Genomic DNA, 114,823 nt, shown 5'->3' with positions numbered 1-114,823 from the left:
ACGGGCATCTGGTAGAGCGGACCCACGTTGGTGTCCGTCACGATGACGGCTTTGGTACCGCCGGCGGTGGCGCGGACGAGCGGGCCCGCCTGCTCCAGCAAAAACGTGCCGACGTGCACCTGGTAGGGGCGTGCGGTGTCGATATCGATGGTAATCGCCATAAGCTTTGGTCCTTTCGACCTGGCGTGATAGGTGGTCTAGTGGGTGGCCTCGTCGTCGAGCGCGCGCTTAATGCGGTCGCCTTCGGCAAGGAGATTCTCAAGATAACGCTGGTCGCGGTCCTTGAGCGCACGGCTGTAGGCGCCGAGTGCCTCGATCAGGTGGTCGATCTCGAAGGCGAGTGCGTCGGCGTCGTCGATCATGAGCTCCGACCACATCTGGGGGTTGAGGTGCGCCACGCGGGTAAGGTCGCGGTAGCTACCGGCCGAAAAACCGTGGTGAACCTGGGCAGTCGGGCTTTTGACGTAGGCGTTTGAGACGACGTGCGCGAGCTGGCTCGTAAAGGCGATCACGCGGTCGTGCTCGGCGGCGGTAGTCACGCTGAACTTGCCAAACCCTAAGGGACGCACCATCTCGCGCACCTGGCCTAAAAGCTCCAGCTTGAGCGCATCGTCCACCGCGGGCGGCACGAGCACGAGTGGCGCGCCCTGGAACAGGTCGGCACGGGAGTGCGCGTAGCCCGAGTACTGGGTGCCCGCCATGGGGTGCGCGCCCACAAAGTAAAACCCGTACTCGCGGGCAAGCTCAAAGGCACGCTCGCACACGATGCCCTTCACGCCCACGGTGTCAATTACCACGGGCCCCATGATGGCCTCGGTATCGGTGGCGTCGGCGAGTGCCTGGGCGTGCGCCTCGAGCCATTCGATGCAGGCCTCGGGGTAACAGGCCAGCACGATGATGTCGCACTCGCCGAGCGTCTCGTCGTTGAGCTCGCCGGCGACGGTGCCCATGCTGGCGGCCGTCATGACGTCATCGTCGGGGTCCCAGGCCAGCACACGGACCCCCGCCTGCGCATAGCCGCGGGCAAAGCTGCCGCCGATGAGGCCCAGGCCCACAACGCCGGCGCATTTGGGGCCGCCCTGGTTAACGCGTGCGTTTCTCACCGTACCCATGGGCTACTCCATGGTCTCTTGGCAGACGACCTCGCGGATGGCGCGGATACGGCGCATGGTGTCGTCGAACTGGTCGGGGGTGAGGGCCTGGGCGCCGTCGGACCACGCGCGGCTGGGCTCGTCGTGGACCTCGATCTCCAGACCGTTGGCGCCGCAGGCGGTCGCGGCGAGCGCCATGGGTTCAACGTAGCGGGTGTAGCCGGTGGCGTGGCTGGGGTCGGCCACGACGGGCAGGTGCGACAGGTGGTGTAGCACCGGCACGGCGTTGAGGTCGAAGGTGTTACGGGTGCGGGTCTCGAAGGTGCGAATGCCGCGCTCGCACAGGATAACGTTGTCGTTGCCCTCGCTCATGATGTACTCGGCAGCCATGAGCAGCTCGTCGATCGTGCCGGACATGCCGCGCTTGAGCAGAATCGGGGTCTGGGTCTTGCCGACCTCCTTGAGCAGGGGGAAGTTCTGCGCGTTGCGGGCGCCAATCTGCATGACGTCAATCTTCTTATCCAAGAAGACCTGCACGTCGCGCGGGTCCATGATCTCGGTGACGATCGGCATGTCGAGCTCGGCCGATGCCTCGCATAGCAGGTCCAGGCCGGCGGGGCCCATGCCCTGGTAGGAGTAAGGGGAGGTGCGGGGCTTGTAGGCGCCGCCGCGCAGCATGGTGGCGCCGGCGGCCTTTACGCGGCGTGCGATGCGAATGAGGTTTTCGCCCTCGACGGAACAGGGTCCGGCGATGACCTGGAACTGGTCGCCGCCGATCTTGATGCCGTGGCCGCAGTCGATGACGGAGTCCTCGGGGTGGAACTTGCGGTTGGCACGCTTGAACGGCTCGGAGACGCGCTGCACACGCTCGACGACGTCCATGGACTCGAGCAGGAACGGGTCGATCTTGGTCGTATCGCCCACCAGGCCGATGATGGTCTCGTTCTCGCCGCGCGACACGTCGGTTTTGAGACCCTTCTTCTCAATCCAGCTGACGATGTGGCCGATGGCCTCATCGCTGGCGCTCTGCTTTAAAATTGCAATCATGGTGTGCCTCTCACCTCGATGGATAACCCTTGCAAAAACGGCCCGCAGTGCGAGCCGTATCATATGGTGCATGAGAGTTTATACTAATTATTTCACTTTTGCGTCCTAAAGTGAGCCGTTGCGCTTCGTCTCCCACGTAATTGCAGAGCTTTTTCTGTTATGTTGTTAGCTCGTGGCGCACTTGGGTATAATGCCAACCGTTGGCCCTATTAGCTCAGGGGATTAGAGCGTCTGCCTCCGGAGCAGAAGGCCGTTGGTTCGAATCCAACATGGGGCACCATCGAACGTAAGACCGTCCGAACCTCGCATGGTCCGGGCGGTTTTTCTTATACCGACGCGACGTGATAGGACGTGGTATGGCAACGACGGATATCGAGCGCGGACTTTCGACCGCCGAGGTCGAGGAGCGCATTGCCGCCGGCAAGATCAACCGCAACATGGAGCTCAAGACCAAATCGGTTCGTGAGCTTATCATCGAAAATCTCTGCACGCTGTTCAATCTGATCAACGTGATTTTAGCGATTTTGGTCATTATGACCGGATCGTTTAAGAACCTGACGTTCCTGTTCGTGGTGTTCCTCAATACCGCCATTGGCGTTATCCAGTCCATGCGCTCCAAGAAGATGGTCGACAAGCTCACGCTCCTCACTTCTAAGAAGGCCATCGCGGTGCGCGACGGCGCCGAGGTGGAGCTCGACTTGGACCAGATCGTGCTCGACGACATCATTCGTCTGGGGCGCGGGGACCAGATACCTGCCGACGCCGTGGTGGTATCGGGCGAGGCGCTCGTTAACGAAAGTCTGCTGACGGGCGAGAGCGACCTTATTAAGAAGCTACCTGGTTCCGAGCTCATGAGCGGCAGCTTTATCGACTCGGGTCTGTTGCGTGCCCGCGTGGTCCATGTTGGTGCGGATAACTATGTGGCCAAGATCAACAACGAGGCCAAGTACGTCAAAAAGGTCAATTCCGAGATCATGAACGCGCTCAACGCCATCGTGCGCTTTGCGAGCGTCATTATGATTCCGCTTGGTCTGGCTCTGTTCGCCTCGAGTGTAAGTGGGTTGTGGGACGCCGCGGGCACGCCGGGCGATAGCGCGCTTTCGTGGTGCTTTTCCGAGCTGCTGGCCGGTCGCGTGCCTTCGTCGGCGCTGCTGTCCACGGTGGGCGCTCTTTTGGGCATGATTCCGCAGGGCCTGGTGCTGCTGACCTCGTCGGTGCTTGCCATCGCCACGGTGCGCCTGGCGCGCCGCAAGGTACTCGCGCAACAGCTCTATTGCATCGAGACGCTCGCGCGCGTCGACGTGCTGTGCCTGGACAAGACGGGCACCATCACGTCGGGTCGCATGGAGGTCGAGGGCACTTATCCGTTGCCCGTTGAGGGTGTGGGCTTGGCCCCGGACGAGGCACCTGTCCCCGTCGATACTACCGTGCTCGATTTTGCGCTTGCCAATGTCGCGCGCGCGACCTCGGCTGATGCCAATGAGACCTGCCAGGCGCTGCTCAACTACTACGCCGACCGCCCGGTCGAGGTGTCCGAGCCGCTGTCGGTCATTCCGTTTTCGTCCTCCAAAAAGTGGAGCGGCGCCTCGTTTGCGCAGGGCTCCTATGTGATGGGCGCGGCGCAATTTGTGCTTTCGGAGCGTATCTTTGCGCAGGTCGAAAATCGTGTGGCCGAGCTTGCCGACACCTGCCGCGTGCTCGTGGTGGCCCGTGTGGACGGCTTTACGCCCGATGGCGATATGGTGGGCGAGGCCGAGCCCGTGGGCTTTGTGACCATTCGCGATGAGATTCGCACTTCGGCCGCCGAGACCATCGGCTACTTTAACGAGCAGGGTGTGACCCTTAACGTGATCAGTGGCGACGACCCGCGCACGGTGTCGTCGATCGCGCGCGTGGTGGGCGTGCCGGGGGCCGATGCCTACGTCGACGCCACGACGCTCGATACGCCGTCCAAGATTGATTCGGCGGTGGACCGCTATCACGTCTTTGGCCGCGTGACCCCGCAGCAGAAGCGCGAGCTCGTGCAGGCGCTCAAACGTCGCGGCCATACCGTTGCCATGACGGGTGACGGCGTCAACGATGTGCTGGCACTCAAGGAGGCGGACTGCTCCGTGGCCATGGCCGCCGGTTCCGACGCCGCACGCAACGTGGCCGAGATCGTGCTGGTCGATAACGACTTTGCCTCGATGCCCGCCGTGGTGGCCGAGGGCCGTCGCTCCATCAACAACCTGCAGCGTTCGGCGTCGCTGTTCCTGACCAAGACGCTGTTTTCGATGGGCCTGGCGGCGCTATGCATCGCGCTGCCGCCGTATCCCTTTGAGCCAATCCAGATGACGCTCATCAACTTCTTCTGCATCGGCGCGCCGGGCTTTGTGCTGGGCCTTGAGCCCAACAATGCCCGCGTGAAGGGGTCGTTCTTAACCAACGTACTCAAGCGTGCGTTGCCGGCATCGGTTGCAGTCATTTTGGCCGCGGCGCTCGATATCTTTGTGGCGCGCGTGTTTGGCTTTAGCCAGCTCACGCTGTCGACGATGTGCCTTCTCACGTCGTGCGCAGCAAGCGTGAGCCTGATCTGGCGTATCTCGCAGCCGCTCACACCCTTGCGCGTGATGCTCTTTGTATTTGTCGTCGTCGGCATCTTGGTGGGCGTTATCGGATTCCCCGAGCTGCTGTCTATCGCCAACTTGTCGATGGGCGAGGCAATTATCCTTCTGGTGATTGTGGTCTTTACTTGCAGCGTGTTCTTTAAACTCGCCACGATGATGGATTCGCTTAAGCCGCGTCGCCGCCATGCCGCCACTGGCTTTGGCCGCGGCGTGCGCGTTCGCTTGGGCCGCGGTGGCGGCAAAGTGAGCTCGACGGGCTCGACGGCCGAGCGTTTTGCCAAGCGCGTCGCCGCCGACATGGCGCAGCGCCGCGAGGAGCGTACGACACGCGAGGCCGAGGCCCGAGCGCTCGAGGGCGTGGAAAAGACCCAGCCCAAGAAAAAGAAGGGCGCGGGCGTCAAGCGCTCGCGTGTGACCAAGTCCGCCCAGGGCATTAAGGTTTCGATGCCGAGCAAAAAGAAGAAGTAACCGCACCTCACAGGGTAGCTAATTTGGGACGGGGCTTTTTTAGCTACCCGGCTGATGACGCGATCTATTTGGCCGATTGGCGGCCAGGGCAGCTAAAAAAGCCCCGTCCCAAATTAGCTACCCTGCGATGTTGAATTGGTGCCCTGTGCCTTTAGGGGCGTAGCGATGTTATGCTCTAACCTCGATGGTTCGAATGATTCCGAAAAGAGGATGCCGTGATTTGCCCACATTGTCTCAAGACCATAGAGGACGGCTCCTCGTTCTGCCCCTATTGCAATACCTATGTTGGCCCGGGCGATGGCCCCGAGCACACCGAGTTTGTGTTCTGCGAAGGCTGCGGTGCCCGTCTGTCGCCGCATGACCGTACCTGTTCCAAGTGCGGGCGCCCTGCCCCGGGCATTCTCTCCGAGGATGCGGCAGCATCCGACCTGGCTGCTGGGCGCACGGCTGGTTTTCCCCGCCTGACGCAGGAGCAGATCGATACCGAGGTGCCCCATGCGCCGGCCTCTGCCGCCGCGGTACTTTCCGATGCCGCCGATCCCAATGAGACCTGCGTGCTGCCGGCTTTCGACAAGGATTTTGGCATTCCCAAGGTCGATATCCCGCTGCCGGTGTCCCTTCGTGACGACGCTCAGTCCAAAAATCAAAAACCCAAGCGCAAGGTGCATCCGGACGAGGATGCCTACCACAAGCACAAGCGCCGTATTCCCAAGCCGCTCATCGTCATCGCGTTGCTCGCTGCCGTGTGCGGCAGTGCCTATTGGTTTGTGACGTCGGACCCCATGGGCGTTATGCCGGGCTTTTACGACCAGTTTGGCCAGGCCGCCAAGACGACGTTCCCCTCACGCCAGAAGGGCGAGGCTACCGAGGAAGAGACCAAGTCCGACGATACCGCCGAGGTGGTCCAGGAGGAGACCGTCCTTTCCGACGACCAGCTCTATACCAAGCTCGACGGTCTGTATCGGACGATCGTGTCGTATGGCGACGATGATCAGATCGGCGAGGTTGTCGACTCGTTTAACAGCGGGTACCTGCGCACGCCGCTCTCCACGCGTCAGGAGCTGTCGCAGAGCGCTTATGCCCTGCGCGACCATATCAAAAATACCCAAGACGAGCTCAACAACCTTAAGGTGCAAGATGATACCGTCTACGCAGAGGATATCGAGCACCTCAAGCAGCTTGCCGAGTGGATGTACGAGCGCGTCGACATGATCTGCCAGAGCTGGGATATCTCGCTGTCCATTCCCGATGGCGAGTCGCTGAGCGCTCGCCAGAGTGAAATCTTGGCGCCCATCGCACAGGGCGGCAACAGCGCCCTTAACCAGTACGATGCCAATGTGAGCGCCTGGAAGCCGCAGCCGCGTTCGTAATTTGTTGCCCTCCGACGGCATAACCTGCGTGCGCAATTGATGGAAGCCCGTGCTTATTGCTACAATTTGTACAAATATGCTTTAAACGCACGAGGAAGGAACCACATGTTTGGTTTTAAGAAAGAGCTTTATACGCCCGAGTACCAGCTCGCTGGTGACGAGTGTGCGATCATCGAGACGTCGAAGGGTACGATCAAGGTCAAGTTTGACGGCGAGGGTGCTCCCATCCATGTGGCGAACTTCTGCGAGCTTTCCACCATGGGCTTTTATGACGGCCTTAAGTTTCACCGCTATGTGCCCGGCTTTGTGATCCAGGGCGGCGACCCCAATACCCGCGATATGTCCGGCGCTGACGTCGCCGCCGGCCTTGAGGGCCCCGACGGTATGCCCGGCACCGGTGGCCCCGGCTACTGCATCAAGGGAGAGTTTGCCACCAACCCGCGCAACAGCCATGTGGACGGTGCGCTTGCCATGGCACGTTCCATGGATCCCGATTCCGCGGGCTCCCAGTTCTACTTCTGCCTGGGAGCCCAGCACAATCTGGATTCCGGTTACACCGTCTTTGGCACCACGGTCGAGGGCCTCGACGTGATTTCGCAGCTGCGTGCCGGCGACGAGATCGTCCATGTCGAGATCGTTCACGAGTAAAAGGGGGCTTCCTTGAATAGCCAGCTGATTCAACAGGGTCGAGCCGCTTATCGTGCGGGCGACTTTTCTGCAGCCGCTCAGATGCTCGGTGCGGCAAAGACCCCCAGCGAGATCATGGGCGAGGCCGACCATCTGCGTGGCAACGCTCTGATGCACCTGGGTATGTATGCCGAGGCTGCCGAGGCGTACGCGGCTGCCCTCAACGACGGCACCTATGGAAAGCGCGGCGCGCTGCTCACCAACCGCGGCAAGGCGCTCGCTGCCGTGGGTGACTATGTGACCGCAGCCCAGGCGTTCTCCGCCGCAACGCAGGATGCTTCCTATGCCACGCCGTTTAAGGCCTATCTGGGTCTTGGCAACGCGCTGTTCCAGTCGGGCGATTTCGCCAATGCAGGCACTGCCTTCCGCCAGGCCGCCATCGATGGCGCCAATCCAGCCCCCGCGGCCGCCCTTGGCGAACTCGGCCGCTGCTTCATCAAACTTGGCCGACCGGCGGACGCCGTGGAGACCTATCGCACCGCTATCGACTTTGCCGGTCCGCGCGATGACACGCGTGCGCTTAACGCGGGTATGGGCGAGGCGCTTTCTGCCGCGGGTCGTCCTTCCGAGGCGCTCGATGCCTTTAATGCCGCCACCGCCGACGGCATCTATCAGCTCACGCCCGAGCAGGCCGATGAGCTCGCGCGCGTGCACGATTCGCTCGCTGCGCTTTCGGCCCAGACCGCCATGGCCACGGCCCCGGCGCCCGCCATGGATACGACTGCTGTCGATCCGCTCGATCCCACGGGTGCCACTGGCCAGTTTATGCCCGATCCGTCCGACACGGGCTTCTTTACGCTGTCCGAGTCCGAGATGGTCCAGCAGGATCGTCAGGACCGCAAGCAGGCCAAGGTCCGTCGTCGCCATCGCCATACGGGCCTCAAGGTCTTCCTGGTTTTGCTTCTGCTGATTGTTCTTGCCGCGGGCGGTTTGGGCTTTGCCTACACGCGCGGCATGGGTATTCCCTCGCAGGAGTCCGTCATCACCGATCTGTTCCAGGCTGCCGGCGACGGTGATACCGCCAAGGCCGAGTCCTGCCTGGCCTCCAGCCTGTCCGAGGACGCCAAGGCGATGATTATCTCCTCGATCCCGCAGGGCGCCACCGTCTCCGTTGAAGGTATGGACCAGTCCATGACCGAGACCACCGCGAAGGTGAAGGCTTCGCTGTCCAAGGGCGGCGAGCAGGAATATACCGTCAAATTCGTGCGCTCCGACAACCATATCGGCTGGGCGGTATCTTCGCTCGACATCGATTTCTCGGCCGCTGACAACCAGTAGTGACCTTATGAGATTTGGCGCTGCCCGGTGCTTCACCGCAAGTGAGGTGCCGGGCTTGCGCTAGTATGATGGGCTAGTAGTTTTCCAGCAATCATCCAACACATCAGGAGTTGCGTTGTTTTCTTTGATGGACATGTTCTTCGGTAGCTATGCGGGCGATCTAGCCATCGACCTCGGCACCGCCAATACGCTTGTCTCTGTGCGCGGCAAGGGCATCGTCATTCGCGAGCCTTCCGTCGTCGCTATCGACAAAAACGATGAGCGCATCCTTGCAGTCGGTATCGAGGCTAAGCGTATGCTTGGCCGTACGCCCGGCAACATTGTGGCCGTGCGTCCTCTTAAGGATGGCGTCATCGCCGACTTCGATGTCACCGAGGCCATGCTTCGCTACTTTATCGATAAGGCTTCCGAGAAGCGCTATCCGTGGACCCCTCGTCCGCGCGTCGTCGTATGCGTTCCCTCTGGTGTCACGTCGGTGGAGAAGCGCGCCGTGTTCGAGGCTACGATCCAGGCTGGCGCTCGCCAGGCCTATCTGATCGAGGAGCCCATGGCCGCGGCTATCGGTGCTGACTTGCCTGTCGAGGAGCCGACCGGCTCCATGGTCATTGATATCGGCGGCGGCACCACCGAGGTTGCCGTTATCGCCATGGGCGGTATCGTCGTGTCGCAGTCCATCCGTATTGCCGGCGACGAGTTCGATCAGGCTATCCTCACGCATGTTCGCGATGCCTACAATTTGGCCATCGGCGAGCGCACGGCCGAGGACATTAAGATTAAGGTCGGCTCTGCCGTGCCGCTCAAGGACGAGCTTGACGTCGAGGTCAATGGCCGCGACGTGATCACGGGCCTGCCCAAGACCGTGCGCATCGAGAGCGAGGAGATTCGTCGTGCGCTCAATAAGCCGCTCGACGAGATGGCCAAGGCCGTCAAGGACGCACTCGACGCCACGCCGCCCGATCTTGCCTCGGATCTTATGTACTACGGCATTCTGTTGACCGGCGGCGGAGCGTTGCTGCGCGGCCTCGACGTGCGCCTGCGCGACGAGACAGGCGTTTCGGTCAACGTGAGCCCCACGGCGCTCGACAACGTCGTAAACGGTTGTGCCCGCGTGCTCGAGGCCAACGCGTTTGATGGCGGTTTCGTCCAGACCAATGCTTAATTTCCAAAAGGTGGATTCCATTTGGCACGATCTTCGGGTTTCTCTTCAAATCTGAATACCAAACGACAATCAACGGGTATGCGCCCGTTGATTGTTTTCAGCCTGATTTCTGTGTTGCTGCTCACGTTTTACATTCGAGAGGGCGAGGCCGGGCCGATACATGCCGTGCGTTCGGGCGTCACGACAATCACCTCTCCGGTGCGTTTCGTTGGCTCGGCGGTGGCGGCGCCATTCAATGCCATCGGCAACGTGTTCTCCAACCTCACCGCTTCGCAGGAGTCGCTCGACGACCTTAAGAAGCAAAACGAGGTTCTCACTTCCAAGGTCGCGGAGCTTTCCGAGGCCCAAAAGACCGCTGAGCGCCTTGAGGGTCTTGTGGGCCTGCAGTCGACCTATAACCTCAAGTCCACTGCGGCTCGTATTGTCGGAGCCTCGGGTGACGCCTGGACGTCGACCGTCACCATCGATAAGGGTTCTGCCGACGGGCTTACCATCAACATGCCCGTGACGAGCTCGGCCGGCGTCATCGGCCAGATTATCGAGGTTTCGGCCAAGACATCGACCGTGCGCCTGATTGGAGACGAGAACTCTGGTGTGTCCGCCATGGTGCAGGACACGCGCGCACAAGGCATGCTACAGGGCCAGCCCGATGGCACGTTGCGTCTTGAGTACGTGAGCGTCGACTCCGATGTTAAGGTGGGCGATATCATCGTTACCTCGGGCATCGGTGGCGTGTTCCCCAAGGGACTGCCGCTCGGCACCGTGTCTTCGGTCGAGAAGTCGGCTAACGACGTGTACTACACCATTGTGGTGCGTGCGCAGACCACGGCCGAAAATAACGAGGAAGTGCTCGTCATCACCTCGCTCACCGACGAGCAGTCGGCTTCGGACGATGATGTGAGCTCGGCCAATAGTGCCCCGCAGGGCTCGTCGCGCGATGCTGCGACTCAGTCTAAGGACGAGAAATCGGATGATGATTCCGACACGGCCGAAGCGTCCGATTCTGGATCGAGCGAATAGGGAGGCATGTCCATGGATCTACACGAGCAGGGGACTGGCTCCCGTGCCTTTGCAATCGCCGCTATCGTCTGCGTGCTGCTGCAGGCGGGACTGGCACCGCAAATCTCCATCGCGGGCGGCCGCGTCAACTTTATGATCATCTTGGTGTGTCTGAGCGTGTTTTCGGGCGACCCTACGCGTGCCGTCGTGTGCGGCTTTTGCAGCGGTCTGTTTTACGACCTTTCCGCCGCCGTGCCGGTGGGCGTTATGTCGCTGCTGCTGACCGTGGGCAGTTTTGCTTTGGTGCACAGCGCGGCTGGTCAGACGGGCGGCTTGCCGAGCGCGCGCGGCGTTACCGTGGGCGCCTTTGCGCTTGCCATCAACGTGGTCTACAGCATCATCTTGCTGTTTATGGGTCTGGAGACGAGCTTTGTGGTGGCCATCTTTGGGCACGCTCTGCCGTCCTCGATCCTGACGGGCTTGATTGCCATTCCGTTTTTGATGTCCGGCGCCGCTCCGCAGTCTGGCTATGGGTTCTCCGCGCGCGGTGGGCGTCAGACGGGCATGCGCTTTAAGCCCAAGACCCGTAAGCTCAAATAGGGGAGGCCTATAGATGTCTTCCCAGTTGACGGTTGTTGTCGCCGGTATCGCGCTGGTCGTGGCCATTGTGGTCGCGCTGGTCATCATGCGCCGCGGCGACTCCCGCTTTACCTACGACACACAGCACGGAACGGCCCCGCGCGCCACCGAGGGCGAGGGCAATACGGCCGCCACGGCCTTCAAGGGCCGTTTTTCCATCCTCACCACGGGCGTGGGTGCCATGTTTGCCGCGCTTGCCGTTAAGCTGTGGGGCATGCAGATGGTCTCGTCGGACTACTACGACAAGCAGGCCAAGAGCAATCAGACCCGTACCGTTACCACGCCGGCCGTGCGTGGCCGCATCTTGGACCGCAACGGCGTCGCACTGGTGCAAAACCGCCCCTCGCTCGCCGTCGTCGCCTATCGCGATCTTGCCGACGACAAGGTGCTGGTGCGTCATCTTGCCAACGTGCTCGGCATGCCGTATGTCGCGGTGCTGCGCAACATCCAGGACAATTCCGAGGGCGCGCAGAGCCTGCATACGATCGCGACTGACGTGCGCCGCTCTACCGTCGCCTACATTCAGGAGCACGCCGGTGAGTTTCCCGGCGTGAAGATCGCTGAGCGCACCGAGCGCCAGTACCCGTATGGCGAGACCGCCTGCCATATTTTGGGCTATACCGGTACCATTACCTCCGAGCAGCTCGAGGCGCAGAACAAGAAGTCGTCGGACGGCAACGAAAGCGCGGCTGGCCAGATCTCGTATCAATCGGGCGATATTGTGGGTCAGGCGGGCGTAGAGGTTTACTACGAAAATCTGCTGCAGGGCATTCGCGGTGAGCAGACCGTGAAAGTTGACGCCTCGGGTAACGTTACCGGTCAAGCCGGCGCCGTTCCCGCCAAGGCCGGTTCTGACATTAAGCTTACGCTCGATCTTAAGATTCAACAGGCCTGCGAGACGGCTCTGGCGAATGCCATTGAGCTTGCTAAGACTACGGGCCATAGCAATGCCGGCAACGGTGCCGTGGTGTGCCTTGACCCCAACAATGGCGAGATCTTGGGCATGGCAAGCGAACCCAAGTTTGATCCTTCTGTCTTTATCGGCGGCGTTTCCAATGACGTGTGGACCGAGCTTAACGATGACGAGGGCTCGCATCCGCTGCTCAACCGCGCCATTAGCGGCCAGTACATGTCCGCCTCGACCATCAAACCCCTCTCGGCGTTGGCTGGCCTCGAATTTGGCACGTACACTTCGAGTCAAACGACCAACTGCACGGGATATTGGACCGGCTTGGGCAAATCTTGGGGAAAGTACTGCTGGCTGCACTCCGGCCACGGCACGATGACGCTGCAGTCCGGTATCGCCAACTCCTGCGACCCCGTGTTCTACGATATGGGCAAGGCCTTTTTCTACAACGACCAGCATCCCGAAGGCCTGCAAGAGGTCTTTCGCCGTTGGGGCCTGGGCAAGACCTGCGGCATCGACCTGCCGAGTGAGGGTGCGGGCCGCATTCCCGATGCCGAGTGGAAAGAGTCGTACTTTACCGACGCCTCGGCCGAGGACCGCAAGTGGAATGCCGGCGATATGACCAACATCGCCATCGGCCAGGGCGACATTCTGGTGACACCGCTGCAGATGGCCTGCGCCTACATGGGTATTGCCAACGGCGGCAAACAGTATGTGCCGCATGTGTTCTTGTCTGCTGTCTCGCGTGATGGCGACGGCGATGCCTACAAGTACAACGGCAAGGGCAAAAAGAAGCGCCTTGAGGCCCAAATTAACAACGATGCCGATCTTGCGCTGGTCCGCAACGGCATGCACGATGTGATTTACTCGGCGTCGACTTCGACCGCCGCGCACTTTAACTCCCTGACCCCTACGGTCTACGGCAAGTCCGGCACGGGCGAGAAGAGCGGCGAGGATGATTACGCGTGGTTTTGCGCCTACGCGCCGGCCGATGACCCCAAGTACGTGATCGCCACTGTCTTGGAACAGGGCGGCGGCGGCTCCGATACCGCGCTGCACGTTGTGCGCGATGTCCTCGGTGCGATTTATGACGAGCCCGACACGTCGACGGCCACGGGCGATTCCTCGGTTCGATAGGAGGTTGCGATGGACTTTTCGCCGGCGGACCTGTTCCGCTCAACCAAAACCGGCTCTCGCAGCAGCCTGGACCGCGTCAACAAGCAGATTTCCGCATCGCGCGGAACGTTTCGCCAAAAGGTGCACGTCGGCGTGCTGTTGGCGACTGTGGCGCTCGTCACCTATGGCGCCATTATTATCTGGTCCGCCTCGCAGTTTAAAGCCGATGCCTCGTTCTCACGTCACCTGCTGGGTATCGGTATTGGCGCGGTGCTGGCGGTGCTCGTCTGGCGCACCGACCTGCGCGGCATTTCCAACTTTTCGACGGCCCTGCTCGTCATCGATCTCATCGTGATCTTCTCGCCTAAGATTCCGGGCCTGTCCTACACGGGCGGCTTGGGAATGACGGGTTGGATCAAGATTCCCGGCATCGGTTTAACATTCCAGCCCGTTGAGCTTGCCAAGCTCATCACCATCTTCTTTATGGCCACGCTTGGCTCGCAGTACAACGGGCGCATCGATACCGCTCGCGACTACATTAAGCTCTGCGGCATGCTGTCCGTTCCGTTTTTGGCCGTTGTCGCCATGGGCGATTTGGGTTCGGGTCTGGTCGTGCTGGTGTCGGGCGCCATCGTCATCTGCATGAGCGGTGCGCGCCGCGAATGGGTGCTGTCGACTTTGGCTCTGCTCGTGGGTTTGGTGGCGCTCGTCCTGGCGCTCGATTCGGTCTTCGATTCGCTGCTCGGTCACGATGTGCTCATTAAGCAGTACCAGATGAATCGTCTGACGGTCTTTATCGACCCCGACAACGCCGATTCGGACGATGCGTACAACCTGCAGCAGTCGTTGATCGCGGTCGGCTCGGGCGGTTTCTTTGGTAAGGGGCTGGGGCATGCGACGCAGTCGGCCGGCGGCTTTCTGCCCGAGTTCCATACCGACTTCGTCTTCGCCTTTTTGTCAGAGACGTTCGGCTTCTGCGGTTCCTTTTTGTTACTGTGCCTGTACGTGCTGCTCATCTTCTCGACGATTCGCGTCGCCTTTAAGTGCGAGTCTCTGTTTCTACGCTTGTCATGCGTGGGTATTGTCGGCATGTGGGCATTTCAGACGTTCGAGAACATCGGCATGTGCATTGGCATGATGCCGATTACCGGTATTCCGCTGCCGTTCATTAGCTTCGGTTCGTCGTCGATGATGATCCAGTTGTTGACGGTGGGTATCGTACAATCCATATGGCGGCATCGTTCGGGCGCCGCGTAACCGCTGGAGGGGTTTGCCATGAAGATTCCCGTGGAAAAGCTGACTCGCGCTTTTAAAATGGGCGCGACCACCAAGAGGGATTCCGATACGCCGGTGCGCGTTTCGGTCTACCTGGATTCGACCGCCTCGCGTTTTTTGGTCGAGACGGTGCGCGATGCCTTTGTGCCGCAGACGACGTCGGGTATTGTCCGCGTTGAGCGTCTGGGTGAGGAGCGTATCGTCCCCAAGACCGATACCGACGTGGTGCTGGTGCTTTCGTGCGGATCTGAGCGCCTTGAGAGTGCTGTACAGGAGCTCGTCATTGCCGGCGCGCCCGTGTGCGTGCTGGCCGAGTCCGCTGTCGAGGTGCCTTTTATCCAGGAGTCCACGCCCATGCTTGGCGTGGTAGCGGCCACCGATAAGACGTATCTGCTCGAGACACTCGCCCGCTGGATCCTGGACCGCACGGAAAAGGAGACGGCCTTTGCGGCGAACTTTGCCTTTATGCGCATCGCCGCCGCCAACCGCATCATCACCTCGTGCGCGCTTACCAATATGGCGACGGGCGCGCTGGTGTTTTTGCCGGGGGCCGATTATCCCGTTATGGCGCTGGCACAGGTTGGCATGCTCTTTGAGCTTGCGGCCATCTTTGGGCGCGGCATTAAGCCCGAGCGCGGCTACGAGGTCGCGGGCGTGCTTGCCGGCGGCTTGGTAATGCGCGCCGTCACTCGCGCCCTGGTAAAGCAGACGCCGCATATTGGGTTTGCCGTCAAGGCACTCTCCGCCGCCGTCGGCACCTATGGCATGGGTCGTGCGCTCGTGTCTCTCTACGAGCGCGATATCGACTACAGCCGTGCCAACGAGGTGGTTGCCGCCACGTTCTCGCGCGTCCGCGACCTGGTGACCACGGTTGCCGGCGCTACCCGTCCCATGAATCCTTTTGAGGATGCATCCGATCTCGCTGCTTAGGGGTTTCTTTTGCGCGTTCCATACCAAGACTGTTTTCATTTGATCGAGCCGCTGCTCGCGAAGGTCGAAAAGCCGAGTCGCTATATCGACCACGAGTGGGGTACGCTCTCCAAGGCCGATGCCGACTATCGTTGCTGCATGATTTACCCGGACGTGTACGAGGTCGGCCTGCCCAACCAGGGTATCGCCATCCTGTACAACATCCTTAACCAGGCCGAGGGCATCTCCTGTGAGCGCGGTTATGTGCCGTGGCCCGATATGGGCGATGCCATGCGCGAGGCCGGTATCCCGCTGCTGTCGCTCGAGGGCGCAGCGCCCGTGGCCTCGTTTGATATCGTCGGTATGCACGTGCCGCACGAGATGGCCGTGACAAACTTTCTCGAGGCGCTCGACCTCGCCGGCATTCCGCTGCTGGCTGTTGACCGCACCGAGGACGATCCCATCGTCGTCGCCGGCGGACCTTCGGTTTATAACCCCGAGCCGTATGCGGCCTTCTTCGATGCCATCCTGATTGGCGAGGGTGAGGAGTCGCTGCTCGAGATCTGCCAGTTGCATCGCCGCCTGCGTGACGAGGGCGTCCCGCGCGCCCAGATTGTCGAGCGGCTCGCGACCGTCTCCGGTACCTACGTGCCGTCGCTGTACGAGGTGCGCTATGACGAACCCTGCTCACCGCACGGCTACACCGTGCCGCGTGAGGGTAAGGACGTCCCGCCGGTGGTCTACAAGCGCGTCGTCGAGGACTTTGGCGCTACTAATCCGCTGTCGCAGTCGTGCGTGCCCTATGCGCAGCTCGTTCACGATCGCCTGTCTATCGAGATCCTGCGCGGCTGCGCTCGCGGCTGCCGTTTTTGCCAGGCCGGCATGACGTATCGCCCGGTACGCGAGCGTTCGGCAGACCAGATCGTGTCCTCGGTGATCCAGGGCCTGGAAAAGACCGGCTATGACGAGGTGTCGCTTACCTCGCTTTCGACCACCGACCACTCCTGCATCCGCGACGTGCTTGGCAGGCTCAACCGCCGCCTGGAAGATACGGGCATTCGCGTGTCCATTCCCTCGCAGCGCCTGGATTCGTTTGGCGTGGATATGGCCGAGTCGGTCGCCGGCGAAAAGAAGGGCGGCCTGACGTTTGCCCCCGAGGCCGGTAGCCAGCGTATGCGCGACATCATCAACAAGAATGTGACCGAGGAGGACGTGGACCGCGCGGCCAAGGCGGCCTTCGAGGCCGGCTGGAACCGCATGAAGCTCTACTTTATGATGGGTCTTCCCGGTGAGCGCGATGAGGATATCGTGGCCATCGCCAACCTGGCCGACCATGTGCTCGAGCTCGGCCGCTCCGTGGTACCCAAGGCGCGCCGCGGCTCCATCTCGGTGTCCATCTCGGTGTCGGTGTTTATTCCCAAGGCCGCCACGCCTTTCCAATGGTGCCCGCAGCTCGATTACGACGACGTCAAACGCCGTCAGAAGCTCCTCATTACGAGTGTTCGCAACCGTGCGGTCCGCGTGCACTACCACGATGCCGAGACCTCGCTTATCGAGGCGGCGCTGTCTCGTGCAGGCCGCGACATGACGCCTGTCATCATCGATGCCTGGCGTGCCGGTTCGCGTTTTGACGCCTGGGTGGAGCATTTCTCGCTCGATAACTGGAAGGAGGCCGCGGCCAAAAACGGCATCGACCTCAACGAGCTCGTGCACCTGCCCTACGAGCTGGACTGGCATCTGCCCTGGGAGCACGTGAGCCCCGGCTGCTCGCGTGGCTTCCTCGAGCGCGAGTACCGTCGCTCGCTGGAGGGTGTCACGACCCCCGACTGCACCCGCACGTCGTGCACCGGCTGCGGAATCTGCCCCACGCTCCACGCCAAGAACGTATTGATGGGTGATCGCGCATGAGTGAGCGCTTGACCGACAACCCCACGCTCTTTAGGCTTCGCGTTCGCTACGGCAAGCGCGACCGCCTTAAGTACCTGGGCCATTTGGAACTAATCCATACCATTGAGCGTATCGTGCGTCGCGCGGGTCTGCCTTATGCCGTGACGCAGGGCTTCTCGCCGCACATGCGCGTGGGCTTTTCGTCGGCGCTGCCCGTGGGCACGTCGTCAACCTGCGAGTGGTATGACCTGTTTATGACCGAGTTCGTCGCGCTCGACGAGGCCTTTGGGCGCCTGGCCGCGGCATCTCCGGCCGATTTGGCGCCCATCGAGGCCGCCTACATCGACGTGCGCACGCCGGCGCTCACGGCCCAGCTCACGCGCCTGTCGTACCGCATCGACCTGCACCTGGACCCTGAGTCACCCGTGAGCGCCGATGAGGTGCGTGCCGCGATTGACACGTTGCGTGCGGCCCACGGCATCGATTATGCGCGCGGCAAAAAGAGCAAGCGCCTGGACTTGGACCATACGCTCGTGGGCTACGAGCTTAAGGCGGGGGAGCGCCCGGACCATCTGGTGCTCATGCTCGACACCCATGCCGACAACGAGGGCTCCATGCGTCCGGAAATTTTGCTTTCTGCTGCTGATGTTTTGTTGCAGGGCTTGACCCCGGGCGTCGATGCACCTATTGTTTCCACCGGTATGCAAGACCTCGTGACCATCTGCTCCTACGATGTCGAGCGTCAGAATCAAGCATGCGAAGACGACGAGGGCCGACTCGTCAGCCCCATACCTGTGCGAACTTGTGGATTTGCTCCACATACTCGTTGACGGGGGTATTATCGCCTGCTACTATATTCAGCTGTTGCACTAACTGATGCATGAAGGGCAAGTAAACATGTACGCAATCGTTAACACGGGCGGCAAGCAGTACAAGGTCGCCACCGACGATGTCATCACCGTCGAGAAGATCGAGGGCAATGAGGGCGACAAGGTCACCCTGCCGGTCATCTTCCTCAACGATGGTAAGAAGATCGTCACCGATCCCGACAAGCTGGCCAAGGCCAAGGTTACCGCTCAGATCGTTGAGCAGTTCAAGGGCGAGAAGCAGCTGGTCTTCAAGTTCCACAAGCGTAAGCGCTATCGTCGTCTGAAGGGTCACCGTCAGCAGCTCACCAAGCTGAAGATCGTGAAGGTTCAGGCTACCTCCCGCGCCAAGAAGGCTGTCAAGGCAGAGGCTGAGGCTGTTGCCGAGGCTCCCGTCGCCGAGTAGATTACACTCGTAACGAAAGAGTAGGTATACACAATGGCACACAAAAAAGGACTCGGTTCCTCCCGTAATGGCCGTGACTCCCGCGGTCAGCGCCTTGGCACGAAGCGCTTCGCCGGCCAGACGGTAACCACGGGCACGATTCTCGTCCGTCAGCATGGCACGCACATCCACCCGGGTGCGAACGTTGGCCGTGGCAAGGACGACACACTGTTCGCGCTGGTCGACGGTACCGTTGAGTTCCACAAGGGTATCAAGCACAGGGTCAGCGTACGCCCGCTCGCGAACGCGTAATTCACCCTTCATAGAGCACATATGTGGGAGGCACTTGAGTTTTAGGATTCAAGGGTCTCCCTCTTTTTTGTAGGAGGCGATTCTGTTGTCACAGTTCACCGATATCAGCCGCATTAACGTTTGCGGCGGCGACGGCGGAGCCGGATGCATGTCGTTTAGGCGCGAGGCATTTGTTCCCAAGGGCGGCCCTGATGGCGGCGACGGCGGTCGTGGCGGCAATGTCGTCATCCAGGCCGATGCTCAGCTGTCTTCGCTGATCGATTACCGCTTTAAGCATCACTTCCGTGCCGAGCGCGGCACGCACGGCCAGGGTGCCCGTCGCAATGGCAAGAGCGGCGAGGACCTGATTTTGAAAGTTCCCATGGGCACCGTAGTCCGCGAGCTCGATCCCGAGACGCAGACCCCGATGTTCGAGATTGCCGACCTGGTGCACGATGGCGAGCGCGTTGTCGTGGCGCCCGGTGGGGCCGGCGGTCTGGGCAACACCCACTTTGTGACGTCGGTGCGCCGCGCGCCCGCGTTTGCCCAGCTGGGTGAGCCTGCCGAGGAGCACTGGATCGAGCTCGAGATGAAACTTATGGCCGATGCCGCGCTCGTGGGCTTTCCCTCGGTGGGCAAGTCCTCGCTCATCGCGCGTATGAGTGCCGCCCGTCCCAAGATTGCCGACTACCCGTTTACCACGCTCGTGCCCAATCTGGGCATGGTGCGTGCCGGCGAATATTCTTACGTCGTTGCCGACGTCCCCGGTCTCATCGAGGGTGCGAGTGAAGGCAAGGGCCTGGGTCACCAGTTCCTGCGCCATATTGAGCGCACTGCTTTGATCATGCACGTTGTCGATATGACGGGCGGTTTTGAGGATCGCGATCCGGTTGAGGACTATCGCATCATTAACCGTGAGCTCGAGCAGTATGGTGCCGAGCTCTCGGAGCGTCCGCAGATCGTCGTCGCCAACAAGTGCGATGCGCCGGGCACGGCCGACAAGATTGCCGACCTTAAGCGCGCGGCGCTCGACGACGGCCATATGTTCTTTGCCGTTTCCGCCGTTACGGGTGCCGGCCTCAACACGCTGATGCTTGCCGTGGGCGAGCAGGTGGCTAAGCTCCGCGCGGAGCTTGCGGTCTCTGATGAGCCGGTCGATCTGCGCGACGAGGAGTGGGAGCGTCGCCGTCTGCAGCGCGAGAAGCGCTTCCGCATTGTTGAGGAAGAGCCCGGTGCTTTCCGCGTGGTCGGTCGCGCGATCGAGCGCATGGTTATCCAGACCGACTGGGAAAATGAGGAAGCTGTCATCTACCTGCAGCATAAGTTTGCGCGCATGGGTGTCGACGACGCGCTCGAGAAGGCCGGTTGCCGTGCGGGCGACGAGGTTCGCATTTGCCAGCGCGCCTTTGACTTTGAGGGCGCCGAGGACTTCTTGGAGTTCGAGGACGAGCTCGAGGATGCAGGCGTTGAGGTTATTGACGTAGCGGCCGAGGGTGCGGACGTGGCTCATGTCACCGAGGGCTCCGAAGGCGCTACCGAAGTCGACGTTATTGAGACCCCGGAGGGCGAGTAAGCCATGTCGCTGCGCGGTGGAATCGGATTGCCTGAGCTGCCCATCAAGGATGGGCACGAGTTTCGGCTTGGCATTATGGGCGGCACCTTTGACCCGATTCATTACGGGCACTTGGTTACCGCCGAGCAGGCTCGCGAGTCGCTCGACTTGGACGCTGTGCTTTTTATGCCGGCCGGCTCTCCTGCCTTTAAGCTCGACAAACCGGTGACGCCTGCTGAGGACCGTTATGCCATGACGGTCCTCGCGACTGCCGCGAACCCGGCCTTTTTGGCAAGCCGCTTCGAGATCGATCGTGCCGGTGTCACCTATACAGCCGATACGCTGCGTGCCCTTCGCGAGTATTACCCACCACAGGTGAAGCTTTACTTTATTACGGGTGCCGATGCGATTATCGATATTGTGACCTGGCACAATGCTCACGAGATTGCCGAACTGGCAACCTTTATCGCTGCGACACGCCCCGGCTTTGACATCGATACGGCCCGGTCGAGGATTAAGGAATCGGGGCTGCCATTCGATGTGCGCTATATTCAGATTCCGGCGCTGGCGATTAGCTCGACCAACATTCGCAAGCGGGTTGCCCGCGGCATGAGCGTGCGCTATCTTACGAGCGAGTCCGTGCTCGGCTATATCCGTAAACGCGGCCTGTATGCCGATCTTGGGCAAGACGATTTTGATTGACGGGGGGAAACGTTGTCGGTAGAAGATCAGTTTGAGGGCGACGAGCGCGCGCTCTTGACGCGTATCCACGAGTTGCTCGATGTGCGCATGAAGGATAAGCGTAAGCGCTACGTGCATTCGCTCGGGGTTGCCGAGACGGCGCTGCACCTAGCCGAGGTATACGGTGTCGACCGCTTTGATGCCGCTGCCGCCGGCCTGATCCATGACTGGGACAAAGTGCTCTCCGACGACGAGCTGGTCACGCGCGCTCTGCATTATGGCATTAAGATTGCCGGCTCTCCGTCTGCCGCGACGCCGCTTTTGCATGGCCCGGTTGCCGCCTATGAGCTTCCGCAACTTTTTCCCGAGCTGTCGCCGGCGGTCTTTCAGGCTGTCGACCGTCACACCGTGGGCGCTTGCGACATGACGCCGCTCGATATGGTGGTCTTTGTGGCCGATGCCATCGAACCCAACCGCCACGGCGATTATGCCCATGCGCTGCGCAAGATGGTGGGGAAGTCCTCGCTCGACGAGTTGTTCTTCTCCTGTTTTGCGCAGGGTCTGGTCTATGTGATCCAGTCCGGGCGCTATCTTTATCCCACGGCTATTACGATTTACAACCATTACGCCCAGCTGCGCTAGCTCGGGTGCGTCTAGAAAGAGGTATTCCATGGCCGATGAGACCATGACCGACGAGCAGATTCTTGAAGGTGCGGAGCACAAGAGTTTCGTGGCCACGTCCGACCGCACTGCCGCGACGCTCTCCGCCAGCGGTGTCGCCGCCGAGGATGTCGCCCGCGCTGCCGCGCAGGCCGCCTACGACAAGAAAGGCGAGGACGTTCAGGTGCTCGACCTGACTGAGCTTTCCGATGTGTGCGACTACTTTGTCCTTGCTACCGGCACCAACAACCGCCAGGTTGATTCCATCGTCGACGAGATTGAGGAGAAGGTCGCCGAGGCTTGCGGCGAACACCCGTTTTCCATTGAGGGCCGCGAGCAGAAGACCTGGATGCTCATGGACTACGGTTCGGTTGTCGTCCACGTCTTCACCCCCGAGGCGCGTGAGTTCTACCGCCTCGAAAAGCTCTGGGGCGATGCTCCCCAGCTCTCCCTGGACCTCCTCTAGTAGCTCATTTGGGACGGGGCTTTTTTAGCTACCCTCAAGTATTTCGCCGGGCAGTCGCGTTTTTCCGCGGCCGCCCGGCTTTCTTTTTGCCCAAAAGTAGCTAATTTGGGACGGGGCTTTTTTAGCTACTACCTACCGTTCGCCGAACATCGCGATTTATAGCTCCCAGTACGTTTTTTTCTACTCTGGCTCGGGTAACGTAATTGTTATCTGTAGAGGAGGGGATGCGTATGACTCGGACTGCGCGAGAAATCTCTGTATATGGTTTTTACCATGTCGTCCAAAAGGGATGTGCCGACCAACTCATATTTGAGGATGACGAAGATCGGCTCTATCTGATTCGGCTGATTGCTTCGAAATGCCAGAAGTTTAAAGTGGATGTCATCGCGTGGTGCCTTATGGATAACCATATTCATCTTCTGCTTGACGACGAGCATGTTCATCTGAGCGATTGCATGCATTCGATTACGACGGCGTATGCCATGTATTTCAACTCAAAGACAGGCAGGAAGGGGCCTGTTTTCCAGGATCGATTTAAGAGTGTGCCGATCCTCGATGACGATCAGCTGCTCAACTGCGTGAGATACATTCACGACAATCCCGCGAAGGCGAGGATTGGGACCGCTTCGCTGTATCGATGGAGCAGCTTTCGCGAGTATATGGGATATCCGGGTATCCGCAAAACGGATTGCGTTCTCGGGTTGCTTGGTGACTCTCAGAGATTTTTTGCCTTCAGCACCTCGGGTGAGCCCAATCGCTATTGCTTCCGTGACGGCGCTCATGTGAGCGAGGCAGATGCGCTGGAGTTTGCGCTGGCTCTTCTTAAGCCGTACGAGCCTCATCACCTTAAGGCTTTGCCAAAGGGGGCGCGCGATGCCTGCATTCGTACTTTGAAGAGCGAGGGCTTTTCGATTAAACAGATCGTCCGTCTTACGGGCATTGGACACTGCACCATACAAAAGGTCAAAGTCAAAAAATAGCTCATTTTGGACGAGGTCTGTGTTGCGACCGCGTCAGGTATGGGTTGGGTAGCTAATTTGGGACGGGGCTATTTTAGCTAACCCTACAAATCGGTTGAGTTTTATTCCGGCCCCGGGTGATTCGCTGCCAGCTGAAGGGTAGCTAAAAAAGCCCCGTCCCAAATTAGCTACCCCGTACTACCCTGACAATCTAAAGTGGCTAAAAAAGCCCCGTCCCAAATTGACTACTTAGTGGGAGGAGAAGCGTGATTGGCGCCCGAAGGATAGGGCGGTGTCGCCGAACTTGTCTCGGACTGCGTCGATGGCGACGGAGAGGTCACGGCGGTCGCTGGATTGGGCTCCGCGGTCGTCGACTTCGCAAAACAGGTCGGTCTGTATGCCGCCTTGATGATTGAAGTCACTCATGCCTATGCCGGCAAGGCGTACATGCATTCCTTCCTGCCAGATGTTGTCGAGCAACTCGATCGCTACCGCCACAAAGATGTTCTCGTCGTCGGTGGGATGGGGGAGTCGTCGCTGTGCCGAGCGACCGCTGCCGTACGAGTACTTAAGTTTGAGCGTCACCGTGGCGCCGGTAAGCCCCTGGCGGCGCAGGCGACGTCCGACGGATTCGCCCAATAGAGCAATCGCCGCTTCGATGTCCCCGCGCTCGGTCAAATCTTTCGCAAAGGTGCGCTCATTGCTTACCGACTTGACCTCACGCTCTTCATCGAGGCTCGTGACTTCGGAAACCTCGAGCCCCAACGCACGCTGGCGCATGCGCTCGCCGTTAACGCCAAAAATCGCAGACAGTGTGGATTCCGGTGCGCGCGACAGCTCGCCCAGCGTGTAAATCCGCATGCGGCGCAGCCGCTCCTCGGCCGAGCGCCCGATACCGCTCATCGCAGAAACAGGTAACGGCGCCAGAAAACGCTGCTCAGTTCCCGGGCGTACGACCGTAAGCCCAAACGGCTTGTCTCGCTCGCTTGCAATCTTGGCTACCGTTTTGTTGCAACCGACGCCGATGGAGCAGGTCACCCCCAGTGCCGCCACGCGATCACTGATGCGTCGTACGACGAGCAGTGGGTCCTCGGGCGCAAAGCGGCCCGGCGTGATGTCGATAAAGGCCTCGTCGATGGACACGCGCTCAACGCGTGGTGTCTCGTCGGCAAGAATATTCATGACCTGTGCGCTGACCTCGTGGTAGCGATCGAAATGCCCGTGTGTCCAAATGGCCTGCGGACAGAGGCGGCGCGCCTCGGCCGAGGGCATGGCGGAGTGCACGCCAAAGCGGCGTGCTTCGTATGAGCAGGTGGAGACGACGCCGCGCGATTCGGCGTCTCCGCCCACGATAAGCGGCTTGCCGCGCCACTCGGGATGATCGAGCATCTCCACGCTCGCAAAAAACGCATCGAGATCCATCAGACCCACCGCCGGACCCGTCCAGGGCGGCGGCGTGACGCCCGCAGTATCCTCATAACCGTATGTATGTTCGCATCTTTTCATGGCATGAGTATACCGCGCAGCTCATGTGGGGTGCGTGGATGTGCTTGCAAATCGCGAATTCTTGTCTAAGATATGGATTTGCCTTCGATTACACCGAAGAAGTTGGTCTCACGGACTTCACCTGCCCGCGTCGATGGCGTATTATGTTCAACTGTTTGTTTGTAGTTGCAGCCTAAAGCTGCTTGGTTGGAGGAGTTTCCTTTGGCAGTCAAGATTCGCCTTGCTCGTCACGGCGCTAAGAAGCGTCCGTACTACCGTGTCGTCGTCGCCGATTCCCGCGCCCCGCGTGACGGTCGTATCATCGAGGAGGTTGGCCGCTACAACCCGATGACCGCCCCCAAGACCATCAACCTCGATCTCGAGAAGATCGCCGACTGGCAGTCCAAGGGCGCTCAGCTCACCGACGCTGTCGCCGCCCTGGTCAAGGCCGCCAACGAGGGCGAGAAGACCGAGACCGTCGTCAAGAAGTCCAAGAAGCAGCTCGCCAAAGAGGCCGAGGCCGCTAAGGCTGCCGCTGAGGCCGCTGAGGGCGCCGAGGAGTAAATCGTGCCTGAGGTTGACGCTGCACAGCTCGAGGGTGAGGCAATGCTCTCAGATCGCATCGCCGATCTCGTCGAATATCTCGTTGTTCAGATCGTCGACGACCCGGATTCCGTGAGCCTGGAAGTTATCGATGGCGACGATGCCTCAACTATTGAGGTTTCGGTTGCCGAGGATGACGTAGCTAAGGTCATTGGCCGTCGCGGCCGTACCATCAAGGCCATTCGCACGCTCGCCCGTGCACTGGCCGCTCGCCTCGACACTTCCGTCGAGGTAGAGGTTCTGGGCTAGGACCTTGAGGTCCCAGTACAAAAACATCGCCCGTGTGGTTAAGCCGCACGGAAGGAAGGGGGAGGTCCTCGCGCAGCCGCTGCGGGGGCTTCCTTCTGTATTGGAGCCGGGTATGCGTGTCGCCCTGACGCCACCGGCGCTCAAGCGTGACCGCTTTTGCACGGTTACATCCGTTACCGATACGGGCGATGGCGATCTGGTTTCGTTTGAGGGCATTGACGACTTGACGGCCGCCGAGGGCATCACGGGTTGTTTTGTTCTGGCGAACCGTGATGACTTTGAGCTCGATTCACTCGATGCCGCCTATACCGACCTTATGGGTCGCGAGGTGGTTGACGAGCGCTTTGGGTCGCTCGGAACGATCGTTGAGATTATGTCGACGCCCGCCAACGACGTTTGGGTTGTCGAGGGTGATCGGTATGGCGAGGTGCTGATTCCCGTGATCGAGCAAGTTGTGCTCGATCTTCCCGATCGGGGAGCAATATCCGTCCACGTTATGGACGGCTTGATCGATATGGACAAGTAGGGAGGACAACATGCTGATCGAGACCCTTTCGGTCTTTCCCGAGATGTTTGAGCCTGTCATGTCCACATCGATTTTGGGCCGTGCCCGCAAGGCCGGCCTTTTTGATTTTAAGGCGTATAACCTGCGCGACTGGACGCACGATCGCCATCGTACCGTCGATGACGAGCCGTACGGCGGCGGTCAGGGCATGCTCATGAAGGTCGAGCCCATCGCTGAGGCCATCGAGGCCATCAGCTCTGAGGGTCCCAAGCCCACCGTGGTGTTCTTTACGCCCTGCGGTGAGCCTTTTACGCAGCATGTAGCCGAGCGCCTGCTCCAAAGCGAGCGCCTGCTGTTTGTGTGCAGCCGCTACGAGGGTGTCGATGAGCGCGCGTATGCATATGCCGACGAGCGCCTGTCGATCGGCGACTATGTGCTCACGGGCGGCGAGCTGCCTGCTATGGTTGTTGCTGACGCCGTCGTGCGTCTGATTCCCGGCGCGCTTGGTGACGAGATGAGCAACGTTGACGAATCATTCTCGACCGCCGAGGACGGAGGCCTGCTCGAGTACGCGCAGTACACCCGTCCTGCCGAGTTTAACGGCGAGGGCGTGCCTCCCGTGCTTGTAAGTGGTGACCACGCCAAGGTTGACGCCTGGCGCCGCAAGAACGCCATCGAGCGCACCTGTCGCTGGCGTCCCGATCTGATCGAGACGGCGCGGCTTACGCCTAAGGAACGCGCGTACGCGCAGGAGATTTTGGACGCTTCGTATTCGCAGAGCGAGGAGTGAGAATGGTTCCGTCGCAGCATTCCATGCTAAAGGGTGCGTTTGAGTGGGTCGTGGTCGTCGCAATCGCGCTCGTGGCCACCTTCTTGATTCGCACCTTTGTGGTCGAGCCCTTTGTGGTGCCCACCGGTTCCATGGAGTCCACGATTGAGATTGGCGACCAGATCCTGGCGCAAAAGGTGACGCTTGAGCTCGGCCAGCCTGTCAAACAGGGCGATATTGTGGTGTTCCACAACCCCGATGGCACCTCTGAGCACGATGTGCTCGTCAAGCGGGTCATCGCTACGGCCGGCCAGACGGTCAACCTGCAGGACGGCAAGGTGGTCGTTGACGGCCAAGCGCTCGACGAGGACTATACGACGGGCATGAGCTGGCCACTGTCGGTCCAGGCGCCTGGTGCTCAGGTGAGCTATCCCTACACCGTCCCCGACGGGTGCGTGTGGGTGATGGGCGACAACCGCGAGAACTCAGCCGACTCACGCTACTTTGGCCCGGTCGACCGTTCGGACCTGATCGCCGTGGCGCTCGTGCGTTACTGGCCGCTCAACCGTCTGGGCGCTATCGACTAAAAACCGCTATAGTACAGTACCTAACCGTGTAATCGTTTCGACGAGGGGATATTAGAGGCATGAACGCTTCATCGCTTTCCTTCCAAGACATCATCCTGCGCCTCCAGCAGTACTGGGGCGAGCAGGGCTGCGTCATTATGCAGCCCTATGACTCCGAGGTCGGTGCCGGTACCTTCCATACCGCGACCACGCTGCGCTCGCTCGGTCCTGCCGAGTGGCGCACCTGCTATGCGCAGCCCTGCCGCCGTCCCGCCGACGGCCGCTACGGCGAGAACCCCAACCGCATGCAGCACTACTATCAGTTCCAGGTGCTCATCAAGCCCTCGCCGGTCAACGCCCAGGAGCTTTACCTGGGGTCTCTTGCCGCTATTGGCCTGGACCCCAACGACCATGACGTCCGCTTTGTCGAGGACGACTGGGAGAGCCCGACGCTCGGCGCCTGGGGCCTTGGCTGGGAGGTTTGGCTCAACGGCATGGAGGTCACGCAGTTTACGTACTTCCAGCAGGTGGGCGGCATCGAGGTCGACCCCGTGCCCGTCGAGATCACCTACGGCCTGGAGCGCATCGCCATGTACGCCCAGGGTGTCAACTCCGTCTATGACCTGGTGTGGAGCTATTTGCCCGACGGCACGCCCATGACCTATGGTGACGTGTTCCTGGAGAACGAGCGCGAGTTTAGCGCCTACAACTTTGAGGTCGCTAACGTCGAGATGATGCGTCAGAAGTTTGACGACTACGAGGCCGAGTGCCACTCCTGTCTGGAGCGCAAGCTGCCGCTGCCCGCATACGACTGCGTCATGAAGTGCAGCCATGCCTTCAACCTGCTCGATGCCCGCGGCGCCCTGTCCGCAGTCGAGCGCGCCAACTACATCCTGCGCGTCCGCGCCGTCGCCAAGGCGTGCTGCGAGGCCTATATGGCCGAGGTCGCCGGAGTTAACGAGAATGCCGACCAGGAAGGCGAGGTGGCGTAAGCCATGGCAGACGCTAAGGATTTCCTGTTTGAGATCGGTACGGAGGAAATGCCCTCCGCACCGCTGAACAATGCCGTCAAGCAGCTTGGCGATATGATCGCCAAGGGCCTCGACGAGGCCGGCCTGGCCCATGGCGAGGTCCGCGTGATCTCGAGCCCGCGTCGTCTGGCTGCGCTCGTGACCAACGTCGCCACCGCGACCGATGAGGTCCACGAGGTCAAGCGCGGCCCTGCGGCAAACATTGCCTTCGATGCCGACGGCAACGCCACCAAGGCCGCCCAGGGCTTCGCTCGCAAGTGCGGTGTGGCTGCCGAGGACCTGATCCGTCGTGAGGATACCGACGGTCGCGAGTACGTATTCGCCGAGAAGAACATTCCCTCCGTGCCGGCTACCCCTATTCTGACGGCCCTGTGCGAGAAGACGATCGCAGGCCTGCAGTGGCCCAACTACCGTAGCCAGCGCTGGGGCCACGAGCACGCTACGTTTGTGCGTCCGGTCCGTTGGATCTGCTGCCTTATGGGCGAGGACGTTGTGCCCGTGACGTTTGCCGATGTGACGAGCGGCAATACCACGCGCGGACATCGCGTGCTGGGCGCCGGTGACCATGTTGTCGCCAGCCCCGCCGTCTACGAGCAGGTGCTCGAGGACGCCGGCGTGCTCTCTGCCGAGCGTCGTCGCGAGGCCATCCTTGCCGGTATTGCCGAGGTCGAGGCCGCTCGCCCTGGCTGCCATGTCGATACGCCCAAGAAGGTCTTCGAGGAGGTCATTAACCTCTGCGAGTGGCCGACGGTGCTCGTCGGTACCTTCGACGAGGAGTTCCTCAAGGTCCCGCACGAGATCATCTGCGAGTCCATGCTCACCAACCAGCGCTACTTCCCGATCTATGACGGCGAGGGCAAGCTCACGCGTGAGTTCGTGGTCGTCTCCAACAGCAAGCCCGAGAATGCCGATCGTGTGATCGACGGCAACGAGCGCGTCGTGCGCGCCCGTCTGGACGATGCCAAGTTCTTCTACGAGGAGGACCTGAAGATCTCCCTCGACGAGTTCCGTGAGCGTCTGGCCAAGGTTGCCTTCCAGGAGAAGCTCGGCAGCGTGCTCGCCAAGTCCGAGCGCATTGAGCAGCTCGCGCTCGCTATTGCCCGCGAGGCCCATCTGGGCGCCCACCTCGCTGCCGATGCCGCTCGCGCCGCGCACCTGTGCAAGGCCGACCTGGTTTCCAACGCCGTCGTCGAGTTTACGAGCCAGCAGGGCGTGATGGGTGGCTATTACGCGACTGCGATGGGGGAGAACGACGAGGTCGCCCACGCCATTCGCGATCACTATCGTCCCCGCTTTGCCGGCGATGAGCTGCCCGAGGGCACCGCTGGCTGCATCGTGGCCTGTGCCGACAAGCTCGATACCATTGCCGGTATCTTTGCCATCGGTGAGCCCCCGACCGGCTCTTCCGACCCGTACGCGCTGCGTCGCGCCGCTATCGGCATTATCAACATCCTGCGCGATCGTCTGCCGATCGACCCCACGACGCTCATCGACTTTGCCCTTGAGCTCTATAGCGAGCAGGGCATCGAGTTCGACGCCGCCGAGGTCGCCCAGCAGGTCCGTGACTTCTTCCACGGCCGTCTGGTGAGCATGGCCCGCGACGAGAAGATTCCGGCGGATACCGTCGCCGCCGTCTCCGCGGTGCACATCATCGCTCCGTCCGTCTTCTTCGCCCGCTGCGCCGCGCTCGACGAGGCTCGTAAGAACGATGCCGAGACCTTCGACAACCTGGCTACTGCCTATGCCCGCGCCGCGCACATCTCCAAGCCCGAGCTGGGTATGGAGTACGATCGCAGCCTGATGGGTGAGGCCGAGCTCGCGCTTGCCGATGCCTCCGAGGCTGCTCAGACCGCTGTCGATGGCGCCCTTGCTGCCGAGGATTACCCGGCCGCATTTGCCGCCCTTGCCGCCCTGCGTGCCCCCATCGACCGCTTCTTCGACGAGGTTATGGTCATGGACAAGGACGAGCAGCTCCGCGATAATCGCCTTAAGCTGCTCAACCGCTTCGAGGCCGTTTTCTCTGGCATCGCCAACATCGGTGAGCTTGCCCGCAAAAAGTAAGCCAGCCTGCGCATAAGCGCAAAAGGAGCCCCGCATGGATTGCCCGGTCACCGCTCGTCCCACCGTTATCGTTATCTCCGACTCGCTCGGTGATACCGCTTGTGAGGTGGTGCTTGCGGCGTCCGGGCAATTTGATGAAGGGGCTTTTCGTCTCTTGCGCTTGCCCAAAGTGAACTCGGTGGAGCAGGTCAAGTCGTTTGTGGGCCCGCGCGTCGATGCGGACCATCGTGATATCGCCGTGTTCCACACTATCGTCGATCCGGCGCTTCGCGCCCGCGTGCTCGATTACCTGGGTATGCTGCATATTCGCTCTGTCGACCTGATCGGTCCGACCCTTGCCGTGCTGTCGTCGCTCATCGGTGTGCCGCCCAAGGGCGTTGCGGGCGTTATTCACAAAACGGATGACCGCTATTTCCACCGCATTGAGGCTATGGAGTATTTCGTTGAGCACGATGACGGGCGCGGTTGCGACGACCTTTCGGGGGCCGATATCGTGCTGCTGGGCGTGTCGCGTACGTCCAAAACGCCGCTGTCGATGTATTTGGCCTATCAGGGTTACAAGGTCGCAAACGTTCCGCTGGCGCACGGCATGGAGCCGCCGAAGTCGATTTACGAGGTCGACCCGATGCGCCTGTTCGGCCTGATTTCGACCGTTGACGTAATTTCTGAGATTCGCGACAGCCGCTTGGGCGATGACTACGCCCGCGCCGTCGCCGGCTCCTATGCCGAGCCCGAGAGTGTGCGCAGCGAGCTTGAGGAAGCCCGTGCCCTCATGAAGCGCCTAGGCTGCTTTGTGGTGCGTACCGACGGTAAGGCGATTGAGGAGAGTGCATCCGAGATCATCGGTCATTTGGAGGAAATCCAAGAAGCTCGAGCCCGTCGTGCCGCTCGCCGAGCCCAACAAAAGTAGCTAATTTGGGACGGGGCTTTTTTAGCTACCCCGGCTGAGGCCGCGAGCTTTTTGGCCGATTGCCGACGGGGTAGCAAAAAAAGCCCCGTCCCAAATTAGCTACTTATGGTAAAGCGATTTAGCAAAGTTCTTTCAGTTAACCTGCAATTCTCCTACACTGGTATCTTCATAAGGTAACCACCTTTATCTACCGTTTACCGTCAGTTTTACCACGTTTACCAAACCTCGCACCCTCTACGCAAGCACTTCCAATACCCGCCGTATAGTACCCTCACGGCTCGCATCCGGCGGGTCGATTCGTTACCACGGTCGTGCGCGACAGCGCATGGAAGGGGAGTATCGTGAGCGATTGCAAGAGGGTTTACCGTTTTGGAACCGACGCCCAGGGCACCTGTGTCACTGAGGGCGACAAGTCCATGAACTTCGTGCTTGGCGGCAAGGGTGCAAATCTTGCCGAGATGAGCCGCATCGGCCTGCCGGTTCCCGGTGGCTTTACCATTACCTGCCAAACCTGTGTCGAGTACTCCGGTGCCGGCAACGTGTGGCCCGAAGGCGCACTCGATGAGATCGTTGCCGCCGAGGCCGATCTCGAGGCCCGCTGCGGCAAGAAGCTTGGTGACGCATCCGACCCGCTGCTCGTGTCGGTTCGCTCGGGTGCTCCGTTCTCCATGCCCGGCATGATGGACACGGTCCTAAACTTGGGCCTTAACGACGACTCCGTTCTGGGCCTCATTGCCCAGACGCAAAACCCGCGTTTTGCCTGGGATAGCTACCGCCGCTTTATCCAGATGTTCTCCAACGTCGTTATGGGTGTCGATGCCGACTTGTTTGAGAACGCCCTGACCCAGGCTCGCTTGGTCGCCGGCGTTCGCGTCGATTCCGAGCTTTCGGCCGAGGACCTGCAGGAGCTCGTCGAGACCTTCAAGGGCATCTTCTCCGAGAACGTCGAGGCTGCCCTGTATCCCGAGCTCGAGGTTGTCGACGGCAAACCCGTCTTCCCGCACGATCCGGAGCTCCAGCTGCGCCTTGCCATCCAGGCCGTCTTTGGCAGCTGGATGAACGAGCGCGCCTGCATCTACCGCAAACAGCATGGCATTTCCGACGAGCTCGGTACCGCCGTCAACGTCCAGGCCATGGCTTTTGGCAACAAAGGCGAGACCTCTGCGACCGGCGTCGCCTTTACGCGCAATCCGGCCGATGGCACCAAGGAGTTCTACGGTGACTTTTTGGTTAACGCCCAGGGTGAGGATGTCGTCGCCGGCATCCGCAACACTGAGCCCATCGCCGACCTCAAGACCACCCCGGGCCTCGAGTCCGCTGGCGAGGAGCTCGAGCGCGTTTTCCTGACGCTCGAGGATCATTACCGCGATATGTGCGATATCGAATTCACCATCGAGCAGGGTAAGCTCTGGATGCTCCAGACCCGCGTGGGCAAGCGTACCGCAACCGCCGCGCTGCGCATCGCCATCGAGATGGTCGAAGAGGGCCTCATCACCCGCGAGGAGGCCGTGAGTCGCATCGATCCGGCGCAGCTCGACCAGCTTCTGCATCCGCAGTTCGATTCCTCCAAGAAGTACGAGGCCCTGGCCTGCGGCCTTAACGCCAGCCCCGGCGCCGCCGTGGGCGAGGTCGTGTTCTCGAGCGACGATGCCGTCGCGCGCGCCAACGAGGGCCACAAGGTCATTCTGGTTCGCTGGGAGACCAACCCCGATGACTTGAAGGGCATGGTCGCTGCCGAGGGCATCCTTACCAGCCACGGCGGCAAGACGAGCCATGCCGCCGTTATCGCCCGCGGTATGGGTACGCCCTGCGTCTGCGGCGTTGAGCGCTTCCATATTGACGCCGCCGAGAAGGTCGTGCGCATCGAGGGCAGCGACCGCGTGCTTCACGAGGGCGACATCATCTCCATCGACGGCACCCAGGGCATTGTCGTCGATGGCGCCGTCGATCTGGTCTCCGCTGAGCTCACCGGCGACCTGGACACCATTCTGTCCTGGGCAGACGAGATTCGCCTGGACGAGACCGACGGTCACGCCAACCACGTGCGCGTCAACGCCGACAACCCCGAGGATGCCGCGCTCGCACTCGAGTTTGGCGCCGAGGCCATCGGCCTGTGCCGCACCGAGCACATGTTCCTGGGCGACCGCAAGAACATCATCCAGAGCTTTATCCTGTCCGACGACGAGGCCGTGAAGCAGCAGGCCCTGGCCGACCTGCTCAAGGTTCAGACCGAGGACTTTCTGGCGATGTTTAAGACCATGTCCGGTCGCGATGTGGTCGTTCGCCTGCTCGATCCGCCGCTGCATGAGTTCCTGGATAATCCTCGCGAGCTCGAGGTCGCCATCACCAAGAAGGAAGCCGCCGGCGCCAGCGAGGAAGAGCTTGCCACCCTGCGTGCCCGCCTGCGTCGAATCGACGGCATGGTTGAGTCCAACCCGATGCTCGGCTTGCGCGGTGTGCGCCTGTCCGTTGTCTTTGGCGATCTGCCGCTCATGCAGGTTCGCGCCGTCGCCACGGCTGCTGCCCGCCTTATCAAGGAGGGCGTTGACCCGCGCCCCGAGATCATGGTCCCGCTCGTTTCCATCACAGCCGAGCACGTCCAGACCCGCGAGGTCATCGAGCGCGTGATCGCCGAGGTATCCGCCGAGGAGGGCGTCGAGCTCAATATTCCCGTGGGCACGATGCTCGAGCTGCCGCGCGCCTGCATGGTCGCCGACGAGATCGCCCACCATGCCGACTTCTTCTGCTTTGGCACCAACGACCTCACCCAGACAACCTTCGGCTTCTCGCGCGACGACGCCGAGGCCAAGTTCATCCCGCTGTACATGCACAAGAAGATCCTGAAGGATAATCCCTTCGAGACCATCGACGCGGCGGTGCTCGAGCTGGTGCGTATGGCAGTCGAGAAGGGTCGCGCCGCCAACCCCGACATGCACTTTGGCGTGTGCGGCGAGCACGGCGGCGACCCCAAGTCCATCAAGGGCCTGTTCAACGTGGCCGATGTGGACTACGTGTCCTGCTCGCCCTATCGCGTGCCCCTCGCACGACTGGCTGCCGCCCAGGCCAAGCTCGATGCCAAGCGTTCCGCCTAGCGTTTAGTGTATAGACCCCTAGCGTAGCCCCCTTCATGCCGCCCGTCTCATTTGTGAGGCGGGCGGTTATCATGTGCGGGTTTTGTCTTTTTGTCTGCGAAAAAAATTGTTCTTGCAGCAGAAACCCGCGCGTGTATACTCGAATACGTTTGTTCAACTACGTGCCGGCCAAGGTGGTACGGCACCTCTAGAAGAGTAAGGAATTGCACATGGATTACATCCGCGCAATCGAGCGTCAGCAGATCCGCGAGGACATCCCGCAGGTCCGCGTTGCCGACAACGTCAAGGTTCACTACCGCATTAAGGAAGGCGACCGCGAGCGCATCCAGGTTTTCCAGGGTGACGTCATCCGCATGGCCGGCGCCGGTGCCCGTGAGACCTTCACCGTCCGCAAGATTTCCTTCGGTGTCGGTGTTGAGCGTACCTTCCCGCTTCACAGCCCCAAGATCGCCAAGCTCGAGGTCGTCCGTCATGGTCGCGTCCGTCGCGCTAAGCTGTACTACCTCCGCGACAAGGTGGGCAAGGCTGCTCGCATCCCCGAGAAGCGCTAAGAAGATCGCAGCGTCTGTCCACTCGTTTGGACACAAGGGTCACCTTCGGGTGGCCCTTCTTTTTATCTGATTTCCATGCAAGGAGGGCCTGGTATGGCCAATATGACGAGCTCGATTTCGGCATCGCAGGTTGCCGGCGAGCTGGCGAGTGCCACGTTCGAGGAGATTCCCGCCCTCGTGGAGCACTATCGCGAGGATCCGCGCCAGCAGGTGATCAAGGCTTGCGAACGCGCACTTAAGCGCCATGCCAAGGAACTTTCCGAGCGCGAGCGCGTCAACGGCATGTACGAGCTTATGCATGAGCTTGGCGGCGATGGCGTGGTCGTTGGTGTTGACGAGGTGGGGCGCGGCTCTGTCGCCGGCCCGTTGACGGTCTGCGCTGTCTGCCTTCCCATGGAGCCGCGCGTTTGGGGCATTAACGATTCCAAAAAGCTCACGCCTGCCCGTCGTGAGCTGCTCTCGGTGCAGATTGCCGAGGTGGCTACGGCCATTGGTTTTTGCCATATCGCGCCTGCGGACATCGATGAGATGGGCATGGCCCGCGCCATCCGCGCTGCCGTCGCGGGCGCCGTGGCCGATACGGGGCTCGAGCCCGATTGCGTGCTTATGGACGGCAACCCTTTGGGCGCCGTCCCTAACGAGCGCGATGTGGTCAAGGGCGATGCCAAAATCGCCTGCATCGCCGCTGCTTCCATTATGGCCAAGGTCACGCGTGACGAGATGATGGTCGAGTACGACGCCGAGTATCCCGAATATCATCTTGCCGAGTCGAAGGGCTACGCAAGCCCCGAGCACATTGAGGCTATTCGTAAACATGGCCTTTCTCCGTTGCATCGTGTGAGCTTCTGCGGAAATTTTTTGCAGACGGAGCGTCTTTTTTAAGGCAAATATGGAGACAGGGACTTCTGGGATTTTATAAACCAGCTGGTGGGGACCGCATGCAACGCAATTGTTGCATGCGGTCCCTTTTTTGTTTGTTTTTGGTTGGACTTTGGTTTTCTTTTGGTACTTACCCGCAAGAAAGGCGGCCTCATGATCGGGTCAATATCGTGCGCGGGAAAGGAGACCCCATGTGCGCCGCAAGTGCAAAGAGCAAGACGCAACAGCTCAAAGAGCTTTGGGAGAACGGGGAGATTGATTGCGCGTCGATTACGCCTGGGTTCATTAAGGGCCTCAGTCCTCGAGAACTGGGCATGCTGGGCGAGCTTATTGCAATCGATTACTTTCGTGAGCGCGGATATGCCCTCTTGGAACAGGGCTACCGGTGTCCCGAGGGCGAGGCCGATCTGGTACTGCTTGATGAACTTGATGATATCGTGGTGATGGCTGAGATCAAGACAAGGCGCGTCGCCCTAGATTGCAACACGCGGGTCTTTCCCGAGGAGGCGGTGGACGCCCAGAAGCAGCGTCGCTACCGCCGTATCGCGAGTTGTTACCTTATGGATCACTATCCCCTTAAGGCGATTCGCTTCGACGCGGTGGGCGTTACTATCCGCGGCGGTCATATTGCGGAGATTGAGCATCAATACAACGCATTCGATTGGCAGGTATCGTGATGGCGTTTGACACCTTTGCCGTCCACGCTGCATGTATTCGTGGCGTCGAGGCGATTCCCGTCACGGTCGAGGTCTCGCTTGCCGGCGGTATTCCGGGTATCCAAATGCTTGGCATTCCAAGTATGGAGGTGATGGAGTCGCGTGGCCGCATACGCTGCGCAATGCGCTCGGCGGGATTTGAGATTCCACGAGCGGGCATTACCGTCAACTTGGCTCCGGGCGACATCCGTAAAACGGGCAGTGGTTTTGACCTGCCGATTGCCATCGCTGTACTGGCGGCCGATGGGCAGATTCCCCGCGACCATCTAGACCATTGCCTTATTGCCGGTGAGCTCGGGCTGGATGGTAGCGTGCTGCCCGTAAAAGGCGAGGTTGCGTTTCAGTTGTTGGCGCGTGATATGGGTCTGTCCTTTATTGCGGGAAGGTCGGATCAACATGTACCGCTTGCCGGTGTGGACTGTGGCTTTATCGACCATCTGTCTCAGCTCGCCCGCGGTATGGGCGAGGCGGCTCGGCATTATCTGGATTCCGAGGGTGTCGAGGCGTCGTTTGAGCCAGAACTTGATTATGCCGATGTGCTGGGGCAGGAGGTTGCCAAGCGCGGCATTGCGCTTGCGGCGGCGGGGGAGCTCGGCCTGCTTATGATTGGCTCGCCGGGTTCGGGCAAGACCATGCTCGCACGCCGCATGACGGGTATCTTGCCCGAGCTTTCTCTCGAGGACCAGCAAGAGGCGCTGTGCATCCATTCGGTCTTGGGCGAGAACATCGATGGTTTGCTGGCGGGACACCGGCCGTTCCGTAGCCCCCACCACAGCATTTCGACTGTGGGCCTTATTGGCGGCGGACGGCCGGTGCACCCGGGCGAGATTAGCCTAGCGCACGGCGGCGTGCTCTTTTTAGACGAGCTTGCCGAGTTTCCCAACAGCGTGCTGCAGACACTCCGTCAGCCCATAGAGCGCGGCTACGTCAAGATCGTACGCGTCGATGGGGCTTTCACGTTTCCCTCGCGGTTCCAGCTGCTTGCCGCGAGCAATCCCTGTCCCTGCGGCTTTTTGGGCGATCGCGAGGTGCCGTGCCGCTGCTCGGCTTCGATGGTTGAGCGCTATCGGTCTAAGCTACGTGGTCCCTTGGCCGATCGTATTGACCTTATGATTGACGTGACCCGACCCGACCCGCAGGTAATTATCGAGGGCGCCGAGGGTATGTCGTCAGCTGAACTACGTGACTATGTTGTGCGGGGTCGGGCATTTCGTGCCTGGCGCGAGTCCCGTATGGACGATGCAGATGCCGAGGCCGAGGACGATGAGTCACGTTCCATCGACGGCGTCGTGTCGACCTTTGCGCTCGATGGGGCAGCGGAAAAGTGCGTGCTCGGCCTGTCGAGGCGCACACATCTCACAGGGCGCGGCATCGTGCGCTTGGTGCGTATCGCGCGCACGATCGCCGATGTTGCCGAAAGTGAGCGGGTAACCCAAGACCACGTGCTCGAGGCGGCGATGTACCAGGGGAGGAGGGACCAGTAATGCCCAAGGAGACTTTTGAGCTGCATCCCGGTGATGCGTTGTATCCAGCTACCGTTTTGGAGCTCTCCGATGTACCCCAGACGCTTTATGTGCGTGGCGACCCCGCCGCACTGTCGACGCCCGCGCTCTCAATCATCGGCGCTCGTAAGGCCTCGCCGTACGGCCTTGCCGTGGCAGAGCTGGCCGCGAAAGTTGCGGTCGAGGCGGGGGTGACGGTGGTCTCGGGCGGTGCGGTCGGCTGCGACCAGGCCTCGGGTTGGGCTGCGGTCAACGCTGGTGGCAGGCACGTCGTGGTGTTGGGTACGGGCGCCGACGTGGTTTACCCGCGCTCGAGTGCAGGGCTCATCGCGCGCACGATCGATACGGGCGGCGCGGTCGTGTCCATCTCGCCTTGGGGTATGGGGCCACGCAAGTTTGCCTTTCCGCGGCGTAACCGGGTGATTGCCGCGCTTTCGCAGGCGCTCTTCGTGTCGGAGGCCGGCATGCCCTCGGGCACGTTCTCGACAGCGGAGGCCGCCATGGACCTGGGGCGCGAACTGCTCGCGGTACCGGGCTCCATTTTGTCACCAGAGTCGCGTGGGACCAACTACCTCATCGCCAACGGGGCCTGCTGCATTGTTGACGAGGAGTCTATTGAGATGGCCATCTCGCGAATTTACGGCACCCTGCGCTATTCGCGTCCCGATGCGCCCGGTATCGCCGATCTGGACCCCACGCAGCAGGCCGTGATGCACGCGCTCATTGCCTCGCCGCTCAAGGTCGATGACATTGCCGCGCTCGTCTCCCTCGATGCCGTCGGCGTGCTCAAACTCCTGGGCTCACTCGAGCTCGAGGGACTCATCGAGCGCATGATGGATGGAAGGTATGCGCCCTCAAAGTTTGCGCTTCACGCTCAGACGCCCTTCGGTCACAATGGAAAGCGTGTCAATTAGAAAGGTGTTTGCAGATGCTGTTTGATCAAGTGACGGTTATCGGTGGCGGTCTGGCGGGATCGGAATGCGCGATTCAGCTGGCAGATCGCGGGTTTGCCGTAAAGCTGTGCGAGATGCGGCCGCTGGTGACCTCTCCTGCCCACCATACCGATCACTTGGCGGAGCTCGTCTGCTCCAATTCGTTTAAGTCGACCCGACCCGATTCCGCCGCCGGCCTGTTGAAGGCCGAACTCGAGCGTATGGGTTCGGTGCTGCTCGACTGCGCTCATCGCGCTGCCGTTCCCGCTGGTGGCGCCTTGGCGGTCGACCGTGTTAAATTCTCCGAGCTCGTCGAGGCCGAGGTTGCCGCCCGTCCCAATATCGAGGTCGTTCACGGCGAGGTCACCCAGATTCCCGAGGGCCATGTGGTTATCGCCGCGGGTCCCTTGTGCTCACCGGCGTTGAGCGGGGAGGTCATGAAGCTCGTCGGTGGTGATTCCCTGGCGTTCTTTGATGCCGCGGCCCCGATTGTCGATGCCTCGACGCTCGATATGGATGTGCTGTTCTCGCAGTCGCGCTACGAGGAGCAGGGGAGTGGCGACTATCTCAATGCCCCGCTCAACAAGGAGGAGTACGAGGCCTTTATCGAGGCGCTTACCACGGCCGATCGCGTGGTGCTCAAGGACTTTGAGGGTGGGGACCTCTTCCAGGCCTGTCAGCCAGCCGAGGAGGTTGCGCGCACGGGCAAGGATGCCATCCGCTTTGGCGCTATGAAGCCCGTCGGGCTCACCGACCCGCGCACCGGTCGCCGTCCCTGGGCGGCGATTCAGCTGCGCGCCGAGAACAAGGAGAAGACCGCCTATAACCTGGTTGGTTTTCAGACCAACCTGACCTTCGGCGAGCAGAAGCGCGTTTTTCATATGGTTCCCGGTCTGGAGAATGCCGAGTTTTTCCGCTATGGCGTCATGCATCGCAATACCTTTGTCGATGCTCCCCATGTGCTCGATGGGACCTTCGCCGTGCCCGGCACGGGCGTGCGCCTTGCCGGACAGATTACCGGTACGGAGGGTTACATGGAAGCGGTCGCGACGGGTCTCCTCGCTGCGCTCAATACCTATGCCGAGGCTATCGAGGTTGCTCCTGTCGAGCTGCCGCGCGTGGGCGCTCTCGGCGCGCTCGTGGGCTATGCGACCGATCCTGCTACGGTCGGATATCAGCCCATGCATGTTAATTTTGGCCTGGTGCCTCCCCTCGAGGACGGTAAACGCCGCAGCAAACGTGAGCGCTATCAGGCCTATGCGGATCGCGCCCTTAAGGCCCTGGATTCCTATCTGGAATCGCGCTCCGACCTGTTTGGGGGCGACCGGCCATAGCCTTTGACCTGTACGGTGCCGTCGACTCGTTCATAGCCTATATTGCACGCGTCGAGGGGCTTTCTTCTAACACTGTTATCGCTTACGGCTCTCGTCTTGAGCGTTTTGCCGCTTGGTGCGAGCGTGGGGATATCGATGCACGCACGGCGGACGTACGTACCGTTCGCATGTATCTGGCGGAGCTGTCGCGCGAGCAGGTGGCGCCCAGGACGATTGCGGCGCACCTGTCTGCCATTCGTTCGTTCTATCGATGGATGGCTGCCGAGGGTCTTATCGATGGAGACGCTGTCTCTGCGATTGCCTCGCCCAAGCTTCCACGCGATTTGCCCGGGGTGCTGACCACCCAGCAGGTTAAGGCACTGCTTGCAGCGCCAGACGTTTCAACGCCTGCGGGACTGCGCGATGCGGCGATGCTCGAATTGCTCTATGCATCTGGGGCTCGCATCTCCGAGCTTGCGGCACTCAATGTTGAGTCCATTGCTTGGTCCGAGCGAACGCTGCGGCTTTGGGGTAAGGGGAGCAAGGAGCGTATCGTGCCCCTGTATCGGCGTGCTCTCGATGCGACCCGCCGCTATATTGAGGAAGGAAGACCGGAGCTTCTTGCTCAGGCAAAGCGTGGCGACGGTACGAACGGTGTGCATCCGCTGTTTATCTCGGCACGCGGCAACCGTATGAGCGCCGCCATGCTTAGGCGACGGTTTCATATGTTGGCGACGCTTGCGGGCATTCCTTCCGATATCGCCCCGCATGCGATGCGCCATACTTTTGCGACCGATTTGCTCGAGGGCGGAGCGGACTTGCGCTCTGTCCAGGAGTTGCTGGGGCATGCAAGCTTGTCCACCACGCAGATTTATACGCATCTCACGCCCGATCGGCTCAAACGCGCCGTTACCCAAGCCCTTCCGCGCGGCGAGTAAGGCAGGAGAGGGGTTCTATCCAATCGATCGCGCGTCCGTGTGTGTGGTTTTGATTTCGGGTTGGCAGAAAGATGTAATCCTGCTATCATTCATCGGGTTGCTTCACGGCAACAGGTTTTTATCACGCACGCGCGGCTACTTCATACCGTGGTGCCCGGGCTTTGGTAGCACATGTCCGGGTTGGTTTTGGAGGATGACCCCGCGCGGAGGCAAACCACAGGAGGTTTAACATGGCTACCAAGATTAATATCCGCACCCTGCTCGAGGCCGGCTGCCACTTCGGTCACCAGACCCGTCGCTGGAACCCCAAGATGAAGCCGTTCATCTTCGGTGAGCGCAACGGCATCTACATCCTCGACCTCAAGCAGACCATTCTTGACGCCGACCAGGCTTACACCTTCGTCAAGAACGTTGCCAAGGGTGGCAACGTGCTGTTCGTCGGCACCAAGAAGCAGGCTCAGGAGGCCGTCAAGAACGCCGCTGAGCGCGCCAACATGCCTTACATCAACCAGCGTTGGCTCGGCGGCATGCTGACCAACTTCGTCACCATCCGCTCCCGCATCAACCGCATGGAGGAGCTCGAGGCCATGGTCGAGGACGGCCGCATGGCTGTTCTTCCCAAGAAGGAGCAGGCTGTTCTGGGTAAGGAGCTCGCTAAGCTCCAGACCAACCTCGGTGGCGCCCGCGACATGAAGGGTCTGCCCCAGGCTCTCTTCGTCATCGACACTAAGCGCGAGGAGAACGCCATCAAGGAGGCCCAGCGCCTGAACATCCCCGTCGTCGCTCTGATCGATACCAACTCCGATCCCGACGAGGTCGAGTACGGCATCCCCTGCAACGATGACGCCATCTCCGCTGTCACCCTTATGTGCGAGCTCATGGCCGACGCTTGCCTCGCTGGCTCCGGCAAGGAGCAGGTCTCCGAGGCCGAGATGGCCGCTGAGCCCAAGGCCGAGTAAATCAGTCCTATTTAAGTCTTTTTCATCTCTTTGAAAGGAACCACAATGGCCCAGATTACCGCCGCTATGGTCAAGCAGCTCCGCGAGATGACCGACTCCCCGATGATGGAGTGCAAGAAGGCTCTCGTCGAGGCTGACGGTGACATGGACGCCGCTGTTGACGTTCTGCGTAAGAACGGCCTCGCTAAGGCTGCCAAGAAGGCTGGCCGCGAGACCAACGAGGGCGCTGTCGCCGCGTTCGTCTCCGAGGATGGCAAGACCGGCGCTCTGCTCGAGCTCTCCTGCGAGACCGACTTCGTCGGCTCCAACGCCAAGTTCACCGGCTTTGCTTCCAAGGTCGCCGAGGTTGTCGCCACCACCGAGCCGGCCGATGTCGACGCTCTGCTCGAGAAGCCGATGGGCGAGGAGACCGTTTCCTCCGAGCTCACCGAGATGATTCACATCATGGGCGAGAACATGAAGATCTCCCGCTTCGCCGCCCGCAAGGCCGAGAACGGCGCTCTCGCTTCTTACATCCACATGGGTGGTAAGATCGGCGTCCTCGTCGAGTTTGCTTTCGAGAAGGCTGAGACCGCTCAGGCTGAGTCCTTCAAGACCTTTGCCCACGACGTTGCCCTTCAGGTTGCCGCCGTCGCTCCGATCTGCGCTACCCGCGATCAGGTTCCGGCCGAGACCGTCGAGCATGAGAAGCAGATCTACATGGCTCAGGCTGCCGAGTCCGGCAAGCCCGAGGCCATCCAGGAGAAGATGGCTGTTGGCCGCCTGGAGAAGTTCTACAAGCAGTCCGTGCTCACCGAGCAGGAGTTCATCAAGGACAGCTCCCTCACCATCAAGAAGTACGCTGAGCAGGTCTCCAAGGAGCTCGGCGATACCATTACCGTCGTTGCCTTCGACCGTCTGGTCCGTGGCGAGTAAATAAGCTCTTGTAGCTGGTAATGAGCAGGCTGTGGGTTTTACTCACAGCCTGCTTTTTCATGCCTCTAAGCAGAGCCTTTGATATCATATTGAGAGTCTAATTAAAGGAGGATCGCTTTGTCCGACATCCGATATAAACGCGTGCTTTTGAAGCTTTCCGGCGAAGCACTGATGGGCGATGGCCACTATGGCATCGACCCCAAGGTTACCGACCATCTTGCCAAGCAGGTCAAGGAGCTGCTCGCCGTTGGCCATGAGGTCGGCATCGTTGTCGGCGGCGGCAATATTTTCCGCGGCATGGCTGGAGCTGCCGGCGGTATGGAGCGTGCTCAGGCCGATTACATGGGCATGCTTGCAACCGTTATGAACGCGCTCGCCCTGCAGGATGCCTTCGAGCATAACGATGTTCCTTGCCGCGTTATGAGTGCCATCCAGATGAACGAGATTTGCGAGCCCTATATTCGTCGTCGCGCCATCAATCACCTGTCCAAGGGCAATGTCGTTATCTTCGCAGCCGGCTCGGGCAATCCGTACTTTACGACTGACACCGCCGCGGCCCTTCGTGCCTGCGAGATCGGTGCGGAGATTCTGATTAAGGCCACCAAGGTCGACGGTATCTACGACAAAGATCCCGTCAAGTGCGCCGATGCCGTCCGCTTTGACAAGATCACCTATCACGAGGTGCTCGTCCGCGGCCTGCAGGTTATGGATTCCACGGCTACGGCCCTGTGCCAGGATAACCGTATGCCCATTTTGGTCCTCAACATCGATGGCGAGGACAACGTCAAGCGCGCGCTTTCGGGTGAGCCCGTCGGCACGCTCGTCTATCAGGAGGATTAAGCATGGCAGAGAACATCACCGCCCACATGGACAAGTCGCTCGAGTCCCTCAAGCATAACTTCTCCAAGGTCCGTACCGGCCGAGCCAACGCTAACATTCTGTCCGACATCACCGTCGATTATTACGGTGTTCCCACGCCGGTCACGCAGGTTGCCGCCGTAAAGACCCCCGAGGCCCACATGCTGCTCATCGAGCCGTGGGATAAGGCGCTTATCAACGCCATCGTCAAGGCCATCGGCGCTTCCGATCTGGGTATTACCCCCAACTCCGATGGCACCGTTGTTCGTCTTCCGTTCCCGGCTCCCACCGAGGAGCGCCGTCGCGAGCTCGTCAAGGAGTGCCGCGAGTACGCCGAGCAGGCCAAGGTGTCTATCCGTAACATCCGTCGCGACTTTAACAACAAGCTCGAGCGCGATGAGGAGCTCACCGAGGACGATGTCCGCCGTGAGCAGGCCAAGGTGCAGAAGCATACCGACGAGTATGTCGCCAAGGTCGAGGAGCTTCTGAAGGAAAAAGAAGCCGAGGTCATGGAGATCTAAGGTGCAATACGACGAGAACAAACTGGTCGAGTACTTTGCCGACGCCCCTACGGGCGTCGGTTTTTCCGACCTTGACCTCAATAACATTCCGCGCCATATCTCGTGCATCATGGACGGTAACGGTCGCTGGGCTACGGCGCGAGGTCTTGCCCGTACCGAGGGCCACAAGGCGGGTATCGTCTCCCTTCGCGAGATCATTACCGCCTGCGTGCGTCTGGGCGTCGACGTGCTTTCCGCCTATGCGTTTTCAACCGAAAACTGGAACCGCCCGCAGCATGAGGTTAACGTCTTGATGCATCTGTTTGCCAAGACGTTTATCGATGAGCTGCCGCTTCTGAAGCGCGAAAACGTCCGTGTTGTCTTTTTGGGTGATATTTCCGCGCTGCCCAAGAAGACCCGCGACGTTTTTGAATGCGGTCTTGCCGAGTGCGCCGATCACACCGGTATGACGCTGGCGCTTGCCGTCAACTACGGCGCTCGTGCCGAGATTACCCGTGCCGCCCGTCAGCTTGCGCTCGATGCCGCCGCCGGCAAGATCGACCCTGCTGTTATCGACGATGATATGGTTGCTTCGCGCCTGTACACCGCCGGTCTTCCCGATCCCGAGCTGGTCATTCGCACCTCCGGCGAGCTTCGCCTTTCGAACTATCTGCTGTGGCAGGTGGCTTATTCCGAGTTCTATGTCACCGATACCTATTGGCCTGACTTTGATCGTTGGGGCCTTGTTGACGCCATTTTGGCCTATCAGGGCCGTGACCGTAGGTTTGGTGGACTGAGCAAGACCGAGGAGGCTTAATCGTGTCCGATCGTCCCAAGGCATCTGCTCCCAAGACGCCTGCGCGCAAAGCTGCCACTGCGGGAGCGCCTGCGGCGAAGAGCGGCACCGGTTCGTGGCTTGCGGGCTTTATTACCCGTGCCGCCGCCGGTATCGTCTACGCCGTCGTCTTTATCCTGTGCCTGGTTTTGGGTATCGTGCCCACCGCCATTTTTGTCTCTGTCATGAGCGGGCTTTGCTGCTTTGAGTTTTTCCGTATGACGAGGCTCGATGGCAAGGTCGCCAACGAGCACCTGGGCATTATTGCCGCCGTGCTCTTTCCGTTATCGGCGCTTGGCGATTCGCTTTTGCTGAACGCCCTGCTTTTTGCACTGATGCTCGCGGTGGGCATTTGGTATGTTTGGTCGCCGCGTACCCGCATCTCTGATGTGGCCGTGACGCTCATGGGTCCCATCTACACAGGCTTTATGCTGTCGGCTATTGTGCTGCTGCGCGATGCCGTGCCCGGTTTTGCCGGCGCCCTGCTTTCAGTGGGTGTTTGCGCGTCCCTTTGGGTCTCCGATTCGTTTGCCTACATCGTGGGCAGCCGTATCGGCAAACACAAGATGGTCCCCAAGATCTCTCCCAACAAGAGCTGGGAGGGCTTTGTCGGCGGCATTCTGGGCTCGGTTCTCATCTGGCTCATTTTGTGGGTGACGCATTTCTATAAGCTGAGCTTGCCCTATGCGCTGCTTTGTGGCGTGGTTGTGTCCATCTTGGGTGTTATCGGCGACCTTATCGAGTCGCGCATCAAGCGTGGCGTGGGCGTCAAGGATTCCGGCAACCTTATCCCGGGCCACGGCGGCATGCTCGATCGTAGCGACTCGCTTATCTTCGGCTGCATCACCGCGCAGCTGATGCTGATGATCGGAGGCGTGCTGTAATGTCCTTCCAGACGACGTATGGCTCCGATGGACGTCTCCGTGTTGCCATCCTGGGCTGTACGGGCTCTATCGGCGCTCAGGCGCTCGATGTTTGCCGTCAGCATGCCGATCGTCTGCAGGTGACGGCGCTTTCCGTTCATTCCAGCACCTCCGAGCTCGTTGCCGCTGCCCGCGAGTTCTCGGTTCCGGCGGTTGCCGTGGCCGATGTCGCTCATGGCGACGACGCCGTGCTGCAGGAGTTGCCCGAGGGAACGGAGCTCGGCGTTGGTGCGCAGGCGGTTTGCGAGCTCGCGCGTCGCGACGATGTTGACTGCGTGCTTGTCGCTATTGTGGGCGCCGCCGGTCTCGAGGCGAGCCATGTGGCCTTGACCTCGAATAAGCGCCTTGCCCTTGCCAATAAGGAGTCGCTCGTTGTTGGCGGTGACCTGCTGATGCCGTTGGCTCAGCCCGGTCAGCTTATCCCGGTCGATTCCGAGCACTCTGCAATTTACCAGTGCTATCTGGGTGAGAATCCGCGCGAGGCCCATTGTATTTGGCTTACCTGCTCGGGCGGTCCGTTCTTTGGCCGTTCGCGCGAGGAACTCGACCGTGTGACGCGCGCCGATGCCCTGGCGCACCCTACGTGGGCTATGGGTGCCAAGATCACGATCGACTCCGCTACCCTCATGAACAAGGGCTTGGAGCGTATCGAGGCGATGCACCTGTTCGGTTGCGACCTCGACTTTATCAACGTGGTCGTTCAGCGCCAGTCAAAGATTCATTCGATGGTCGAGTTTTCCGACGGCTCCGTGATGGCGCATCTCGGGGCATCTGACATGCGCATTCCCATCCAGTTTGCCTTCTCGTATCCCGAGCGCTGGGATACTCCGGCTCCGCGCATCGATTTCCGCGAGTTGGGTCAGCTTACCTTTGATGCGGCCGACATGGATACGTTCCGCTGCCTAGCGCTGGCCGAGCGTGCGGGCAAGACGGGCGGCACCATGCCGTGCGTGCTCAATGCCGCCAACGAGGTCGCCGTCGATGCCTTCCTGCATGATGGCTGCAGTTTTACCGATATCGATCGCATTGTGGAATCCTGTATGGATGCGCATGATGCGCAGACGGTCGATTCGTTTGAACAGCTTCGCGGTATCGATGCGTGGGCGCGTGAAAAGGCCGCGCAAGTGCTCGTCGCAACCCGTTCTTAACCCATAAGGATTGCTTTTTCGTTTTATGGAAACTGTTCTGAGCGTTCTCTCATCGGTCTTTTGGGGCCTGCTGATGCTTTCCGTCCTCGTGTTTTTGCACGAGGGCGGCCACTTTTTGGCGGCGCGTGCCTGCGGCGTCCGGGTGACTGAGTTCTTTTTGGGCCTGCCGTGTCGCTTTGATATCCACCATACGTCTCGTCGGATCGGCACCAAGTTTGGCGTGACCCCGCTGTTGCTTGGTGGGTATGCTGCCATCTGTGGCATGGATCCGACCGATGTTTCGTGTGCCGATCGCGTGCTTGCCGCCATCTATCGTCACGGCCGTGTGACGGTGGCCGATCTTGCCGTCGAGCTTGAGCTGTCCGAGGAGGATGTGCTCGAGGCCTGTGCTTTGCTACTGGGTTGGGGCTCCATAGCTCCTTGGTATGAAGAAGGGGAAAAGCCTTCGCCTGGTTACTATCCCACCAAGTACCAGACCCTGCCGCGTGATGCGGCGGGTTATACCACCTTTGACGGCCGTCGGTTCGATCGCGAGCACGCGACTGCCGAGGGCGATGTATGGGAACTGCCGTGCGGCGAGGCCGAATTCCTTGCACGCGAGCGCTCGCACACCTATTTGGGTCAGGTCTTTATCAAGCGTGCCTTTATGCTGCTTGCGGGCATTATCGTCAATATCCTGACGGGCTTTTTGCTCCTTATGAGCATCTATTCCATCGCGGGTGTCACGGTGCCGGTGGACACCAATGTGATCGGCCAGGTTGATGAAGGCTCGATTGCCTCCGCGGCGGGAATCGAGGATGGCGACGCGATTCTTTCGGTCGACGGAGTATCGTGCTCTACCTGGATGGACGTTTACGATGCCATTGGCAAGGCTGCCGGTAAGGACGATATCGCCATTGAGTACGAGCGTGACGGCAAGAAGCATTCGACCACGGTTGCGCTCAAAGAGAACGATCGCCTAGGTGTGTATGTCTCTACGCAGGTGGTCCGTTTAGACCCCATTACGTCGGCTCGCCTGTCGTTCTCCTATGTCGTGCAGACAGCGCAGGGCGTGATGCGCCTGCTCCAGCCGCAGCATACGATGGAGATTCTCGATCAGTCCTCCTCGATCGTGGGTATTAGCGTTATGTCCTCACAAGCTGCTGCTGCCGGTCCTGCCACGTTCCTTTCGTTTGCCGCGCTCATTTCGTTCTCGCTTGGCTTTATGAACCTGCTGCCCATCCCACCACTCGATGGCGGCAAGTTGGTCATCGAGATCATTCAGAAGATTGCGGGCCGCGAGCTTCCGCTCAAGGTCCAGACGATTGTGAGCTATGTGGGCATCGCGCTCTTTGCGCTGCTGTTTGTCTATATGCTTCGTTCCGACATCCTTCGATTTATTCTGTAGGGGAGTGTTTGGATTGTCTTTATCCCATCCTTTGCCTCGCGAGTTGACGCGCCCTGTGCATGTGGGCGGCGTGCAGATCGGTGGAGGCGCGCCGGTGGCGGTCCAATCCATGACCTGCACCGATACCGCTGATGCCCAGGCAACGCTTGCGCAAGTGTGCGCGTTGGCGCAGGCTGGCTGCGATATCGTGCGCGTGAGCGTGCCCACCGAGGCCGCGCTTGAGGGTTTCCGCACCATCTGTGCCGAGTCTCCGGTGCCGATCGTTGCCGATATCCACTTTAACCATAAGCTCGCCATTGGTGCCGTTGAGGCCGGTGCTGCCAAGCTGCGCATCAATCCCGGAAATATCGGCGATTGGGCCAAGGTTGACGCGGTGATCGATGCTGCGGGTGCCGCGGGCTGTGCGATTCGTATCGGCGTCAATGCTGGTTCGCTTGAGCAGGATATCGCTGAGCGCGACGACCTCACGCAGCCCGAAAAGCTCGTGATGTCGAGCGAACGTTTCGTCAAGCATTTTGAAGACCGCGGCTTTACGAACATTGTGCTTTCGGCCAAGGCCCATAGCGTGCAAACGACGCTCGACACCTATCGTGCCCTGTCGCGTGAGATTCCCCACGTTCCGCTCCACCTGGGCGTAACCGAGGCGGGTACCAAGCTGCAGGGCACCATCAAGAGCTCGGTGGGCCTTGGAATCCTGCTGTCCGAGGGAATCGGTGACACCATGCGCGTTTCGCTCACGGCCGATCCGGTTGAGGAGCCGCCGGTCGCCTGGGGAATTTTGCAGTCGCTGGGCCTGCGTCGCCGCGGCCCCGAGATTGTCTCGTGCCCCACGTGCGCCCGCTGTCAGGTTAACCTGATCGCAATCGCCGAGGAAGTAACCGAGCGGCTTAAGAACTATGCCGCGCCGCTTTCGATTGCCGTCATGGGATGTGCCGTCAATGGCCCCGGTGAGGCTTCTGATGCCGACCTGGGCGTTGCTTGCGGACGTGGTCAGGGCCTGCTCTTTTCGCACGGCCAGATCATTGGTAAAGTAGCGGAGGACCAAATTGTCGACGCGCTTATGGCCGAGGTCGACAAGCTTATTGAGGAGAAATAAATGACCCGAGCAATGTATATGTCTAAGCTGTATGCTCCGACGCTCAAAGAGGATCCGGCCGACGCTGAGCTTGCGAGCCATCGCCTGCTGCTCCGTGCCGGTATGATCCGCAAGGAGGCCGCCGGTCTCTATTCCTATCTGCCGCTCGCGTGGCGCTCGATTCGCAAGATTGAGAACATCGTGCGCGACGAGATGGACGCCGCCGGCGCCCAGGAGCTCATGATGCCCATCATGGTCGATGCCGAGCTGTGGCGTGAGTCCGGCCGTATCGATGCCTATGGCAAGGAGCTCGTGCGCTTTGATGACCGCCACGGCCGCGAGTTCGTGCTCGGCCCTACGCACGAGGAGACCGTGACTGCCCTGGTGCGCAACGAGCTGCGTTCATACAAGCAACTGCCGGTGAATCTCTATCACATCCAGGACAAGTTCCGCGACGAGTTCCGTCCCCGCTTTGGCCTGATGCGCGGTCGCGAGTTCATCATGAAAGACGCCTACAGCTTTTCTGCCACGCAGGAGAGCCTGCAGGAGGAGTACGACAAGATGAAGCAGGCCTACGCCAATATCTGCGAGCGCTGCTACATTAAGGCCCTGCCCGTCGTCGCCGATTCCGGCGAGATCGGTGGCGATACCTCCGTCGAGTTCATGGCGCTGGCAGAGGCCGGCGAGGCTTCGCTGGTCTACTGCGACGATTGTGGCTTTGCTGCCGATGACGAGGCGGCAAGCACCAAGGTCGTTGTGACCGAGGGCCCCGGCGACGGAACACTCACCAAGGTCGAGACTCCGGGTATGGGCACCATCGAGGCCGTCGCCAAGTTCTTCGGCTTCCCCGAGAACGGTACGCGCAAGTCGCTGGCTCTCATCGACGCCGAGGGCAAGCCGGTTGTGGCCATCGTTCCGGGCGATCATGAGCTCAACGACTGCAAGGCCGAGCATGTCTTTGGCAAGGGCTATCGCATGATGACCGACGAGGAGCTCCAGACCTACGGTCTGCATAAGGGCTTTATCGGACCGGTTAACCTGCCCGAGGGCATTCGTCTGGTCTGCGACGAGAGCCTGCGCGAGTCCAAGCAGTGGGCCTGCGGTGCCAACGAAGTCGACTATCACTTTACCGGTGCCTGCCCCGAGCGCGACTTTACCGTCGACGAGTGGGCCGACCTGGTTACCGTCGTTGCCGGCGACCCTTGCCCGCACTGCGGCAAGCCGCTCTCCGCTGCTCGCGGCATCGAGGTTTCCCAGGTCTTCCAGCTGGGCACCAAGTACTCCGAGGCCATGGGTGCCACCTTTATGGACGAGGACGGCAAGGAGAAGCCGCTTATCATGGGTTGCTACGGCGTGGGCGTGTCCCGCTCGCTCGCTGCCGTCGTGGAGCAGCACAACGACGAGCACGGTATCGTTTGGCCGGTCTCCGTTGCCCCGTACGAGGTTGCGGTGATTCCGCTCGACCCCAAGAAGGAGGAGTGCGCTTCTGTTTGCGATCAAATCGTCGAGGGTCTGTGCGCCGAGGGTATCGAGGTTGTCGTTGACGACCGTGACGAGCGTCCCGGCTTTAAGTTTGCTGACAACGACCTTATGGGCTTCCCTTATCAGGTGGTGCTCGGCAAGCGCGGCCTTAAGAACGGTACCGTCGAGCTCAAGGATCGTGCCACGGGCGAGCGCGAGGATGTGGCGATCGATGAGGTTGTCGCCAAGGTGGCTGAGCTTGTGAAAGCAGCCCGTCGTTAATCGAGCCCGCTGCGTTTAGTGCACTTGTTAAGCGGCCCTGCGTCTCTCGAGGTAGAGATGCAGGGCCGCTTTTGCGTCTAAGGGACAGTTGTTGCTAAAAGGAAAACCCCGCAGCCCATGCGAGTGAACTGCACCCCAAAACTTGGACGGCTTAAATAAGAACTACGCCGCAAGGGACTGTCTCCGGAACTCCTCCGGGGTCAGTCCCTTCAGTTTAACCTGGCGCCTCCTCGTGTTCCAATGGACCACGAAGTCGTCGAGGTCCGCCTTGAAGGACTCGAAGTCCGGCCACGTCCTTCCGCGGAAGAACTCGTCCTTGATGTGGCCGAACACCTGCTCCGTCGCGCCGTTGTCGATGCAGTTGCCCTTCCGGGACATGCTCTGCACCACGCCGGCCTCCTCCAACCGTCTGCACCAACCGGCCTGCTGGTACTGCCAGCCCATGTCCGAGTGCAGGATCGGCCTGGAGCCCTTGGGCTTCTTGGACACGAGCTGGTCGAGCAGCTCGTGCTGCTGAGCCATGTTGGGGTGCAGCGACGTGGACCAGGCGACGATCTCCTTGCTGCCGAAGTCGTAGACCGGCGCGAAGTAGGCCTTGCCCCAGGGCTGCTTGAACTCGGTGACGTCGGTGCCCATCTTCTGCCAGGGCCCGTCGGCTTCGAAGTCCCTGCCGATGACGTTTTCGAAGGTCTTTCCGACCTTGCCCCTGTAGGAGTTGTACCTGTGGTAATCGGTCTCGCGGCGGATCCCGCAGCTGATGCCCATCTCGTGCATCATCTTGAGCGCCGTCTTGTCGGCTATGCGCACGCCCCGCTCGGCGCGCAGGCACATGGCGATCTGCCTGTGGCCGCACCCGTTGGCGGTGCGCGAGAATATCTCGGCGGCGGCCTCCCAGAGCTCGGGCCTGGTGGGAGCCTTCGGGTGCGACAGCGCGTAGTAGTAGCTGGACCGGGCCATGCCGGCGCACTCCAGCAGGCGCCCCAGCCCGTGCCCCTCTTCGCGCAGGACCCTCACGGCCTCGACCTTCGCCCTGGTCAGAGCCCGTCCCTCTCGACCAGGGCACGCAATTTTTTTAGGTAGGCCACCTCGGTCTCGAGCCTTCGGCAGCGCTCCTCGAGCTCCTGCTCGCGCGTGCGCGGCCTCGCCTTGGAACCGCTCGGCCGGCCCTTGGGCCTGGGCCTGAGCGCCTCGGCGCCGCCCTCGCGGTAGAGCGCGCACCATCTCTTGAGCGGCGCCAAGGACATGACCCCGAACGCCTCCATGGCGTCCCGCTTGCTCATGCCGCCGTCGACGACGGCGGAGGCGGCGGCGACCTTCTGCTCGTATGTGTACCTGGTCTGCTTGCCGTCCATGGATAGCAGCACCTCGCTTCCGAACGACCGGTATACGTAGAGCCATTGTCTCACGGTGTCGCGCGGGACCGACAGCGCCTTCGCCGCCGACTCGGAGCCGTGGCCTCGCTCGAAGAGCCCGATCGCCGCCTTCCTGGCCACGATGTCGTGCTTCACCCTCAAGTCGACACGCATAAAAAGCCTCCCATTTCTCATGTCCAAGAAATGGGAGGCAGCTCAGAGCTGTGGGGTTTTCCTTTGTGCCTCCGATGCGAAATAAATCGCTCAGATATTACTGATAATCGACGACGTCGATCCAGTTCTTAAGGAACTCATCGTTCACGTTGCGCTTACGAGCGAGCTCGGAAGCGGCGACGATGCTCGTCCACTGACGCACGACCTGCATGGGCATGTCGGCGCGATCGCAGTAGAGCTCCAGGTAGGCCTCGGCCTGGTCCTTGCTGTTGAGGGCAAAGAGCAGGTAGGTGGTGGCAACGTCGGCAGCAGGGGAGCCCTGGGTGGCGTGTGCCCAGTCGCAGACGTACAGCTGGCCGTCGTCGCCAACGATGACGTTGGAGGGGTTGAAGTCGCCGTGGCAGACCTTGAACTCCTTGGTCATGCCGTCCAGACGCTCCTGAAGGTTGTAGCGCGTGGTGGCATTGAGCTGATCGAGGCTGTCGATCATGCGGGCGAACTTGTCGCGCTGACGGTTGAGCAGCGGGGAGGTGTAGCCGTGGATCTCGATCTGGAGGTCGACGAACATCTCGAGGTACTCACCAAAGCGCTGGGGCTCGGCAGCCATCTTCTCGGCAAGGGTGGTGCCCGGAACCTTCTCGGTCACGAGCGCCCAGCCGTTGGCGTTCTCGAGCTGAGAAACCTCGAGAGCCTTGGGGCTGCGGATGCCGCACTCATTGATGCGGGCAAGATTCAAAGCCTCGTTGAACACGTCGGAGACGGGCTTGGTCTCGTTAAAGACCTTGACGATCTTGTCGCCCAGGTCGTAAACGACTTTGTTGCCGCGACGGACGAGCTCGGTCTTGGATTCGGGGAGCAGCATGATTGCATCCTTTCAACGATGCGATAGAAGCAGCGGCGGGGGCGTGCGTGCGCCCGTTCACCCCCGCCGAAATAACCGTGCTAAAAACTAGCAGACGGCGTAGTCCTGGGGCTCGCGGCCATAGTAGGCGTCCAGGTAGAGCTCCTTGATCTCGCTCATGAGCGGGTAGCGCGGGTTAGCGCCGGTGCACTGGTCGTTGAATGCCTGCTCGGTCATCTCGTCGAGGGTGTCGAGGAAGTACTGCTCGTCAACACCGTAGTCGGCGATGGTCTTCTTGACACCGATGAAGTCCTTGAGCTCCTCGAGCTTCGTGATGAAGTTCTCGAAGACCTCCTTGTCGTCCTTGCCCTCGATGCCGCAGTACTTGGCCATCTCGGCGTAGTTGTGCAGCGCGTTGGGGTAAGGATACTGGGAGAACGTGCCCATCTTGACGGGAGCCTCGGCGGCGTTGTAGCGCATGACGCGAGTCAGGATGATGGCGTTGGCGATGCCGTGGGGCAGGTGATGGAAGGCACCGAGCTTGTGGGCCATGGAGTGGTTGAGGCCCAGGAAGGCGTTGGCGAAGGCCATACCGGCCATGCAGGAGGCGTTGTGCATCTCCTCGCGGGCATGCGGGTCCTTGGCGCCGTTTTCGAAGCTGGAGGGCAGGTTCTCGAAGACGAGCTTGGCAGCGCGCTCGGAGAGGCCCTTGGTGTAGTCGGAGGCCATGATGGAGACATAGGACTCGATGGCGTGGGTCATGACGTCGATGCCGGAGGCGGCGGTCAGGCCGCGCGGGGCGGTCATGCAGTTGTCGGCGTCAACGATAGCCATGTTGGGGAGCAGCGCGTAGTCGGCGAGCGGCCACTTGATGCCGGTCTCCTTGTCGGTGATGATGGCGAACGGCGTGCACTCGGAACCGGTGCCCGAAGAGGTCGGGACGGCGACGAAGTAGGCCTTCTTGCCCATCTCGGGGAAGGTGAAGATACGCTTGCGGATGTCCATGAAGTCCATGGCCATGTCCTCAAACTTGCACTCGGGGTGCTCGTACATCATCCACATGATCTTGCCGGCGTCCATAGCGGAGCCACCGCCGACGGCGATGATGACGTCCGGCTCAAAGAGAGCCATCTGCTTGGCGCCGCGACGTGCGCACTGCAGCGACGGATCGGGCTCGACGTCGTAGAAGCAGTCGTGGGCGATGCCCATCTCGTCGAGCTTGGCCTCGATGGCGCGGGTGTTGCCATTCTTGAAGAGGAACTGGTCGGTGACGATAAAGGCGCGCTTCTTGCCCATGACGCTGCCCAGCTCGTCGAGAGCGACGGGCGTGGAACCCTTCTTGAAGTAGACCTTCTCGGGAGCGCGGAACCACAGCATGTTCTCACGGCGCTCGGCCACAGTCTTAACGTTGATCAAGTGCTTCACCCCAACGTTCTCGGAGACGGAGTTGCCGCCCCAGGAGCCGCAGCCCAGGGTCAGAGACGGCTTCATGCCAAAGTTGTACAGGTCACCGATGCCGCCGTGCGAGGACGGGGTGTTGATGACGATACGGCAGGCCTTCATGACATGCTCGAACAGGCTGATCTTCTCGGCCTGGGCGGGATGCACGTACAGAGAGGCGGTGTGGCCCGGGCCACCGGCGAGTACCAGGTGCTCGGCCTTGTCGACGGCCTCCTGGAAGTCCTTGGCGTGATACATGGCCAGGACAGGGGAGAGCTTCTCGTGGGAGAACTCCTCCTTGGCGGGGTCGGTGGAGGTGACCTCGGCGATCAGGATCTTGGTCTTGGCGGGAACCTCGATACCGGCGAGCTCGGCGATCTTGGCGGCAGCCATGCCGGGGATGCGGTGATCGAGAGCGCCGTTCTTGAACATGGCGCCGCGCAGGGCCTCCATCTCGGCACCCTGCTTGACGAAGTAGCAGCCGCGCTTCTGGAATTCGGCCTTAACCTGGTCATAGATGGTGTCGATGACGGTCACGGACTGCTCGGAAGCGCAGATCATGCCGTTGTCGAAGGTCTTGGAGTGGATGATGGAGTTGACGGCGAGCAGCACGTCGGCGGTGTCGTCGATGACGACCGGGGTGTTACCGGCGCCAACGCCCAGGGCGGGCTTGCCCGAGGAGTAGGCGGCCTTGACCATGCCCGGGCCACCGGTGGCGAGGATGATGTCGACATCGCGCATGACCATGTTGGTCAGCTCGATGGAGGGGACATCGACCCAGCCGATGATGCCCTCGGGGGCGCCGGCCTTGACGGCGGCGTCAAGCACGAGCTTGGCGGCGGCGATGGTGCACTTGGCGGCAGCCGGGTGCGGGGAGATGATGATGGCGTTGCGGGTCTTCAGGCTGATCAGCGTCTTGAAGATCGCGGTGGAGGTGGGGTTGGTCGTCGGGATGACGGCGCCCACGATGCCGATGGGCTCAGCGATCTTGGTGATGCCGTAGGCCTCGTCGCGCTCAATGACACCACAGGTCTTGGTGTTCTTGTAAGCGTTGTAGATGTACTCTGCGGCGTAGTGGTTCTTGATGACCTTGTCCTCAAGAACGCCGCGACCGGTCTCCTCGATGGCCATCTTCGCCAGCGGGATACGAGCCTTGTTGGCGGCCATGGCGGCCTCGTAGAAAATCTTGTCGACCTGCTCCTGCGTGTACGTAGCAAAAAGCGCCTGGGCCTCTCGCATCTGAGCGAGTTTAGCCTCAAGCGCCTCTACGTTGTCCACAATTGCGGGAGTAGTGTTTTCCGGTGACTTTTTCACCATTTGTGTCTCCTTGCGATCGGAGATTTACCCTACGTGTTGCATGATAGCAAGAAATTATTCGGCGAACGGTAAGATTCCCGTAAAAGGCACACTAAAACGCTTCAATCTACTGAAGCGTTTTAATTAAAAATATCAGCCTGGCATCGGCCCGCTCATTGGGGACAGACTTATATGAGTGCTTTCACTCATTTGGGACAGATATCGTTTTGCCATTGAGCTGTTCTGGACCTGTTATGGCAGTGCAGCTGCTCGATTATATTCATCTCAATCCCGTGAAAGGTACGCTCGACTCGCTCGAGGCGTACCGTTGGTCAAGCTTCAAGGCATATCAGCTGGGCTACGATCCCTTTGACATTTGTGATGCGGCCCCTATGCTCGATATTGTCGGAGGCTCCCGTTGCTATTGCGAGCATCTCAAGGAAGCTGCCGGGCGCATCTGGTCGGTGGAGGTTCTTCCACGCCGTCGGATCCCCGATGAGGAGGCCCTTTCCGTTGCGCGCGAAGTCCTGCCGAGCATAGATCCTACGCTGCTTAAGGCCCTGCCACGCCCCGAACGCGATGCCTGCCTGCTGAGGCTCAGGCAGGCACATCTCACGGTCAAGCAAATTGCCCGTATCACCGGTATCGGCGCTACAAGTGTGACCAAGGCCACTGCAGGCTGGAAGGAAGCTGCGTGAGGCAGGGGCCGGAGCTAGTCGGGGCGCCGCAGACACGCATCGTGTCTGTCCCCAATGAGTGCAAACACCCATGTAAGTCTGTCCCCAATGAGTGCCCAATGAGTGCAAAAAGGCGCCCTCCACAAGAAAGGACGCCTTTGGTAAGTTCTATGTGAACGCGAGGTCTTTGACCCGGAGAGTCCGAGGTACTTGTTGGTAAGACCTTATTTAGGAGCGCGCAACCTTGCCAGACTTAAGGCAGGTGGAGCAAACGTTCATCTTGCGACGGTGACCATCGACGACGACGTAGACGCGCTGGATGTTGGGGCGGAACTTACGGTTGGTGACGCGGTGAGAGTGGCTGATGGAGCGACCGGCAACGGGGTGCTTACCGCAAACTTCGCAAACTTTGGACATAACTGACCCTCCTTGGGCGACAAACGAACATGTCGCGTTAACAAACAAGCCTGAACTATAGCACAGAAGCAGCTCCCTGTGCGTAATCTACACAGAGATATTTCTCTTATGGCGATAGTGCCCACGCTACGGCCCTGGACGTAGATCCGATTTGCGTGTAGCAGAGGGGATTATGCCAGCTCGCATCGACGTTTTCAAGCTTGTCCCGCAAATTCAAGCTTGTCCTGCAAATATATATAGGTTTATGGAGCGTAGAGTCCGTTTGCGGATTGCTCCGTATTAATGCTCGCAATTAAGCTCGGGGTTGGCTACACTATCCCTTGACCATTAAAGGGGTACGAGATACCCACATGGATTTATATTGCTGCCATAGAGCAGTCCTTCCTGTGGGTGTCTGGTCCGCTTTGAGCGGTCGGGCATCTATTTTTTTGACTGTATCAGCAGTCAAGACATGTGAGGAAGGAGATCGATGGGCACGACTTCCCCCAAGGCGGTCATCATGGACGAGACCGCCGTCAACCGAGCGATGACCCGCATCGCGCACGAGATTCTCGAGCGCAACGAGGGCTGTGAAGACCTCGCTCTGGTCGGCATCGTCACGCGCGGCGACCTTCTGGCAAAGAAGCTCGCCGAGGCGATCAAGGAGATCGAGGGTGTTGACGTTCCGCTCGGCAGCCTGGACATCAGCTTCTATCGCGATGACTATGCGACTAACTTCGCTCCCGCGATCCACGCCACCAACATTCCCTTCAGCGTCGACGGCAAGCGCGTCGTTTTGGTGGACGACATCCTGTACACGGGTCGCACCATCCGCGCCGCTCTGGACGCCGTTATGGACCTGGGCCGTCCGAGCCGCATCGAGCTGGCAGTTCTCGTTGACCGCGGTCACCGCGAGCTCCCTATCTCGCCGGACTTTGTCGGCAAGAACGTTCCCTCGTCGCACGAGGAGAACGTGCACCTATATATGAAGGAAGTTGACGGCCGTACCGCTGTCGAGATCAACGACGTCGCGCCGGGTTCCCACGTGGGCTCCGCGCCGCTGGGAGGTGAGTAGTACCGTGGCGTTCAATCATAAGCACCTGATCGACATTACCGAGTACTCCGAAGAGGACATCAAGCTCATCCTCGAGACCGCCAAGGCGTTCTCCGAGGTCAACGAGCGTGCCATCAAGAAGGTCCCCACGCTCAAGGGCAAGACTATCGTCAATATGTTCAACGAGCCCTCGACGCGTACCCGCAGCTCCTTCGAGCTCGCCGAGAAGCGTCTTTCGGCCGACAGCCTCAACTTTGGCGGCTCCTCGACCTCCACGGTCAAGGGCGAGAGCCTCGTCGATACCGTCGAGACGCTCAACGCCTACAAGATCGACTGCATCGTCGTGCGCGACAAACATGCCGGTGCTCCCTACATCGTCACGCAGAATTCGCCCGCGAGTGTTATCTGCGCCGGTGACGGTAAGCACAATCACCCCACGCAGGCTCTGCTCGACCTGTACACCATCTGGGAGCACAAGGGTGACTTCCACGGTCTGAAAGTCGCCGTCGTCGGCGACATCGCCCACTCCCGCGTTTGCGGCTCGCTGATTCCCGCGTTGAAGATCATGGGCTGCGAGACCTACGCCGTCGCCCCCGGCACGCTGCTGCCGCCGGCGCCCGAGGTTCTGGGCTGCGACCACGTGACGAGCGACCTCGATTCCGTCCTGCCCGAGCTGGACGTCGTCTACATGCTGCGCGTACAGCAGGAGCGCCTCGAGGGTGCCCCGTTCCCGACCATTCGCGAGTACCACAAGCTCTTCGGCCTGACCAAGGACCGTGAGAAGCTCATGAAGCCCGACGCGATCATTTGCCACCCGGGCCCCATCAACCGCGGCGTCGAGTTCGACTCCTATATGGCCGACCACCCGCAACGCTCCGTCATCCTGGAGCAGGTCTACGCCGGTATCTGCGTGCGTATGGCTATCCTGTATCTGCTGCTTGGAGGTGCCGATAATGGCCTTGCTTCTTAAGAATGCCCACGTCGTCGATCCGTCCGTCGAGCTTGACGGGGTCGTTGACGTCCTGATCGACGGCGACAAGATCGCCGAGGTCGGCGAGAACCTCGCCGCCGAGGGAGCCGAGGTCCGCGACCTTTCCGGTAAGTACCTTGTCCCTGGCCTGGTGGACATGCACGTCCACCTGCGCGAGCCCGGCTACGAGGTCAAAGAGGACATCGAGAGCGGCACTCGCGCAGCTGCCAAGGGTGGCTTCACTGGCGTGTGCGCCATGCCCAACACCGACCCCGTTACCGATAACGGTACCGTTGTTGAGTTCGTCAAGTCCCGCGCTGCCGAGGTCGGCCACTGCCGCGTCTATCCTTCTGGCGCCATGACCCGCGGTCTTAAGGGCGAGGCTATGTCCGAGATGGGCGATATGGTCGCCCACGGCGCCGTCGCCTTCACCGACGACGGTCGCGGCGTGCAGGGTGCAGGCATGCTCCGTCGCTGCATGGACTACGGCAAGATGTTCGGCAAGGTCTTCATGAGCCATTGCCAGGACGAGGACCTGGTCGGCCACGGCCAGATCAACGAGGGCAAGGTTTCGACTCGTCTGGCCCTCGAGGGCTGGCCGGCTGCCGGCGAGGAGCTCCAGATCGCCCGCGACATCGAGATCGCAAAACTGACCGGTGCCAAGCTGCACATCCAGCACATCTCCACCGCCCATGGCCTGGAGCTCGTGCGTGCCGGCAAGGCCGCTGGCGTTCAGGTTACCTGCGAGGCCACCCCGCATCACATGTTCCTGACCGAGAACGACCTGGACGAGACCTACAACACCTCGCTCAAGGTTAACCCGCCGCTGCGTACCGACGAGGATGCCGAGGCCATCCGCCAGGGTGTCATCGACGGCACCGTCGACGTCATCGTCACCGATCACGCTCCCCACACGCCGTGGGAGAAAGCCCGTGAGTTCGAGCTCGCGCCCTTTGGCATGATCGGCCTCGAGACCTCGCTGTCGCTCGTGCTCACCGAGCTGGTCAACACGGGCAAGATGGGTATGGGCCGCATGGTCGAGCTCATGGCTATTAAGCCGCGTGAGATCCTGGGCCTTGATCAGGTTCAGGTCAAGGCGGGCTCTGTTGCCGACCTGACCGTCTTCGACGCGTCTGTCACCTGGACGGTCGGCGAGGACGGTTACGAGTCGCGCGCCGAGAACTCCGGTTTTGCCGGCCGCACGCTCACCGGTCGTGCCACCGATGTGTTTGTCGGCGGTAAACAGACGCTTGCCGACGGCTGCATCTGCTAGCATAGCCTTATCGCTTTTGTGCGCGGTGCCCTTGCGGTGCCGCGCTTTCTGTTCGTTTGGTCCATGCAACTGCATGGGGGATTGGAGCGTCTATGCCCACACCTTCCACTGCACGCATGCACGACTTCGAGGTCGTCTCGAACCAGGAGATCGCCGACGGCATCTTCTCGCTCGTTATTTCGGCCCCCAAGCTTGCAAGTGCGCTCAAGCCCGGTCAGTTTGTGAACATCGCCGTGCCCGGCGATGCCTCTTCGCTGCTTCGCGTGCCCTTGAGCTTCTATCGCTCTGACGCCGAGGCCGGTACCGTCGAGCTGTGGTACGCCGTCGTGGGCGACGACACCCGTCGTCTGTCGCAGATGGGCCCCGGCTCCAAGTCCAACCTGTTGGGCCCTGGCGGCCGCGGCTGGCTGGTACCCGAGGGCACCAGGAAGGCGCTGCTCGTGGCGGGCGGCATCGGTGTTCCGCCCGTGCTGTGCCTCGCTGGCATGCTTGCCGAGCAGGGCGTGGCCGTTGACGTGTGCCTGGGTTTTGGCACCGCGTCCAAGGTCGTGGGCGTCGATGAGTTCCGCGCGCTGGGGGCCACGGTCAACGTGTGCACCGACGACGGCTCGTTGGGTACGCACGGCTTATGCACCGATCCTGCCGCCGAGCTGCTCGGCAAGGGCGGTTACGACTACGTCGCCAGCTGTGGTCCCGCCGTTATGATGAAGAAAGTCGCCGCCGCTGCCGCCGAGGCCGGCGCGTACTGCGAGGTATCCCTCGAGCGCATGATGAGCTGCGGCTTTGGCGCCTGCAACACCTGCAATGTCGAGACGGTCGACGGTATGAAGGGCGCCTGCATGTGCGGCCCCGTGTTTGATGCTTCCAAGGTGGTGGTCTTCTAGTGGGTACCGTGAACATGTCCGTCGATTTCGGCGGCGTCAAGATGCAGAACCCCATCAACACCGCAGCCGGTACCTTTGGCTACGGTTGGCAGTTCCAAAACTTCTTTGATGTCTCCCAACTGGGTGCCATCACCACCAAGGGTTGCGCTGCCGAGCCCTGGCCCGGCAATCCCGCACCCCGCATGGCCGAGATCCCCGGCGGCATGATCAATTCCGTGGGCCTGCAGAACCCCGGTGTGGCCGCTTTCGCCCGCGAGTCCGGTCCGTGGCTCGAGCAGCTCTCCAAGGACGGTTGCCAGGTCATCTGCCAGGTTGCCGGTCACTCCGTCGATGAGTTCGTGCGCGCGCTCGAGATGTATGTCGAGTTGTGCCCCTGGGCTGCCGGATATGAGATCAACGTGAGCTGCCCCAACATTGCCGCCGGCGGTGCCGCCATGGGCTCCACGCCCGAGGGCGCCTCTTCCGTTATGGCTGCCTGCCGCAAGGTGACCGATAAGCCGCTGTTCGTTAAGATGGCTCCGGTCAACGTCGCCGAGATCGCCCGCGCCCTCGAGGCTGCCGGCGCCGACGGCCTTTCGGTCATCAACTCCATCCAGGGCATGGCCATTGACGTGCATACCCGCAAGTCCCGTGTGGCCAAGCCCAAGGGCGGCCTTTCGGGCCCGCTGTGCCACCACATCGCCGTGCGCATGGTCTGGGAGGTCGCCCAGGCCGTCGATATCCCCATCAACGGTGTCGGCGGTGTCATGACCGGCGAGGATGCGGCCGAGTTTATCCTGGCCGGCGCCACCTGCGTGTCGGTCGGCATGGCCAACTTCGTCGACCCGTGTGCTTCGCTTAAGATCGCGCACGAGCTCGAGGCCTGGGCGGAGTCCCAGGGCGTAAAGGACATCAACGAGCTGGTAGGTGCGTTCGAATGCTAGAGACCGATGCCCGTGACCGTGTTATCGTCGCCCTCGACTGCGACCGTGAGCGCGCACTCGAGCTCGCCCACGAGCTTTCGGGCCATGCCGCCTGGCTCAAGGTGGGCATGACGCTCTATTACGCCGAGGGTCCCGAGATCGTCAAGACGTTCAAGGATTTGGGCTTTAAGGTCTTCCTCGACCTCAAGTTCCATGACATTCCGCATCAGGTGCGCGGTGCCGCTCGCTCGGCCTCGCTTGCCGGTGCCGACCTGCTCTCGGTCCACGGCTTGGGTTCGGGCGCCATGCTCGCTGCCTGCCGCGAGGGTGCCGAGGAGGCGCGCGAGGACCGCGCCAAGCTCGTCGCCATCACCGTACTTACGAGCATGAATCAGGATGCGCTGGCGGAGATCGGCGTCGAGTCGCCCGTGGCCGAGGAGGCCGCTCGCCTGGCAAAGCTCGCTCAGGCCAACGGCATCGACGGTATCGTGTGCTCGCCGATGGAGGCTCACGGCATGCGTGAGCTACTCGGCCCCGACGCGCTGATCGTGACTCCGGGTGTGCGTCCGGTGGGTGCCGCCCTGGGCGATCAATCCCGTGTGGCGACACCTTCCCAGGCTATCGAGCGCGGTGCAAGCCACATCGTGGTGGGCCGTCCTATTACCGGCTCCGACGATCCGGTTGCGGCCTTTGACGCCATCGTCGCCGAGCTGGTCGAAAACGTCGCGTAAAAGATTCCCTCAAGTCACCACTTTTGGGTCTTATTAGCACAAATTAGCCCTTGTGCCTGCGAAAACTTTGCCATCCTTTGTGTGGAATCACAGGTCAGGGGCTCAACTTTGACCTCCGTATATTGCACTTTTCGCAGGTATCGTCTAACCTATGGAGCCGTCGATTGGGCATTTAGTGTGTTTGACGTGCTAAAATGCCAATTATTGCATCAGATATAACCCAACTATTTGGAGGTTCGAATGGCACTCCCTCAGCTTACCGACGAGCAGCGTAAGCAGGCTCTTGAGAAGGCTGCCGCCGCACGTCACGCCCGCGCTGAGCTTCGCGAGCAGATCAAGAAGGGCGAGAAGTCTCTCGAGTCCGTGCTCAACTCCGATGACCCCATCGCTTCCCGCATGAAGGTTTCCACCCTCATTGAGTCTCTGCCCGGTTATGGCAAGGCCAAGGCCGCCAAGATCATGGAGGAGCTCGGCATCTCCGCTACCCGTCGCGTCCAGGGCCTCGGCGTCCGTCAGCGCGAGCAGCTCCTCGAGCAGCTGACCAAATAAGTGAGCGCTCAGGATTCAAAGCTCTTTGTGATTTCTGGACCGTCAGGTGCAGGCAAGGGCACGCTCGTCACTCGTGTGCGCGAGCGCCGCTCGAACCTGGGCCTGACGGTTTCGGCTACCACGCGAGCGCCACGTAAAGGTGAGGTCGACGGCGTCAACTACTTTTTCCTGACGCGCGAGGAGTTCGACCGCCGCGTGGCAAACGGTGAGTTTGTTGAGTGGGCCGAGGTCCACGGTAACTGCTACGGCACGTTGGTGAGCGAGGTCGCATCCAAGCTCGCCTCTGGCTCGTCTCTGATTTTGGAGATTGATGTCCAGGGTGCCCTGCAGGTCAAGGAGCGTTTCCCCGAGGCCGTGTTGATCTTTATCAAGCCGCCTTCGCTTGAGGTGTTACGCGATCGCCTGGTCGGTCGCGGTACCGAGACGCCCGAGACGATCGAGCTGCGTATGGCAAACGCCGCCGATGAACTTGCCCTTGCCGACCGCTACGACGACGTCGTGGTGAATGACGATCTCGACCGCGCGACCGATGAGCTCGTTCGCGTTCTCGATATGCATGAAAGGATCTGAGGTCCGTGTCCGTTGTAAAGCCTTGTATTGACGATCTTCTGGAGAAGACCGATCACAACCGCTTCCTGCTCGCCTCGCTTGCCTCCAAGCGCGCCTGCGACATTAACAGCATGCTGCGCGGCCAGCACAACCGCGTGCTTGCCGTTCAGGATGTCGATGACATTACCATTGCCCTCTCCGGCGCCGATACCATCTCGATGGCTATGGACGAGATTGTCGACGGCGATATCTCCTACGACGAGGCTCGTTACAAGAAGGCGCTCGGCCACAAGGTTGCTGAAGCCTAAATGGCAGCTCGCGTCTGCCTGGTCCACTATCACGAGGTTGGACTGAAGGGCAAGAACCGCGCACATTTTGAGCATATCCTCATGGATAACATCAAGGCGGCCTTGGCCGCCTTTTCCGTGAATGCCGTGTCTCGAATTTCCGGTTATATCCTCGTGACCTTTAACGAGCATCAGGCCGACGAGGCGGCGCGTGTCATTCGCACCGTCCCCGGCGTTGCCCGCGTGTCCCTGGCATATCACACCAACCGCGACCCGCAGGAGTACTGCGCCGCCGCCGTGAAGGCGCTGCGCGAGTTTGGTCCTTTCGATTCGTTTAAGGTGCATGCCAAACGCTCTAACACCGACTACGAGCTCACCTCGATTGATATCAATCGTCAGGTTGGCGAGGTACTGTGCGAGGCCTTCCCGGATAAAAAGGTCCAGATGCACGACCCCGACGCGATGGTGCACGTACTGGTGGTCCAGGGTAGCGTTTACGTGTATGCGCGCTCCGAGCGCGGCGTGGGCGGTCTGCCGGTGGGTTCCGCCGGCAAGGTTGTGACGCTTCTGTCGTCGGGCATCGATTCTCCGGTGGCGACCTGGATGCTCGCGCGTCGCGGCGCGGTGTGCGTGCCGGTACATTTCTCCGGTCGTCCGCAGACACCCGATACGAGCGAGTATTTGGTGCAGGACATTATCCGTGCGCTTGCGCCGGGCGTCCAGATCGGCCGCCTGTACGTGGTGCCGTTTGGCGATTGCCAGCGTGAGATTTCCGTCACCTGCCCCAGCAACCTGCGCGTGATCATGTACCGCCGCATTATGTATTCGGTTGCCGAGCGCATTGCGCATATCGAGGGCGCCAAGGCTATCGTGACCGGTGAATCGCTCGGTCAGGTTGCCTCCCAGACGCTCGAGAACATTATGGCCGTCAACGAGGCCGTCAAGATCCCCGTGTTCCGCCCGCTGATCGGTTCGGACAAGCAGGAGATCATCGCGCGTGCCGAGGAAATCGGTACCTTCGATATCTCGACCGAGGCTGCTCCCGATTGCTGCACGCTCTTTATGCCGCGCCGCCCCGAGACGCACGCAAAACTCGATGCCGTGCATGAGGCGTGGGAGCTGTTCGATCACGAGGAGATGATTGAGCGCTTGCTCAAACAGACCGAGTACATCGACTTCGAGAGCAACACGTACAAGGCCCCTAAGACCTTAAAACGTAAACATCCTCAGCTTGCTCCACGTGAGATTTACCAAGATCACGAATAATGTTGTGTATAGACCGGCGGTGCATTTGCATCGTCGGTCTCAATCTATCTGGGCATTAGGCGATAAATGGTTCATTTGTCGACGTGTATCTGAATAAATGAACACTATCCTGCAAGGTTTTGGTCAGCTTTTGGTTTGACTTCGATAACCGGTGTGGGCGTGCGGAGGCTACGGCGCTCGTTTCCTGACACGATGGTGTTGGGAGGTGTTTGCTATGGCGCAACGCGAGCAACACGAACGGGTTAAACGGATGGACCGCTGGGCAGAAAAGCTGCTCGGCCATAAGGCGATGGTCGTGGCGATTCTGATTGTCATTGCCGCCGCGAGCGGCTTGGCGATGGCAAGTTTTGGTAGCCGCTCCAGCGGCGTGTCGTTTGAGCGTGGTGATGAGGCGGGCGCCTCGGATGTGCGCGGGGCCGGGGATGGGTTACCTGATGATGCCGATGAGTCGTCTGCCAAGAGTTCTTCTGCTGCTGAGGTGTACGTCGATGTCGATGGCGCCGTTGCGAGGCCTGGCGTGTACCGGCTCAAAGACGGAGCGCGGGTGTCCCAAGCGATCGATGCCGCCGGAGGGCTCACGGCTGAGGCGGATGTGACAGGGCTTAATCGTGCGTCCAAGATCACAGATGGTCAAAAGATCTATGTTCCGATGGTGGGGGAGCAACAAGCGTCTGCGGCGGTCGGCGGGGTCGATAGCGGTGCTGCCATGACTGCTGGTGCGGGGTCTTCGTCGGGGCTTGTGAATATCAATACGGCAAGTGCGGCGGAACTGCAGACGCTTTCGGGCATCGGGCCTTCTACGGCCCAGTCGATTATCGATGAGCGGACTCAAAACGGGGCCTTTGCCTCGGTCGATGACCTCATGCGCGTATCGGGGATCGGTGTGAAAAAGCTCGCCAAAATTAAAGATTGCATCTGCGTATGAGTGTGTCCGAGTGCGAGCATGTGATGCCGCCGCGGCCCCTGATGCCGTGGACGATGGCCCTTTGTTCTGGCTTGTGTGCGAGCTGCGGCCTGGTGCTTAACGTGGCAGCCGATTTGCTGCTGGGAGAGCGGGCAGCGCCCGTCACATTGCTTATGGCCATTCCCGTTGCGGCTGTCGCGTGCATCGTATTGGCTCGGTTTTGTATGCGTCTTGTGAGGTGGAGGCGATGGCTGTATGCCGCGTCCCTCGGCCTCCTGGCGGGAGCGGTCGTGTCCGCGGGTTGGGCGATAGGGGCGCTGCGTGCTTCGACGGCACTGGATAATCGAGCTGCGAGCAGTCTCGAGTTTGTTGTACAGGGTGACCCATCCATCAATGACGGGACGTACTCCTATACCTGTGATTCATATGCGGGTGGAAAGCGCTTGGGCGAGATACGGCTGTCGTGTGATCGTGAGCTCGGTGCCGGTTCGCATGTGCATGCTGTCGGTCGAATTTCGCGTTTTGAGAATGATGCGTATGGGCGCACACGCGTGCTTCGGGGCGAGCTTCGAAAAGTTAAGGTCATCCGGTTGGTATCGGTTGACGAAGGCTTTCCGGGGCCGTTGCCCTGGCTGCGAAACGAGCTCCTTGCCACTATCGCGCCCGAGACCGATCCGGCGCGCTCGCTCATTGCCGGCGTTGTCTGCGGACGCTCCTCCGAGCTGCGTGCTCAGCCGGCGGGCGATTTGTTTTCGGTAACGGGCACCGCACATCTTATCGCCGTCTCGGGCAGCCATCTTGCCATCGTTGGGTTTGTGATTGAGAGCGCCCTGCAAAAGACTCGCCTCTCTCGTGGGCTGCAGAGAGGGCTGTTGGTGCTGGCCCTCGCTGCTTATGCCGTCTTTACGGGCGCTTCGCCCTCGGCCGTGCGCGCGTGCTGTATGGTGGCGGTGACGCTTGTCGTCAACGGCGCCGGACGTCGTCGGCATGGCCTTTCGGCTCTATTTTTGACCATGACAATCTTTATGTTGCTGCGGCCGACAGTATTGTTCGAGATGGGTTTTCAGCTATCGTGCGCCAGTGTTTTTGCCATCCTTTGTTTTTGCCCCTACGCTACCTACGCCTTGGGCGAGCTGGGCGTGCCATCGGGGGTTGCCAGTATTTTGTCCGTCACGCTGTGCTCGCAGCTCGCGACACTTCCCGTAGCCATTCCCGCATTTGGGATGTTTTCGCTCATTGCCCCGCTTGCAAATGCCGTGATCGGTCCGGTGATAAGCGTGCTGCTCGCATCTTCGGTTGTGCTGGTGCCTTGCTCGCTTGTGCCGCTCTTGCGTCACGGGGCGCTTGTGGTGCCCATGGCTATCGCTCGCTGTGCCCTGTTCTTTGAGCAACTCTTTGCTGCCGTTCCGGGCGCATCCGTAAGCGTGCCGCCCGATACGCCCTTGGTATACGTGGTGCCTTTTTCGCTGGTGGTCCTCTTGGTCTTGTGGCCACGCCCCAGCGCGCGGCCCATGGCAGTGGGGCTGCTGTGTTTGATGCTTGCAGCGGGCGTTCCGTATGTCTATTGGGATCGATGTGCGCCGCCTTCGGTGACAGTCCTTGATGTTGGCCAGGCCGATGCGATTCTGGTTCGTCAGGGTGGCGCCGTGGCGCTCGTCGACTGTGGGCTCGACGCGCGCGTGGTGTCGGCGTTGGTTCGCAATAACGTCCACCATATCGACGCCGTCTTCGTGACGCATTGGGATGAAGACCATTGGGGCGGTCTTCCCGACGTACTCGATCGGTTTTCGGTGGGAAGCATTGCGGTTGCGGCGGATGCGCTGGGCAGCGCGCCTGCTGAGGTTCTGAATCGCCCAGGCGTCACGTATCGGCAGGTGGCTCGCGGAGACACAGTCGATATCGGCGCATTTCGGGCTCGTGTGATGTGGCCGTTTGATACGGTTGACGGTGAGGGCAATGAGGACTCGCTTGTCTTGCTGCTCTCCTATGCTCAGGAAGGCAAGAGCCTGCGTATGCTCCTCACTGGTGATGCCGAGCTCGATCAGGAGCGCGAGTTTGTACAGGAGGTGGGTGATATCGATGTGCTCAAGCTGGGGCATCACGGCTCAAAAGATTCTGTCGATACAGACCTGCTGGAAACCCTTAAGCCCGAGCTCTCTATTGCGAGCGCGGGCGAGGGCAACCGCTACGGCCATCCATCCGATGCCTGCATCGATGCCGTTGGCGATGCGGGCGGCGCGTTCGCATGCACTATCGAGAGAGGTGACATTACCGTCTCGCCGACTGCGGCCGGTTTTGCCATGCGATGTCAGCGACCGTGATGCTGCCGTTGGCGCGGGACCAACCCGTGGGATAGAATGGCACGGTACGAACAGGAGAGCCTGCGGGAGGGGAGCGCGATGTCTGAAACCGGTCTGCTGCCGGCATATCTGATCGTCGGTACCGACGGAGTCAAGCGCGACCACGCCGTCTCGCGTATGAAAGCACGTCTGGAAAAGTCGGGTATGGTCGAGTTCAACCTCGACGAGCGCGACATGACCAAGGACCCCGATATCGAGTCCATTATCGGATCGCTCAACACTTTTCCCATGGGCAGCGAGTTTCGCTTGGTAATCCTTGACGGCTGCTCAAAGCTTGCCAAGGCGGTCTCGGAGCCGCTTGTCGAGTATTTAGCGAGTCCAAGCCCCACAACGGTCTGTCTCATCATCGCCGACTCGCTTGCCAAGAACACGCGCCTGTATAAGGCGATCGCCAAGATCGACAAGAAGGCCGTGATCGATTGCTCCGGCACCAAGCGCTGGGAGCTACCGCGCCGCGTGCAGCAGATGGCGACGCAGCACGGCAAGTCGATCTCGACGGCGGCCGCCGAGGAACTCGTCTCGCGTTCGGGTGAAAACACTCGCATGCTCGATAACGACTTGGCCAAGCTTGCCCAGATGGTCGATGCGCCGCAAATTGAGCTTGCCGATGTGGAACGCTGGATCGTGCGCACGGCCGAAGTTCAGCCCTGGGATTTTCTCAACGCGGTCTCGGCTCGTGATATGCGCCGCTCGCTTGAGCTCTTTGGGCTGCTACCCGCCAAGAGCTATGTGTGGACCTACACGCTGCTGTGCGGACGCATTCGCGAGCTTATCGTCGCCAAGGCGCTCGATGCGCGTGGGCAGGGTCGCGAGCTTGCCGCGACGCTCAAGCTTCAACCCTGGCAGGTTAAGAATCACCTGACCTGGGCACGCCGCTTTTCGATGGCGGAGCTCGTCGCGGCGCTCGAGGGCGCGGTCGATGTTGAGCTCGCTCTTAAGGGTTCGGCCGATTCTCAGAACGCGCTTTTGCTCTGGATTACGAACATCTTGAGAAAATCGTGATGATACCTGTCTATTTGACAAATTCGTTCTATCCCTTTGAGGGGGAGCGTGCTATAGTAGGCGCTTGCATGACCTCACCGTGTCTCAGAGGTGTCATACATTTTTTGCAAGGAACTCGAAAGGAACTCCAGAAGTGGCAAACATCAAGTCTCAGAAGAAGCGTATCCGCACCAATGAGGCAGCTCGCATGCGTAACAAGGCTGTCAAGTCCGAGCTCAAGACGCTGACCAAGCACGTCCAGTCCGCCGTCGCCGAGGGCGACGCCGAGAAGGCCCAGGCTGCCCTCAAGACCGTCACCAAGCGTCTCGACATGGCTGCCGCCAAGCATGTTATCCACAAGAACCAGGCTTCCAACCGCAAGTCCGGTCTTGCCAAGCTCGTGAACAGCATCAACGCCTAAGTTGTAAATTTCACACCACACAGATTACGCGCATAAATGGAGCCTGTTTTATGGAACAGGCTCCATTTTTTGTACCGCTCGGGTAAGATAGTCCGCATGAATACTTCAATTGACATTTCCCACATCCGCAACTTCTCGATCGTTGCGCACATCGACCATGGCAAGTCCACGATCAGTGATCGCATCCTCGAGCTCACCCATACCGTCGACGAGCGCGACATGGAATCGCAGCTGCTCGACACCATGGATATCGAGCGCGAGCGCGGCATCACGATCAAGTCCAATGCCGTTCGCGTTTCCTATGACGCCGACGATGGCGAGACGTATCAGTTCAACCTGATCGATACTCCGGGCCACGTGGACTTCACCTACGAGGTCTCGCGTTCGCTTGCCGCTTGCGAGGGTGCGGTGCTCGTCGTCGACGCCACGCAGGGCGTCGAGGCGCAGACCGTCTCCAACGCGACGCTCGCCATGAACGCCAACCTGGATATCGTGCCCGCTATCAACAAGATCGACCTGCCGTCGGCACAGCCCGACGAGGTTAAGACCGAGATCGAGGATGACCTTGCGATTCCTGCCGACGATGCCGTATGCGTATCGGGCAAGACCGGCGAGGGCATCCATGATCTGCTGGAGTCCATCGTCTTTTTGATCTCACCGCCCAAGGGCGATGCGACGGCGCCGCTCAAGGCGCTCATCCTGGATTCGTATTTTGACGAGTACCGCGGCGTCGTCGCCACGGTCCGCGTCTTTGACGGCTCCATCAAGAAGGGCGATACCCTGCGCATGATGCAGGCCGAGGGCGACTTTTTGGTCGATGGCGTGGGCGTCAAGCGTCCCGCCGAGACTCCGGTCGACGCGCTGACGGTCGGTGAGGTGGGCTATGTGGTCACGGGCCTGAAGAACCCTGAGGCCGTTCGCGTGGGCGATACCCTCACGTGGGCGTCGAATCCCTGCCCTGAGCCGCTTCCCGGTTACCGTGAGGCCAAGCCCATGGTCTACACGGGCTTGTTCCCGATCGACAACAAGGATTATGAGAACCTGCGCGACGCTCTCGATAAGCTGCATGTCAACGACCCGTCGTTGGTGTGGGAGCCCGAGACCTCGGTGGCGCTCGGCTTTGGCTTCCGCGTTGGCTTCTTGGGCCTGCTGCATATGGAGGTCGTCAAGGAGCGCCTGGAGCGCGAGTTCAACCTGGACCTCATCGCCACGAGCCCTTCGGTGGACTACCACGTCTACAAGACCGACGGCGAGATGATTGATGTCCGCAGCCCGCAGGATCTGCCCGAGGCTACGCGCATCGAGCGCATTGAGGAGCCCTACCTCAAGGCCAAGATTATCTGCCCGCCCGAGTATACGGGAGCCGTCATGCAGCTCGCTATCGAGCACCGCGGCATTACGACCGACATGATCCACCTCACGAGCAAATCGGTCGAGATGCGCTTCGACATGCCGCTCGCCGAACTCATCCTGGACTTCTTTGACCAGCTCAAGAGCCGCACCAAGGGCTATGCGTCGCTCGATTATGAGTTCAACGAGTATCGTCCCTCCGAGCTCGTCAAGCTCGATATCCTGCTTTCGGGCGACGAGGTGGACGCGCTTTCGTTTATCGTGCACAAGGACAAGGCCTATGGGCTGGCCCGCGGGTTGTGCGACAAGCTTAAGGAAATTATTCCGCGCCAGCTGTTCGAGGTGCCCATTCAGGGTGCCATCGGCAACAAGATCATTGCCCGCTCGACCGTCAAGGCGCGCCGCAAGGACGTTTTGGCCAAGTGCTATGGCGGCGATATCTCGCGTAAGCGCAAGCTGCTCGAGAAGCAGAAAGAGGGCAAGAAGCGCATGAAGGCCATCGGTTCGGTCGAGGTCCCGCAAGAGGCCTTTATGGCGATCCTCAAGGTGGACGAGTAGTTCCATGGCGCTTTCCGAATACAGTACGCGGCTGCTGGGTGCCTATGCCGAGCAGCCGTTCCTTATGGCTCCCATGGCCGGCGTGACCGATCCCGCCTATCGCATCATGTGCCGCCGCCGCGGCGCCAATCTTGCCTATAGCGAGATGGTGAGCGTGGCGGGCCTTGCCTATGCCAGCAATAAGACGTGGCGCCTGGTGCTGCCGGCAGACGAGGAGCAGCAGATCTGCGTACAGCTCTTTGGCTCCAAGCCCGATCAATTTGCGAGCGCCGTCGCTGCCGTCGAGGAGCGTGTGGGCGATCGCCTGTCGCTGATCGATATCAACATGGCCTGCCCGGCTCGCAAGGTCGTCACCAAAGGCGAGGGCTCGGCGCTCATGCGCACGCCCGAGCTGGCCGAGAAGATCGTCGAGGCGGCGGTGGGCGCGGCGCACGTGCCCGTGACCGTTAAGATCCGCAAAGGCTTTTACGCCGAAGATCGCAATGCCGCGACGTTTGCCCAGATGCTCGAGGGGGCGGGCGCCGCTGCTGTGGCGGTGCATGGTCGCTGTGCCACGCAGCTCTATACGGGTCAGGCCGATTGGTCGGTCGTCGATGAGGTGGCCGATGCTGTCGAGATTCCCGTCATCGGTTCGGGCGACGTGTTCTCGGCCGAGGATGCCGCGGAGCATCTGCGCAACTCGGGTGCCAGCGCGGTGTTTATCGCACGCGGTATCTACGGTAATCCCTGGGTCTTTGGTGATGCTCGCGCCCTTGCGCTCAATGGCGTACCGGTGCCGGTGCGCAGCTCTGTCGAGCGCCTGGACGCCCTGCGCGAGCATCTCACGCTGACGCATGAGCTTCTGCCGCTCATGTCGCGTGCCCGTACGTACGCGAGTTGGTATCTAAAGGGCATGCCCCATGCCGCCGCCTGGCGTGCCCAGGTGGTGCGTTGCTCCACATATGATGAGTTCATGGCATTGGTCGATGATATCGAGCGCGATGTGGTGGCCTGCGAGGCCGCACTTGCCGCTGGCGAGTCGGTGCCCGCCCATCCGCTGGAGGCCTAACGGTGGCCGTTACCGCGCTGTACGTGCATGTGCCGTTTTGCGCTCAAAAGTGTCGGTACTGCGACTTTGACTCACGCAGTTTTGCTCCGTGCGACCTGAGCGCTGCGCTCGATGCCTATTTTGAGCAGCTGTATACGCGCCTTGATGCCTTTGGAGACACCGGGGCGCTTGCGCAAGTCCGCACCGTCTATGTTGGCGGCGGCACACCGTCGCTGGCGGGAGAGCGTCTGGTGGAGCTTGCCCGGCGTATTTGCATGTGGTGCAAGCCCGTTGAGTTTACCTGCGAGGCTAATCCTGAGTCGCTGACCGCCGAGCTTGCCGCTGCGCTTGCCAAGGTTGGTGTCACACGTGTCTCTGTGGGTGTGCAAACGCTCGATAACACCGAACTCACTGCCATCGGCCGCATTCACGATGCCGATCGGGCGCTCGCTGCCATCACGACGGTTAAGGACGCTGGGCTCGATGTGTCGTGCGACCTTATGTGCGGCCTTCCCGGGCAGACCGCAGCGAGTTGGAAGCGCACGCTCGATGGCGTGTTGGCAGCGGCGCCGCAACATGTGTCGGTGTACCCGCTCACGCTCGAGGAAGGCACGCCGCTCTACCGCATGGCGTGTTACGACGAGTCGCTCGAGCCCGACGAGGATTTTCAGGCTGCGTGCATGGAAGCGGCGCGCGAGCGTCTGGGCGCGGCCGGCTATCACCCGTATGAGGTGGCAAGCTATGCACTCGACGGACATGAGTGCGCCCACAACATTGCCTACTGGACCGGACGGGGCTATCTGGGCCTGGGTCGCTCTGCCGCGGGCATGCTCGACGCCGATGATTTCGATCGCTTGGCCGGGCTTTATCCCGACGTGCCCGCTCGCGGCGATGCGTATCGCGTGCGTCTGGTGCAACGCGACGATGCCGCGACGACGTTTGATGCCGAGTATCTGTCGCAGCGCGAGGCGGCGGCGGAGGATTTGATGCTCGCCTGTCGCATGACGCGTGGCATTGGGCCCGACCTGTTGGTTCGCTCGGCAAGCGTGATTCCTGCAGACGAGCTGGCGGCGTCCTGCGACCGTGCGCTCGAGTTGGGCCTTGCCACCTGGGTGCCCGATGATGTCGAGGGGCATGCGGGACGCATCACCTCAAAAGATGTTGTAGCAGGTCGCGCCCGCGCCCGTTTAGCGCCCACCCACTTGGGCTGGCTCGATGGAAATATGCTGTTCGAGCTGTTTTGGGGTCTAGCTTAGGCCGCTCGGGTAGAATTACCGCAATATATACGCTGCTGTGAGCAGGAGGTTGCCGCGCATGGCGACGATGAACGAAAAAGATTACTACGAGATCTTGGGTGTCTCCAAGGACGCCACCTCGCGTGATATACAGAAGGCCTTTCAGCAAAAGGCCCGCAAGCTCCATCCGGACGTCAACAAAGAGCCGGATGCCGAGGAAAAGTTTAAAGAGGTTTCCGAGGCCTATGCCGTGCTTTCGGACGAGCAGAAGCGTGCGCGCTATGATGCCATGCGCTCGGGCAATCCCTTCGCCGGCGCTCCTTCTGCTTCGCCCTATGGCGGCGGCTACGCCGGCAGCGCAGGCTATGGCAATCCCTTTGAGGGCGGCTTTCCCTTTGGTGGCGCCTGGGGCCAGCAGCGTCGCAGCCAGGCTGCCTATAATCCCGAGAACGGCGCCAACGTGGTCGTCGATATTAAGCTCGACGCCAAGGAGGCCAAGGGCGGTGCCCGCAAGACCGTCCGCTATACGCGCTTCGATACCTGTGGTCATTGCGGAGGCTCGGGCTCTGTCTCGTCCGAGCATGCACATACCTGTCCGAGCTGCGGCGGTCGCGGCCACATCGACGTCGACCTGTCCTTCCTGTTTGGTGCCGGCACGTTCCAGTCGGTCTGCCCCGAGTGCGGCGGTTCCGGTAAGGTCGTCGCCGACCCCTGCCCCGATTGCGGTGGCAGCGGGCGGACCCGTGTGACCTCCGAGCAGACGATTGAGTTTCCCGCCGGCACGCATGATGGCGACGAGGTCCATATTGACGGCATGGGTCACGCCGGCACTAACGGTGCCTCGGGCGGCGATTTGGTCGGGCGCGCCCATGTCGAGGCCGAACGCCTGGAGGGCAAGGCTCGTACCGGTTTTTACCTGATGGGCATCGTGGCGCCTTTTTTGGTGCTGTCGGCCATCTCGGGCGTGTTCTCGGCCTTTGCCATGATGTGCTTTGTTCCGTTTGCCATGGGCTTGTTCATGGTGCTCTCGGACGGCGTGCTTCACCGCAGTCTGCTGTGGTGGAAGCGCGGCGCGATGCAGTTTGCCAACGGTTTTGCCAACGGATTTATGTTTGCTCTCGTGTCGGTTTGGTTTGCGAGCTGCTCGCAACGTGCCATGCTTTCGCCCTACGCAATGCAATAACATCAAACCCTTTGTTTGCGGTCGGCCCAGCTTGGGTATAGGACGCACTGTGACAATAATGAAAGTCGGAAGGATTCGGTCGTGTCGGAAAATAGGGATTACTACGAGGTACTTGGCGTCGACAAGGATGCCGACGCGCGGACGATTAAGCGCGCGTTTCTAAAGAAGGCCCGTATCGTACACCCGGACGTTTCGGACGACCCCGATGCCGAGGCCAAGTTCAAAGAGCTCAACGAGGCATATTCCGTTCTTTCCGACGAGCAGAAGCGTGCAAACTACGATCGCTACGGTTCGCCCGACGGCCCCGGTGGCTCCGGCTATGTCGACATTAACGATATCTTTGGCGGCATGGGCATGGACGACCTCTTTTCGTCGTTCTTTGGCGGCGGTGCCGGCGGTGGCGCCCGAAATCGCCGCGAGCGTCGTCGCGGCCGCGATATGGCCATCTCCCTTTCGGTGACCCTTGAGGAGGCGGCGCTCGGTTGCAAAAAGACGATCAGCTATGACCGCCTTGCCCCCTGTGATGATTGCAATGGCACCGGTAGGGCCGAGGGTGCGGCCGAAAAGCAGTGCAGCCGTTGCCACGGCACGGGCTATGTCACGACGGTCCAGCGCTCGTTCCTGGGTCAGGTTCAGTCCTCTTCGCCCTGCCCCGACTGCCATGGCGAAGGCACGGTCATCGACCATCCCTGCGAGACCTGCGACGGTCAGGGCCGCACGCCTTCGCATGAAAAGATCGACATCGATATCCCTGCCGGCGTCTCGACCGGTCGCCAGCTGCGCGTGAGCGGCTTTGGCGAGGCAGGCCTTCGTGGTGAGCCCTCGGGCGACCTGATCGTCAACGTGCGCGTCGCCGATCACGAGCGTTTTAAACGCAACGGCGACGACCTGTACCTCGTGAGCGATATCTCGATTGCGCAGGCTGCGCTCGGCTGCGAGATTAAGGTTGAGGGCATTTTGCCCGACGAGGTCGTCAAGGTGCGCGTCCCCGCCGGTACGCAGTACGGCGACACCGTGAGTGTCAACAACTACGGTATGCCCCGTATCGGCGGTGGCGGCTCGCGTGGACGCTTGATCGTTCAGCTGCGCGTGCTCGTCCCCACGAACCTTTCCGCCAAGCAGCGCGAGCTGCTCGAGGCTTTCGCCGCCGAGTCGGGCGACGATGTCGCTTCCGGCAAAAAATCGGTGACCGATCGCATTAAGAGCGCTCTCGACGACATCCTCGATTAAGGAGCCCGCGTGCTCGCACCTCATATCTCTGTTGTCAACCTCGGCTGCCGTGTCAACCGGGTTGAGTCCGACCGTATCACTGCCGATCTTATGCGCCTGGGTTTTGCAATGGTGGATCCTCAGGATGCGGAGCTGATCGTCATTAACACCTGTGCCGTTACGGGCGAGGCCGAGGCCAAGACCCGTAAGGCCGTCCGCCATGCGCTGGCTCATCCAAAAGAGCCCTATGTGGTCGTGACCGGGTGCGTTGTCAATTTGCACCCCGAGGAGCTTCTGGAGCTTTCGGACCGCGTGATCGCGGAGCCGTCTAAGATCGATGTCGCCGAACGCGTCTGCGAGGTGCTGGGCGTTGAGTCCGATAGCGTGGCCGCCTGTAGCGACGGCGATGTGGTCGACGCGCTCGGTCGCTCGCGTCTGGGTGTGAAGATCCAGGACGGCTGCAACCATCGTTGCACCTATTGCATTGTGTGGAAGGCCCGCGGCCCCGAGCGCTCCGTGCCGGTCGAGTCTGTGCTCGAACAAGTTCGTGAGGCTCAGGAGGCCGGCGTGCCCGAGGTGGTGCTGACGGGCGTGAACCTGGGCGCCTACGATGGCAAGAGTGCGACCGACGAACACGTCGAGATCGATGAGCTGCTCGAGGCAATCATGGAGCGTACGTCTATTCCGCATGTGCGCATTTCCTCGGTCGAGCCCATGGATATCTCCGAGCCCCTGCTTAAGGTCATGGCGCGCTATCCGCAGCGCATCGCCCCGTTTTTGCACCTGCCCGTGCAGTCTGGCTGCACGGCGACCCTGCATCGCATGGGCCGTCCCTATAGCGCCGAGGCATTTGAGGAGACGGTGCGTATGATCCGCGCCAACTTGCCTCAGGCGTCCCTTTCGTGCGACGTCATCGTCGGTTTTCCCGGCGAGACGGACGAGGAATTTGAGGAGTCGCTGGCGTTGTGCCGTCGCGTGGGCTTTTCGCGCATGCATGTCTTTCGCTATAGCAAGCGTCCCGGTACCCTTGCTGCCGACATGCCCGACCAGGTGCCGCCCGAGATTATGGCTGAGCGCAGCCGTCGTATGCGAGCCGCGGCGCAGGAACTCGCCATTGCCGACGCCCGCCGTCGCGTGGGCACCGTCGAGCGTGCCGTGCTCGAGTATGGCGACAGCCTGACGCTCGGTTCGTTCCATCATGCCCGTCTTGACGATACCTGCGGACTCACAGCCCCGTGCCTGCTCGATGTTGCTATCATCGGAGTCGATGATTCCGGCTTGGTCCATGCACGCAGGGAGGTTCATGGAAGCCTCGAAGATTAGACTTACCGTTCCCGATGGAATTGATCCCTCGCGCGTTTTGGGTGCCGGCGACGGCGTCCTTCGTGCGCTCGAGAGCTTGGTTCGCGCCCACGTGGTCGCCCGTGGCGACCGTATCGCCGTGTGCGGTGACCCGGACGAGGTCGAGCTCGTGGCGCGCTTTTTCGAGCATGCTTTTCGCGAGGCTGCCGCCGGACGGACGCTGTCTGTCGACGATGTCTCTCGCTGCCTGGCCGTCTTGCGCGACGGTGAGTACGGGGCTACGTCGCTTCGCGATGATGTGCTGCTTTCGTATCGCGGTCGTGCCATTCGCCCCAAGACGCTCGGTCAAAAGCGCTATGTGGATGCCATCCGCTCGCATACCATCACGTTTGGCTTGGGTCCTGCCGGTACCGGTAAGACCTATCTGGCCATGGCACTTGCCGTTGCCGCGCTCAAGCGTCACGAGGTGGGCCGTCTGATCTTGACGCGTCCGGTTGTCGAGGCGGGGGAGAACTTGGGCTTTTTGCCCGGTACCCTCGAGGAAAAGATCGATCCCTACATGCGTCCGCTCTACGACGCCCTTTTTGACATGATGGATCGCGAGCGCACCGATGAGCTTATGGAGCGTGGCGTGATCGAGATCGCCCCGCTTGCCTACATGCGCGGTCGTACGCTGAGCGATGCCTTCGTGGTGCTCGACGAGGCTCAAAATACCACGCCCGAGCAGATGAAGATGTTCCTGACGCGCTTGGGCTTTAACTCCAAGTTTGTGATTACCGGTGACCTGAGCCAGCGTGACTTGGTAGGTCGTCGCGGCGGTCTTGCCGACGTTGAGCAGATTTTGGGTCGTGTCGACGATGTCGCGTTTTCGCACCTCGAGCGTGCCGACGTGGTGCGTCACGCCTTGGTGGGGCGAATCGTCGAGGCATATGATGCTTATGATGACGTGCGCGAGAAACGCGTGCGCGACCGAAAGGAGTCCCGTTGAGTGTATTGATCAGCAACGATGCCGAGCTCGATACGCTGCTTGACGCGCAGGAGGTAGAGCACGTCTGCGAGGTCGTGCTTGCTGCCGAGGGCGTTGAGCGAAAAGTCGAGATTTCCCTTTCGTATGTCGATGAGGATGAGATGCGCGAGCTCAACCACGAGTGGCGCGGTATCGACCGTACCACCGATGTCCTCTCGTTCGAATGCGACTCAGCCTTTGACGAGGATATCCCAGCCGACGAGACGCTCGAGCTCGGCGATATCATCTTGGCCCCGCAGGTCATTGCCCGTCAGGCCCCCGGCTTTGGCAATAGCCCTGCCGATGAGTGCCGCCTGATGCTCGTGCATGGCATGTTGCATTTACTGGGCTACGATCATATCGTGGACGACGAGGCCGAGGTCATGGAGGCCCGCGAGGACGCCATCCTGCGCGATTTGGCGCTCGAGCGCGGCGAGGACCCCAAGCTGGTTCACGTCGGCCCCATCACCAACCATGACCACGACTAGGAGCCGTCTATGATTCCCGGATCGAACAAGGACCATCCGTCCTTTTTAAAGTCGTTCTCCTACGCCATGGAGGGCTTCGTTACCGCCGTCAAGACCGAGCGCAACATTAAGGTCATGCTCGTGGCGGGTGTGTGCACTGTCATTGCCGGCTGCATCGTGGGGCTCGACATTGCCGAGTGGGCTACGATTATCATTTGCTGCGGCCTGGTGATTCACGGCGAGCTGTGCAACACCGCCATGGAGGCGATTGTCGATTTGGCGACCCAGGAGCTCCATCCGCTGGCAAAGCGTGCAAAGGATATCGCCGCCGCCTCCGTATACGTTCTTTCCATCACCGCCGCGATTGTGGGCTTGTTGGTATTTGCCCACGCGCTCGGCTTTATTTAGAAAGGGATCTTCATGTCCGACAATATGCAGCCTATCGATGAAACGCTGGACGACGAGTCCCTGGATGCTGTGGATGCCGAAGCGACTGAGGCTTGCGAGGTCGAGGGGTTCGACCCGTTTGAGGGCATGAGTGACGAAGAGCTCGACGCCCTGTGCGACGAGGACGACAGCCTCGCTGGCTTTGGCGACGTTGAGCCCGGTTTCCGCAGCGGCTTCGTGGCCCTGGTCGGTCGCCCCAACGCCGGTAAGTCCACGCTGCTCAACGCCTGCTATGGCAAAAAGGTCGCCATCACCTCGCCGGTGGCCCAGACGACCCGCCGTCGCATGCGCGCCGTCGTCAATCGCCCCGGTTACCAGCTGGTTTTTGTCGATACCCCGGGTATCCACAAGCCCAAGGACGGTCTGGGGTCCGAGCTCAACAAGAGCGCGCTGTTCGAGCTAAACGATGTCGATGTCGTCGCGTTTTTAATTGATGCCACCAAACCGATCGGCAGGGGAGACGCCTGGGTTGCCGAGCGCGTCAGATGCGCCCGTTCCAAGAAGGTCCTGGTGCTCACCAAGGCCGATGAAGCCGATCCCGCACAGGTCATGGAGCAGCTTAAGGCCGCCCACGAGCTTATGGAATATGACGATGAGATCGTGACGTCGTCGGTCAAGAACTTTAACGTCGATGCCTTCATCGAGACCGTTGCGCACTTTTTGCCCGAGGGCCCGCGTTGGTTCCCCGAGGACATGGGTACCGACGCTTCCGACGAGACGCTCGTTGCCGAGTTTGTGCGCGAGAAGGTCTTGCGCCGCACCCGTGATGAGATTCCGCACTCCGTTGGCGTAATCTGCGATGCGCTTGAACAGACCAAGAAGGTGCTGCGCGTGCATGCCACCATTTACGTTGAGCGCGAGGGCCAAAAGGGCATCATCATCGGTAAGGGCGGCGAGATGATCAAGCATATCGGCATCGACGCCCGTCGCGATCTTGAACGCATCTTTGGCACGCAGGTCTTTTTGGAGCTGGACGTGAAGGTAAAGGCCGGCTGGCGTGACGACGAGGCCCAGATTCGCCGTTTTGGCTACAACGCCGAGGACTAAGGGCGCGCGGCGCTCATGGCAGGCTCACGGACATATCGCACAAAGGTACTCGTCCTCGATAAGACCAAGCTCAAGGAGACCGATCTGATCTTGACGATGCTTGATGAGCGGGGTCGGCAGGTCCGTGCCGTGGCAAAGGGCGCGCGCAAACCCGGCGGGCGCCTGGCGGCGCGCTGCGAGCTGTTCTGTACCGTCGATATGCTGCTCGCGCACGGACGGTCGCTCGACGTGGTTTCCCAGGCCGAGCTTATGGAGGCGCCGCTCGGCGCCGCGCCCGATTACGAGACGACCTGCGCCGCAAGCGCGATCGCCGAGGTCGCGCGCGTGTGCTCGTTCGAGGACGCTGAGGACCCGTTTACCTTTGCCATTACGCAGCGAGCACTTGCCCTGGTGGGCAGCAGGCTCGATACGGCACATATGGATCTGCTTGTGGCGGCATATGTCTTTAAGCTGCTGTCGCACGTTGGCTATCGACCCGATTTTTCGGCCTGCGTACTGTGCGGAGACCCCATGCTGTCGTATTTTTCGCCCCAGGCGGGCGGGCTCATGTGCGGGTCGTGCGCGTCGAGCGTTCCGGGTGCCGAGCTGGTGTCGACCGGCGAGGTCGCATGGCTGCGCGCCCTCATGTCCATGACCTTCGATGCGCTCATGGCCGAGAGGGTCGATCCCCATACTGCCGCCTTTTTGCTGGGGCTTTCGCATGTTTGGGCTGCGACGCACACCGATCAGCGTCTTCGCGCGATGGAATTCATGTTGGGTCGGTGATGATGGGCATACGCGGTCCGCTTGTGGTAACATACCGACCTGTTGGTACCTCGACCTTGGATGCTCGCTCCACCGGCGGCTTCCCAGTCCGAGGCGAATAGAGTCGCCCGCGGGCGACGCGAAACGAAAGGTGAAACAATGACTGTTTCCAAAGAGCGCAAGGCGGAGCTGACTGCCCAGTTCGGTAACACCCCGGTCGACACCGGCAACCCCAAGGTTCAGGTCGCCATCCTGACCGAGCGCATCAAGGAGCTGACCGAGCACATGAAGTCCCACCAGAAGGACTTCCACACCCGTCGTGGTCTGCTCATGCTCGTCGGTCGCCGTCGTCGTCTTCTCTCCTACATCAAGAAGAACGACGTCGTCGAGTATCGTGAGCTCATCAAGGCTCTGGGCATCCGCGACAATATCCAGTAAGGATTTGTACATGCTAAGAGCGTCCTGCGCAGCGGGGCGCTCTTTTTGTGTAAGGGCGTGAACAATCACGCTCTGAAGCGTGGCGGGGGCAGGGGGCCCGCGTCACATGAGAAGCCCGCAGGCAAGGGGCCTGCGGGGTAAAGGAGAACAATGACACTCGTATCCAAGACCTTTGAGCTGTACGGCAAGACCTACACCTTTGAGTCGGGCGAACTTGCCAAGCAGGCCACCGGCGCCTGTCTGGTCAAGCAGGGCGACACCACGATGCTCGACACCGTGGTCGTCTCCAAGGAGCGCAAGAACTACGACTTCTTTCCGCTGACCGTCGACTTCAACGAGAAGATGTACGCTGCCGGCCGTATTCCGGGTGGCTACCTCAAGCGCGAGGGCCGTCCCAGCGAGAAGGCCACGCTCACGGCCCGCATGATCGACCGTCCTATTCGCCCGAGCTTCCCGGACGGCTTCCGCAACGAGGTGCACATCGTCGCCACCTCGCTCGTCGCCGACCAGGTCAACCCCTTCGACGTCATCAACGTCATGGGTGCCTCCCTGGCCATGACGCTCGGCGGCGTGCCCTTCGAGGGCCCGCTTGCGTGCGTGCGCATCGGCCGCAACGTGGAGACCGGCGAGTTTATCGTCAACCCCACCTATGAGGAGCGCGAGAACTCCGATCTGGACCTGGAGCTGGGCGGCTCTGCCGACTTCATCTCGATGGTCGAGGCCGGCGCCGATGAGATCTCCGAGGACGATATGCTCGCCGCCATGAAGTTTGGCCAGGAGGCCCTCGCTGCCTTCTGCCGGGCTCAGGACGAGTTCGTTGCCGAGTGGGAGCAGGTCAACGGCGCTATCGTCAAGAAGGAGTACCCGCTCGACCAGCCCGTCGAGGAGGTCCAGGAGCGCATCTTCGCCCACTACGACGAGATGGCAGCCGCCCTTCGCGACGCCGACAAGCTCTCCCGTATCGGCAAGGTCGAGGCTCTGAAGGAGTCCATCCGTGCCGAGTTCACCGAGGAGGAGCAGGCCGCTTGGGAGCGCGAGATCCCCGTGGCACTCAAGAAGCTCGAGAAGAAGGCCATGCGCACCATGGTCGTCGAAACCGGTGAGCGCGTCGACGGCCGTGCCGCCGATGAGATTCGCCCCATTATGGTGAAGGACAACTACCTGCCGCTCGTTCATGGCTCCGGCCTGTTCCAGCGCGGCCAGACCCAGGTGCTCTCCGTCCTGTCGCTCGGCATGCTCAACGAGGGCCAGCGTCTGGATACCATCGAGCCCACCGAGGGCAAGCGCTACATGCACCACTACAACTTCCCGCCGTTCTGCACCGGCGAGACCGGCCGCATGGGTAGCCCCAAGCGCCGCGAGATCGGCCACGGCAACCTGGCCGAGCGCGCCCTGCTTCCGGTGCTCCCCGACGAGAACGAGTTCCCCTACGCCATCCGCGTGGTCTCCGAGGTCATGGAGTCCAACGGCTCCTCTTCGATGGCTTCGACCTGCGGCTCCACGCTCGCCCTCATGGACGGTGGCGTTCCCATTAAGCGCCCGGTCTCCGGTATCGCCATGGGTCTGATCCAGGAGGAGGGCAAGACCGTGGTCCTGTCCGACATCCAGGGTCTCGAGGACTTCCTGGGCGATATGGACTTTAAGGTCACCGGCACCACCGAGGGCATTACCGCTCTGCAGATGGACAACAAGGCCACCGGCCTTACCTTCGACATCCTGGCCCGCGCCCTGCAGCAGGCCAAGGAGGGTCGCGCCTTCATTCTGCAGAAGATGCTCGATGTGATCCCCGAGCCGCGCCACACCACGCGCAGCACCGCTCCGCGCATCGTCTCCATCCAGGTTCCGACCGACAAGATCCGCGACGTCATCGGTTCCGGCGGCAAGGTCATCCGCGGCATCCAAGACGAGACCGGTGCTTTGGTCGACATCCAGGAGGACGGCACTGTCTTTGTCGGCGGCACCGGCGAGTCCGTCGACCAGGCTGTCGAGCGCATCAAGCTCATCATCAAGGTTCCCGAGCCGGGCGAGGAGTACACCGGTCGCGTGGTCTCCATCCAGCCCTTTGGCGCCTTTGTCAACCTGCTGCCCGGTAAGGACGGCCTGCTGCACATTTCCCGCGTCGCCAAGGGTCGCGTGGAGAAGGTCGAGGACGTCCTCAACGTGGGCGACGAGGTTAAGGTCGTCGTTATCGAGGTCGACGATCGCGGCAAGATCTCGCTCGATCGTCTGGATAAGCCCGAGGCCCCGGCTCGTGCCGAGGGTGCCCCCGAGGGCGATGGCGAGCACTTCCAGCGCCGTGAGCGTCCGCGTCGCGAGCGCTCCGAGCGCAGCGACCGTCCGCGCCGTCCCGGCGACAACGGAGGCCGCAAGCCCCGCCGTCACCACGACGCCGAGTAACAGCTACACATAAGCAGCTCAACAAGGGCGACCCCTGTCCGGAGTCGCCCTTTTGCTATTCCCGGCGGGGCCCGCGGGTAAAGTTTCCTGCTCTACAGTCCTGCTCGCACGGAGAGCACATTAAGTGCTCTCCGGCTCGTGCGGAACTCGCGATAAACTTTACCCGCGGCCCCCGCCGGGAATAGCAAAAGGGCTGGTGGGTGCGGGTTTCGATTTTGTCAGATAGTCTATTCAGTTATCTGAATTCAGATCTTTAGATAATCGCATGCGCGGCATTACCCCAGATAAAACCTACCAAAATAAACCTGTCCCTTATTGGCAGGTTTCCCGTGGGGCGGGCACTGATGAAGTTTATCGCGAGTTCCGCACGAACAGGAGGCCACTTAATGTGGCCTCCGTCGTGAGCAGGACTGTAGAGCAGGAAACTTCATCAGTGCCCGCCCCACGGGAAACCGGCGGGATAGACCAGTTCAGATGGGGCTTTGATGCATGGGTGGTCTGTTGGTGGGCAAATGGGTATCATAATGCGGTTACTGCATCGACTCCGTGATGCATGTTTGTACGTTCCCGGCGGTCGGTTTGCCAGAAGCGCCCCGTCGGTTGTTCCAGACCCGTTTCGAAGAAAGGAAACCGCACGAACCTATGGCAGCTAAAAAATCATCTCCCTTGAAGATCATTCCGCTCGGAGGCCTTGACGGCATCGGCAAGAATATGACGGTCTTCGAGTGCGGCGACGACATGGTGCTCGTCGACGCCGGCCTTATGTTCCCCGACGATTCCCAGCCCGGTATTGACCTGGTGCTTCCCGACTACACCTATGTTCTGGAGAACGAGGAGAAGCTCCGCGGCATCATCGTCACCCACGGCCACGAGGACCATACCGGTTCGCTTCCGTACCTGCTGCAGGACCTCAACAACAAGGTGCCCATCTTCTCGAGCAAGCTGACGCTTGGTTTCATCGAGGGCAAGCTTTCCGAGTTCCGCATCCGCGCGCCCAAGTTCCGCGAGGTCAAGGGCGGTAGCCATGTCAATCTTGGTGGCATTTCGCTCGACTTCTTCTCTATGACGCACTCGATTCCGGGCGCTTTGGGCGTATTCATTCGCACCAACCAGGGCACCGTTATGCACACGGGCGACTTTAAGCTCGACCAGACGCCCATCGATGGCGTCACGCCCGATTATGCCGCCATCAGTCGCTTTGCCAAGCAGGGCATCGACCTGTTGCTTTCCGACTCCACCAACGCCACGGTTCCGGGCTTTACCAAGTCCGAGGCCGAGGTCGGTCCCAACTTGCTGCACGCCATCAAGAATGCCCCGGGCCGCGTGTTCGTCGCGTCGTTCTCGAGCCATATCCATCGCCTGCAGCAGATCTGCGACGCCGCCCGCAAGTGCGGCCGCAAGGTCGTCGTGACCGGACGTTCCATGCTCACCAACACCCGCGTGGCGCGCGAGCTGGGCTACCTCAACATCGACGATGCCGATATCATCGATGCCTTCGATATCGATAACCTGCCTGACGACAAGATTGTCGTCATGTGCACCGGCTCTCAGGGCGAGCCGCTGTCGGCGCTGTCCCGCATGGCCAACGGCGAGCACAAGACGCTCTCCATCCACGAGGGCGATACCGTCATCCTCTCGGCGACCCCTGTTCCCGGCAACGAGAAGGCCGTCCAGCAGGTCGTCAACAGCCTGGCCAAGCTTGGCTGCGACGTGTGGGACAAGAACCGTGCCCTCGTCCATGTCTCGGGTCACGGCAGCCAGGAGGAGCTCAAGCTTCTGATGGCCATGGCCAAGCCCACCTATTTTATGCCGGTTCACGGCGAGGCCGTGCACCTGCGTGCCCATGCCCAGCTTGCCCGTAAGATGGGTATTAAGGATGATCACATCTTTATCCTCGATAACGGTGACACGCTCGAGATGCGTGGTGGTATTGTCAAGCGCGGAACGCCCGTCGAATCCGGCGTCGTCTACGTCGACGGCCTGCGCATCGGCGATACCGACCCCATCGTCCTGCGCGATCGTCAGAAGCTTGCCAATGACGGTATGGTCACAGCCGTCGCTATCGTTTCGCTCAAGCACAAGAAGATCGAGGCTATTGAGTTCTCGGGCCGTGGCGTTTCATTTGCTATCGACGATCGGTTCTCCGAGGATGCCTCCGCATCCATCATGAAGACAATCGAGAAGGGCAAGTTTAGCTTTACGAGCAGCGGCTCCGATGCCATTCGCAAGGCCGTGCGCGATTCGCTCTCCAACTTCATTTGGAGCCGTACGCGCACCCGTCCGATGATCATCCCGGTCGTCATGGAGGTTTAGTTTGGCGCGCGGATCTGCACAAAACGCCAAAGGCAATAAAGCCAACAACCAACCGGCATCTGCTAAGGGTGCCGGTTCCCATCTTCGTGCCAATAAGGGCCACGAGGCCGAGTTCGACGATGTTGAGCCCCTGGTCGAGCCTTCGGCCAACCGCGATATCGCCGGCGTGGTCATTGCCGTTTTGGCGATTGCGTCTTTCATTGCCGTGATTTCTCCGGCAACGGCACCCGTGACGGCAGTGGTTGCCGGTTTCTACCATCTTGGCTTTGGCCTGGGTGCCTACGTGCTGCCGATCGTCATTTTGCTGTTTGCCGCCACGCTCTTTTTGGGTGAGGACTCGCCGCTCAACATTCGCTCGGTCGCGGGTGGCGCCGTTGTCTTTATCGCCGTCGTCTCCATTCTTTCGTTGATGGTGCCGGGCACGAGCGATTCGTGCGACCTCATGTTTGTGCCGCAAAACCTGTCCGCTTCGGGCGGCTACATCGGTGCGTTTATTGCGAGTGCGCTGCAGAATGCCCTGGGTAAACCTATCGCGATGGTGTTCCTGTTGGGTTTGGCCGTCGTTGGCTTTGTCATCATCGGCTTTTCGGTGGGTGGCGTTTTGCGCTCTGCGCGCGATCGCGCTGCCGATTTTGCCGAGCGCCGTCGTGCCGATGTCAATGCGAGCCCGTGGGGCGACGAAGAGGCCCTGTCGGTTCCTGGCATCGCCCGTCCGCACCTGAGCATTCTTCGTCAGAAGGGCTCCGATATGGCCGTGACCACGGTCATGGGCAATGACGCGGACCCTGTTCTGGACGATGACGACGAGGACGATGATCCGTTTGTCGACGTGTCCGAGGCCGTGGAGGCCGAGCGCGCCAAGACCACGCTGCTGCCGCGTCGCCATGCCAAGCATGGCAAGTCCGCGCCTAAGCTCAACACGAGTGAGCCCGACCCGTCTTGGTCCGATAGCGAAATCGAACTCACCGAGGGCGATGACGAGGATGACGAGTGTCCGCTCGAGACCGCCAAGACAACTTTGCTGCCGCGTCGCCAAGACAGGCGAGGACAGGTCACCGGACAGCTTTCGATGGAAGACGACCCGGACAAGGTCGACGAGTCCGAGCCGCCGTTTGCCGTGAACCCCGTGTCTGCTGCCCCGCAGATCCCCGATTTCCTGAAGCACCCCAAGGTTGCCGACGCCTCCACCCCAACGGCTTCCGCTGCTCCTGTTGCAGCCGGCGATGGGGGAGCTGACGGCACTGCTGCCGATGTCGAGGGCGAGCAAGAGGATGGCCTCAAACTCCCGCCGCTCGAAATCCTGCACGCCAACCCGCAGTCGGCGTCCGCCGCGTCTTCTGACAAGGAGTTGGAGCAGACTGCCGAGTCGCTGCAGTCCACGTTGCTGGAGTTTGGCCGTAGCGCTCGCGTCGTCGGCTGGATTGCCGGTCCCACGGTGACGACCTTTAAGCTGCAGCCCGGCGAGGGCGAGCGCGTGAGCAAGATTTCGAGCCTCGAGGACGATATCGCGCTTTCGCTTGCCGCCCAGTCGGTGCGTATCTTTGCGCCGATTCCCGGCACCTCGCTTGTGGGTATCGAGATTCCCAATCGCAAGCGCCAGAACGTTAACCTGGGCGACGTGCTTCCCTATGTGAAGGGCGGTCCGCTCGAGCTGGCTATCGGCCGCGATGCCGAGGGTACGCCCGTCGTCGCCGACCTCGCCAAGATGCCCCACCTGCTTATTGCCGGTACCACCGGCTCCGGTAAGTCGGTCATGATCAACTCCATCATCACGACCCTGCTCATGCGCGCGCTTCCCGAGGACGTTCGCTTGATCATGGTCGACCCCAAGCGCGTTGAGCTTGCCGGCTATAACGGCCTGCCCCATCTCTATGTGCCCGTGGTGACCGAACCCAAGCAGGCTGCGAGTGCCTTGCAATGGGCTGTTTCCGAGATGGAGCGTCGCCTGAAGGTCTTCGAGCGCCTCAACGTTCGCAAGATCTCGACGTATAACGAAAAGCAGGCCGCCGGCGAGTTCGAACACTACGATAACCCGCCGCAAAAGATGCCCTATCTGGTCATTATCATCGACGAGCTATCGGACCTGATGATGGTTGCCGGCAAGGATGTCGAGGCCTCGATCGTTCGTATCGCCCAGCTGGGCCGTGCCGCCGGTATTCACCTTATCGTGGCTACGCAGCGCCCCAGCTCCAACGTGGTGACGGGCCTCATTAAGGCCAACATCACCAATCGTATCGCCTTTAACGTGGCCACGGGCATCGATTCCCGCGTCATTATCGACCAGATGGGCGCCGAAAAGCTCACCGGTTTGGGCGACATGCTGTTCTCCAAGGTCGACTGGGGCAAGCCCCGCCGTATCCAGGGCTGTTTTGTCTCGGATGACGAGATCAACGAGATCGTCGAGTTCGTTAAGTCGCAAAGCGAGCCCGACTACCACGAGGAGATTCTGTCTGCCGTGGCGCCTGCTTCCATGTCCATGGCTGGTGGCGGCATTGTTCGCACGGGCGTTGCCGAACCGCAGGATGACGACCCGCTTATCTGGGAGGCCGCCCATATTGTGGTGGAATCGCAGCTGGGCTCCACATCTGGCCTGCAACGCCGCCTCAAGGTTGGCTATGCGCGCGCCGGGCGTATTATGGACATGCTGGAAGAAAAGGGCGTCGTCGGCCCGCCCGACGGTTCCAAGCCGCGCGAGGTCCTGCTGGATGACGAAGGGCTTGCCGCGCTGGAGTCTGTCGACGCCGAGATGGTACGTGAAGATCGTGAGTTTGGAGGATTCTGATGGCTGCACGCTTTGGTGACATGCTGCTCGAGCAGCGTCGCCGGATGGGCCTTTCCATCCAGCAGGTCGCCAACACCATCAAAATCAGGCCGCAGATCATCGAGTTTTTCGAGACTGGTAACTTTGCATCGATGCCCCCGCGTGGCTATGCGCAGGGCATGATTTCGAGCTACGCTCGCTTTTTGGGGCTTAACCCGCGCGAGGTCGTCAACGCTTATTTTGACGACCTCATGGCATATGAACGCGATACCTCGCAGCAGGGCGGTCGTTTTCAGGATGCTGCCGGCTACGTTAACTCGCGTTCTTCGGTCGATAACGGTCGTTTTTTGATGGTTCAGGGTGGTCGTACGACACGGTACGGCCAGCGCCCTCCGCAAGCGGGCTATATCACAGAGACGGGCTCCAGCGAGGAAATTCGTTCTCAGCGAGATCGTTTTCGCAGTACGCCCCTGCCAGATGACCGTGCGCTTCCCGCCGCTCGCGGGTTGAGTCGCGATCCTCGCGCCGGTTACGGCGACGGTGGATACTCCGGTCGTAGCTATCGCGGAGTACCCGCCGGGCGTTCCCGCGATGGCTATTCCGACGCCGATACCACGCAGGTGACGCCGCGCCTCCGTTCGCAATCCCAGCCCTATGGGCAGCGCTCTTCGGTGCCTCGCTCTGGCCAGCGCGGCTATCAGGGCCGTGGCGAGCTTGCGCCGCGTCCGGGCCGGCGGGGTTCGCAGCGCCAGAGTAGCTATCGTGGTCGTCCCGATAGCGGTCGCGGCCGCATACCGCAGGGTAATGGTCGTGGTAGCTCCAATCGCGGACGCGGCGTTGGGCGCGCCTCTCAATACAACACGATCGATCCGCGCATTATTTACGTCGGCATCGGTGCCGTGGTGCTACTGTTGATTTTGCTCATCGTGGTACTCCTGCGTGGTTGTGGCTCTGCTGCACCCGAGTCGACGTCCGAGACACCCGTGGCTACCAAGACGACGACTAAGAAATCTTCCAAGAAGACCGAATCCACTGACGAGGACGAAGACGCCGACGAGGCGACGGATGCGGCCAGTTCCGATGCCGCCAAGGCGACGGTCAAAACGGAAGAGGACGAGGTCACCAAGGTCAAGGTCTCTGTTGCCAAGGGCAAGACCGCCTGGATCGAGGTCAAGGTCGACGGTAAATCGGTCTATGGCGCTCAAGCGACCGGTCCTTTTGAGCAGGAGTACACGCCCGAGTCCTCGATTGAGATCACCACGTCCAAGCCCTCCGATGTCACGGTCACCAAGAATGGTGAAAAGGTTCGCTATGACACCAAGACATCGGGTGTGGCGCGCGTGACCATTACCGTTCCTAAGAAGGAGACCGCTGACTCCGCGAACGGCGATAATGCCGGCGGTGCCGATAATGCCGACGGCACCGATGCCCAGTCTACCGTCGGCACCGACACGGCATCCGACGACCAGACAGTGAACGATACAGATGACTATTCGTACGACAGCTACTAAGGCTCCCCGTACCGAAAGGAAGAACCATGGCTAAAGATTCCAGCTTTGACGTTGTGTCCGAGGTTAACATGCAGGAGGTCGATAACGCCTTCCAGCAGACCGCCCGCGAGATTTCCCAGCGCTATGACCTTAAAGACTCCGGCGCCACCATCGAGCTTTCGAAGGGCGACAAGCTCTTTACGATTAACGCTCCGGCCGATTTTGTCTCCAAGCAGATCATCGATGTTTTGAGCTCCAAGCTCATCAAGCGCGGTATCGACCTCAAGGCTGTCTCTTGGGACGCCCCGCAGGCGGCTTCGGGCGGTACCGTGCGCGTGCTCGGTCATATCGTCGAGGGCATCGACCAGACGACCGCAAAGAAGATCAATAAAGACATCAAGGATCAAAAGCTTAAGGTCAAGGTGACCATCGAGGCCGATAAGCTGCGCGTTTCCTCGGCTTCTAAGGACGCTTTACAGACGGTGATTCAGTTCCTGCGCGACCAGGACTACGGCCAGCCGCTGCAGTTTACCAACTACCGCTAATTTACTCGAAAGGACCGCTCTCCAACATGGATACTCCGTTGGGTTCCGTACTCTATATCACGCTTGGCTGCGCCAAGAACGAGGTCGATACCGACCGCATGCGTTCGCTGCTGACCGCTGCGGGCTACGAGGAGGCATTCGATCCTCAGGATGCCGATATCGCCATTGTCAATACGTGCTCGTTTCTTACCTCGGCGACGTCTGAGAGCATCGAGACCACGCTCGAGCTCGCTAACGAGGTGCAGGACGGCGTTCGCTCCTGCCCCATTGTCATGTGCGGTTGCGTGCCGTCTCGTTACGGCGACGACCTGCCCGACGAGCTGCCCGAGGTCGCGGCATTTGTGAAGGCCGATGAGGAAGACGGTATCGTCTCTGTCATCGATGGCGTTCTTGGTGTGGAGCGTGAAATGGCTGCCTATATCCCGCAGGTCAAGCGTACCGTCGAGGGCGCTGTCGCCTACGTCAAGATCTCCGATGGCTGTAATCGTTTTTGCAGCTTCTGCATGATTCCCTACATTCGCGGTCGCTATCATTCGCGCAATGCCGAAAGCATTATCTCCGAGGTGCGCGACCTGGTTGCCGGCGGTGTGCGCGAGATCGTGCTGATCGGCCAGGACACGGGCATTTGGGGCACCGACTTTGCCGATGAGGACACCGCTGAGGCCTCACCGCGCAATCTGGCGCAGCTGCTGCGCGCCGTCGCCGAGGCTGTGCGCCCGCACAACGTCTGGGTTCGTGTGCTCTATCTGCAGCCCGAGGGCATGACCGACGAGCTTATCGAGACGATTCGCGATACGCCCGAGGTGTTGCCCTATATCGATATCCCCGTGCAGCACTGCGACGCGCGCATCCTCAAGGCCATGCGTCGCTCCGGTTCGCGTCAGGAGCTCGAGGAACTGTTCCGCGATCTTCGTGATCGTATCCCCGGCATCGTGATTCGCTCCACGGCCATGGTCGGCTTTCCGACCGAGACCGACGACGAGTTCCGTGATCTTATCGACTTTATGGACACCGTCGGCTTTGACTATACGAGCGTCTTTGCCTACTCGCGGGAGGAGGGCAGCCTGGCCGCCAATATGGAGGGCCAGGTCGATGAGGAGGTCAAGCTCGAGCGCGCCCAGGAGGCCATGGATCTGGCCGAGTCGCTGGGTTTTGCCGCCACGGCAGCCCATGTGGGCGAGCGCGCCCAGGTAATCGTCGACGGTATCGAGGAGATCGAGGACGGCGCCGAGCTGATCGGTCATGCCTGGTTCCAGGCGCCCGATTCCGATGGCGCGGTGCATCTGGACGCCAGCGAGGCGTCCGTGGGCGATATTTTGACCGTCGAGTTTACCGATAGCTTCTGCTATGAGCTTATCGGCCATGTTGTGGAGTAGGAGAGCGTCGTGGCAAACGAGAGCAATAAGGAACTGACGAGCGTTTGGACGCCCGCCAACATCGTGACGTGCGTTCGCATCGTCTTTATTCCGGTGTTCATGATCGTCTCGGCCCTGTCTCACGCGAGCGTTGCCGGTACGGACTGGAGCACCTTCGACGGCCCGCTCGCCGCCGCTGCCTTCATTCTGTATGTGATCCTGTCGTGCACCGATAAGGTCGACGGCTATCTGGCGCGCTCACGCAACGAGATCACCGATTTCGGCAAGTTCTTGGACCCCATCGCCGACAAGTTGCTGGTGTTCTCGGCCTTGCTGCTGTTCTTGGATTTTGGCGCGGTGACCGTGTGGTCCGTGTTCATTATCCTGTTCCGCGAGCTGTTGGTGAGCGCACTTCGCATGGTCGCGAGTGCTGCCGGTGTGGTCGTTGCCGCCGATAAGCTCGGCAAGTACAAGACGGCGACCACGATGGTCTCCATCTGTGGCTATCTGTGCGTCTTTGCGATGGCCGGTCTTCAGCTGGGGCCGGCGTCGCTGCTGCTCGGTGTCTATTCGGTGTCGCGCTTCCTGTACGTCATCGCTGTCATTTTGACCATTATCTCGGGTGCCCAGTACTTCTGGAACTGCCGTAAGATCGTCTTTTCGGTCTAGGCTCTGGTGGGTATGAGGGAGTCTTATTTGCAGATCGCCGCAAACAACGAGGAGCTGGCGCGCGATATTGTCGAGCGCGCGAGTGCCCGTGGCGTGACGGTGTCGACGGCGGAGTCGCTGACGGCGGGCATGATCGCCTCGACGATTGCCGATATCCCGGGTGCCTCGGCGGTGCTTCGTGGCGGTGCGGTGACCTACTGCGATGAGATCAAACATCGCGTGCTCGGCGTCGAGCAGGAAACGCTCGATCGGTTTAGCGCCGTGTCGCATCAGACGGCTCGTGAGATGGCCGCGGGCTCGCTGGACCTCTATCAGAGCGATGTCGCCGTGAGCGCAACGGGCTACGCTGGGCCCGGCGGCGGTACCGAGCAAGACCCCGCCGGCACGTTCTATATCGGCTGGGCGTATCGTGCGGCCGATGGGGGAGCGACGGTCGTTGAGTCTGCGCGCTGTCACTACGAGGGTGATCGGTCGTGCGTCCGTGCCTATGCGGTCGCTGAGGCCCTGGAACGCATTGTCCGCGTGCTCAATTCCATGGAATAGACGTGTTTTAAGGGGCCTTAGGGCCCCTTAATTGTGGAGATAGGGACCTTTAGCAAGGAATGCGCTTGCGCAGGCACATGTCTTTAATTTGTACGAGCACTCGTATTTGCGATTGGCATGGTCAAGCGTTTGGTCGGTGATTGGTCGGCGTTTGGTCGGGTTTTGGAATGGACGGGTGCATATGATGAACCTGAACGGTTGACTACGAACAGCCGTTCGTTTATCATCGATTCAGGTTGTTAAGAGGAGGGCTATTCATGGCCAAGAATTCAGGTCCCGTACGTACCGTTCATACGCGCACGACGGGTAAAGAGCGCGACGAGATGATCGCCACTACCAAGGCCGAGATCGAGAAGAAGTTCGGCCAGGGTTCTATTATGAGGTATGGCGACGGCGGTCCCGAGCTCGAGGTCGAGGCTATTCCGACGGGCTCTCTGGCGCTCGATGCCGCCTTGGGTATCGGCGGCGTGCCGCGCGGCCGTATCGTTGAGATTTATGGCCCCGAGTCCTCCGGTAAGACAACGCTTTCGCTCGAGATTCTTGCAGAGGCGCAGGCCATGGGCGGTGTCGTGGCTTTTATCGACGCTGAGCATGCGCTTGATCCCACCTACGCCGCGCGCATCGGCGTCGATATCGACGAGGTGCTGATTTCCCAGCCCGATACGGGCGAACAGGCGCTCGAGATCGTTGACATGCTTGTGCGTTCCGGTGCCATCGACGCCATCGTCGTCGACTCTGTTGCCGCTTTGACTCCACGTGCCGAAATCGAGGGCGAGATCGGTGACACGACGGTGGGTCTGCAGGCTCGCTTGATGAGTCAGGCGCTCCGCAAGCTCGCCGGCTCGCTTGCCAAGTCCAACACAACCTGCATCTTCATTAACCAATTGCGCGAGAAGATCGGCGTCATGTTCGGCAACCCCGAGACCACCACAGGCGGCCGCGCACTCAAGTTTTTCTCTTCCGTGCGTATCGATATTCGCAAAATCGATACCATCAAGCTCAAGGACGAGGTTATCGGCAATCGCGTACGTGCCAAGGTCGTTAAGAACAAGGTGGCTGCTCCGTTCCGCTCGGCCGAATTTGACATCATGTATGGCACTGGCATTTCTAAAGAGGGCTCGATTCTGGATATGGCTGTCGAGTGCGGCATATGCAAAAAGATGGGGTCTTGGTTTGCCTATGGTGAGGACAAACTCGGCAACGGTCGCGAGGCCGCTAAGACGTTCCTGCGCGAGCATCCCGATTGCGCCGACGAGATCGAGCACAAGGTTCGCCTTGCCTGCGGTCTTGAGTATGACGATGATGCCCCCTCCGAGGTTGAGTTGACCGATCAGCCCGCCCCCGAGGAGTTTGACGAGCTGTATGCCATCGATGGCTCCGCGATGCTCGACGATGACGACGAGTAACGGATGCCGACATGTCGTATACGGTGACCGAGGCTAGGGTCGTTTTTCCGGATAAGAAGACGGCCTCCTCGTTCTCGAGCGGTTATGCGTCTAAAAAGCCCTGTGCACATATCGATTGCGATCTGGAGGGCGGTTTTGAACGGTCCATTTGGATTCCCGTGCGTGTGGCACGTGTGTACGTTCAGAACCGTCTCGATCTTCCCTGCGACTGGGATGACTTTCGCGAGGCGGTACAGCTTATCGAATGCAAATGTGCGCTCACCATGGTGACCGAGATGCTTTCGCGCCGTGATCATGCTACGGGTGAGGTGCGCGATAAGTTGGCGCGCTATGGCTTTCGTCAGCCCGCGATAGACTTTGCCGTCAATCGTGCCATCGAGTATCGTTTTTTAGATGAGAACCGCTTTTGCTCGTACTTTATCGAGGAGCGTAAGCGTCGTGGTTGGGGACAGCGCAAAATCGAGACTGAACTCAAGCGTCGCCATGTTGCACTTGATGAGATTCCAGGGTATCCCGAGGCTTATTTTGCCGAGGATGACGACTTGGCTCGTGCATCGGCTTTGCTCGCTAAGCGTCGCGTTCCCGAGGCACGTGCATTCGAAAAGCTCGTCAGATTTTTGATGGGCAAGGGCTTTTCCTATCACATTGCCGCGGATGCCGTTAAGGCGCGCCTTGATGCCTTAAGCGAGAAATGCGACGTTTAAGCATGCGCACGTTACGCTCCTGCCGTTCACCGCTCGATAGGCGCCGTGCTGGGTGCGTTAATTTGACAGTTGTTGCGGTTCAACGTAGGATAATTACTGTCATTTGCATTGTGATATGTGCTCATCTGCGATGAGTTTGTTTATATGTTTATCTGTATCCGACCCGCATAAGCTGCGCCCATATTACTCAAATGTCGCGAGCCGTTCGTATGGACGGTTCGCTTTGTTGTGTAACGATTCCATATAAAGGAGTGAGCATGCCGCCTATCATTGCAGTGCTCGTTGGCATTGTCTTGGGTGCCATCGTCGCCATTGCCTACATGCGCACCGCCAAGCAGGGTAGTCTTCACGAGGCCGAAGAAAAGATTCAGTCGGCACACGCGCAGGCAGAGTCCCTGATCGGTGATGCTAAGCGTCAGGCCGAGACCCTCAAAAAAGAGGCTCTGCTCGAGGCTAAGGAAGAGATCATCAAGAACAAACAGGCCGCCGAGGCCGAGGACAAGCAGCGTAAGAGCGAGATTCGCGCGCTCGAAAATCGCGTGATGCAGCGCGAGGAATCGCTCGACCGACGCAACGATGCGCTCGATAAGCGCGAGCATCAGCTGTCCAGCCAGGCCGGTCAGGTCGAGAAGCGCTCTCGCGAACTTGAGGAGCTTTGCGCCAAGCAGACCTCAGAGCTCGAGCGTATTGCCGACCTTACGCGCGAGGATGCTCACAAGGAGCTGCTCGACAAGGTCCGCGGCGAGGTTACCCATGAGGCGGCCACCATTATCCGTGAGTCCGAGCAACAGGTCCGCGCCGAGTGCCACAAGACCGCTCAGGAGATTCTCTCCCTGGCGATCCAGCGCTGTGCCGCCGACCATACCGCCGAGGTCACCGTCACGTCCGTTCATATTCCCTCCGATGACCTTAAGGGACGCATCATCGGTCGCGAGGGTCGTAACATCCGTACTTTCGAGCAGGTTTCCGGCGTCAACCTTGTGATCGACGACACCCCCGAGACTGTCGTGCTTTCGAGCTTTGATCCGGTCCGTCGTGAGACCGCCCGCGTGGCGCTCGAGAACCTCATTGCCGACGGTCGTATTCACCCCGCCCGCATCGAGGAGATGTACCACAAGGCCGCTGACTTGGTTCAGCATCGTGTGCTCGAAGCCGGCGAGCAGGCTGCCTTCGATACCGGTATCCACGACCTGCATCCCGAGATCGTCAAAACCCTGGGCGCTCTGCGCTACCGCACCTCGTTTGGTCAGAACGTGCTACAGCACTCGCTTGAGGTCTCCGACCTGTGCGGCATCATGGCCTCCGAGCTTGGTCTGGATGTTGTGACCGCCAAGCGCGCGGGTCTTCTGCATGACCTGGGCAAGGCCATCGATCACGACGTTGAGGGTCCGCATGCTGTGATTGGCGCCGAGCTTGCCCGCCGTTATGGCGAGAAGCCCGTTATCGTCCACGCAATCGAGGCCCATCATGCCGATGTCGACCCCAACACGGTGCTCGACGTTCTGGTCCAGGCTGCCGATGCTGTTTCCGCATCTCGTCCCGGCGCCCGTCGCGAGTCGGCCGAGAGCTACATCAAGCGCCTTGAGAAGCTCGAGGAGATTGCCAACTCTCATGACGGCGTCGAGCGTACCTATGCTATGCAGGCCGGTCGCGAGGTCCATGTCATGGTTCAGCCGGACAAGATTTCCGATGCCCAGTCCACGGTGCTTGCGCACGATATCGCCCATCAGATCGAGGAAGAGATGGAGTATCCCGGTCAGGTGCGCGTTGTCGTGATTCGCGAGAGCCGTGCCGTCGATATCGCTAAATAACATGAACGACGCGAACGAGCTCATCTCATTTATCGCGTCGATGTCGGGGGAGGGCAACCTTCGCGTCGAGGAAAACCTTGGCGAGGGGTATGTCCGCCTCCGCGTTTCGGAGGCCGAGCGCCGTCAGGCCAAGCATGACATTCAGCATGTAGAGGACATTGTCATCGAGATGCTGCGTAATGCTCGCGATGCCGGAGCCGATAAGGTCTATCTAGCCACGACCAAGGAGGAGGGTGTTCGTACCCTCCTCTTCCTGGATAACGGTTCGGGTGTGCCGCAGGATATGCAGGAGCGTATCTTCGATGCCCGTGTCACCTCCAAGCTCGAGAGCATGAAGATGGACCGTTGGGGTGTTCACGGTCGTGGTATGGCGCTGTTCTCTATCAAGCAGAACACCGATGAGGCACGCGTTGTTACATCGGGCGTCGATTTGGGCTCAGCGTTTAAGGTTTGCGTTGACACCGATCGCTTAGGCGAGCGCGCCGACCAGTCGAGCTGGCCTCAGGCGGTTAAAGACGAAGACGGCCGCTATGTATGCGCTCGTGGTCCTCACAACATCATTCGCGCAGCCTGCGAGTTTGCCCTTGAGGAGCTGCGCGACTGCGACGTGTATCTGGGCTCTCCGTCCGAGATCGCTGCGACCCTGTACGCCCAGGCTTCCAGTCGTCTCGATACGTCACGCCTGCTCTTTATCGATGACGAGTGTGAGCTTCCGGTTATCGATCGTTTAGGTCTTGCCTCGGATGCCGAGGACTTTATCCGGATTTGCTCCGGGCTGGGTCTCGAGATGTCCGAGCGTACTGCCCACCGTATTCTTTCGGGACAGATTAAGCCCGTTCGCGGTGTGTGCGCGCGTCTGCTTCGCGAGCGCGATTCCACCTCGCATTTGCCGGCTCCAGTCGATCTTGCCAAGGACCGTCGAGGCCTTCGCATTGCCAAGGATGACATGGCGCAGTTTTCGCGTGCTGTTGAGCGCGACTTCAATGACCTCGCCGCCCGGTATTACCTCAATCTGTGCGGCGACCCTAAGATTCGCGTTTCACGTGATCGCATCACCGTGACGTTCGATCTTGCCAAAGAGGAGTAGCATCTTTACCGAGTCCGCTCGGTACGATACAGTTATTGCAGTTAAAACGTACTTTTAAACGCAGGAGTTTCTTCATGGATTGCCTGAAGGTATCAAGCAAATCATCGCCCGCGTCCGTTGCCGGCGCCATTGCCGGTATGGTCAAAGATGGCGTTCCCGTCAACATTCAGTGCGTCGGTGCCGGCGCCGTCAACCAGGCCATAAAGGCCGTTGCCATTGCGCGAGGTTTTTTGATCCCTACTGGCTTTGATGTCTCTTGTGCGCCGGTGTTCTCTGACATCCTCATTAACGGGGAGTCTCGCACGGCAATCCGTCTCTCTATCTACGTTCACCAGATTAATCGGGCTGCTATGGACAATGTCGTCATGGACGACGTTAAGCCTGTTGCGTAAGCGAGTTTTCGCACGTTTGTAGCACCTTTGTGCCCCGTCGATATCATCGTTAGGATGTAAGCTCATGGACCAGCGTTTCGTACGCGATATTCTTGCCGGTAAAACCTATTTTATCCGCACATTCGGCTGCCAGATGAATCAGCACGACTCCGAGCGCGTGAGCGGTTTGCTCGATTCCTATGGCTGTCTTATGGCGCTCGATCCGGAGCATGCCGATATTGTCGTATTCATGACGTGCTGTGTGCGCGAGGCTGCCGATACGCGCCTGTACGGTCAGTGCAATTCCTGCAAGAGTCTTCCCCCTTCTCCTTCGGGCAAGCGTGTGGTCGCCGTGGGTGGCTGCATCGCTCAGCGCGATGGCGAGGGCTTGCTCACCAACGTCGATAACGTCAACGTTATTTTTGGTACGCATTCGATTGCGCACGTGGCGGAGCTTATCGCCGAGGCGTTTATGGATGGCAAGCGCCATATCCGCACGAATGAGCATGAAGATACGGACGCCATGAGTATGCCGTGGCATCGCGAGACGCAGTATCATGCATGGGTGCCCATCATGACGGGCTGCAACAACTTCTGCACGTACTGCATCGTGCCGTACGTCCGTGGTCGCGAGAAGAGCCGCCCCTTCGAGGAGATTGTCGACGAGGTGACGGGTCTGGTGCGTCAGGGTGTGCGCGAGATTACGCTGCTGGGGCAAAACGTAAACTCCTACGGTCGCGATCTCTTTGGCAAGCCGCGCTTTGCCGATCTGCTGCGCGCCGTGGGTGATACGGGCGTCGAGCGTATCTTCTTTACTTCTTCGCACCCCAAGGATTTGCTTCCCGAGACCATCGATGCTATGGCCGAGACACCTGCCGTTATGCCGCAGCTTCACCTAGCCGTTCAGTCGGGTTCCACGCGTATCCTTAAAGAGATGAATCGTCGGTACACGCGCGAGGATTATCTGGGCCTGGTCGATCGCATTCGTAACCGTATGCCCGAAATTGCGCTTTCAACCGACATCATCGTGGGCTTCCCGGGCGAGACCGAGGAAGACTTTGAGCAGACGCTCTCGCTTGCCGAGACGGTGCGCTATGCCCAGGCCTACACGTTTATTTACTCCAAGCGCGCCGGTACCCCGGCAGCTGAGATTTATGATCCCACCCCGCATGAGGTTATCCTTGAGCGCTTTAACCGTCTGGTCAAGGTTATCGAGACGACGGCATACGAGTATAACCAGGGCGAGCTTCACACCGTGGTGCCTGCGCTTATTGAGGGCACGAGCAAGAAAAACGACGCTGTCCTTCTTGGTAAAAGTCCTAAGAACCAGACAGTGCATGCTCCGATTCCCGCTGGCTATAGCATCGATCAGTTTATCGGCAAAATCGTCGACGTCGATGTGGATGTCGCCAAGACGTGGTATCTGTCTGGCTCCGTTGTGGGTGAGCCTCGCTAATGGTTTTCCCCGGCACAAACCTTTCTGCCGTAGCGATCGTCGGTCCGACGGCGGTCGGCAAGAGTGATGTTGCCGACCGCCTGGCTGCTCGTCTGTCGTCTGAAGTGTTATCGTGTGACGCGATGCAAATCTATCGCGGTATGGATATCGGTACGGCCAAGATGATGCCCGAGGAGTGCTCGGTGCCCCTGCGTCTTGTCGATATCGTGGACCCGGGCGTCGCGTATTCTGCTGCGCTCTATCAGTCTGATGCCCGGGCGCATATCGAGCGTTTGCTTGGTGAGCAACGGCTTCCGGTCTTTTGCGGCGGCACGGGCTTGTATCTTAAGGCTGCACTCGATGAAATGGATTTTCCTTCGGGAGAGCTCGAGGACGAACGTCGCGCGGGTTATCAGGAGCTTGCCGAGCGTATTGGCGAGAAAGCTATGCATGCCCTGCTTGCCGAGCGTGATCCGGAATCGGCTGCCGTGATTCATCCTCATAACGTGCGCCGCGTGATCCGTGCGCTCGAGATGCACGATGACGGTGTGTCGTATGCCCAGCAGAAGTCTAAATTCAGCGTTCCACGTGAGCGTTATCATGCCTTGTGGTTTGGTCTGACGCGTAGCCGTGAAGTGCTGTATGAGCGCATTAACCTGCGTGTCGACCTTATGTTTGAGCAGGGGCTGGTTGATGAGGTCCGTGGCCTTATGGACCAGGGCCTAGGTGATGCACTCACGTCGATGCAGGCAATCGGTTACAAAGAGATTATTGATGCCTTGCGAGGCGCTATTACCATGGACGAGGCCCGCGAGCTTATTAAGATGCGCTCACGTCGCTATGCCAAGCGCCAACTTTCCTGGTTTAAGCGTGACGATCGCATCGTGTGGTTCGATATGGATGAGTTTACGATCGATGAGGTCGTCGATGATATCTACCGTCGTATTGAGGCTGCCTAATGGCACGTTTTCCCTTGGTTCCCACGGCGCCTGAACCTGAGCGTGCCGTCTTGGTTGGTGTTGAGTGGCGCGATAACGCCTGGCCGCTCGACCGTTCGCTCGACGAGCTCGAGCGCTTGGCTCACACTGCTGGAGCCCAATGCGTGGCACGCTTGTCTCAGCGTCTGGTCAAACCTCATCCCAAATCGTTTATCGGCTCCGGTAAGGTCGAGGAGCTATGCGGTTTGGTGCATCGTATGGATGCGGATGTTGTAATCTTCGACGACGACTTGACTCCTTCACAGCAGTCCTATCTTGAGAAAGCCGTGGGCGAACCGGTCAAGATTATTGACCGTACGGCGTTGATTTTGGATATCTTTGGCCTGCATGCCCAGACGCGTGAGGGTCGCTTGCAGGTGCAGCTGGCTCAGTTACAGTATCTGCTGCCCCGTCTGCGAGGTATGTGGAGCCACCTTGCTAAGGAACAGACGCGTGGCGGCATTGGATCGCGTTTTGGCCAGGGCGAAAGCCAGCTCGAGGTCGACCGTCGCCTGATTCGCGATAAGATCGCAGCTCTTCGACGCGAATTGAAACAGGTTGAACAACGTCGTGATGTGCAATCGAAAAGCCGTATTGAATCGCCGGCGTTTCGCGTAGCGTTGGCTGGCTACACCAATGCCGGTAAGTCGACGTTGCTTAATCGATTGACAGGATCCACGGTACTTTCGCAGGATAAGCTGTTTGCCACGCTCGATCCTACGACGCGTTCGTATCGTTTACCCGGTGGCCGTGGCATGACGATCACTGATACCGTTGGCTTTATTCAAAAGCTGCCCCATGGCCTGGTCGACGCGTTTAAATCTACGCTTTCCGAGGTGCTCGGCGCCGATTTGGTTCTTAAAGTTGTGGATGCTTCCGATGAGGATTACGAGCGTCAGCTTGAGGCGGTTGATCGTGTCCTTGACGAGATTGGTGCCGGTGAGCGCCTGACGCTTACCGTGTTCAATAAAATCGATCTGCTCGATAGCGTCGACCGCTTGAGCTTTCGCCGGCGCTATCCCGAGGCGGTATTGTTCTCGGCTCAGACGGGTGAGGGCCTTGATGACTTAGTCGACCGCATCGCTCGTGAGGCGGCCGCTACGGACGTGTTGCTCTCGGCCGATATCCCGTATCGAGAGGGCGCGTTAATCACGCTCGTGCACGAACAGGGAACCCTTCTGCACGAGGAATACCTCGAGGACGGCGTTCGTATTGTGGCAAAGCTTCCAGCCCGTATCGCACCGCGTCTCGAGCGTTATCGAACAGAGTAAATCAGCTCCAGTACACCCAAGATAACCGGTTGATGAAGCAGGTAGAACGGCAGCGCATGGCGCCCGAGACTTGCGAGCGCCGGGATGGGATTCGCATAGGCCCATCCCGGCGCCTCATAGTTTGCTTCCTGAGTCGTGTGGGCGGCAAAGAAGCCTGCAAGGTACATAAATAAGAATGGTATGACTGGATAGTAATCACCAGAGACAAAGTCTGGACCTGGGAAACCCAGCCAAGCTAAATAGGGGATAGGATAAACCGTTTTAGGAATGCTCCAGGTAAGGGTAAAAAGTGTGAGGCAAATTGCTATACCCCATACCGACGGCACTTTAACGATCACCGGACGCGCGAGCGCGACAATGGCGGTGCAGGCCGCCATGCAGAACATGATGCCGAAGTTCACCGAGTCATCGACTGAGACGAGCGTCGTCGCGACCCATACGAGAAAAGCGGCAGCGGCATATTTGAAGGCACGCTTGATGTTGTTGCGCGAGAGGGTGCACATCCAGCCGGCAATAAACAAAAATACCCAACTGATGCTGGCACGCCAGATGTCTTGGAAGATGGTCTGAGTAAACCAGGGCATATCCCAACCATAAAGATAGGTAAGATCGTAGCAAGCATGAAATCCTGCCATCGACAGCATGGTAAATCCGCGAATGGTATCAAAGACCGTGATGCGGTTTTGCATTACGAGAACCGGCGCATCAATCCAACAACCTTGCCCAGGATCGTCGGATTTGTCGCATAGATGGGCTCCATGGTGTCGTTTTCGGGCTGCAAGCGAACTCGTCCCTGCTCCTTGTAGAACGTTTTGACCGTTGCGGAGCCATCGATCATGGCCACAACGATCTCGCCATTCATGGCACTCTTCTGTTCGCGAACGATGATATAGTCGCCGTTAAGGATACCGACGTTAATCATCGAATTGCCGTGGACCTCGAGGATAAAAGACCCCTGGTCCGTTGCGATCTCGGTCGGGATGGTAAAGGTGTCCTCGATATTCTGCTCGGCAAGGATGGGGATCCCTGCGGCGACACGGCCCACGAGGGGTAGCGATACGGTTCCGCGGGGTGCCGTGGGCTCATCGGACTTTGAGATGGAGACGGAGGCTCCATCCTCGTCAAAGAGCTCTAGGGCACGAGGCTTGGTGGCGTCACGTTTGAGCAGGCCGCGTGCTTCCAGTGCGGAGAGATGTGCATGTACGGTGCTAGGGGAGGAAAGACCCACAGCCGAAGCCATCTCACGCACGCTGGGCGGATAGCCCTTTTCCTGCTGATACTCCTTGATGAAGTCGTAAATCTGCTGCTGTCGCTTGGTAATTTTGCGAGCCATCAGGGATTCCTCTCTACCTAACCCAAACAAATGTTCTATGTTTGCTTGACAGGAACAACTGTTCGAAGATAATAATAACCGAACACTCGTTCCCGCGCTAGACTTTTTTGTCCTCGCGGCTTGATAAAACAGTTCTCGTCAAAAACGCGAGAGGAGAACATGATGAATGCAACGGATATGGTCCAGGGAAACCTCGCCCTTAAGCTCGAGACGCCTGCGGCGCCGGCTTTCACGGTTGTCAAAGGCGGCCGATCTGGTTTTCAAACACTGCCTGGCAAGCCCGTCCGAAGCCAGTGCGTCGCCACGACTTCGGCCCCCGTTGCTCTGAAGGCCTCGACGATTGTCGCCCTGGCCGTTGCGCTCACGCTCTTCTTTGTACTTGCTACCTCGATCTTCAGCGCTCGTCACGCCGCATATGCCGAATCGGCATCTAACGTTACCTATGAGACCGTCCGTGTTCAGTCTGGCGATTCCTTGTGGTCGCTTGCTCAGGAGCATTCCGTTGACGGTCTTTCTACGCAGGAGACTTCTGACATAATTCGCAGTGTCAATCATCTGGAGCATGGGTCACTCGATGCGGGTGACGTTCTTAAAGTTCCTGCGCGTTCGTAAGATTTAAACACCGGCACATGGTACCCTTGTTATCGTTTTGGAGGAGGTACCATGCGCTGTCCCAGATGCGGCAATGCACATACCCGTGTTGTCGATTCCCGTATGCAGGAATCTAATAACACCATTAAACGCCGTCGTGAATGTTGTTCGTGCAACTATCGCTTCACAACATTCGAGCGATGCGAAGACCCCATCGAGGTCATCAAATCTGACGGGTCAAGGCAGCGGTTCGATCGCAATAAGCTGCTGGTCGGCTTAATGCGCGCTACGATTAAGCGCGACATCGACACGAAAAAGCTCAATGAGCTCATCGATGACATCGAGGTGGAGCTGCGTTCCCGTACGCTGACGGCTGTTACGTCCCACGACCTGGGCGACATGGTGCTTAAGCGCTTGGCCAAGATCGACAAGGTGGCCTACATTCGCTTTGCCTCGGTCTATCGCGATTTCAAAGACATCGATGAGTTTTTGCAAGAGCTCGACAAGCTAAGGTGATTTTATGTCCAACATTACGGTCAACATTAAGCGTCTCGACCCTACGATCGAGCTTCCCAAATACGCCCATCCCTCAGATGCCGGTTTGGACCTCCGTGCCAATGAGGACTGTACCCTTAAGCCCTTCGAGCGACGCTTGGTCTCTACTGGCCTTGCGATCGCGCTGCCCGATGGATACGCTGGCTTCGTTCAGCCTCGCAGTGGCCTGGCTATTAAGCAGGGTCTGTCTATAGTCAACACGCCCGGTCTTATAGACGCCCACTATCGAGGTGAGCTTAAAGTCATCCTTATCAACCTGGATCCATCCAATGAAATCCAGATCAACAAGGGTGACCGAATCGCTCAACTCGTCATCCAAGAAGTTCCCACGGTCAATCTCGTGGAGGTAGACGAACTAGACGAAACCGACCGAGGAGCCAGCGGTTTCGGTTCTAGCGGCGTATTGTAATGTCCGCTCACCCGTGGGTGGCCCCTATATATCATTCCATGCTCAAACATTCTCGCGGGGGCGCTCGTATCCCTCCCGCCCGCCTCTCACACATATCATTCCATGCTCAAACATTCTCGCATCGCAGGGGCGCATGGATTCCGCTTTCGCCTGAGCCCCATACATATCATCCCGTGCTCAAACATTCTCGCTTCGCTGCGAAACTGCGCGCGGGACGATATGTATGGGGCTCAGGCGAAAGGGCTACATGCTTGAGATATAACAATCTTTCTAGTAAGCCGACGCGACAAAGGGACGCCACCTTTGTCGTGTCGGCTTACTGTATTTATATTTTCCGGTTTGGCCTTTGCAGATTCTAATGGTGGGGAATCTGGCATAGCTGCTAGCACGTAAACGTAGCTGCTCGGCGGGAGCCGCCCATATATCGTTCCACGCGCAGTTTCGCAGCGCAGCGAGAATGTTTGAGCATGGAATGATATATGGGCGGCTCCCGCCGAGCAGCGGACTTTCGCCTAGCGGATATGCGCGGGTTTTCCGCCCCAGTAGAAGCGGCAGAAGGCTCGTTTGCGCTTTTGGGGCTTGCCTGCAAGCTCCATGGTTGCGATGGCGATGTCCTCGGCCGCGTGTGGACGGCGTAGCACTTCGCCATTGATGAGCAGCGCCTTGAGCGACTCGGGATGATCGTGGATATGGCGCAGCGTCACAATGAGCTCGCGTGCGGTGGTGACATGCATGCTGGCGCCCAAGTCGGTGAGCATGGTGGTGTTGGCCTTTTCCTGGCCATAGGACTTGCCCAGCAGAATCATCGGCAGGTGTGCACATAGGCATTCGGTAACAGTGAGTCCGCCCGATTTGAGAATTGCCAGATCGCAGCCGTGCATGAGCGCTGCCATGTCATCGACATAGTCAAGAACCGTGACGTTTTCGAGTTTCATGGCTTCGAAGAGCGTTTTCAGGCGCGTGGCGTATTCCGTGTCCTTGCCCGGCAAAAAGACAAAGTGCATGTCCTCGAAGCTACGGAGGAAGGGGAGGGTTTGGTCCATCGCCGCGCGAAAGCGAACGTACGGTTGAGGCAAACTGGCGCCGGCCATTACCAGCACAATGGTCTTATCGATAGGGAGATTGAACTTCTCGAGTTCTTCCTCACGATTGTAATCCGTGTCAAATCCAGCGCGAATAGGGATGCCCGTAATGCGAATCTTTGCCTCGGGAACCTTGCGTGGGCGGAGCGTCTCGGCCATAAACTCGTTTGCCACGCAGAATAAGTCAGTGTCCTTATGGGGCCACCAGCCCTCGACCTCGTAATCGGTCGGCACGCAAATGACGGGATAGTCGATGCCCGTAATGACGCGCGCACCAACCGCAACGTTGGCTGCCGTGATATGTGTGGCGACCACGGCAATAGGCCTACGAGTGCGAACGTATTCGTTAAATGCGGGGAACATAATGCGCGACCATGCTGTGCCGCCGCCCCAAAGCAGGTGTCCGGTAAGGGTATATCGCCAGGTCAAGTCATAAATTGGGCGCGTGGCGCCGGTAAACGATGCGGCCGTTTTGTTGCCGTCGAATTTTATGCGTCCAAAATCGAGGATATCCAAGACCTCAATCTCGACATCCTGCGGTATGCCCTTGGTGCCGCGTATAAGCTCGAATGCTTGCGCGATAGCATTGGCTGCCGCTTTGTGTCCCGAACCAACCGATGCGTGGACAATGGTCACTAAGGGCTTTTGTACAGGTGACGGCATCAATTGCTCCGATTGAGGGGCGCTTTGCGTGGGCAGGGGAGCGTCATTGCCCATCTGCGTTTGATCCATCGATAACTCCCCTTCATCGTTGTTTCGCAAAGAATCATTGTAGTGCATGACTGTCATGTTCTCCTAAATTTGGGTATGAGCGCAAAGAACGCCAATGTTTCGATGAGAGGACACTCCATGACTACCAATCAGCCGATCGATGTTGCGATTATCGGTGGCGGCCCAGCGGGCTATGCTGCAGCCATTTATGCTGCGCGATCCAATCTAACGACGACCGTGATTGAACAGGGCATGTCGGGAGGACAGATCGCCACAACCAATGAGGTCGAAAACTATCCGGGCATTCCGCTCTTGAGCGGTGCCGAACTCGGCGAGCGTTTTCAGCAACATGCAGAGGGCCTGGGAGCACAGGTTGCATGGAGCATGGTGACGGGTATCGATTACGATGCGGATGCGGCGCTGTTTACGGTGCATCACGATACGGGCGACACGGTGGCCTCAAGCGTTATTGCCTGTATGGGCGCGACGCCGCGCTCTGCTGGTTTTGTTGGCGAGGATACGTATCGCGGTCGCGGCGTTTCGTATTGTGCGACGTGCGACGGCATGTTCTTTCGTGGCAAACAGGTCTTTGTCATTGGCGGCGGTAATGCTGCCTGCGAGGAAGCCCTGTTCTTATCAGAAAATGCCGGCAGCGTGACCATCGTCTTGCGCCGCGATCAGTTCCGTGCTCCCGATGGCGTGGTTCAAAAGGTGCTCGCTAAAGATAATATTTCGGTTAGGTACCAAACTAGTATTGTGGAGCTATCGGGCGAGGCTATGCCTACAACTATCACGTTTAAGGACAATGCCACTGGTGATACCTATTCCGAGTCCTTCGATCCAGGTTCGTTTGGCATCTTTGTCTTTGCCGGAACACAGCCCCATACCGAACTTGTACAGCATCTGGTGGATCTGGCGCCTGACGGCGGTATCGTTACCGACGACTCGATGGCCACGCGCACGCCGGGCTTGTTTGCTGCCGGCGATATCCGTTCCAAGCGTTTACGCCAGGTTGTGACCGCCGTTTCGGACGGAGCCATAGCGGCTACCAGCGCATACGCCTTCTTACGAGGATAAGTACGATAATATATCTTATGTAAGGTTGCTATCTATATGCAAAGTGGTTGGACGGTGCGTCAATGTGCTGTCCAACCACTTTTACTTAGCGGCTATGTGGTATGCAAAACTAGATAATCTAGAATACAATATAGAAAACGAACGGAGGCCTCTTATGAACCACGTCAAACATGTTATCCCGATGTCCGATACATCGGTCAGCATTAAGCCGGAGGATATTCAGCCGACGGTGCTGCCGGATGCATTTATTCAGTCCGATATGGTGGGTAAACTCAATGCGTTGAGCCTGCCACGCTATGACCAGCTGCCCAACGTAACGCTCTATCGCGATCAGGTTATTGAATATGTTGCACTGTGGATGGAGCCGCTTTCGATTTGCGTAGAGCAGCCCGTTATCACGCCTTCGATGATCAATAACTACGTGAAAGTCGGTCTCGTTCCTGCTCCGGTTAAAAAGCAGTATGGCCGTGAGCAGATTGCGCGTCTCATTGCCATTTGTATCTTTAAGCAGGTGCTGCCCATCGCTGCGGTTCAGGCGCTCTTTAATATTCAGCGCTTGAGCTACGACGCTCCGACGGCCTTCGATTATGTAGTCGATCAACTTGAGGCATCGATTCGTGCGGCTTTTTCCCTTGAGCAGACTCCCGTGCCCGATACCGCACATCAGGTTACGCGCGAATCGCTGCTCGTACGCAGTGCGGTATCGTCTTTTGTATCGAAGGCGTACCTGATGAGCTACCTCAAGTTCAATGGGTTTAATAGCTAGGCGACGTATAACGCGGGAGGGATAATAATGAGGTGTGATAGCGATAGCGGCAAAAAGCTAATAAAATCAATGGTTTTGCGGACAGCGGATAGACAGGGAATGTGTTAAAAACTGAATACGCACACAAACGGCGTTACCTTAACCCCTTTGGGGGAGAAAGTAACGCCGTTTTTTTATGCCCGCAGGAAAGGAGGTGCAGCCGGAATGTATTTCACAAAGGGCAAGCAGCGGGCGTTTGAATTGCTCATGCAGCAGAAGCCGGGATTTGACCGCTATCAATCCGGTTGTGCCGGAGATGATGAAGATTGCGGCACTTGCCGTTTCTACCGCCCCGGGTGGAAATATGAGTTTTGCGTTTTCAAAGAGTGTCCCTATTGCCCCGGCAAAAGGACGCGGAAAACGCACGCCAGCATGGACAAATAGACGGGCAAAAGCCCTTGTGCCATGCGGCTTTGCAGACGCGAAAACGGCAAAGGGCATATTGCAATACCAAAACAGCCGAAAACGGCTTTCTAATTGTCCACGCATACCAAGAGAGGAAGTGAGGAAATATGGCAGTTTTCAGAGTGGAGCGAAATACGGGATATACCGTTATGAGCAACCACCACTTGCGAAACAAGGAATTGTCCTTAAAGGCAAAGGGCTTGTTGTCGCAAATGCTTTCGCTGCCCGAAGATTGGGATTATACCCTTGCGGGCTTATCCCATATCAACCGGGAGAAGATCGACGCAATCCGCGAAGCGGTAAAGGAACTCGAAAAAGCCGGATATATCGTGCGCAGCCGGGAGCGCGACGAAAAGGGACGCTTGCGGGGCGCAGATTACGTCATATACGAGCAGCCGCAGCCGCGAGAGCCGGAAGCAGCTACCAGCGGCGGACAGCCGCCTATATTGGATTTACCTACATTGGAAAATCCAACATTGGATAATCCAACGTTGGAAAAACCTACGCAGGAAAAACCTACGTTGGAAAATCCAACGCAATTAAATAAAGATATATTAAGTAAAGAACAATCAATTACTGATTTATCAAGTACCGATTCCATTCCTTTCCATTCCCTAAACCCCTTGCCCTTTGCGCATGGCGAAGCGGCTACGCCGCCGGAAAGGAAAAGAACGGAAGCGAAAAGCAATAGCGCAGTAGAGATTTACAGGGAGATTATCAAGGACAATATCGAATACGACCATCTCATTCAAAACTGCAAAATTGACAAAGACCGTTTGGACGAGATTGTTGACCTTATGCTGGAAACCGTCTGCACAGCCCGAAAGACAATCCGTATTGCCGGGGACGACTACCCCGCCGAATTGGTGAAATCCAAGTTTTTGAAGCTGAACAGCAGCCATATTGAGTTTGTTTTGGATTGCATGAGGGAGAACACAACCAAAGTGCGCAACATCAAGCAGTATCTAAAAGCGGTGCTGTTCAACGCGCCGAGTACCATTGACAGCTACTATACCGCCCTTGTCAATCACGACTTATACGGCGGCGAATGAGCATAGCCGCACTTTACCGGGAAAGGAGTTGATACCTTGCAGGAGGAAGTAACCCAAAAAACGATTGCCCTATACGTCAAAGTGGGAAAAGGCGCGGCGCGGCTTACCGAACAGGCGTTACAGAAAGCAATCCAAAAGTTTTTGGAGCAGAAAAGCAAACCCGCGCATGGGAAACAGACCATGCGGCAGCTTATGAAGCAGAACGCGGGTGTTTCCAACATCGAGATCACCGACAGCAATATTAAAGCCTTTGAGAGTACGGCGAAGAAATACAACATAGATTTTTCGCTAAAAAAGGTTAAGGGCGAGCAGACCCGTTACCTTGTGTTTTTCAAAGGCCGGGACGCGGACGTTATGACCGCAGCGTTTCAAGAGTTTTCCGCAAAGAAGCTGAACCGGGAGAAAAAGCCCTCTATCCGCAAAGCCCTTGCCGCTGCAAAGGACAAGGCGAAGCAGCTTAACGCCGCCCGCGACAAGGTAAAGAAAATGGACAGGGGGCGCGAGATATGAAGCAGATCAACTACAAAAAGCTGATACTTCCGAATATCCCCTATGTGTTCTTTGTCTATCTCTTTGATAAAGTCGGACAGGCGGTGCGGCTTGCCCCCGGCGCGGATATTTCTGCAAAGATACTGAATATCACACAAGGATTTTCCGCAGCCTTTGAAAACGCCTTGCCGAGCGTTTACCCGTTGGATTTGCTTGTCGGCATTGTCGGTGCGGTGATTATCCGCTTGATAGTCTATGTCAAAGGGAAAAAAGCGAAGAAATACCGCAAGGGCGCGGAGTACGGCTCTGCCCGATGAGGTGCGTAATCTTAACTGTAAGCAACACATATATTGACGCAGGAGGGTATGCACATGAATGATTACAGCAAAATCACAGCCCTTTACTCCCGCTTATCAGTGGGGGACGAGGACAGGGACGGCGGCGAAAGCAACTCCATACAGAACCAGAAGAGCCCATTTTTTTGTGTAAAAAGGACGAGTGAAATATAATGCTTAAAAAATATTGGATAAAATGTCCGATTTGTAACGGAAAGACGAGAGTTCAAGTATTTCATAATACTGTATTAAAAGATTTTCCTCTTTTCTGCCCTAAATGCAAATTGACGCATATCATTGATGTAGAAAAATTAGAGATTGTAATCAAAAATACAGAAAAACAAACTTTTATTATTTAGAAGAAAGGATATAAAAATGAAACGTTTACCTAAATATACGCCTGCGGAAGTACGGAATGATCCATACGGATTTACTTACAAAGAAATGTCGGAAGTTATTGGCGAGAATGAAGCAAAAGCCTTATATGAAGAATTATATAAGCAATTACCACGCAAAAAAAATCTATCAATGTTGGTAAAAAATATTTACAAAAGCAGTGATACTGAAAAGTATGTTTACGAACTGAAAGACAACAAATACATTGAAACGGTTTTTATCAAGCGGCGAGATGGTGGAACTGTTTGCGTGAGCACACAAGTCGGTTGTCCTGTTGGTTGTATTTTTTGTGAGTCCGGGCGAAATGGCTTTGTTCGTAATCTAACATCGTCAGAAATCGTACAACAGATTATATTGTTGCGTCGAAAAGTAAACCGTATCGTTTTTATGGGTATGGGAGAGCCTTTATTCAATTATGACAACTTGATAAAAGCAATCCATATTCTCCGAGATAGATATGGGCTCAACTTTCCAACCGACGGCATTACCATATCAACAGTTGGTCCGGTCGATCAATTAAAAAAATTGCGCGAGGAACATCTTAAAATTCAGTTGACAATATCTTTACACGCAGCAACACAATCTGCAAGAAATCGTATTATTCCTCACATGCGCATATATGCTATTGAAGATGTTGTTAAGCAAGCCTTATCCTATTCTGAAAGGCATAATCGCAAAATTGTCTTTGCGTATTTGCTTTTACCGGGTATAAATGACCGGCCCTCAGATGTAAGACAACTTGCAAAATGGTTTCGGGGCAAAAAAGTTATGATTAACGTGTTACAATACAACCCAACAAGCAATTCAAGAATTAAAGCACCACAGAAACGGGAAATAGTTGCATTCAAACATCAATTAGAGCAAGCAGGACTTGAAGTTACTATAAGAGTTTCTCATGGCAGAGAGATTAACGCGGCTTGTGGACAGTTAGCTAACACATATAATAAATTCAAAAAAAATGATTAAAAGTGCCAGACGCATAGACGCAGAGCCGATAACGCATTAGGTCAAAAAACCTATGTGTTATCGGCTTTTTTAGAGGCTTCGGTAGTTTGTGTGACAAGGGGCTAGCCTAGGCAGCAACGCTCTTCGCTCCCTTCACGCCCTTCTTCCTCGCCTTCACCGGGCGACCCGGGAGCTGGGGCTGGCAGTCGCCGCACCTGAGCATGAGCAGGGCCACGAGGTTGTCGGTGTTGCGGAAGCCGTAGCCCATCCTCACCGTCACCTTGATCTTGTTGTTGATGGCCTCTACGCGCCCGTTGCTGATGCCGAGCTGTTTGTGTCAAGCTCGGGCTTTCAATTGAGGCAGCGGTTCTTTTCACACGTGGCAAGGAAAGGTTTCAGGTTTGGCAAAGGCGTGCCTCTTTCTCTCTTTGGCTTTGCCT

The 114,823-nt window shown here is 59.5% G+C and carries 112 protein-coding genes and 1 tRNA gene (1 of these 113 cut by a window edge); 100 read left to right on the top strand and 13 right to left on the bottom strand.

The features are described from left to right. The 3 genes in view from aroB to aroF are tightly spaced (at most 36 nt apart) and all read right to left on the bottom strand, a layout consistent with a single transcriptional unit that may run on beyond the window. On the bottom strand, positions 1–161 hold the start of the coding sequence (aroB, locus tag ACTQV3_RS02700) for a 3-dehydroquinate synthase (protein ID WP_441067802.1). Its footprint begins 946 nt before the window's first position; the window shows 161 of its 1,107 coding nt (coding positions 1–161); the start codon lies at positions 159–161; its stop codon lies beyond the left edge, outside the window. A 36-nt stretch (positions 162–197) separates the two neighbouring features. After that, complete coding sequence (locus ACTQV3_RS02695) at positions 198–1,112, bottom strand: prephenate dehydrogenase (RefSeq protein ID WP_441067800.1); 915 nt, start codon at positions 1,110–1,112, stop codon at positions 198–200. Between the two features lie 3 nt (positions 1,113–1,115). Continuing rightward, a complete protein-coding gene (aroF, locus tag ACTQV3_RS02690; protein WP_441067798.1) occupies positions 1,116–2,138 on the bottom strand; it encodes a 3-deoxy-7-phosphoheptulonate synthase in 1,023 nt (340 codons plus the stop codon). A gap of 203 nt (positions 2,139–2,341) precedes the next feature. Between aroF and ACTQV3_RS02685 the strand changes: the two genes are divergently transcribed. The 20 genes from ACTQV3_RS02685 to ACTQV3_RS02590 all read left to right on the top strand — a co-directional run bounded on the left by ACTQV3_RS02685 (position 2,342) and on the right by ACTQV3_RS02590 (position 23,319). Then, a tRNA-Arg gene (locus tag ACTQV3_RS02685) sits at positions 2,342–2,418 on the top strand. A gap of 76 nt (positions 2,419–2,494) precedes the next feature. Next, positions 2,495–5,212 carry an HAD-IC family P-type ATPase gene (locus ACTQV3_RS02680; RefSeq protein WP_441067796.1) on the top strand — a complete coding sequence of 906 codons (2,718 nt, stop codon included), beginning with the start codon at positions 2,495–2,497 and terminating at the stop codon, positions 5,210–5,212. Positions 5,213–5,427: 215 nt separating this feature from the next. After that, positions 5,428–6,582 (top strand): zinc ribbon domain-containing protein, encoded by a 1,155-nt coding sequence (locus ACTQV3_RS02675; protein ID WP_441067794.1) that lies wholly within the window; start codon positions 5,428–5,430, stop codon positions 6,580–6,582. Between the two features lie 105 nt (positions 6,583–6,687). Next, a complete protein-coding gene (locus ACTQV3_RS02670; protein WP_154516178.1) occupies positions 6,688–7,230 on the top strand; it encodes a peptidylprolyl isomerase in 543 nt (180 codons plus the stop codon). A gap of 12 nt (positions 7,231–7,242) precedes the next feature. After that, positions 7,243–8,547, top strand: coding sequence for a tetratricopeptide repeat protein (locus tag ACTQV3_RS02665; protein WP_441067792.1), 1,305 nt, complete (start codon positions 7,243–7,245; stop codon positions 8,545–8,547). A 127-nt stretch (positions 8,548–8,674) separates the two neighbouring features. Continuing rightward, entirely contained in the window at positions 8,675–9,706 is a 1,032-nt protein-coding gene (locus tag ACTQV3_RS02660; protein ID WP_006236061.1) for a rod shape-determining protein, read from the top strand. A gap of 78 nt (positions 9,707–9,784) precedes the next feature. Further along, entirely contained in the window at positions 9,785–10,726 is a 942-nt protein-coding gene (gene mreC / locus ACTQV3_RS02655; RefSeq protein ID WP_154516181.1) for a rod shape-determining protein MreC, read from the top strand. A gap of 12 nt (positions 10,727–10,738) precedes the next feature. Then, the gene (locus tag ACTQV3_RS02650) at positions 10,739–11,305 is read left to right on the top strand and encodes a hypothetical protein (RefSeq protein WP_441067790.1); all 567 of its coding nucleotides are present in this window, start codon (positions 10,739–10,741) and stop codon (positions 11,303–11,305) included. A 13-nt stretch (positions 11,306–11,318) separates the two neighbouring features. Then, positions 11,319–13,388 carry a penicillin-binding protein 2 gene (gene mrdA / locus ACTQV3_RS02645; protein ID WP_441067788.1) on the top strand — a complete coding sequence of 690 codons (2,070 nt, stop codon included), beginning with the start codon at positions 11,319–11,321 and terminating at the stop codon, positions 13,386–13,388. A gap of 9 nt (positions 13,389–13,397) precedes the next feature. After that, entirely contained in the window at positions 13,398–14,624 is a 1,227-nt protein-coding gene (locus ACTQV3_RS02640) for an FtsW/RodA/SpoVE family cell cycle protein (protein WP_154516190.1), read from the top strand. Between the two features lie 18 nt (positions 14,625–14,642). After that, positions 14,643–15,572, top strand: a complete 930-nt coding sequence (locus ACTQV3_RS02635) for a YcjF family protein (protein WP_427718704.1) — start codon at positions 14,643–14,645, stop codon at positions 15,570–15,572. A gap of 9 nt (positions 15,573–15,581) precedes the next feature. After that, positions 15,582–17,459 carry a TIGR03960 family B12-binding radical SAM protein gene (locus ACTQV3_RS02630; RefSeq protein WP_441535788.1) on the top strand — a complete coding sequence of 626 codons (1,878 nt, stop codon included), beginning with the start codon at positions 15,582–15,584 and terminating at the stop codon, positions 17,457–17,459. Further along, positions 17,456–18,268: a TIGR03936 family radical SAM-associated protein gene (locus ACTQV3_RS02625; protein ID WP_441067784.1), complete on the top strand. Its 813-nt coding sequence runs from the start codon at positions 17,456–17,458 to the stop codon at positions 18,266–18,268. Before ACTQV3_RS02630 ends, ACTQV3_RS02625 begins: the two co-directional genes overlap by 4 nt. A 67-nt stretch (positions 18,269–18,335) precedes the next feature. Further along, positions 18,336–18,710, top strand: a complete 375-nt coding sequence (gene rplU / locus ACTQV3_RS02620; RefSeq protein WP_035138585.1) for a 50S ribosomal protein L21 — start codon at positions 18,336–18,338, stop codon at positions 18,708–18,710. Between the two features lie 33 nt (positions 18,711–18,743). Next, positions 18,744–19,001 carry a 50S ribosomal protein L27 gene (gene rpmA, locus ACTQV3_RS02615; protein ID WP_154516202.1) on the top strand — a complete coding sequence of 86 codons (258 nt, stop codon included), beginning with the start codon at positions 18,744–18,746 and terminating at the stop codon, positions 18,999–19,001. A gap of 85 nt (positions 19,002–19,086) precedes the next feature. Beyond that, positions 19,087–20,553, top strand: coding sequence for a GTPase ObgE (obgE, locus tag ACTQV3_RS02610; RefSeq protein WP_441067782.1), 1,467 nt, complete (start codon positions 19,087–19,089; stop codon positions 20,551–20,553). Between the two features lie 3 nt (positions 20,554–20,556). Beyond that, positions 20,557–21,234, top strand: coding sequence for a nicotinate-nucleotide adenylyltransferase (gene nadD, locus ACTQV3_RS02605; protein ID WP_441067780.1), 678 nt, complete (start codon positions 20,557–20,559; stop codon positions 21,232–21,234). A gap of 87 nt (positions 21,235–21,321) precedes the next feature. Further along, positions 21,322–21,855: a bis(5'-nucleosyl)-tetraphosphatase (symmetrical) YqeK gene (yqeK, locus tag ACTQV3_RS02600; protein WP_427718844.1), complete on the top strand. Its 534-nt coding sequence runs from the start codon at positions 21,322–21,324 to the stop codon at positions 21,853–21,855. A gap of 28 nt (positions 21,856–21,883) precedes the next feature. Then, complete coding sequence (rsfS, locus tag ACTQV3_RS02595) at positions 21,884–22,339, top strand: ribosome silencing factor (protein ID WP_427726898.1); 456 nt, start codon at positions 21,884–21,886, stop codon at positions 22,337–22,339. A gap of 230 nt (positions 22,340–22,569) precedes the next feature. Next, a complete protein-coding gene (locus tag ACTQV3_RS02590; RefSeq protein WP_441067778.1) occupies positions 22,570–23,319 on the top strand; it encodes a transposase in 750 nt (249 codons plus the stop codon). A gap of 228 nt (positions 23,320–23,547) precedes the next feature. Here the strand turns inward: ACTQV3_RS02590 and dinB are convergent, their stop codons facing one another. Further along, the gene (gene dinB, locus ACTQV3_RS02585) at positions 23,548–24,804 is read right to left on the bottom strand and encodes a DNA polymerase IV (RefSeq protein ID WP_427717584.1); all 1,257 of its coding nucleotides are present in this window, start codon (positions 24,802–24,804) and stop codon (positions 23,548–23,550) included. A gap of 201 nt (positions 24,805–25,005) precedes the next feature. Here dinB and rpsP point away from each other — a divergent pair, with 201 nt between their 5' ends. From rpsP to ACTQV3_RS02455, 26 genes are all read left to right on the top strand, one after another. Next, on the top strand, positions 25,006–25,347 hold the full coding sequence (gene rpsP, locus ACTQV3_RS02580) for a 30S ribosomal protein S16 (RefSeq protein ID WP_022094749.1): 342 nt from the start codon (positions 25,006–25,008) through the stop codon (positions 25,345–25,347). A gap of 42 nt (positions 25,348–25,389) precedes the next feature. Next, entirely contained in the window at positions 25,390–25,635 is a 246-nt protein-coding gene (locus ACTQV3_RS02575; RefSeq protein ID WP_154516529.1) for a KH domain-containing protein, read from the top strand. Between the two features lie 34 nt (positions 25,636–25,669). Further along, positions 25,670–26,161 (top strand): ribosome maturation factor RimM, encoded by a 492-nt coding sequence (rimM, locus tag ACTQV3_RS02570; protein ID WP_427717603.1) that lies wholly within the window; start codon positions 25,670–25,672, stop codon positions 26,159–26,161. Between the two features lie 10 nt (positions 26,162–26,171). Further along, positions 26,172–26,930: a tRNA (guanosine(37)-N1)-methyltransferase TrmD gene (gene trmD, locus ACTQV3_RS02565; protein ID WP_427747915.1), complete on the top strand. Its 759-nt coding sequence runs from the start codon at positions 26,172–26,174 to the stop codon at positions 26,928–26,930. A 2-nt stretch (positions 26,931–26,932) separates the two neighbouring features. Beyond that, a complete protein-coding gene (gene lepB, locus ACTQV3_RS02560) occupies positions 26,933–27,496 on the top strand; it encodes a signal peptidase I (protein WP_441054258.1) in 564 nt (187 codons plus the stop codon). 59 nt (positions 27,497–27,555) lie between these two features. Next, positions 27,556–28,467, top strand: a complete 912-nt coding sequence (locus tag ACTQV3_RS02555) for a glycine--tRNA ligase subunit alpha (RefSeq protein ID WP_006236091.1) — start codon at positions 27,556–27,558, stop codon at positions 28,465–28,467. Between the two features lie 3 nt (positions 28,468–28,470). Next, positions 28,471–30,567: a glycine--tRNA ligase subunit beta gene (glyS, locus tag ACTQV3_RS02550; RefSeq protein WP_441067776.1), complete on the top strand. Its 2,097-nt coding sequence runs from the start codon at positions 28,471–28,473 to the stop codon at positions 30,565–30,567. 34 nt (positions 30,568–30,601) lie between these two features. After that, the gene (locus ACTQV3_RS02545) at positions 30,602–31,477 is read left to right on the top strand and encodes a pyruvate, water dikinase regulatory protein (RefSeq protein WP_154516238.1); all 876 of its coding nucleotides are present in this window, start codon (positions 30,602–30,604) and stop codon (positions 31,475–31,477) included. Between the two features lie 341 nt (positions 31,478–31,818). Further along, positions 31,819–34,569, top strand: coding sequence for a pyruvate, phosphate dikinase (ppdK, locus tag ACTQV3_RS02540; RefSeq protein WP_441054255.1), 2,751 nt, complete (start codon positions 31,819–31,821; stop codon positions 34,567–34,569). A gap of 209 nt (positions 34,570–34,778) precedes the next feature. After that, on the top strand, positions 34,779–35,120 hold the full coding sequence (gene rplS, locus ACTQV3_RS02535) for a 50S ribosomal protein L19 (protein WP_117583231.1): 342 nt from the start codon (positions 34,779–34,781) through the stop codon (positions 35,118–35,120). Positions 35,121–35,213: 93 nt separating this feature from the next. Next, complete coding sequence (locus tag ACTQV3_RS02530; protein ID WP_154516244.1) at positions 35,214–36,002, top strand: ribonuclease HII; 789 nt, start codon at positions 35,214–35,216, stop codon at positions 36,000–36,002. Between the two features lie 188 nt (positions 36,003–36,190). Next, a complete protein-coding gene (locus tag ACTQV3_RS02525) occupies positions 36,191–36,676 on the top strand; it encodes a YraN family protein (RefSeq protein WP_441067774.1) in 486 nt (161 codons plus the stop codon). Then, complete coding sequence (locus ACTQV3_RS02520; RefSeq protein ID WP_441067772.1) at positions 36,676–38,199, top strand: YifB family Mg chelatase-like AAA ATPase; 1,524 nt, start codon at positions 36,676–36,678, stop codon at positions 38,197–38,199. The genes ACTQV3_RS02525 and ACTQV3_RS02520 overlap by 1 nt, the downstream gene beginning before the upstream one ends. Further along, complete coding sequence (locus tag ACTQV3_RS02515; RefSeq protein WP_427717562.1) at positions 38,199–39,131, top strand: DNA-processing protein DprA; 933 nt, start codon at positions 38,199–38,201, stop codon at positions 39,129–39,131. Before ACTQV3_RS02520 ends, ACTQV3_RS02515 begins: the two co-directional genes overlap by 1 nt. A gap of 14 nt (positions 39,132–39,145) precedes the next feature. Beyond that, complete coding sequence (gene trmFO, locus ACTQV3_RS02510; protein WP_427717560.1) at positions 39,146–40,483, top strand: methylenetetrahydrofolate--tRNA-(uracil(54)-C(5))-methyltransferase (FADH(2)-oxidizing) TrmFO; 1,338 nt, start codon at positions 39,146–39,148, stop codon at positions 40,481–40,483. Continuing rightward, complete coding sequence (locus ACTQV3_RS02505) at positions 40,447–41,400, top strand: tyrosine recombinase (RefSeq protein WP_427717601.1); 954 nt, start codon at positions 40,447–40,449, stop codon at positions 41,398–41,400. The genes trmFO and ACTQV3_RS02505 overlap by 37 nt, the downstream gene beginning before the upstream one ends. Positions 41,401–41,630: 230 nt before the next feature. Continuing rightward, positions 41,631–42,359 (top strand): 30S ribosomal protein S2, encoded by a 729-nt coding sequence (gene rpsB / locus ACTQV3_RS02500; RefSeq protein WP_055285135.1) that lies wholly within the window; start codon positions 41,631–41,633, stop codon positions 42,357–42,359. A 45-nt stretch (positions 42,360–42,404) separates the two neighbouring features. Next, positions 42,405–43,274: a translation elongation factor Ts gene (tsf, locus tag ACTQV3_RS02495; protein ID WP_022094736.1), complete on the top strand. Its 870-nt coding sequence runs from the start codon at positions 42,405–42,407 to the stop codon at positions 43,272–43,274. A gap of 117 nt (positions 43,275–43,391) precedes the next feature. After that, on the top strand, positions 43,392–44,114 hold the full coding sequence (gene pyrH / locus ACTQV3_RS02490; RefSeq protein WP_427717558.1) for a UMP kinase: 723 nt from the start codon (positions 43,392–43,394) through the stop codon (positions 44,112–44,114). 2 nt (positions 44,115–44,116) lie between these two features. Further along, a complete protein-coding gene (gene frr / locus ACTQV3_RS02485) occupies positions 44,117–44,653 on the top strand; it encodes a ribosome recycling factor (RefSeq protein WP_006236112.1) in 537 nt (178 codons plus the stop codon). 1 nt (position 44,654) lies between these two features. Next, the gene (locus tag ACTQV3_RS02480) at positions 44,655–45,449 is read left to right on the top strand and encodes an isoprenyl transferase (protein WP_441067768.1); all 795 of its coding nucleotides are present in this window, start codon (positions 44,655–44,657) and stop codon (positions 45,447–45,449) included. Positions 45,450–45,451: 2 nt separating this feature from the next. Continuing rightward, a complete protein-coding gene (locus ACTQV3_RS02475) occupies positions 45,452–46,351 on the top strand; it encodes a phosphatidate cytidylyltransferase (RefSeq protein ID WP_441067766.1) in 900 nt (299 codons plus the stop codon). Beyond that, a complete protein-coding gene (dxr, locus tag ACTQV3_RS02470; RefSeq protein WP_441067764.1) occupies positions 46,351–47,538 on the top strand; it encodes a 1-deoxy-D-xylulose-5-phosphate reductoisomerase in 1,188 nt (395 codons plus the stop codon). Before ACTQV3_RS02475 ends, dxr begins: the two co-directional genes overlap by 1 nt. 25 nt (positions 47,539–47,563) lie before the next feature. Then, the gene (locus ACTQV3_RS02465; protein ID WP_441535789.1) at positions 47,564–48,925 is read left to right on the top strand and encodes a M50 family metallopeptidase; all 1,362 of its coding nucleotides are present in this window, start codon (positions 47,564–47,566) and stop codon (positions 48,923–48,925) included. Positions 48,926–48,938: 13 nt separating this feature from the next. Continuing rightward, positions 48,939–50,021, top strand: coding sequence for a flavodoxin-dependent (E)-4-hydroxy-3-methylbut-2-enyl-diphosphate synthase (ispG, locus tag ACTQV3_RS02460; RefSeq protein WP_441067760.1), 1,083 nt, complete (start codon positions 48,939–48,941; stop codon positions 50,019–50,021). Positions 50,022–50,033: 12 nt separating this feature from the next. Further along, positions 50,034–51,743, top strand: coding sequence for a proline--tRNA ligase (locus tag ACTQV3_RS02455; RefSeq protein ID WP_441015537.1), 1,710 nt, complete (start codon positions 50,034–50,036; stop codon positions 51,741–51,743). Positions 51,744–51,905: 162 nt separating this feature from the next. Here ACTQV3_RS02455 and ACTQV3_RS02450 read toward each other — a convergent pair whose 3' ends face one another. The 4 genes from ACTQV3_RS02450 to adhE form a co-directional block, all read right to left on the bottom strand. Further along, positions 51,906–52,757 carry an IS3 family transposase gene (locus tag ACTQV3_RS02450; protein WP_441549996.1) on the bottom strand — a complete coding sequence of 284 codons (852 nt, stop codon included), beginning with the start codon at positions 52,755–52,757 and terminating at the stop codon, positions 51,906–51,908. 20 nt (positions 52,758–52,777) lie between these two features. After that, a complete protein-coding gene (locus ACTQV3_RS02445) occupies positions 52,778–53,269 on the bottom strand; it encodes a transposase (RefSeq protein WP_441568602.1) in 492 nt (163 codons plus the stop codon). A gap of 97 nt (positions 53,270–53,366) precedes the next feature. Then, a complete protein-coding gene (locus tag ACTQV3_RS02440) occupies positions 53,367–54,131 on the bottom strand; it encodes a phosphotransferase (protein WP_427717541.1) in 765 nt (254 codons plus the stop codon). A gap of 87 nt (positions 54,132–54,218) precedes the next feature. Beyond that, positions 54,219–56,867, bottom strand: a complete 2,649-nt coding sequence (adhE, locus tag ACTQV3_RS02435) for a bifunctional acetaldehyde-CoA/alcohol dehydrogenase (protein ID WP_154516260.1) — start codon at positions 56,865–56,867, stop codon at positions 54,219–54,221. 233 nt (positions 56,868–57,100) lie between these two features. Between adhE and ACTQV3_RS02430 the strand changes: the two genes are divergently transcribed. Next, the gene (locus tag ACTQV3_RS02430; RefSeq protein WP_441067758.1) at positions 57,101–57,544 is read left to right on the top strand and encodes a hypothetical protein; all 444 of its coding nucleotides are present in this window, start codon (positions 57,101–57,103) and stop codon (positions 57,542–57,544) included. 207 nt (positions 57,545–57,751) lie between these two features. On the opposite strand, the gene rpmB is transcribed toward ACTQV3_RS02430, so the two are convergent. After that, positions 57,752–57,940 carry a 50S ribosomal protein L28 gene (rpmB, locus tag ACTQV3_RS02425; protein WP_022094725.1) on the bottom strand — a complete coding sequence of 63 codons (189 nt, stop codon included), beginning with the start codon at positions 57,938–57,940 and terminating at the stop codon, positions 57,752–57,754. Positions 57,941–58,409: 469 nt separating this feature from the next. Between rpmB and pyrR the strand changes: the two genes are divergently transcribed. The 42 genes from pyrR (at position 58,410) to hflX (ending at position 104,198) form a co-directional block, all read left to right on the top strand. Continuing rightward, positions 58,410–58,994 (top strand): bifunctional pyr operon transcriptional regulator/uracil phosphoribosyltransferase PyrR, encoded by a 585-nt coding sequence (pyrR, locus tag ACTQV3_RS02420; RefSeq protein ID WP_138374176.1) that lies wholly within the window; start codon positions 58,410–58,412, stop codon positions 58,992–58,994. Positions 58,995–58,998: 4 nt separating this feature from the next. Further along, a complete protein-coding gene (locus ACTQV3_RS02415; protein WP_035138537.1) occupies positions 58,999–59,943 on the top strand; it encodes an aspartate carbamoyltransferase catalytic subunit in 945 nt (314 codons plus the stop codon). Then, positions 59,927–61,216, top strand: a complete 1,290-nt coding sequence (locus ACTQV3_RS02410; protein ID WP_154516264.1) for a dihydroorotase — start codon at positions 59,927–59,929, stop codon at positions 61,214–61,216. Before ACTQV3_RS02415 ends, ACTQV3_RS02410 begins: the two co-directional genes overlap by 17 nt. A gap of 116 nt (positions 61,217–61,332) precedes the next feature. Further along, positions 61,333–62,100 carry a dihydroorotate dehydrogenase electron transfer subunit gene (locus ACTQV3_RS02405; RefSeq protein ID WP_154516544.1) on the top strand — a complete coding sequence of 256 codons (768 nt, stop codon included), beginning with the start codon at positions 61,333–61,335 and terminating at the stop codon, positions 62,098–62,100. A gap of 14 nt (positions 62,101–62,114) precedes the next feature. Next, positions 62,115–63,023, top strand: a complete 909-nt coding sequence (locus tag ACTQV3_RS02400) for a dihydroorotate dehydrogenase (protein ID WP_427717595.1) — start codon at positions 62,115–62,117, stop codon at positions 63,021–63,023. Beyond that, complete coding sequence (gene pyrF, locus ACTQV3_RS02395; protein ID WP_441067756.1) at positions 63,017–63,733, top strand: orotidine-5'-phosphate decarboxylase; 717 nt, start codon at positions 63,017–63,019, stop codon at positions 63,731–63,733. Before ACTQV3_RS02400 ends, pyrF begins: the two co-directional genes overlap by 7 nt. 240 nt (positions 63,734–63,973) lie before the next feature. Further along, positions 63,974–64,282 (top strand): integration host factor, actinobacterial type, encoded by a 309-nt coding sequence (gene mihF / locus ACTQV3_RS02390; protein WP_006236130.1) that lies wholly within the window; start codon positions 63,974–63,976, stop codon positions 64,280–64,282. After that, positions 64,283–64,852 carry a guanylate kinase gene (gene gmk, locus ACTQV3_RS02385; protein ID WP_370450596.1) on the top strand — a complete coding sequence of 190 codons (570 nt, stop codon included), beginning with the start codon at positions 64,283–64,285 and terminating at the stop codon, positions 64,850–64,852. It begins immediately after the preceding gene. A 5-nt stretch (positions 64,853–64,857) separates the two neighbouring features. Beyond that, the gene (locus ACTQV3_RS02380; RefSeq protein ID WP_441067754.1) at positions 64,858–65,139 is read left to right on the top strand and encodes a DNA-directed RNA polymerase subunit omega; all 282 of its coding nucleotides are present in this window, start codon (positions 64,858–64,860) and stop codon (positions 65,137–65,139) included. Next, entirely contained in the window at positions 65,140–66,384 is a 1,245-nt protein-coding gene (gene thiI, locus ACTQV3_RS02375; protein WP_427794782.1) for a tRNA uracil 4-sulfurtransferase ThiI, read from the top strand. It begins immediately after the preceding gene. Positions 66,385–66,598: 214 nt separating this feature from the next. Beyond that, the gene (locus ACTQV3_RS02370) at positions 66,599–67,309 is read left to right on the top strand and encodes a helix-hairpin-helix domain-containing protein (RefSeq protein ID WP_441067752.1); all 711 of its coding nucleotides are present in this window, start codon (positions 66,599–66,601) and stop codon (positions 67,307–67,309) included. A 269-nt stretch (positions 67,310–67,578) separates the two neighbouring features. After that, positions 67,579–69,609, top strand: coding sequence for a DNA internalization-related competence protein ComEC/Rec2 (locus ACTQV3_RS02365; RefSeq protein WP_441549813.1), 2,031 nt, complete (start codon positions 67,579–67,581; stop codon positions 69,607–69,609). 78 nt (positions 69,610–69,687) lie between these two features. Beyond that, positions 69,688–70,650 (top strand): DNA polymerase III subunit delta, encoded by a 963-nt coding sequence (holA, locus tag ACTQV3_RS02360; protein WP_427747932.1) that lies wholly within the window; start codon positions 69,688–69,690, stop codon positions 70,648–70,650. Between the two features lie 133 nt (positions 70,651–70,783). Continuing rightward, a complete protein-coding gene (gene rpsT / locus ACTQV3_RS02355; RefSeq protein WP_022094714.1) occupies positions 70,784–71,050 on the top strand; it encodes a 30S ribosomal protein S20 in 267 nt (88 codons plus the stop codon). Positions 71,051–71,146: 96 nt separating this feature from the next. Further along, the gene (gene lepA / locus ACTQV3_RS02350; protein WP_441067748.1) at positions 71,147–72,958 is read left to right on the top strand and encodes a translation elongation factor 4; all 1,812 of its coding nucleotides are present in this window, start codon (positions 71,147–71,149) and stop codon (positions 72,956–72,958) included. A 4-nt stretch (positions 72,959–72,962) separates the two neighbouring features. Beyond that, positions 72,963–74,006, top strand: coding sequence for a tRNA dihydrouridine synthase DusB (gene dusB, locus ACTQV3_RS02345; protein WP_441067746.1), 1,044 nt, complete (start codon positions 72,963–72,965; stop codon positions 74,004–74,006). 2 nt (positions 74,007–74,008) lie between these two features. After that, a complete protein-coding gene (hemW, locus tag ACTQV3_RS02340; protein ID WP_441067744.1) occupies positions 74,009–75,241 on the top strand; it encodes a radical SAM family heme chaperone HemW in 1,233 nt (410 codons plus the stop codon). A gap of 58 nt (positions 75,242–75,299) precedes the next feature. Continuing rightward, a complete protein-coding gene (locus ACTQV3_RS02335; RefSeq protein ID WP_427717509.1) occupies positions 75,300–76,403 on the top strand; it encodes a DnaJ domain-containing protein in 1,104 nt (367 codons plus the stop codon). Between the two features lie 81 nt (positions 76,404–76,484). Further along, the gene (gene dnaJ / locus ACTQV3_RS02330) at positions 76,485–77,633 is read left to right on the top strand and encodes a molecular chaperone DnaJ (protein ID WP_441535792.1); all 1,149 of its coding nucleotides are present in this window, start codon (positions 76,485–76,487) and stop codon (positions 77,631–77,633) included. A gap of 9 nt (positions 77,634–77,642) precedes the next feature. After that, complete coding sequence (locus ACTQV3_RS02325) at positions 77,643–78,935, top strand: MiaB/RimO family radical SAM methylthiotransferase (RefSeq protein WP_441535793.1); 1,293 nt, start codon at positions 77,643–77,645, stop codon at positions 78,933–78,935. Beyond that, the gene (locus tag ACTQV3_RS02320; RefSeq protein ID WP_441015490.1) at positions 78,916–79,902 is read left to right on the top strand and encodes a PhoH family protein; all 987 of its coding nucleotides are present in this window, start codon (positions 78,916–78,918) and stop codon (positions 79,900–79,902) included. The genes ACTQV3_RS02325 and ACTQV3_RS02320 overlap by 20 nt, the downstream gene beginning before the upstream one ends. Continuing rightward, positions 79,899–80,408 (top strand): rRNA maturation RNase YbeY, encoded by a 510-nt coding sequence (gene ybeY / locus ACTQV3_RS02315; protein WP_441535795.1) that lies wholly within the window; start codon positions 79,899–79,901, stop codon positions 80,406–80,408. The genes ACTQV3_RS02320 and ybeY overlap by 4 nt, the downstream gene beginning before the upstream one ends. A 9-nt stretch (positions 80,409–80,417) precedes the next feature. Beyond that, positions 80,418–80,795 carry a diacylglycerol kinase family protein gene (locus ACTQV3_RS02310; RefSeq protein ID WP_099431794.1) on the top strand — a complete coding sequence of 126 codons (378 nt, stop codon included), beginning with the start codon at positions 80,418–80,420 and terminating at the stop codon, positions 80,793–80,795. Positions 80,796–80,807: 12 nt separating this feature from the next. Next, entirely contained in the window at positions 80,808–81,881 is a 1,074-nt protein-coding gene (gene era, locus ACTQV3_RS02305) for a GTPase Era (RefSeq protein WP_441535796.1), read from the top strand. A 15-nt stretch (positions 81,882–81,896) separates the two neighbouring features. Then, positions 81,897–82,646, top strand: coding sequence for a DNA repair protein RecO (recO, locus tag ACTQV3_RS02300; RefSeq protein WP_154516310.1), 750 nt, complete (start codon positions 81,897–81,899; stop codon positions 82,644–82,646). 138 nt (positions 82,647–82,784) lie between these two features. After that, positions 82,785–83,063, top strand: coding sequence for a 30S ribosomal protein S15 (gene rpsO / locus ACTQV3_RS02295; RefSeq protein ID WP_154516313.1), 279 nt, complete (start codon positions 82,785–82,787; stop codon positions 83,061–83,063). A 150-nt stretch (positions 83,064–83,213) separates the two neighbouring features. Next, positions 83,214–85,460, top strand: coding sequence for a polyribonucleotide nucleotidyltransferase (locus tag ACTQV3_RS02290; RefSeq protein ID WP_154516316.1), 2,247 nt, complete (start codon positions 83,214–83,216; stop codon positions 85,458–85,460). Between the two features lie 642 nt (positions 85,461–86,102). Next, positions 86,103–87,773 carry a ribonuclease J gene (locus ACTQV3_RS02285; RefSeq protein WP_441535797.1) on the top strand — a complete coding sequence of 557 codons (1,671 nt, stop codon included), beginning with the start codon at positions 86,103–86,105 and terminating at the stop codon, positions 87,771–87,773. Between the two features lies 1 nt (position 87,774). Further along, complete coding sequence (locus ACTQV3_RS02280) at positions 87,775–90,555, top strand: DNA translocase FtsK 4TM domain-containing protein (protein ID WP_441535798.1); 2,781 nt, start codon at positions 87,775–87,777, stop codon at positions 90,553–90,555. After that, positions 90,555–92,045 (top strand): RodZ domain-containing protein, encoded by a 1,491-nt coding sequence (locus ACTQV3_RS02275; RefSeq protein ID WP_441535799.1) that lies wholly within the window; start codon positions 90,555–90,557, stop codon positions 92,043–92,045. Before ACTQV3_RS02280 ends, ACTQV3_RS02275 begins: the two co-directional genes overlap by 1 nt. A 26-nt stretch (positions 92,046–92,071) precedes the next feature. Further along, a complete protein-coding gene (locus tag ACTQV3_RS02270) occupies positions 92,072–92,569 on the top strand; it encodes a YajQ family cyclic di-GMP-binding protein (protein ID WP_427794768.1) in 498 nt (165 codons plus the stop codon). 26 nt (positions 92,570–92,595) lie between these two features. Beyond that, entirely contained in the window at positions 92,596–93,945 is a 1,350-nt protein-coding gene (gene rimO, locus ACTQV3_RS02265; RefSeq protein ID WP_441535800.1) for a 30S ribosomal protein S12 methylthiotransferase RimO, read from the top strand. Positions 93,946–94,044: 99 nt separating this feature from the next. Further along, a complete protein-coding gene (pgsA, locus tag ACTQV3_RS02260) occupies positions 94,045–94,593 on the top strand; it encodes a CDP-diacylglycerol--glycerol-3-phosphate 3-phosphatidyltransferase (protein WP_229770672.1) in 549 nt (182 codons plus the stop codon). A gap of 27 nt (positions 94,594–94,620) precedes the next feature. Beyond that, positions 94,621–95,136 (top strand): CinA family protein, encoded by a 516-nt coding sequence (locus tag ACTQV3_RS02255; RefSeq protein WP_427717479.1) that lies wholly within the window; start codon positions 94,621–94,623, stop codon positions 95,134–95,136. Positions 95,137–95,393: 257 nt separating this feature from the next. Then, positions 95,394–96,542 carry a recombinase RecA gene (gene recA, locus ACTQV3_RS02250; RefSeq protein WP_154516331.1) on the top strand — a complete coding sequence of 383 codons (1,149 nt, stop codon included), beginning with the start codon at positions 95,394–95,396 and terminating at the stop codon, positions 96,540–96,542. A gap of 11 nt (positions 96,543–96,553) precedes the next feature. Further along, positions 96,554–97,246, top strand: coding sequence for a regulatory protein RecX (locus tag ACTQV3_RS02245; protein WP_154516334.1), 693 nt, complete (start codon positions 96,554–96,556; stop codon positions 97,244–97,246). Positions 97,247–97,503: 257 nt separating this feature from the next. After that, a complete protein-coding gene (rny, locus tag ACTQV3_RS02240; protein ID WP_441535804.1) occupies positions 97,504–99,057 on the top strand; it encodes a ribonuclease Y in 1,554 nt (517 codons plus the stop codon). A gap of 1 nt (position 99,058) precedes the next feature. Then, complete coding sequence (locus ACTQV3_RS02235) at positions 99,059–100,144, top strand: ATP-binding protein (RefSeq protein ID WP_441535806.1); 1,086 nt, start codon at positions 99,059–99,061, stop codon at positions 100,142–100,144. Between the two features lie 74 nt (positions 100,145–100,218). Continuing rightward, positions 100,219–100,536 carry a stage V sporulation protein S gene (locus ACTQV3_RS02230; protein ID WP_118079896.1) on the top strand — a complete coding sequence of 106 codons (318 nt, stop codon included), beginning with the start codon at positions 100,219–100,221 and terminating at the stop codon, positions 100,534–100,536. Positions 100,537–100,600: 64 nt separating this feature from the next. Beyond that, entirely contained in the window at positions 100,601–101,971 is a 1,371-nt protein-coding gene (miaB, locus tag ACTQV3_RS02225) for a tRNA (N6-isopentenyl adenosine(37)-C2)-methylthiotransferase MiaB (RefSeq protein ID WP_441535808.1), read from the top strand. Then, a complete protein-coding gene (gene miaA, locus ACTQV3_RS02220; protein WP_441535810.1) occupies positions 101,971–102,909 on the top strand; it encodes a tRNA (adenosine(37)-N6)-dimethylallyltransferase MiaA in 939 nt (312 codons plus the stop codon). The genes miaB and miaA overlap by 1 nt, the downstream gene beginning before the upstream one ends. Continuing rightward, the gene (gene hflX, locus ACTQV3_RS02215) at positions 102,909–104,198 is read left to right on the top strand and encodes a GTPase HflX (protein WP_441535811.1); all 1,290 of its coding nucleotides are present in this window, start codon (positions 102,909–102,911) and stop codon (positions 104,196–104,198) included. The genes miaA and hflX overlap by 1 nt, the downstream gene beginning before the upstream one ends. On the opposite strand, the gene ACTQV3_RS02210 is transcribed toward hflX, so the two are convergent. Next, on the bottom strand, positions 104,183–104,887 hold the full coding sequence (locus ACTQV3_RS02210; protein WP_441535813.1) for a heparan-alpha-glucosaminide N-acetyltransferase: 705 nt from the start codon (positions 104,885–104,887) through the stop codon (positions 104,183–104,185). The genes hflX and ACTQV3_RS02210 overlap by 16 nt on opposite strands. Continuing rightward, complete coding sequence (gene lexA, locus ACTQV3_RS02205) at positions 104,887–105,531, bottom strand: transcriptional repressor LexA (protein ID WP_427717464.1); 645 nt, start codon at positions 105,529–105,531, stop codon at positions 104,887–104,889. Before lexA ends, ACTQV3_RS02210 begins: the two co-directional genes overlap by 1 nt. A gap of 162 nt (positions 105,532–105,693) precedes the next feature. On the opposite strand from lexA, the gene ACTQV3_RS02200 reads away from it, so the two are divergent. Genes ACTQV3_RS02200 through dut form a run of 3 tightly spaced genes read left to right on the top strand, consistent with a single transcriptional unit; the run spans position 105,694 to position 107,086 of the window. Continuing rightward, a complete protein-coding gene (locus tag ACTQV3_RS02200) occupies positions 105,694–106,143 on the top strand; it encodes a LysM peptidoglycan-binding domain-containing protein (RefSeq protein ID WP_427717462.1) in 450 nt (149 codons plus the stop codon). Positions 106,144–106,194: 51 nt separating this feature from the next. Beyond that, positions 106,195–106,638 carry a transcriptional regulator NrdR gene (nrdR, locus tag ACTQV3_RS02195; RefSeq protein WP_427717459.1) on the top strand — a complete coding sequence of 148 codons (444 nt, stop codon included), beginning with the start codon at positions 106,195–106,197 and terminating at the stop codon, positions 106,636–106,638. 4 nt (positions 106,639–106,642) lie between these two features. After that, positions 106,643–107,086: a dUTP diphosphatase gene (dut, locus tag ACTQV3_RS02190; protein WP_441535814.1), complete on the top strand. Its 444-nt coding sequence runs from the start codon at positions 106,643–106,645 to the stop codon at positions 107,084–107,086. Positions 107,087–107,598: 512 nt separating this feature from the next. Here the strand turns inward: dut and ACTQV3_RS02185 are convergent. Further along, positions 107,599–108,831 carry an MGDG synthase family glycosyltransferase gene (locus ACTQV3_RS02185; RefSeq protein WP_441549935.1) on the bottom strand — a complete coding sequence of 411 codons (1,233 nt, stop codon included), beginning with the start codon at positions 108,829–108,831 and terminating at the stop codon, positions 107,599–107,601. Between the two features lie 186 nt (positions 108,832–109,017). Here ACTQV3_RS02185 and ACTQV3_RS02180 point away from each other — a divergent pair, with 186 nt between their 5' ends. The 8 genes from ACTQV3_RS02180 to rlmN all read left to right on the top strand — a co-directional run bounded on the left by ACTQV3_RS02180 (position 109,018) and on the right by rlmN (position 114,404). Then, entirely contained in the window at positions 109,018–109,956 is a 939-nt protein-coding gene (locus ACTQV3_RS02180) for an NAD(P)/FAD-dependent oxidoreductase (protein ID WP_441535817.1), read from the top strand. 154 nt (positions 109,957–110,110) lie between these two features. Further along, positions 110,111–110,722 (top strand): DUF1836 domain-containing protein, encoded by a 612-nt coding sequence (locus tag ACTQV3_RS02175; RefSeq protein WP_427726793.1) that lies wholly within the window; start codon positions 110,111–110,113, stop codon positions 110,720–110,722. 204 nt (positions 110,723–110,926) lie between these two features. Then, complete coding sequence (locus ACTQV3_RS02170) at positions 110,927–111,145, top strand: hypothetical protein (protein ID WP_002604486.1); 219 nt, start codon at positions 110,927–110,929, stop codon at positions 111,143–111,145. A gap of 128 nt (positions 111,146–111,273) precedes the next feature. Next, complete coding sequence (locus tag ACTQV3_RS02165; protein WP_002604485.1) at positions 111,274–112,218, top strand: DUF6017 domain-containing protein; 945 nt, start codon at positions 111,274–111,276, stop codon at positions 112,216–112,218. Positions 112,219–112,254: 36 nt separating this feature from the next. Continuing rightward, positions 112,255–112,728, top strand: coding sequence for a PcfB family protein (locus ACTQV3_RS02160; RefSeq protein WP_002604484.1), 474 nt, complete (start codon positions 112,255–112,257; stop codon positions 112,726–112,728). Next, positions 112,725–113,024 carry a hypothetical protein gene (locus ACTQV3_RS02155; protein ID WP_441535819.1) on the top strand — a complete coding sequence of 100 codons (300 nt, stop codon included), beginning with the start codon at positions 112,725–112,727 and terminating at the stop codon, positions 113,022–113,024. Before ACTQV3_RS02160 ends, ACTQV3_RS02155 begins: the two co-directional genes overlap by 4 nt. Before the next feature lie 191 nt (positions 113,025–113,215). After that, positions 113,216–113,401 carry a cysteine-rich KTR domain-containing protein gene (locus tag ACTQV3_RS02150; protein WP_003431289.1) on the top strand — a complete coding sequence of 62 codons (186 nt, stop codon included), beginning with the start codon at positions 113,216–113,218 and terminating at the stop codon, positions 113,399–113,401. Positions 113,402–113,417: 16 nt separating this feature from the next. After that, entirely contained in the window at positions 113,418–114,404 is a 987-nt protein-coding gene (gene rlmN / locus ACTQV3_RS02145) for a 23S rRNA (adenine(2503)-C(2))-methyltransferase RlmN (protein WP_441535820.1), read from the top strand. Positions 114,405–114,510: 106 nt separating this feature from the next. Here the strand turns inward: rlmN and ACTQV3_RS02140 are convergent, their stop codons facing one another. Continuing rightward, a complete protein-coding gene (locus ACTQV3_RS02140) occupies positions 114,511–114,705 on the bottom strand; it encodes a transposase (RefSeq protein ID WP_441535826.1) in 195 nt (64 codons plus the stop codon). Between the last annotated feature and the right edge of the window lie 118 nt (positions 114,706–114,823).

Origin of the sequence: Collinsella sp. LCP19S3_A7 (genome assembly GCF_052121995.1) — a bacterium.
Classification (GTDB): Bacteria; Actinomycetota; Coriobacteriia; order Coriobacteriales; family Coriobacteriaceae; genus Collinsella.
Note: the sequence above shows the minus strand (reverse complement) of the source record. Positions and strands in the feature narration are given on the sequence as shown.

What these genes read in the sequence shown, in the direction of transcription:
- ACTQV3_RS02695 (WP_441067800.1), bottom strand. Translation starts at nt 1,112, where the DNA reads ATGGGTACGGTGAGAAACGCACGCGTTAACCAGGGCGGCCCCAAATGC.
- aroF (WP_441067798.1), bottom strand. Translation starts at nt 2,138, where the DNA reads ATGATTGCAATTTTAAAGCAGAGCGCCAGCGATGAGGCCATCGGCCAC.
- ACTQV3_RS02680 (WP_441067796.1), top strand. Translation starts at nt 2,495, where the DNA reads ATGGCAACGACGGATATCGAGCGCGGACTTTCGACCGCCGAGGTCGAG.
- ACTQV3_RS02670 (WP_154516178.1), top strand. Translation starts at nt 6,688, where the DNA reads ATGTTTGGTTTTAAGAAAGAGCTTTATACGCCCGAGTACCAGCTCGCT.
- ACTQV3_RS02660 (WP_006236061.1), top strand. Translation starts at nt 8,675, where the DNA reads ATGGACATGTTCTTCGGTAGCTATGCGGGCGATCTAGCCATCGACCTC.
- mreC (WP_154516181.1), top strand. Translation starts at nt 9,785, where the DNA reads ATGCGCCCGTTGATTGTTTTCAGCCTGATTTCTGTGTTGCTGCTCACG.
- ACTQV3_RS02650 (WP_441067790.1), top strand. Translation starts at nt 10,739, where the DNA reads ATGGATCTACACGAGCAGGGGACTGGCTCCCGTGCCTTTGCAATCGCC.
- mrdA (WP_441067788.1), top strand. Translation starts at nt 11,319, where the DNA reads ATGTCTTCCCAGTTGACGGTTGTTGTCGCCGGTATCGCGCTGGTCGTG.
- ACTQV3_RS02640 (WP_154516190.1), top strand. Translation starts at nt 13,398, where the DNA reads ATGGACTTTTCGCCGGCGGACCTGTTCCGCTCAACCAAAACCGGCTCT.
- ACTQV3_RS02635 (WP_427718704.1), top strand. Translation starts at nt 14,643, where the DNA reads ATGAAGATTCCCGTGGAAAAGCTGACTCGCGCTTTTAAAATGGGCGCG.
- ACTQV3_RS02625 (WP_441067784.1), top strand. Translation starts at nt 17,456, where the DNA reads ATGAGTGAGCGCTTGACCGACAACCCCACGCTCTTTAGGCTTCGCGTT.
- rplU (WP_035138585.1), top strand. Translation starts at nt 18,336, where the DNA reads ATGTACGCAATCGTTAACACGGGCGGCAAGCAGTACAAGGTCGCCACC.
- rpmA (WP_154516202.1), top strand. Translation starts at nt 18,744, where the DNA reads ATGGCACACAAAAAAGGACTCGGTTCCTCCCGTAATGGCCGTGACTCC.
- nadD (WP_441067780.1), top strand. Translation starts at nt 20,557, where the DNA reads ATGTCGCTGCGCGGTGGAATCGGATTGCCTGAGCTGCCCATCAAGGAT.
- yqeK (WP_427718844.1), top strand. Translation starts at nt 21,322, where the DNA reads ATGAAGGATAAGCGTAAGCGCTACGTGCATTCGCTCGGGGTTGCCGAG.
- rsfS (WP_427726898.1), top strand. Translation starts at nt 21,884, where the DNA reads ATGGCCGATGAGACCATGACCGACGAGCAGATTCTTGAAGGTGCGGAG.
- ACTQV3_RS02590 (WP_441067778.1), top strand. Translation starts at nt 22,570, where the DNA reads ATGACTCGGACTGCGCGAGAAATCTCTGTATATGGTTTTTACCATGTC.
- dinB (WP_427717584.1), bottom strand. Translation starts at nt 24,804, where the DNA reads ATGAAAAGATGCGAACATACATACGGTTATGAGGATACTGCGGGCGTC.
- ACTQV3_RS02575 (WP_154516529.1), top strand. Translation starts at nt 25,390, where the DNA reads ATGCTCTCAGATCGCATCGCCGATCTCGTCGAATATCTCGTTGTTCAG.
- trmD (WP_427747915.1), top strand. Translation starts at nt 26,172, where the DNA reads ATGCTGATCGAGACCCTTTCGGTCTTTCCCGAGATGTTTGAGCCTGTC.
- lepB (WP_441054258.1), top strand. Translation starts at nt 26,933, where the DNA reads ATGGTTCCGTCGCAGCATTCCATGCTAAAGGGTGCGTTTGAGTGGGTC.
- ACTQV3_RS02555 (WP_006236091.1), top strand. Translation starts at nt 27,556, where the DNA reads ATGAACGCTTCATCGCTTTCCTTCCAAGACATCATCCTGCGCCTCCAG.
- glyS (WP_441067776.1), top strand. Translation starts at nt 28,471, where the DNA reads ATGGCAGACGCTAAGGATTTCCTGTTTGAGATCGGTACGGAGGAAATG.
- ACTQV3_RS02545 (WP_154516238.1), top strand. Translation starts at nt 30,602, where the DNA reads ATGGATTGCCCGGTCACCGCTCGTCCCACCGTTATCGTTATCTCCGAC.
- rplS (WP_117583231.1), top strand. Translation starts at nt 34,779, where the DNA reads ATGGATTACATCCGCGCAATCGAGCGTCAGCAGATCCGCGAGGACATC.
- ACTQV3_RS02530 (WP_154516244.1), top strand. Translation starts at nt 35,214, where the DNA reads ATGGCCAATATGACGAGCTCGATTTCGGCATCGCAGGTTGCCGGCGAG.
- ACTQV3_RS02525 (WP_441067774.1), top strand. Translation starts at nt 36,191, where the DNA reads ATGTGCGCCGCAAGTGCAAAGAGCAAGACGCAACAGCTCAAAGAGCTT.
- ACTQV3_RS02520 (WP_441067772.1), top strand. Translation starts at nt 36,676, where the DNA reads ATGGCGTTTGACACCTTTGCCGTCCACGCTGCATGTATTCGTGGCGTC.
- ACTQV3_RS02515 (WP_427717562.1), top strand. Translation starts at nt 38,199, where the DNA reads ATGCCCAAGGAGACTTTTGAGCTGCATCCCGGTGATGCGTTGTATCCA.
- trmFO (WP_427717560.1), top strand. Translation starts at nt 39,146, where the DNA reads ATGCTGTTTGATCAAGTGACGGTTATCGGTGGCGGTCTGGCGGGATCG.
- rpsB (WP_055285135.1), top strand. Translation starts at nt 41,631, where the DNA reads ATGGCTACCAAGATTAATATCCGCACCCTGCTCGAGGCCGGCTGCCAC.
- tsf (WP_022094736.1), top strand. Translation starts at nt 42,405, where the DNA reads ATGGCCCAGATTACCGCCGCTATGGTCAAGCAGCTCCGCGAGATGACC.
- frr (WP_006236112.1), top strand. Translation starts at nt 44,117, where the DNA reads ATGGCAGAGAACATCACCGCCCACATGGACAAGTCGCTCGAGTCCCTC.
- dxr (WP_441067764.1), top strand. Translation starts at nt 46,351, where the DNA reads ATGTCCTTCCAGACGACGTATGGCTCCGATGGACGTCTCCGTGTTGCC.
- ACTQV3_RS02465 (WP_441535789.1), top strand. Translation starts at nt 47,564, where the DNA reads ATGGAAACTGTTCTGAGCGTTCTCTCATCGGTCTTTTGGGGCCTGCTG.
- ACTQV3_RS02455 (WP_441015537.1), top strand. Translation starts at nt 50,034, where the DNA reads ATGTATATGTCTAAGCTGTATGCTCCGACGCTCAAAGAGGATCCGGCC.
- ACTQV3_RS02445 (WP_441568602.1), bottom strand. Translation starts at nt 53,269, where the DNA reads ATGCGTGTCGACTTGAGGGTGAAGCACGACATCGTGGCCAGGAAGGCG.
- ACTQV3_RS02440 (WP_427717541.1), bottom strand. Translation starts at nt 54,131, where the DNA reads ATGCTGCTCCCCGAATCCAAGACCGAGCTCGTCCGTCGCGGCAACAAA.
- adhE (WP_154516260.1), bottom strand. Translation starts at nt 56,867, where the DNA reads ATGGTGAAAAAGTCACCGGAAAACACTACTCCCGCAATTGTGGACAAC.
- ACTQV3_RS02430 (WP_441067758.1), top strand. Translation starts at nt 57,101, where the DNA reads ATGGCAGTGCAGCTGCTCGATTATATTCATCTCAATCCCGTGAAAGGT.
- rpmB (WP_022094725.1), bottom strand. Translation starts at nt 57,940, where the DNA reads ATGTCCAAAGTTTGCGAAGTTTGCGGTAAGCACCCCGTTGCCGGTCGC.
- pyrR (WP_138374176.1), top strand. Translation starts at nt 58,410, where the DNA reads ATGGGCACGACTTCCCCCAAGGCGGTCATCATGGACGAGACCGCCGTC.
- ACTQV3_RS02410 (WP_154516264.1), top strand. Translation starts at nt 59,927, where the DNA reads ATGGCCTTGCTTCTTAAGAATGCCCACGTCGTCGATCCGTCCGTCGAG.
- ACTQV3_RS02405 (WP_154516544.1), top strand. Translation starts at nt 61,333, where the DNA reads ATGCACGACTTCGAGGTCGTCTCGAACCAGGAGATCGCCGACGGCATC.
- ACTQV3_RS02400 (WP_427717595.1), top strand. Translation starts at nt 62,115, where the DNA reads ATGTCCGTCGATTTCGGCGGCGTCAAGATGCAGAACCCCATCAACACC.
- pyrF (WP_441067756.1), top strand. Translation starts at nt 63,017, where the DNA reads ATGCTAGAGACCGATGCCCGTGACCGTGTTATCGTCGCCCTCGACTGC.
- mihF (WP_006236130.1), top strand. Translation starts at nt 63,974, where the DNA reads ATGGCACTCCCTCAGCTTACCGACGAGCAGCGTAAGCAGGCTCTTGAG.
- thiI (WP_427794782.1), top strand. Translation starts at nt 65,140, where the DNA reads ATGGCAGCTCGCGTCTGCCTGGTCCACTATCACGAGGTTGGACTGAAG.
- ACTQV3_RS02370 (WP_441067752.1), top strand. Translation starts at nt 66,599, where the DNA reads ATGGCGCAACGCGAGCAACACGAACGGGTTAAACGGATGGACCGCTGG.
- holA (WP_427747932.1), top strand. Translation starts at nt 69,688, where the DNA reads ATGTCTGAAACCGGTCTGCTGCCGGCATATCTGATCGTCGGTACCGAC.
- lepA (WP_441067748.1), top strand. Translation starts at nt 71,147, where the DNA reads ATGAATACTTCAATTGACATTTCCCACATCCGCAACTTCTCGATCGTT.
- dusB (WP_441067746.1), top strand. Translation starts at nt 72,963, where the DNA reads ATGGCGCTTTCCGAATACAGTACGCGGCTGCTGGGTGCCTATGCCGAG.
- ACTQV3_RS02335 (WP_427717509.1), top strand. Translation starts at nt 75,300, where the DNA reads ATGGCGACGATGAACGAAAAAGATTACTACGAGATCTTGGGTGTCTCC.
- ACTQV3_RS02320 (WP_441015490.1), top strand. Translation starts at nt 78,916, where the DNA reads ATGGAAGCCTCGAAGATTAGACTTACCGTTCCCGATGGAATTGATCCC.
- ACTQV3_RS02310 (WP_099431794.1), top strand. Translation starts at nt 80,418, where the DNA reads ATGATTCCCGGATCGAACAAGGACCATCCGTCCTTTTTAAAGTCGTTC.
- era (WP_441535796.1), top strand. Translation starts at nt 80,808, where the DNA reads ATGTCCGACAATATGCAGCCTATCGATGAAACGCTGGACGACGAGTCC.
- recO (WP_154516310.1), top strand. Translation starts at nt 81,897, where the DNA reads ATGGCAGGCTCACGGACATATCGCACAAAGGTACTCGTCCTCGATAAG.
- rpsO (WP_154516313.1), top strand. Translation starts at nt 82,785, where the DNA reads ATGACTGTTTCCAAAGAGCGCAAGGCGGAGCTGACTGCCCAGTTCGGT.
- ACTQV3_RS02290 (WP_154516316.1), top strand. Translation starts at nt 83,214, where the DNA reads ATGACACTCGTATCCAAGACCTTTGAGCTGTACGGCAAGACCTACACC.
- ACTQV3_RS02285 (WP_441535797.1), top strand. Translation starts at nt 86,103, where the DNA reads ATGGCAGCTAAAAAATCATCTCCCTTGAAGATCATTCCGCTCGGAGGC.
- ACTQV3_RS02275 (WP_441535799.1), top strand. Translation starts at nt 90,555, where the DNA reads ATGGCTGCACGCTTTGGTGACATGCTGCTCGAGCAGCGTCGCCGGATG.
- ACTQV3_RS02270 (WP_427794768.1), top strand. Translation starts at nt 92,072, where the DNA reads ATGGCTAAAGATTCCAGCTTTGACGTTGTGTCCGAGGTTAACATGCAG.
- rimO (WP_441535800.1), top strand. Translation starts at nt 92,596, where the DNA reads ATGGATACTCCGTTGGGTTCCGTACTCTATATCACGCTTGGCTGCGCC.
- pgsA (WP_229770672.1), top strand. Translation starts at nt 94,045, where the DNA reads ATGATCGTCTCGGCCCTGTCTCACGCGAGCGTTGCCGGTACGGACTGG.
- recA (WP_154516331.1), top strand. Translation starts at nt 95,394, where the DNA reads ATGGCCAAGAATTCAGGTCCCGTACGTACCGTTCATACGCGCACGACG.
- ACTQV3_RS02245 (WP_154516334.1), top strand. Translation starts at nt 96,554, where the DNA reads ATGTCGTATACGGTGACCGAGGCTAGGGTCGTTTTTCCGGATAAGAAG.
- rny (WP_441535804.1), top strand. Translation starts at nt 97,504, where the DNA reads ATGCCGCCTATCATTGCAGTGCTCGTTGGCATTGTCTTGGGTGCCATC.
- ACTQV3_RS02235 (WP_441535806.1), top strand. Translation starts at nt 99,059, where the DNA reads ATGAACGACGCGAACGAGCTCATCTCATTTATCGCGTCGATGTCGGGG.
- ACTQV3_RS02230 (WP_118079896.1), top strand. Translation starts at nt 100,219, where the DNA reads ATGGATTGCCTGAAGGTATCAAGCAAATCATCGCCCGCGTCCGTTGCC.
- miaB (WP_441535808.1), top strand. Translation starts at nt 100,601, where the DNA reads ATGGACCAGCGTTTCGTACGCGATATTCTTGCCGGTAAAACCTATTTT.
- miaA (WP_441535810.1), top strand. Translation starts at nt 101,971, where the DNA reads ATGGTTTTCCCCGGCACAAACCTTTCTGCCGTAGCGATCGTCGGTCCG.
- hflX (WP_441535811.1), top strand. Translation starts at nt 102,909, where the DNA reads ATGGCACGTTTTCCCTTGGTTCCCACGGCGCCTGAACCTGAGCGTGCC.
- ACTQV3_RS02210 (WP_441535813.1), bottom strand. Translation starts at nt 104,887, where the DNA reads ATGCAAAACCGCATCACGGTCTTTGATACCATTCGCGGATTTACCATG.
- lexA (WP_427717464.1), bottom strand. Translation starts at nt 105,531, where the DNA reads ATGGCTCGCAAAATTACCAAGCGACAGCAGCAGATTTACGACTTCATC.
- ACTQV3_RS02200 (WP_427717462.1), top strand. Translation starts at nt 105,694, where the DNA reads ATGAATGCAACGGATATGGTCCAGGGAAACCTCGCCCTTAAGCTCGAG.
- nrdR (WP_427717459.1), top strand. Translation starts at nt 106,195, where the DNA reads ATGCGCTGTCCCAGATGCGGCAATGCACATACCCGTGTTGTCGATTCC.
- dut (WP_441535814.1), top strand. Translation starts at nt 106,643, where the DNA reads ATGTCCAACATTACGGTCAACATTAAGCGTCTCGACCCTACGATCGAG.
- ACTQV3_RS02185 (WP_441549935.1), bottom strand. Translation starts at nt 108,831, where the DNA reads ATGCCGTCACCTGTACAAAAGCCCTTAGTGACCATTGTCCACGCATCG.
- ACTQV3_RS02180 (WP_441535817.1), top strand. Translation starts at nt 109,018, where the DNA reads ATGACTACCAATCAGCCGATCGATGTTGCGATTATCGGTGGCGGCCCA.
- ACTQV3_RS02175 (WP_427726793.1), top strand. Translation starts at nt 110,111, where the DNA reads ATGAACCACGTCAAACATGTTATCCCGATGTCCGATACATCGGTCAGC.
- ACTQV3_RS02170 (WP_002604486.1), top strand. Translation starts at nt 110,927, where the DNA reads ATGTATTTCACAAAGGGCAAGCAGCGGGCGTTTGAATTGCTCATGCAG.
- ACTQV3_RS02165 (WP_002604485.1), top strand. Translation starts at nt 111,274, where the DNA reads ATGGCAGTTTTCAGAGTGGAGCGAAATACGGGATATACCGTTATGAGC.
- ACTQV3_RS02155 (WP_441535819.1), top strand. Translation starts at nt 112,725, where the DNA reads ATGAAGCAGATCAACTACAAAAAGCTGATACTTCCGAATATCCCCTAT.
- ACTQV3_RS02150 (WP_003431289.1), top strand. Translation starts at nt 113,216, where the DNA reads ATGCTTAAAAAATATTGGATAAAATGTCCGATTTGTAACGGAAAGACG.
- rlmN (WP_441535820.1), top strand. Translation starts at nt 113,418, where the DNA reads ATGAAACGTTTACCTAAATATACGCCTGCGGAAGTACGGAATGATCCA.